Below are 109,911 nucleotides of genomic sequence, written 5' to 3'. Positions count from 1 at the left end.
AAGGGCTCAAGCCTGCCCGACGATGCCGAGATCGACCGCACGCTCGGCATCATGCAGAAATTCATGCGCGGCTTCATGGGCATGGCGAAGGAATTCCAGAACGAGCAGCCGGATGTCAAGCCGCAGCCACAGAAGACCTGACGCCGAAAAAGGCGCCGCCGCGAAAGCACGGGGATAAAGGACCCTATTCCTATGCCGGTCTTTACTCGCCAAAATGCCTCGGTTAACGTTTTCTAAAGAGCACAGCGCCGGGGAGCCGGCGCGCGGATACCGAGCGGCGATGCTGTCACACGAACAGATATGGGGTGCGATCGACCGGCTTGCGGAGCGGCATGCCTTGACCCCTTCCGGGCTTGCCCGCCGCGCCGGGCTTGACGCTACCTCCTTCAACAAATCGAAGCGGCTGAGCCAGGACGGACGTCTCCGCTGGCCATCGACGGAATCGATCGCCAAGATCCTCGATGCGACCGGAGCAAGCCTGGAACAATTCCTGAGCTTTATCCGCCCGGCCGAGCCACTGACCACAACAGTCGTGAACGGAATCCTGCCCTCCGGCACCTCCATCCCGCTGATCGGCTTCGCCCAGGCGGGGGCTGGCGGCTTCTTCGATGATGGCGGCTTTCCCGCCGGCCAGGGCTGGGACATGGTGGAGTTTCCGGTTGCCGCGGCACAGAGGGCCGGCGTCTATGCGCTGGAGGTGCAGGGCGAAAGCATGTTGCCGCTTTATCGCGACGGGGATATTCTGATCGTCGAGCCGGGAGCCCAGATCAGAAGGAACGACCGCGTCGTCGTGAAGACCCGAGAGGGCGAAGTCATGGCCAAGGTCCTGTTGCGGCAGAGCGCCAAGTCGATCGAGCTTTTGTCGCTCAATCCGGAACACCCCAACCGCAGCTTCGATCTTGCGGATGTGGAATGGATTGCCCGGATCATATGGGCCAGCCAATAGGAAAGTTTTCTCGTTATGCGTCGTGATATTTGGCTCGCAGGTGTGGCAGGCGCGGTCGTGGGTTCTTGGTTGACCCTGGTCGCGGTACAGTTCGCGGGACATGGCTTCGATTTGCACGGCCGTGGCAACTCGACTGCAGACAACAAACCAGCTGCGACGACGCAGAGCGACACCGCCAAGGCCGAAATCACGCTACCAAAGGCTATCGAGACACCCAAGCCTGCCGAAGCGACGAAGGATAAGGCAACAGTCCTGGCGACGGCGTCCCCTTCGACAAGCAGCTCCGACAGCAGCCCCGAGCTATCCGCCACCGTCATGGCGGCGGCTGCCGCGGCGAGTGCCGGCGACGATACGAAGGTCGAGGAAAACAAGACGGCGGCGGCGGAGCCAGTGAAGCAACAGGACACCAAGGTTCCAACTGATCCCGCGCGCTCCAACGACATGTCGACGAAGCCAGAGGAAGCACAAGCATCGCCGCCCGCAGCAGATACCGTCAACGGCAAGGGCGCTGCCGCCCCTGCATCGCAGCCAAATGAGGCCAAGCCGGACAAGACGGCTGTTACTTCATCGGACACAGCATCTTCCGGTGAAGCCAAGGCCGATCCTGCTCCGGACAACCGGATACCAGCCGATCAGATCGACAGGCAAACGGCGGCGGCCGAACATCGAACCCTATCGCCGGTATCGCCGCAGCAGCAGGCTCAGCCCATGCCTCAGTCTGAACCTCAGCCTCAATCCGAAGAGGCAGCGATTGATCCTGCATCCAAGCCGCAGGAGCAGACGACGACGATCGAACTCGTCCGTCCCTTCTCTGATCAGGCTGGTATATTGACTATCGGCGGTAGAAGCGTGCAGCTCACCGGTATCATTCCGACCGATGTCGACCGGATGTGTACCGGCCCGAGCGGAAAGGACTGGCCCTGCGGCCAGGCAGCACGCACGGCATTCCGCATGTATCTGCGCGGACGCTCCATCGATTGCGACGTGCCCGATGCCAATTGGAAAGGCACGGCCAAGGGCGCCTGCCGCTATGTCCGGGTCGATCTCAGCGCCTGGCTGGTCCGCTTCGGCTGGGCCGATCCGGAACCGGGTTCGCCGCTCACGGCTCTCGTCGATGAAGCCAAGGAAAAGAAGCGCGGCATCTACGGCGACGACCCACGCAAGAGCGGAAAATCGACGCTTGCACCGCCTCCGGTCAAGGAAGACCCGCTCAATCCCATCTGACGCCTTGCTTCCGCCACCAGCTTTTGCCATGAGATGCGCGACTTTTCAGTCTGCCAAATTCAAAGGACTTCGCCTGTCATGAACAAGCCGCTTTCTGCTCACGAGGCCCTGATCTACGTTATGGTACTGGCCTCGGCCGTCGACCGCACGATGAACGACCGGGAACTCAGCCGCATCGGAGAGCTCATTCACGCCCTGCCGGTCTTCAAGGGGTTCGACGACGAGAAGCTGATTTCCGTGTCCCGCGATTGCGCCAAGCTGCTTTCGAACAATGAGGGATTGGACATCGTGCTCGAAACCGTGCGCGATACGCTTCCTGCACGTCTGTACGACACGGCCTATGCGCTCGCTGTCGAAGTCGCTTCGGCCGACCTGTCGGTCAAGGCCGAGGAATTGCGCCTGCTCAGCCTGCTCCGCGACCGCCTGGGCCTCGACAAGCTGACCTGTGCGGCCATCGAGCGCAGCGCCATCGCCCGCTATCGCAAGGCCTGAGGCATTACGCATTCCGGACGGAAAACCGCTGCGCGGTTTCCTGAAACTGCTGAATCAGTAAAGCCCGTAAGGAAAATAGCGCAGATAGATTTCCTGGAGCCTGCCATCCCGCGACAGGGTGGCAAGCGCATGATTGATCGCCGCCGTCAGATCGGCATCCTGCTGGCGCAGCATAATGGTCATGCCTTCGCCGAGAAATTGCTGCGACAGGTAGGGGCCGTCAAACAGAGCGCAGCATTTTTCCGCCGCCGGCGACGATACCCAGAAGGAAAGCTGCAGGCCATCGGCAAATGCCGCATCGACCTTGCCGTCCTTAACGGCGGCCAGAAGCCCGTCCTTGTCATCGAAGGGCACGGGCTTGATTGCCGGGAAGAAGGCCGCCAGCATCGCGGCGTGCACCGTTCCCTTGACGACGCCGACCGGATGTCCCGAGAGCGAGGCGGCGGTCGTGCCGCTGATCGATGCCTTGAGATTGCGCACAAAACGGGCCGGCAACATCAGGAAAGGCCGTGAAAAGGCGAAAGTCTTGCGCAGCTCGGGCGTAACCGCCACGCCGGCGATGATGGCATCGCCTTGCGAAGCGGCAAGTGCGGCCTGCAATTCGCCGAAGGGCAAGGCCTGAATCTGGCATTTGTCCGATATTGCCAGCTCATCGCAGATCTTGCGCGCCAGCTCAACATGGAAGCCGGTGAGCTTGCCGTTCTGATCGAGGAAGTTGAAGGGCGGAAAGTCGATCGATGTCAGGAAGCGCAGCCTGACCAGTGAGGACAGATCCGGCTTCGGCAGGCGCTCACGCGCATCGAACAGGATCGGCAGGCTCTGCGGCTTCGTCTCCTGAGCGGCAAGCGGCACAGTGCAGAATAGAGCGATCAAGGCCGCAAGTGTCACGTGCTGGGCGACTGACATGATCGACGAAAGGCAAACACGCATGGTCTGGATACGGCCTCCGGTCGTGGATGCACATTCTGATTCACGAATCCGATGTAGCAGAGACAGGCCGCAGGGGGAATATCGCGCGATTAATGATGACCGAAGTGGCGCCGGGATGGGTGGCGTTGGAGCCTTTTACTTTTTCGGCAGAACGAGCCGTTCAATCTTTCCCGATTGGCTGCCTTCCGCCTCTCCGCGCCGTTTCAACAGCCTTGCAGGAGCGCCGACATAGATGCCGTAAGGCTTGGTCCGGCCCTTGACGACGGCGTTGGCGCCGATAACGCATCCCTTGGCGATATGGGAGCCACCGAGGATCTTGGCGCCCGCCCCTATCCAGACATCATCCTCAATGACGATCGGCTTCTTCGTCACGCCCTGAAGGCGGATCGGCTGCGAGATGTCATCGAAATTGTGATCGAAGGAGACGATCATTGCATGGGCGGCGATGCGCACATCATTGCCGATTACAATCCCGCCGCGGCCGAGCAGAATGCTGTAGTCGTTGAAGGAGACATGGTCGCCGATTTCGATGCTGCCTTCTTGCGCATCGATGATGACGCCCTTGCGGAAATGCACTCTTTCCCCGATGCCGACATCGCCTCGCTTCCAGATGATTTTGGTACCGAGGGGTACTTTGGTGCTGCGGGCAATCTTCAGCGCACCGCTTCGAAAGAGCGCTCTCAACCTGTAAAACCATGCAATGCCACGCATTTCGACGCTCCTGACAAGGAGCGCCCGTTCTTACACGCTTGTCTGACGCCCGCCTGAATGCGCTACAGATGGCGATGCGGCAGTGCATTCGCAAGTGCGGTCGCGTTGCCTGCGCTGTTCAGATGCGCGCGGCAAGGCCTGTGATCAAAGCAATCACGCCGAAGCCCGCGGCCCCTGCACAGACGGCAACCCAGCCGCCGAAATCCCAGGCGGTTCCGGCAAGAGCCGATCCCAGCGCGCCGCCGAGAAAGAATATGCCGACGAAGAGACCGTTGATGCGGCCGCGGGCTTCCGGCTTCAGGAGATTGACGGCACGACGACCCAGGGTCTGATCGCCCGTGACGCCGACATCGAGCAAGACCGCGCTGACGCCCAGAAGGATCAATAGCGCCACAGAGTCGCCAGACCGTATTCCACCCACCCAGGCAGCCAGCGCCATGGCGGCAAGTACGATCAGATGCGACGCCAATGTCGCCGTCCGCGTCCAGCCCCTGTCGCCCATGCGGCCGAAGACGGAAGTCGCGGCAGCCCCGCCGGCGCCCACGAGGGCAAACAGCGCGACGCCCGATTGGCCAAGCGAGAATGGCGGCTGTGCCAGACGCAGGGCAACGGATGTCCAGAACAGGCTGAAGCTCGCCATCATCAAGGCTGCCGTGAAGGCACGCAGCCGCAGCACCGGCTCCTCCCTCAAAAGCTCGAAAAGCGAACCGATCAAGGCCCCGTAACTCGCGTTGATCAGAGGGCGTCGCTCCGGCAGGCGTAAGGCAAGCACAGCGGCGAGCAGCGCAAGCGTTGCGGCACTCAAGGCATAGAAGCTTCTCCAGCCCCAGAAATCGGCAATCAGACTTGCCAGCGGTCGCGAGACAAGAATGCCGACCATGACGCCACTCATGACATTGCCGATAACCTGGCCACGATGTTCAGGCGGCGCCATCGCTGCCGCGATCGGCACGAGAATCTGGATGGCGGAACAAGCTGCTCCCAGCAGGAAGAGGAAGATCAGCAGGCTCCAGCCCGTCGGTGCGAAGGCGGCGGCAATAGCCATGACCAGAGCCGAGAGAAGCATGCGCAGCACCAGCTGCCGGTTTTCCATGAGATCTGCCAGCGGCACCAGAAAGAACAGGCCGGCGGCATAGCCGAGCAGCGAGGCCATGGCCACCAGGCCGGCACCGCTTTCGGAAAAGCCGAGCGACGGGCCGATGATGCCGACCAGCGTCTGAGGCGCAAAGAGATTGAGAATGATAACGCCGGTGGCGATGGCGAACAACAAGGTCGAAGGAGCAGCAGCCGTTGTGGAAACCTCTTCCTCCGGCTCGCTCGTCATGTGTTCGGGGACTTGCGACATGAGCTCTCCAATAATCCTTGATAATAAAGATAGCCATGTGTATCGCTTTGTCGCATAATGCGGCAATTGAAATGAACTAATAATGATTATGCGAGTTCAGCATGAACATTCATGATCTGGAAGCCTTCGTCGCTGTGGTGGAGACGGGTTCGATTGTTGCCGCCTCGGCGCGCATCAATCTGACCCAGCCGGGCATCACCCGACGCATACAGAACCTGGAAGACAGTCTCGGCATCGCCTTGCTTGACCGGCAGTCAAAGCCCCTGCGGCCGACCGCGGCAGGCCGCGAGGCCTACGAGCATGGGCGCCGGGTGCTGCGCTCGCTCGACGATCTCAAGGCCGGCGTTTCGCCCGGCGGCACGATCGGCGGCGAATTCCGTCTCGGGATCATGCCCTATCTCTCCGAAGCGGCTTTATCCGCTCCGCTTGATGAATTGCGCAGTCAGTTTCCGCAATTGACGCTGCGCATCGTCACTGGCTGGTCGCCGCAACTGATCGAGCAAGTCGCTCACAGCCAGCTCGATGCGGCAACCGTCTGCCTGCCGGAGGGGTTGCAGCCGCCGGATAATGTCGTCGGCGAGATGCTCGGAGTTCATGCCGTCATTCTCGTCGCAGCACCGTCGCTTGGCGTCCCCAAGCAACCGAGGCTTGAAGATCTTTCCCGTTTTCCCTGGATCATGAACCAGAGCGGCTGCGGCTTCCGCGCCTTCATTCAGCATCGCTTCGAAGCCGAGCGCCTGCCCTTCGACGTCGGGGTGGAGGCCATGAGTGCCGATCTGCGCATGTCGCTGGTTGCGCGCGGGCTCGGCATCGGCGTCTTGACGCCGGCGGCATTGGCGCACAGCCGCTGGCGCGATTTGGTCGAAATCGTCGAAGCACCGGATTTCAGCCCGAAAGTCGTCAACTGGCTGGTGCATCGTCCGCCAGCCGGGCGGCTGGCGCGACCGATCGCAATCTTTGGAGATACGCTAAAGAAAGCGCTGAAATCGAAGAGACCGCTTCTGGCGTGAAGATTATGGAGCGGGTGAAGGGAATCGAACCCTCGTATTCAGCTTGGGAAGCTGCTGCTCTACCATTGAGCTACACCCGCCTGACACCCTGAGATGTCCAACAGTTGGCGGCCTCTGTCAAGGCCGCCAAGGTGTCGATCACAGCCGGAAATGCTTCGAAAGCTTCAGGCCCTGTGCCTGATAGTTCGAGCCGAGGCCGGAGCCGTAGAGGCTGCTTGGCTGTTCCAGCATGTGTTCGTAGATCAGGCGGCCGACAATCTGGCCGTCCTCGAGGATGAACGGCACCTCGTGGCTACGCACTTCGAGCACGGCGCGGCTGCCACGGCCCCCGGCCGGTGCATGGCCGAAGCCCGGATCGAAGAAGCCAGCATAGTGGACGCGGAATTCGCCGACCAGCGGATCGAACGGCGTCATTTCGGCGGCGAAATGCGGGGGAACATGCACCGCCTCGCGCGAGACGAGGATGTAGAATTCATCGGGATCGAGGATCAGCTCGGTGCGGCCGCGGCTGTAGAGCGGCTCCCAGAAATCGAAGATATCGTGCTGGGCCTTCTTGTCGACATCGACGACAGCCGTGTGGTGCTTGCCGCGATAGCCGATCAGCCCCTCCTTGTCGCCGGCAAGATCGATCGACAGCGCAATGCCGCCGCCGGTGATGTTCGGCTTCTTGCTGGCGACCAGCGTCTCGGTTTCGTGCAGCGCCAGCAGTTCCGGCTCGGTGAGCAGGGCCTGGCCGACGCGGAAGCGGATCTGCGACAGGCGCGAGCCGCGACGTACGACGATCGGGAAGGTGCGCGGGCTGATTTCGAGATAGAGCGGCCCGGAATAACCGGCCGGGATCTTGTCGAACTCCTGCGCACGATCGGTGATGACGCGGGTGAAGATGTCGAGACGGCCGGTCGAGCTCTTCGGATTGGCCGATGCCGACATATCTTCGGGCAGGTCCAGGCGCTCCATCAACGGCACGATATAGACGCAGCCGGTTTCCAGCACCGCGCCTTCCGAGAGATCGACGACATGCAGCTTCAGCCGGTCGAGCTTGTCGGCGACCAGATGCGACGGGCCGGGCATGAAGCTGGCGCGAACGCGGAAAGCATGCGAGCCGAGCCTGAGGTCAAGGCTTGCCGGCTGGATCTGATCGACGTCCAGTTCTCTCTCGCTCGTCAGCCGCCCTGTTTCAAACAGCGCTGCAATGGCCCGGTCGGCCAGAATTCCAGTATTGCGAGCCATCATGCTTCTCTCATAATTTGCCGCAGACAAAACCAAACTCAGGGAATTGACGCAAGCCGTCAACGGCAGTATTGCAACTTATCCCGTGGTGATTTGGCCGGTCGGCTTGCAGCCACGTTAAACAAATGGCTAAAAAGACCGGGGTTGAACCGGTCTGCTTTTGCGACCGGTTTTTTTGTTTTGAAAGTGGTGATGGCATGAGCAAGACTTGGCGCCCCGCAACCCAGCTCGTTCACGGCGGAACACTCCGTTCGCAATTCGGCGAGACCTCCGAAGCAATCTATCTGACCCAGGGCTTCGTCTATGACACCTCGGAAGCGGCGGAAGCCCGCTTCAAGGGCGAAACGGATGGGTTCATCTACGCCCGCTACGGCAGCCCGACCAACGACATGTTCGAGAAGCGCATGTGCGCTCTGGAAGGCGCTGAAGACGCCCGCGCCACCGCTTCAGGCATGGCTGCTGTCTCGGCCGCCATCCTCTGCCAGCTGAAGGCCGGCGATCATATCGTTGCCGCCCGCGCGCTCTTCGGCTCCTGCCGCTGGGTGGTCGAGACGCTCGCGCCGAAATACGGCATCGAATGCACGCTGGTCGATGGCCGTTTCACCGAGAACTGGGAAAAGGCCATCCGCCCGAACACCAAGGTCTTCTTCCTGGAAAGCCCGACCAATCCGACGCTGGAAGTGGTCGATATCGCCGCTGTCGCCAACCTCGCCAACCAGATCGGCGCCAAGGTCGTGGTCGACAACGTCTTTGCAACGCCGCTCTTCCAGAAGCCGCTGGAACTCGGCGCTCATATCGTCGTCTATTCCGCCACCAAGCATATCGACGGCCAGGGCCGTTCGCTCGGCGGCGTCATCCTCTCCGACAAGCAGTGGATCGACGAGAACCTGCAGGACTATTTCCGCCATACCGGCCCGGCCATGTCGCCCTTTACCGCCTGGACGCTGCTGAAGGGCATCGAGACGCTGCCGCTGCGCGTTGCGCAGCAGACGGCAAATGCCTCCAAGGTTGCCGATTTCCTCGCCGAGCAGACGAACAAGGTCGCCCGCGTGATCTATCCCGGCCGAAAGGATCACCCGCAGGCCGATATCATCGCCAAGCAGATGAGCGGCGGCTCGACGCTGGTTGCCTTCGAGCTGAAGGGCGGCAAGGAAGCGGCCTTCAGGCTGCAGAACGCGTTGGAGATCGTGAAGATCTCCAACAATCTCGGCGACTCGAAGAGCCTGATCACGCATCCTGCCACGACAACGCACAAGAACCTCACCGACGAGGCCCGCGCCGAGCTCGGCATTTCGCCGGGCACCGTGCGCTTCTCCGCCGGCATCGAGGACAGCGCCGATCTGGTCGAGGATTTCGCTCGCGCGCTCGAGCAGGTTTCCGCCTGATATTCGTCGAGCCGCCCGGATTTTCTCCGGGCGGCTCGATTGCCTTTAGACAATTGGCAGCTCATCAGCTGGCGACCTTGAATTCGACCAGGCCGTTGTTCAGGAAGACCATCTTGTCGAACAGCTTGAGATCCAGCGGATTCGGCAGGCGAAGATCCGCAAGATCGGGCACGGGCTTCAACGCCGGATCGTAGGAGCGGTCGATCTGCGAGACAAAGACGACGATAACGCCTCTGGCGCGCGCAAACGTCTTCATTATCTGAACCTGGATCATTAATTCCGGATTCTCCCGCTTCTGATCCAGTAGTTGCAGATAATCGACCACGGCCAATGTACCGGGCGCCGCCGCAGTCAGCCTTTCGACGATATAGTCGGCGCTGATGGCATCCGAATTGTCGAATTCGAATAGATCGGCAAATTCCGCATGATCTGCACCGATCACCGGGAAACGCTCCAGAACGACCTTTTCCGTGTCCTCCAGCGTGAAGAAGACACCGCGATTGCCAGCCTTCATGGCTTCGACGGCGAGCCTCAGGCTCATCAGGGTCTTGCCGTGACCGCGCCGTGCGCCGATCAGCACCAGATCGCCCGGGCTTAAACGCGAATACAGCTCGCCGACGGGCACGGCCGAGTTCGTTTTGCTCGCAAGCAAACTCCAGCCTCCGAAACCCTCGACGGCCGCGACGCGATCCAGCGCGGCGTGCAAGGGGATGTTCTGCTGGCGGGACAGGAGCCTCGCCTTACGTTTCAAATGATAAACAGGGGCAGAAAGCCTCATATAAACCTCCTATTGCGAGCAATGACCGCAACCCCTCCTTATGCCAGGCGCTCAAACAGTCGGTTTGGATATCGACGGCCCTGCATGAAATATACTTTCCCGAATGGAGGGGGGAGGCATGGGCGATGCCAGAATCAGATGATAGCCGAAATCCTCCTGCATGGGAATCTCATGCAAGTCCTGCAAGAGGAACATATAAAAGGAATGAGGGTTATATGGCCCGGAGGTTTTGATGCCGGGCGATCAGGTTGACTACCAATCACAGAAGTCCACGGACAATCGTGGCAAGCGTTTCCTGAGTACGGAGGATACGCCTACCTCTACTCCGGCAGATAAGATCAAATCATGGCGACCTAGGATACTTGGAGACGACTTGGTTAACCTTCAACATGAACCGTAATAGCTGGAATCGAAACCGTCCCAACCGTTCACGCAAGATTTCATTACGTCGTTCCTTGACGGAAAGCATCGGTTATAGGATACCGCTAAATATCCTGCACTTTGCGGGAATGGTGGAAAGCGGATAATATGCCGCAAACTTGAAAATGCTGAAACGGCGATGCGGCTTCAACGAGCGCTCCGACGTTTCAGGGCAGTGGCAAGGTGTCAGGCATGTATCGCGCCCTAACACGCGACATCGAGGTGGTTGTAGAGCCGTTTTATCTGGAGGAGCAATCCGATCCGGATGATGACCGTTATGTCTGGGGATACCGCATCGTCATTTCCAACCATTCGAAGGAAGCCGTGAAGCTGGTAACGCGCTATTGGCACATCACCGACATGAACGGCATTGTGGATGAAGTGACAGGCCCCGGCGTGGTCGGGGAGCAGCCGCATCTGAAGCCCGGCGATACCTATGAATATTCCTCGGGCTGTCCACTGGATACACCGTCAGGCATGATGTTCGGTCATTACCAGATGGAAACGGACGGCGGGGAGCAATTCCATGTTAAGATCCCCGCCTTTTCACTGGATACGCCTAACCTGCTGCGTACGCTGAACTGAGCGACCTCAGGCCACCTCTATTTCCGACACTTCGAAGCGATAGGTCGTCGAGCAGAACTCGCAGGTGACGGCGATCTCGCCATTCTCCTGGCTGGCCTCGATCTCCTCGGCTGAGAAACCTTTCAAGACGCCCTTCAGCTTGTCGCGCGAGCACGAACAGCGGTCATAGACGGCCTTCGGTTCATAGACGCGGACGCCGCGCTCGTGGAAGAGGCGATAGAGAAGCCGCTCGGTGCCGACCTGCGGATCCGTCAGCTCATCTGCATCGATGGTTTCCACCAGGCTGCGCGCTTCCGCCCAAGCATCGTCCTCGGCATGATCGCGCCCGCCGGTATCGCCATCGCCGCCATGCAGGTCCGGCTGGCGCATGCGCTCGGGCGCTTCCGGCAAGAACTGCGCGATCAGGCCGCCGGCACGCCAGCGGTGACGCGGCTTGCCGTTCTCATCGCGATCGAAGAGCTCTGCAGCGCCCAGACGCACGCGCGTCGGGATCTGTTCCGACTGGCGGAAATAGGTGCCGGCGATCTCTTCGAGCGAGGCGCCATCAAGCGCGACGATGCCCTGATAAGGCTGACTGAAGCGGCCCTGATCGATGGTGAAGGCGAGCACGCCCTTGCCGAGCAGCTGCTCCGGCTCGGTTCTGCCTTCCGCAACTGCCTTTGCCAGCGCTTCTTCATTGAAACGCGCATAGGCCCGGACGTTTTCCGGCGTCGAGAAATCGGCGACCAGAAGGTCGACGGGACCGTCGCCCTTGGTCTGCACGGTGAACTTGCCTTCGAATTTCAGCGATGTACCGAGCAGCACGGTCAGGACGATGGCTTCGGCGAGCAGCCGCGCGACCGGCGTCGGATAATCGTGCCGGGCAAGGATCGCGTCCAGCAGCGGACCGAGCTGCACGGCACGGCCGCGCACGTCCAGACCTTCCACCTGGAAGGGAACGACGTGATCGTCACCGGCGAAATCAAACTGACCCAGCGAGGCTGCATTTTCGGCCATTGCTTTACTCCTACTGCGCCCGCGCCCTTAAAACGCGGCTTCATATCCTCAGATCGCGCCCAGGCACCAAGCAAGAATCGACTTTTGCGCATGAAGGCGGTTTTCCGCCTCATCGAAGACAACGGATTGCGGACCGTCGATCACCTCGTCCGTCACCTCTTCGCCGCGATGGGCTGGAAGGCAATGCATGAACAACGCGTCTTTGCCGGCCTGTGCCATCAAAGCCTTGTTGACCTGATAGGGCTGGAAGACGTTGTGACCGCGTGCCCGGTGCTCCTGATTCATGGAAACCCAGGTATCGGTTACCACGCAATCGGCGCCGGCGACCGCACGGTCTGCATCATGCGAGAGCATGATTTCGGCACCCTCATTGCGGGCCCAGTTCAGATAGTGATCCTTTGGCTCGGAACCAAGGGGTACCGCCATATTCATGCGGTAGCCGAAACGGGCGGCCCCTTCGATCAGCGAATGCAGCACGTTATTGCCGTCGCCCGTCCAGGCAAGCGTCTTGCCCTTGATCGGGCCGCGATGCTCTTCGAAGGTCATGATATCGGCCATGATCTGGCAGGGATGCGTGTCGTCGGTCAGCGCATTGATGACCGGAACGGTCGCATGCTCCGCCAGCTCCAGCAGGCGGGAATGATCGGTCGTGCGGATCATGATCGCATCGACATAGCGCGACAGCACCTTCGCCGTGTCGCCGATCGTCTCGGCGCGGCCAAGCTGCATTTCCGTGCCGGAGAGGAACAGCGTCTCGCCGCCGAGCTGCCGCATGCCGACGTCGAAGGAGACACGGGTTCGGGTGGACGGCTTCTCGAAGATCATCGCCAGCATCTTGCCGGCAAGCGGCTTGTCGGCCGTGCCGGCCTTCTGCGCGCTCTTTCGGACGATCGCGTCATCGATGATGTTGCGCAGATCGGCAGCCGGAACGGCAGAGAGATCGAGAAAGTGTTTCGGAGAAGCCATGTCCTTACCTGTGCTCCAGAAAAAACAATAACGCCCGCGTGGGGCAGGAACGCCCCATCTACGGGCGTTGAATTCAAGCCGACTTCTTGGTGCGGGCAGCGCGTGCACGCTCGGCGGCGCGCTCCAGGCGGGCGAGACCTTCGCGTGCTTCCTCGGCAGTGACGACCAGCGGCGGCAGCAGGCGGATGACGTTGTCGCCGGCCGGAACGCCGAGCAGATGCTCGGCACGGATCGCCTGCAGCAGCTCTCCCTGCGGAATGGCCGCCTTGATGCCGAGCATCAGGCCTTCACCGCGAACGTCCTCGATGATGTCAGGAAAACGATCCTTGAGCGAGGCGAGCCCCTGGCGGAAGACCAGCGAGACATCGCGCACATGCTGCAGGAAGCCTTCGGCAAGCACGATATCGAGAACCGCATTGCCGACTGCCATGGCAAGCGGATTGCCGCCATAGGTCGAGCCATGCGTGCCGGCCTTCATGCCGGAAGCGGCTTCCGCCGTCGCAAGGCACGCACCGAGCGGGAAACCGCCGCCGATACCCTTGGCGACCGCCATGATGTCAGGCTTGATACCGGACCATTCATGGGCAAAGAGCTTGCCGGTACGGCCGACGCCACACTGTACTTCGTCGAGGATCAAAAGCAGGCCGTGCTCATCGCAGATCTCCCGCAGCCCGCGCAGGAATTCGTTGGTTGCCGGGCGGATACCGCCCTCGCCCTGCACCGGCTCGATCAGGATCGCAGCCGTCGCATCCGTGATGGCGGCACGCACGGCGTCAAGATCGCCGAACTGCACCTGGTCGAAGCCCGGTGCCTTCGGGCCGAAGCCTTCGATATATTTTTCCTGGCCACCAGCGGCGATCGTTGCGATGGTGCGGCCGTGGAAGGCGCCTTCGAAGGTGATGATATGGAACTTCTCGGGATGCCCCTTGGCGAATTGATAGCGCCGCGCAGTCTTGATGGCGCACTCCAGCGCCTCCGCGCCCGAATTGGTGAAGAACACCTTGTCGGCGAAGGTCACTTCCGTCAGCCGCTTCGACAGCTTCTCCTGGCCGGGCACCTCATAGAGGTTGGACAGGTGCCAGACCTTGTCGGCCTGCGCCTTCAGCTCGGCGACAAGATGGGGATGAGCATGACCGAGCGAATTGACCGCGACGCCGGCTGCGAAATCGAGGTAGCGTTCGCCATTCTCAGTGACCAGCCAGACGCCCTCGCCTCGCTCGAACCGCAGCGGAGCGCGCAAGTAGGTGTCGTAAAGCGGCGTGGTCTCGGCCATGGCCATATCTCCTGATCACAACTTTAAGGACCGATCGCTTCCATTTGATGAAACGGGTCCGAAAAAATCAAAAATGCCGCCTTGCGGCGGCTCGGGCACTATTGATGTTTTGCACCGCGATGTCAACAAAACTGCCGTTTTAGCAGGTGCGAGAAAAGGCTTGCCGGCAAAAGAGATGCGTCGGGCGGCGCCTATGGCAGAAATGCCACGCCCGGACAGCAAGTTGGGGAAAACCTCGAAATCGATTCCTCAAGATTCCCGCGACTCTTGTCACGGAGTCAGCCTCACACTAGGTTAAAAACCAATTGCTAGACTGCATGCGGCGGAACTAGTCACCACAATTTTAGAGCGTTTCGCGCCTCGATACCATGCGAGGCAATGGTGAGGGATTCTGCCATCGGAAACGCGACAGCGGAGACAGGGCATGAATTGGACAGACGAACGCGTCGAGAAGCTGAAAAAGCTATGGTCCGAAGGATTGAGCGCCAGCCAGATCGCTGCGCAGCTCGGTGGCGTGAGCCGTAATGCCGTTATCGGCAAGGTACATCGCCTGAACCTCCCCGGCCGAGCGAAGGCGGGCGGCACGACAACCGCAGCGCGCACGCCGAAGCGCAGCGCAGCGGCACCTCGCGCTGCGACCTACGGATCGCGCGTTGCTACCCGCACGGTGGTTGCCCGCCAGCAGGGCGCAACCATGCTGAAGGAAGAGATCGAGATCGATTCCGTCAACGAAATCCAATATCGCCCGGCATCGAACGTCGTCGTTCCGATCTCCCGCCGCCTCGGCCTGACGGAACTGACGGAGCGCACCTGCAAGTGGCCGGTCGGCGATCCGCTGAAGGACGATTTCCATTTCTGCGGCAATGAGAGCCCAGATTCATCGCCTTACTGCACCTACCATCAGCGCCTGGCCTACCAGCCGGTGCATGAACGGCGTAGGCCGGCCCAGCCGCGTGGCTGAGAGGCTTGATGACTGAGATAAAGAAACGGGCCCTTGAGGCCCGTTTTCTGTTTCCGCCGCTATGTTGATGCCTGATCGGGTATCCCCGCTCAGGCCTCCATGGAATAGCCCGCGCCGCGAACGGTGCGAATGACATCCTGCATATTGGAGAAATTGAGCGCCTTGCGCAGGCGGCCGACATGGACGTCGACCGTGCGTTCGTCGACGTAGATATCGTGACCCCATACGCCGTCGAGCAGCTGCGAACGCGAGAAGACGCGGCCCGGCGAGGACATCAGGAACTCCAGCAGGCGGAATTCCGTCGGCCCCAGCCGCACTTCGCGGCTCTTGCGGTGGACGCGATGGGTTTCGCGATCCAGCTCGATATCGCCGCAGCGCAGCACCGTGGAGAGAACCTCCGGGCGGGCACGCCGCAGCATCGCCTTGACGCGAGCCATCAGCTCCGGCGTCGAGAACGGCTTGACGACATAATCGTCCGCGCCGGTCGAAAGCCCGCGCACGCGCTCGCTTTCCTCGCCGCGGGCCGTCAGCATGATGATCGGCAGGCGCTCCGTCTCCGGCCGCATACGCAGCCGGCGGCAGAGCTCGATGCCCGATACGCCGGGGAGCATCCAGTCGAGGATCAGGAGATCGGGGATGCGCTCCTGGAGACGCAGCTCGGCCTCATCGCCTCTGAGGATCGTGTCGACCTCGAAGCCTTCGGCCTCAAGATTGTAGCGCAGCAGAACGCTGAGCGCTTCCTCGTCTTCTACAACAGCAACTCTCGGAACCATGCGCCTATGGTCTCCTTTCTTCGCTTTCGGATTATTCGGTCACTGCGCCGACGGTATTGGCGGTATCGTCCTTCGGGCGCTCGCCTTCCGGCTGCGCGCCCGTCGCCATGTAATAGATCGTCTCGGCGATGTTGGTGGCATGGTCGCCGATGCGCTCAATGTTCTTGGCGCAGAAAAGAAGATGCGTGCAGGTGGTGATGTTGCGCGGATCTTCCATCATGTAGGTCAGCATCTCGCGAAAGAGCGAGGTGTACATGGCGTCGATTTCCTCGTCGCGTTCGCGGATCGACACGGCCTTGTCCGGCGAGCGGGTCGCGTAGACATCCAGAACTTCCTTGAGCTGGCTCAGCGCCAGTTCGGAGAGATGCTCGATGCCGCGGGCGAGACGGCGCGGGACACCGGTGCCCTGGACGGCGATGACGCGCTTTGCGGTGTTCTTGCCGAGATCGCCGACGCGCTCCAGATCGGATGCGATGCGGATCGAGCCCATGATTTCACGCAGATCCGCCGCCATCGGCTGACGGCGGGCGATGGTAACGATCGCCTTGTCGCCGACTTCGCGCTCGGCATGGTCGAGAACGACGTCGTCGGAGATGACCTTCTGGGCCAGGGCAGCGTCGCTGTTGACCAGCGCGCGTACGCTGTCGCTAACCATCTGCTCTGCCAGGCCGCCCATTTCAGCAATGCGGCGCGTCAGGAACTTCAGGTCTTCGTCATAGGCAGAGAGAATGTGAGTGGAGACCATTTTTCTATCCTCAAGGTGAACTGTGTGAAATGAGCCGCGCGCCTGATATCATCAACCAAAACGGCCCATGATGTAATCCTGCGTGCGGAAATCGTCGGGATTGGTGAACATCTTATCGGTGTCGTTCTCCTCGACCAGGTGGCCGAGATGGAACATTGCGGTACGCTGCGAGACGCGGGCTGCCTGCTGCATGGAATGCGTCACGATGACGATGGTGAAATTCTCCCGCAGTTCGTGGATGAGATCCTCGACCTTGGCGGTTGCGATCGGATCAAGCGCCGAGCATGGCTCGTCCATCAGGATGACCTCCGGGCTGACCGCGACGGCGCGGGCGATGCACAGACGCTGCTGCTGACCGCCCGATAGGCTCGTGCCGGCATCATGGAGCCGATCCTTGACCTCGCCCCAGAGACCGGCCTTCTGAAGACTGCTCTCGACGATATGCTCGAGATCGGCCTTTGAGCGATGCAGGCCATGGATGCGCGGGCCGTAGGCGACGTTCTCATAGATGGACTTCGGAAATGGGTTGGGCTTCTGGAAGACCATGCCGACGCGGGCGCGCAACTCCACCACGTCGATGCTGTCGTCGTAGACATCCTGATCGTCGAGCGTGATCTTGCCGGTGACCCGGCAGGTCTCGATCGTATCGTTCATGCGGTTGAGGCAGCGCAGGAAGGTGGACTTGCCGCAACCGGAAGGGCCGATCAAAGCCGTGACGGTATTGGCGCGGATCTTCAGATTGACGTCGAAGAGCGCCCGCTTGTCGCCGTAGAACACAGAAACGTCCTGGCCGATCATCTTGTAGGGGATCGTCATCATCTTCCTGGACAATGCTTTTTCGCTGGCGGCTTCCGTCATCATGTTCATTTCGTGCGCCCTCCCTTACCAGCGCCGCTCGAAGCGGCGGCGCAGCAGGATGGCGCCGATGTTCATCGCGACGAGGAAGAAGAGAAGCACGATGATGGCGCCGGACGTCCTTTCTACAAAGGCCCGCTCGGCTTCGCTCGCCCACATGTAGATCTGCACCGGCAGCGCCGTCGAAGGATCGAGCGGCGATGCCGGATAGTTGGCGACGAAGGCGACCATGCCGATTAGAAGCAGCGGCGCAGTCTCGCCAAGCGCGTGCGCAAGCCCCAGGATCGTGCCTGTCAGAATGCCGGGCATCGCAAGCGGCAACACGTGATGGAAGACCATCTGCATGCGCGATGCGCCAAGACCGAGCGCTGCGCTGCGGATCGACGGCGGCACGGCCCGCAACGCCGAGCGTGTGGCGATAATGATCATCGGCAGCGTCATCAGGCTCAGCACGAGACCGCCGACCAGCGAGGCCGAGCGCGGCAGTCCCATAATGTTGATGAAGACCGAGAGACCCAGCAAGCCATAGACGATCGAAGGGACGGCCGCGAGATTGTTGATGTTGACCTCGATCAGGTCCGTCAGCCGGTTCTTCGGTGCGAACTCCTCCAGATAGATCGAGGCGGCGACGCCGACCGGCAAGGCAAGCACGAGAACGGTCAGCATCAGGTAGAACGAGCCGATCAGAGCGACGCCGAGCCCGGCGGCTTCGGGCCGGCTCGAGTTGCCCGACAGGAAGAGACCGCTGTTGAAGGCCTTGTAAAGCGCACCGCTTTCGCTGAGTTGCTTCATCCAGGCGACCTGGCGGTCGGATATCTTGCGATCCCTCTCATCGACTGTCAGATCGATCTGGCCCTTGTTGGCTGAATCGATATTGGAGCTGGCAAGGAAGGTGACGTTCTCAGTCGTCCCTATGATCGAGGGATTGGCGACGACCTTGTCGCGCAATGCGATCCTGGCACTGTCCGACACCATGGCCGTCGCCTCGCGAACGAGCGCGCGATTGGCGGGATCGATGCTCAAGACTTTCACCAGCGCGTCCCGCACCAGTATCGGGTAGTTGGCTGATATCAGCACCTTCGGATCGCTGGCGCGCCTGGCTGCGGGGTCGATCACCTTCTCGGTGAATTCGATCGGTAAGGTGATCGAGGTCTGAACGAAGGCAGTATAGCCTGTGCGGACGACGGTCGAGACCAGGATGATGAGGAAGACGAGACCGAAAATGACAGCCGTGATCCCATAGGCGCGAAAGCGGCGCTCGGCGGCATAGCGTTTTTTGATACCGATATCACGGCGCACCGACGCACCCGGCGTCAGGCCACGCGGCATGTTGAGCTGAGAGGAGGATACGACGTCGCTCATTCGTATTGCTCCCTATATCGACGGACGATGTAGAGCGCATAGACGTTGAGGCACAGCGTCAGGAAGAACAGCGTGATCCCGAGTGCAAAGGCGACGAGCGTCTGCGGCGAGGTGAACTCCAGATCGCCGGTCAGCTGGTTGACGATCTTCACGGTGACAGTCGTCATCGGTTCGAAGGGATCGAGCTGCATGCGCGCGGCAACGCCGGCTGCCAGCACCACGATCATGGTTTCACCGATCGCCCGCGACGCGGTCATCAGCAGTGCGCCGACGATGCCCGGAAGGGCGGCGGGCAGCAGAACACGCTTGACCGTTTCCGACCGCGTGGCGCCGAGGCCAAGCGAACCATCGCGCAGCGACCGCGGCACGGCCATGATGATATCGTCCGACAGCGAGGAAACGTAAGGGATGAGCATGACGCCCATGACGAAGCCGGCCGTCAAAACGCTCTGTGCCTCGATAAAGCCTTTATAGTCGCCCGTCATCAAGCCATCGATCTCGGCTGAGATATCGCGCAGGAAGGGGCCGACGGTGACAAGGGCGAAGAAGCCGTAGACGATCGTCGGGATGCCGGCTAAGACCTCCAGCATGGGCTTGGCGACCGAGCGGACGCGGGCCGAGGCATATTCGGCCATGTAGATCGCCGCGAACAGGCCGATGGGCACAGCAAAGAGCATGGCGACGAGCCCGATATAGATCGTGCCCGCCAGCAGCGGGATCAGGCCGAAGGTGCCTGAAGTCTGCGTGCCGGCGCCGGCGAAGCGCGGGTCCCAGACCGTGCCGAAGAAGAACTCGCTGGCTGGCACCATGCTGAAGAAACGCGCCGCTTCCGAAAGCATTGAAACGACGATGCCAACCGTCGTCAGCACCGCGATGGAGGAAGCGACGATCAGGGCTCCGAGAATGACCTGTTCCACACGATTGCGGGCGCGAAAACGTGGGGCGATGGCACGAAGGCCGTGGGCTGCGCAAAGCAGCGATAGGGCGATTGCCGCTGCCGACATGACCATGCGGCTCGCTTCGCGCATGCCATTATATTTGTTGGCAGCGTCGATCATGTAGCCCGTGGGGCGAACGGCGAGCGGAACGCCCTTCTGCGCCAGCAGCAACTGAAGATCAGCCTTGCCGCCATCGACATCGGCGAGCTCCTGGCTCTCGAGCATGCGCATCCCGCGGGCGATGCTGCGCACCATGCCGTAGCTGAGATTGAGCTCCGCCTGCGGCAAAGACCTTACTTCCTCGGGAAAGGATTTCGTCACTACGCGATCGATCACAACGGGGCTGACGATCAGCCAGACGCAGACGAGCGCGAGAGCGGGAAGCACAGCCCATATAGCGGCATAGGCGCCGTGATAGCCGAGCCGGGAATGCATGGACGAGGACCTGCCGCCCGATAGCGCAGCCGCCCTCACCCGCCCCAGCACGAAAGCGGAGGCGCCGAAGACCGACAAGCAGAGCAGCAGCAGCGATACACTCATTCCCATTCCCCGGCGAACCCCGGCACAGCGGAAAGCCGCACCGGCGCTCGACCCTTCAGCATTCACATAATCTTCCCGACCGCGACATCCTTACGGATCTGGTCGCGCTCAGCATCCGGCGCCGGCACGAGGCCATATTCCGCCAGCGGGCCGTCCGGTCCGATCATCTGATCGCTCGTGAAGAAATCGACATATTCCTTGAGCCCCGGGATGACACCCAGATGGGCCTTCTTGACGTAGAAAAACAGCGGCCGCGATACCGGATAGGTGCCATCGGCAATCGTCTGACCCGAGGGCACGATGCCGCTGACGGTGGCAACCTTCAGCTTGTCGGCGTTGTTCTGGAAGAAATACAAGCCGAACACACCGATGCCGTGCTTGTTGGCATTGATGCGGGCCAGCGTCTCGGGATAGTCGCCGTCTATATCAACAGCGGCGCCGTCCTTGCGCACGGCAACACATTTTTTTGCCTGCTGAGCAGCATCGGAGACTGCGGCCTTGATGACATCGGCTGCGCCAGAAGCCTTGCAGCCGGCGGCAAGCACCTTCTCTTCGAAGACTTCGCGCGTGCCGTGCTTCTCACCCGGAATATACGTAGCGATTTCAAAATCCGGCAGCGATGGATTGATCTCAGACCACTTCTTGTAGGGATTGGCGACGAGCTTGCCATCGACGACCACTTCGGCGGCAATTGCCTTATAGAGATCGACGGGTTCGAACCTGATGTCTGGATTGCTCTTGTCGAAGGCAAAGACGATGCCGTCATAGCCGATCTTGATCTGCTGGATATCGGTTACGCCGGCGGCCTTGCAGGCTTGGACTTCGCTGTCCTTGATCGGGCGCGACGAATTGGCGATGTCGATGGAATCCGTTCCGACACCCTTGCAGAATTCCTTCAGGCCGGCTCCGGAGCCGCCGGACTCGACCACAGGAGTCTTGAAATCGGTAAAGGTCTCGCCGAAGGTTTCGGCAACGATCTTGGCATATGGAAATACGGTCGATGAGCCGGCGATCTGAATTTGATCGCGGGCGGTTGCAGTGCCGACAAGGGCAACCGATGCAACCAGCGCAAGAACGGACATTTTCAAAGCATTCACAACCAATCCCCCTGATGAGCTTTGAAGAGCGCCGAGGTGGAGGCCACATCCACTTTTTCAGCAGTCCATTCTTACTGGCGAAAACACCGCCCTTTTATGTCAGGCGAGTGAAACAATTATGACAGATTATGTGGCTGATATTATTTGGATAAATCGCCATCCGAATGAGGACGTGAGGAACCTCTCAGAAGCGGACCGTAAAATCGGTTCCTTTTCCGACTTCCGACTTTACGATCAGCCTGGCACGGTGGCGGGTCAGGATATGCTTGACGATGGCAAGCCCGAGACCGGTCCCCTTCTTGGACCGGCTGTCCTCAACGTTAACGCGATAGAAGCGCTCGGTCAGGCGCGGCACATGTTCTGCGGGTATGCCCGGCCCCTTGTCCGAGACGACCACTTCGACGGCCTGGCCGGCACCGCTGAGTAGCGAAACTTCCACCGACTTGCCTTCCTGGCCGTATTTGCAGGCGTTCTCGATCAGGTTCTCGAAGACCTGCACCAGCTCGTCTCGATCCCCCAATACCTCCACCTTGCCCACCGGCAAATGCAGATTGATGCTCACGTCGAGATCCCCCGCAAGCGGCAGCAGAGAGTCACGCACATGACCGAGCAAGGGGACGAGATCCACCTTCTGATCCGGCGCGATATGCGACTTCAACTCCAGACGCGACAGCGACAGGAGATCGTCCACCAGCCTGCTCATGCGGGTCGTCTGATCGAACATGATGCCGAGGAAACGCTGCTGCGCCTTCGGATCGGCTTTGGCAGGCCCCTGGATCGTCTCGATGAAGCCGCGCAGCGATGCCAAAGGCGTGCGCAATTCATGGCTGGCATTGGCGACAAAGTCCGAACGCATGCGATCGATGTGGCGCAACTCCGATATGTCGCGGAACGAGAGCAGAAAGAGCGCATCTTCCTGCCTGTCGATCTCAGGCAGATCGATCGGCGCGATACGCACGACATAGACCCGCTCCGAAGGCAGGCGCTCGGAATGCTCGATCTGGTTCGGCGCATTGGTGGCGATGGTCTCGCGTACCATATCGAGCAGACCCGGCGAGCGCAGCTTGGAGGAAATATGCGCGCCGATCGGAAAGGCACCGAAGGCTTTTTCGACGGCCATGTTCTGCACCAGCACCGACGCCTCGCGATCGATGATCAGCACCGGCATATCGAGCGCCGCAAGTCCCGCAAAAGCGGTGCGCAACAGGGTTTGCGCATCGGCAGGCGCAGGTTCGGCTTGCGACGGCACCTCCACCCGCTCGACCAGCGGCGGACGAATGAGCGTGACGATCATGACGATCACCCAGATCCAGAATACGGCGCCGGTGCTGATGCCTTCGACGAGGGCGAGCACGGCAATTAGCGTCGCCAGAACCAGGATGGCACTCTCCTGCCGCAGCCGCACCGCCAACTTCCTGACAAATGACCATTCGTCTTCCAACTGCGCCGTCCTTCGCCTGCCATCATGGAACGCTGGATTCCGCGTCTTATCTGCGATTCATGACAGAAGTATTCGGCTCTATCCACAGAAGCCAGTAACTGGCAAAAATAAATGTAGCCGGCAAAAGAGGGCGGCGGCAAAAGGCTTGAAACTATTGAATAAATGCCCCAGTTTTCTGGCCAAGCTTTTTGCCGCCGCTGGCGGCAGGGTTAACGCCATGTAAACAGCCGAGGAGCCGACATATGGGGGAGAAGACAGAAAGCCGGGCGGTGGAGCTGGATATCCACGGCATCAAGCGCATCTTCGATGTTGATGACCCCGTGCTTCCGAGCTGGATCGACGACGAGGCGCTGACCTCGGGCGGTTATCCCTACAAGAAGAAGCTGAAGGAAGAAGAATATCTCGATGAGCTGAAAACGCTGCAGATCGAGCTCATCAAGGTGCAGTTCTGGCTGCAGGCGACCGGCAAGCGGGTGATGGCGCTCTTCGAAGGCCGCGATGCCGCGGGCAAGGGAGGCTCGATCGCTGCGACCTCGGCCCATATGAACCCTCGTCTGGCGCGCGTGGTGGCGCTGACCAAGCCGACCGACCGCGAAAGCGGCCAATGGTATTTCCAGCGCTATGTCGCCCAGTTTCCGACGGCGGGCGAATTCGTGCTCTTCGACCGCTCCTGGTATAACCGCGCCGGGGTGGAGCCAGTCATGGGCTTCTGCACGCCGAAGCAATACGAGCAGTTCCTGAAGCAGGCGCCGCAGATGGAGAAACTCATCGTTCAGGACGGCATCCATTTCTTCAAATTCTACCTCGATATCGGCCGGGAGATGCAGCTGAAGCGTTTCCACGACCGGCGCCACGATCCACGCGCCGTCTGGAAGCTTTCCTCGATGGATATCGCCGCCCTGCCGAAATGGAAGGATTACAGCGAAAAGCGCGACCGCATGCTGAAGGACACGCATACGGACCACGCACCCTGGACCGTCCTCCGCGCCAACGACAAGCGGCGCGCGCGCCTGAACCTTATCCGTCACATTCTGCTGACGCTCGATTATGACGGCAAGGACAAGGAAGCCATCGGCAAGGTGGACGAAAAGATCCTCGGGATGGGATCGGATATCCTCGCCTGACGAGTTGCCCGGGCCTAAAGCACTTCCAGGAAAAATGCGCAGCGGTTTTCCGTCAGGAATGCGTTGGGAAATAAGAGCATAGAGCGTTTTCGCGATTCAAAGAAAAGTGGAAACGCTCTATTGCCCGGGCAGGACGCGGATGGCGTAGATATTGACGCCGCGGGCCTTGCCATCGACATCGCTGTTGATGATCAGGCGCCCTGAACTGGTCGGCGCTATGGCACGATCGAACTTGACCTGGAACAGCGAATCCGTCTTTTGCCGGCTGACGGTGAAACGATGCCGGCCGCAACGGCCGAGAGAACCGAAATCGCACTCCACCGTGATCTGCGTCGGTGCATCCGAGGTGGACTGCAATGTCAGAGCGACCGTCGAGGCCTTGCCGGCCATCTGCTGCAGTACATTGACGGGCACCTCGATCGAGCCGCTGCCGTCCGGGCCGCTGCTGAGCGAGGTCAGCCTTACGGCCGGCCCTTCATTCTCCGATACGTTTTCGGCCTTCGATTGCGGGCTGGTGGCAACCTTCGGCGCGTCGGTGGGCTTCAACACCTCCAGCCATTCCGCGGAGAAGCTGTTCTGTGGATCGATGGTGGCAAGACCCGGATTGACCGGACCGCTATTGTCGTCCTGATCCGATGTGTCGTCATCGTTGCTGTTGCCGCTGAAATCCTGCGAATCGACATGCGCCGGCGGATTGGGCACGCTCGTATCCCGCTGGGCGGCGGACATGAGCACGCCCGAGGTCTTGATCCACCAGGCACCGACGCCGAGGAAGGCAAGCAGAATGCAGAAGACGAGCAAGCGCGAGAAGAACTTGCGCGGCTTGCGGCGCACGGCCGCGCGCTCCGGCTTGAAGTTCATCGACCGCGCCGACCGCGCATCGGCCGTCGGACGCACATCGCTGTCCGCACCGAGATGATCGGCGGGTCCGGCGCGCATATCGCCGAAATCACCTTCGCGCCCCGCCCGCTCGGCCGACATCGGCTCCACCGGAACGGCGGGGCTTGCCGACATCGGCGGATCGCGTGTTTCCCCGCGCACGCTCATGACGGACTCCTGCGGCCGTGCGGCTGCTTGCCTTGTTTCGGGCCCTGCTTCAGAGCGCGGTGCGGATGGAGAAACATGCGGAGCGTCCGGCTCCGGTGAAACCGGTATCGCCTGCGCGGGGCGGGCGCGCTCCTCGGCCTCGATCTCGCGGATCGTCGCCTCCAGACGCTGGCGCTGGGCGGCTACGACATTGACGTCGGTAATGTCCTGCTTGCGAAGACCGGCTTCCAGCGCCTGCCGTGCCGACTGATAGATGCGAGCCCGAATTTCCGGATTGGCGCGATCAGACCGATCCAACGCGCTTCTGATGGCCGTTTCTAATCCGCTCACATCCGATCCTTTACGCTCACTCGCACCATATTTGCATAGCCCGCTGGCAAGGCAGCCATATTTTCATCAATCGTTAACCGGATTCGGTAACGCCCCGTTCTGCAATACGCAAGCCTCTGCCTTGGGTTAAGGGCACTCGGGCGGGGATAAATGGCAAAGACGACACAAATGGGGTGCCGGTAGGCAGCAGCAGTAGGCGAAGGTATCGGACCGGGACGGTCACAGGCACTATTGCCTATTGCCTCCTGCTCTTGCCTGCCTCCACCACCATCTTCCCCTCTCGGCAGACATCTGCTATCCCTTTTGACGTTTTCGTAAACGTCAAAAGGGATGATGTTCATGACCCTCCCCTTGATCCTGACCGAGCACCTGCGCCTGCCGGTCGTGGCTTCGCCGCTCTTCATCATCTCTCATCCCGCCTTGACGCTGGCGCAATGCAAGGCCGGTGTCGTCGGCTCATTTCCGGCGCTGAACGCGCGCCCGGAAAGCCAGCTCGACGAATGGCTCGCGATGATCACCGAGGATCTTGCCGCTTATAATGCCGCAAATCCGGATCGTCCGGCAGCTCCATTTGCAGTCAATCAGATCGTCCATACGTCAAACAAACGCCTGGAACACGATCTGATGCTCTGTGTGAAATACAAGGTGCCGATCGTCATTTCCTCGCTCGGCGCCGTGCCCGAGGTGAATGCGGCTGTGCATTCCTATGGCGGCATCGTGCTGCACGACATCATCAACAATCGGCATGCCAATTCGGCGATCCGCAAGGGTGCGGACGGGCTGATTGCCGTCGCTGCCGGGGCCGGCGGCCATGCCGGCCAGCTTTCGCCCTTTGCGCTCGTGCAGGAAATCCGCGAATGGTTCGATGGGCCGTTGCTGCTGGCCGGTGCCATCGCCACCGGCGGCGCGATCCTCGCGGCGCAAGCTGCCGGCGCTGATCTTGCTTATATCGGCTCGCCCTTCATCGCCACGGAGGAGGCCCGCGCGGCCGACGCCTACAAGCAGGCGATCGTCGAGGGCACCGCTGCCGATATCGTCTATTCCAATTATTTCACCGGTGTGCACGGCAACTATCTGAAACCCTCCATCCGCGCCGCGGGCCTCGATCCGGACAAGCTGCACGAGGCCGATCCTTCCAAAATGGATTTCGAAGCCGCCACGACCGGCGTAAAGGCTTGGAAGGATATCTGGGGTTCGGGCCAAGGCATCGGCGCCGTCAAATCCATCCAGCCCGTATCCGCTCTCATCGATCGGCTGGAGAGAGAATACCGACAGGCACGCGCCCGGCTGACGCTTTGACCGGCACTGAAAAGCGGGGCTATTTTCACAAGTCCCCTCGCTTTTTTGCCAAATGGTAATTTGAGCGCTTGAAATCTGACCGCATAGACTGTATCAGCGCCATGCAAATCACGGGGCCGAACCGAATGCTCTGTAGAATGCCGCTTTAGCTCAGTCGGTAGAGCACATCATTCGTAATGATGGGGTCACGTGTTCGAGTCACGTAAGCGGCACCATCCATTTTTCCTGTTTGCCAGTGATATTGAACCGCATATTCGAACGCGGATCGAGATCGTTCGCGGCACGAGGCTGCCGCTTGCTTGGAATGAGCACGGAACTTTGTGTCCAAGCCCGACTTTTCCCGCCTAGGGCCAGAGATTGATTGCGGAACGCCTAAAAGGGCGCCGGCGGATTAACAAAGTTAAATGCATCTCCAATGTCAGAAGGTCCAAAACGGCTGCGCCAAGGCGGAGTCTTCGACCATGAACATCGTGCCACACTTCCCTCCGATCCGCATCTTTCGCTGCGGATCTGGTGAAACGAAATCCGTCGGTACGGTGGAGGAAGTATGGAAGACGCTTCTCGATGACTGGCCGTCGGAGGAAGGTGACTGCTTTCTGTCGGCATTGCTCATCTGCATCGACGTCCAACGCGGCAGGCGAGCGCCCGAAGAAGCGCGCGTTGCCTTTATTGCCGCAGCGGCCGAAGCAGGAATTCCCTTATTGTCGTGACGGCGCGCCTCCGGGAACATTCCAGTCAACAATACGTTGACCGTGGAAGGAGAAATCTCATGGCCCAATGGTGGAGCAAGCCCGCAATCGTCGAGACCCGCAAGACAGGCGACCGGCTGGTGATATCGAATGCGGAACGCGCCATGGAATACATGGCAAAGGAGTGGCCGACGCTAGAGGACGGACAAGCCTACAGGGCCGCCAGAAAAGCGCTGTTGGACGCACATGAGGGTAAGCTTGACGCCGAGAAAGCCAGAGAGGCTTTCATCGCGGCTTTGCAGGAAGGCGACATATTCATCTTCGACGACTGAGCTTGTCGATTCCATGATCCGCGGGCCTTTAAAACCCACGGGAGCAACTGCTAAGCCGACGATGTCGGCCGATGCGGTCATTTCTCATCCGGCAACGAACGACGCGGCGACCTGTATCTGCGCTGGTATCAGCGATGACATGCCTGCATTTGGCGGCGGATACCTTGGATTGGGCTAGAGGGCGGATCGCGCGGACGACCTACGAGACGGATGCGCTCGTTCGAAACGCTCCGTCGACAGATGTAACGGACCGGCCGCTGACGACGAAACGCCTTTCGCGCGCGATCCGTTGAATGCACGCGATTAGCACAACCAAACATTCAGCTTTTGGTGGTTCCGTGCGCCTTGGGATCATATTCTGGGGGTGCATCATGAAAATTGCCGTTGGCGTGGCGACATGCGGTCGCAAGGCGATCCTCGCCTCAATGATCGACAGGCTCGCGACACAGGCGCGCAAGCCGGATCACCTCTTCCTGTGTCCGACCAAGGATGACGATATCGACATGGCGCGCTTAAGCTCTGCGCCGTTTCCGGTAACGATCCTCTCCTCGCCGCAGGGAAGCTGCCCGCAGCGCAATGCCATCATCGATGCGGCTGTAGGCATAGATGTCGTCGTCTTCTTCGATGACGATTTCTTCCCGGCAACGAACTATCTTGCCGAGACGGAAGCCCTATTCGAGGCGGATGAAGATATTGTCGTGGCGACAGGCGAAGTCGTTCGCGACGGTATCCTTGGGCCAGGCTTGACGCCGGACGAAGCGGATGCCGCACTCGCAGCCGATGCCACTCCCTTTCCGGCACCGACGATCGAGGCCACGCATAACGCTTATGGCTGCAACATGATCTTCCGTCGAAAAGCGATGCTGGCAAATGGTATCTATTTCGACGAGGATCTGCCGCTCTACGCCTGGCAGGAAGACGTCGATCTGTGCCGGCGGCTGCGTCCTTTCGGCAAGATCGTCAAGTTCAATCGCCTGCGTGGCGTCCATCTCGGCGTCAAAGCCGGCCGCACATCGGGCCTCCGCCTGGGGTACTCCCAGGTCGCCAATCCGCTCTATCTCGTCAAGAAGCGCTCGGTATCGCTGAAATGGGCGCTGAAGCTGATGGGCGGCAATATCGCCTCGAATGTCGTCGGCTCGGTCAGCCCACCGCCCTATATCGATCGGCGCGGTCGCCTGCAGGGCAATCTCCTTGCAGTCAGCCATCTACTGAGCGGATCGCTCGATCCGAAATACATCAATCGGATGTAAACCCGCCGGAAGCGGCGGGATTCGAAGCGCGATTAAAATGGACGTTCGGCGTTCGGCTCGCGTCTTTCCGTGATAATGGTGAACCGGCCGCGCATTCGGCAGCGTCCGCTCGTTTCATCCGTATAGCTATCTTGCCAAGGACATCTCCATGATTCACGTACTCGCCATCCTCACCGCCCATCCCGGCAAGCGCGCCGAAGTGCTTAAAGCATTCCAGGCGAATGTTCCGGCCGTTCACGCCGAAGACGGCTGCATCGAATATACCGCCGTTGTGGATGTCGAAGGGGCCGATCCAGCTTTTGGGCCTGACACCTTCGTCGTCGTCGAGAAGTGGGAGAGCCTGGCGGCGCTGAAGGCGCATGCCGCCTCCGCGCATATGGCCGCCTACGGCGAGAAGGTGAGGCATCTGATGGCCGATCGCGCCGTTCACGTCCTGAACCCGGTGTGAACCTGCACTGCCGGACAGCTTATAAACTCATCCCGACACGGCGCCAAAGGGCGCCGTTTTGCCATCGGACAGGCCCTCAGTTGTGCGAGAAATGCGGCTCGCTGTAATAGCGCCAATGGCCGCCGCCGCCATGCCATCCGTGATGACCGCCGGCATACCAGCCATTATGGTATCCGCGCCCGCCATACCAACCGTGGTGATGGTGATAGCCGCCATAGCCCCCGAAAACGCCGAATACCCCCAAGGGATAATAGGGCTGCTGGTAATAGCCGTAATAGGGTCGGTCATAGCCATAATACGGTGCGTAATAGCCGTAATATGGGCGATAGTAGTGATGGCGGTAATAGTAGTGGTGATGATAATACCGATGGACGATCATCCGATGGTGGTGTCCATGATGATGAGGACGCGCCTCGGCATAGGTTGCCGGCAACGCGACCATACCTAGCGCAATCAGCGCTGTTGCCAGAATTTTCATTTCCAGCCTCCTTGAATGCCGGACGTAAACGCTACTCGGATTACTTGCGTCCTCCGGACGATATAGTAAACGCAACAGCGCCTTCGAAAGTTCCGCTATCCCTTGAGGAGCAGGCGTTTTCGCGACATCGCCATCGGACCCACCTGATTGCGATCGCAGGCTCATCGGCGGGTGCGCTTCAACCGATATTAGCAGGACGGAAGAAGAAGGACGCAATTGGCCAGTGGCCAAAAAAAAACGGCGCCCGAAGACGCCGTTTTGATGCCTGTCCGCAGCCGTCAGGCATGCGAGAAATGCGGCTTGCTGTGCCAGCGATGATGGCCATGGCCATGCCGCCAGCCTTCATGGCGATGCCAGCCATGATGATGAGGGCGATAGTCGCGATGATGGTGCTGATGCCAGCGGTGATGGTGATGATCACGTGCCTCGGCATAGGTAGCGGGCAGAACAATAATGCCTAGTGCGACAAGCGCCATTGCAAGAATTTTCATGTATGGTCTCTCCTTGGGTGCCGAACGCGCCCCCCGGCTGCGTACGCCCGGACTAACCTAACCGACCTAAACGCGAAGATGCCGCATTTGTTCCGCTACCCGCGGGACGACAGGCGCCTTCGTGTCGTCCCCATCTCTCCAACCAGTTCGCGAACCGCCTGCTGGATCAGCCGGCACGCTTCAACCGAGGCTTTACGGCCATTATGGGCGAGGTGATAGGACAGCGGCAAAATCTCATCGGGATCGACGATGCGGACCTTGTCGGCGATCGGAAGCGCGCTGACGCGGCCGAGGAACGACACATAGCCGTGATTGGCGACGAGATCGACGATGACGGGCAGGGAATCGGCCGAGGTGATGTCGCGGCCGCGAAACCGGCGGCGGTCGCGGCTGTCGTAACCGAAGGCTGTCGCGGCATTGCCAATGCCGGTGCGCGGGCTCGGCACGCAGAGCGGATGGTTTTCCATGAGCGCGGCGAAGGTCTGCTCAGTGCTATCCGGCGGGGCGATCGCCACCATGTCCGTGGCGACCAGTTCCACATGTTCGAAGGCGTCGAGGCCGAAGACGGAATCGACAATAGCGACATCGATGCGGCCGGATCGAAGCGCCTCTCGCAGATCATCCGCCGTCATCAGCAGCAGCGACAGCATGTTGCTGTTACCGCCGATGTTCCAGCGCGATACCAGGCTTGCAAGCGAGCGCGCAACCCAGCTTTCCGAACCGGTTGGAATGATCGAGCCGATGCGCACGGCGCGGGCGGTTCGCTGGAAGCGCTCGTCCGCTGCCGCTTTCATCTCGTCCCAGGCCTGCGCGATGGCGGAGAGGATAGCATGAACCTCCTGTCCGGCCTCCGTCAGCACGGAACCCTGCGCCTGCCGAGCGAACAGGCGGCAGCCGAACAGTTCCTCCAGATTGGCAATCTGCAAGGAGAGTTGCGGCTGGCCCAGCCTAAGGCGGCGGGCGGCGCGATTGATGCTGCCTTGATCGGCAACCTCAAGGAAGCGTTCGATGGTGGCGATCTTCAGCGGCAGGCGTGCGGCCCATTGGTCGTAGTCCTTTGGAGCCGGCGGTTCCTTCATCAGGGTCGAAAGCTGGCGCATGCCACTGAGAATGGGCTGCAGCCCCTTCTGAACCTTGGAACTCGCCAGAAGGGTCGCAAGCTCACCGGAGGCACGCTCGACAAGCTTCATGGCAAGCTCCGTTTCGAGCCGGCGCAGGGCACCGGAGACGGTCGACGCGGAAAAAGACAGCCGCCGCGCGGTTTCCCTCACCGAGCCGACAGAGAACACCATATCGGCTACGAACAAAGCACCGAGATACAAAACCCATCCCCTTATCCGCGGCACGCATCCTGGCTCGGCCGCAAGAAGATCAATAATATCCTGACGATATGCCGTGTTCTCGAAAAAAGATATCCCTAAGCTGAAAGGCAACGACTATCGTTCCCTTGCCGCTCACCGATCCAACCGCAAAAATGAGATCGGAATAGCGTCAAACGGGTAAGGGGAACAAAAACAAACGCACTTGCCCCCGAAAAAAGAAATCCAATTTCGCGCGAATGTCGAGTACGCTCATCATAATCGCGCGACTGCAACGGGTATCCGAAGCGCATCGACTTTTCCGCGATGAGCGCTACGTCCCTGAAGCAGCCACGAATTCGCCGTGGGCCGCCGGCCCGCTCCAAGCGGCCTGTCCGGACTGCGGCCCTTTAAGGCGGCGCGGGCAAGCCGAAGAACGATTTAACGGGGTACGAAGGGAAACATCATGTTCAAGAAGCTTGCACTTGCCGCCACGCTGACGGCTCTCCTTGCCAGTGGCGCCAGCGCCGCCGACGTCGTCGTCTCCTCCAAGATCGATACCGAAGGCACTCTGCTCGGCAACATCATCCTCGCGGCACTCAATGCCAACGGCATCAAGGCGCAGGATCGCATCGCTCTCGGCACGACGCCGGTCGTGCGCAAGGCGATTGCCGCGGGCGAAATCGACATTTATGCCGAATATACCGGCAATGCCGGCTTCTTCTTCAACAAGGCCGACGATGCCGCCTGGAAGAACCTGCAGCAGGGCTACGATCTGGCCAAGAAGCTCGATTATGACGCCAACAAGATCGTCTGGCTGACACCCTCGCCCGCCAACAATACCTGGGCGATTGCTGTGCGCAACGATGTCGCCGGCCCAGCGAAGCTGAAGACCATGTCGGACTTCGGCAAGTGGGTCGCCGGCGGCGGCCCAATCAAGATCGCGGCTTCTTCGGAATTCGTCAATTCGCCGGCGGCCCTGCCTGCCTTCGAAACCACCTACAGCTTCAAGCTGAAGCCGGATCAGGAAGTCGTACTTTCGGGCGGCGATACGGCGGCGACCATCAAAGCTGCGGCCGACCAGACCAACGGCGTCAACACGGCGATGGTCTACGGTACCGACGGCGCCATCGAAGCCGCCGAACTGACTGTCCTTGAGGACGACAAGAGCGTGCAGCCAGTCTACGCGCCGACGCCGATCATCCGTGAGGCCGTGCTGAAGGCCAATCCGAAGATCGAAGAAGTATTGGCACCGATCTTCAAGGGCCTGACTGCCGACGTGCTGCGCAAGCTCAACGGCCGCATCCAGGTCGATGGTGAGCCGGCGAAGGCTGTTGCCGAATCCTACCTCAAGGACAATGGCTTTCTGAAGTAGGGCATTGACGCTGCTCTGGCGGCTCCATTTTGATAAAGTGGAGCCGCGGGGTTTCAATTGGGCATGATCTTGTCCGAACCCGCCTTGAATTCTGGGCTCATGCGCTGACGGAGCTTGCCTGATGGAAGATGCGCTAGCGGTCCGCAGAGTGGACCGTCTCGGAGTGGTATTGGTGGCCGGCGGCGGGCTGGCAACGGCCTGGATGCCGTTCATCATCGTCAAGGCAAACCGCATCGCCGCCGGCAAGCCACAACTGCTGACGCAGCTCATTGCCCAGCCGGCAGCATTGGTGCTGATCGCCCTTCTCGCTGCGGCGGCGCTTTCCGCACTCTTCCTCCACAATCAGCTCATTCGTCTCGGCGTGGCGACCCTTGCGATCGCTGCATTGATCGTCACACTTGGCCTCGTCTCGACCGCCGCGACGCCCGCAGGCAGCACTGTGGCACGAATTACGCCCGGCGGTTCCTTCTGGGTGCTGCTCGGGGTTGTCGGGTTGATGATTTCGGACGCGCTGGTCAAGCTGCGGCTGACGCCCTGGCTACGGGTGGCGGCGCTTGCTGCCTATGCCGTACTGCTCGTCCTCGTCCTCCGCTCTGGCCTGCTCAACAATCTCTCGATCATGAAGGAATACGCCAACAACGCCGACAAGTTCTGGCATGAAGCGCTGCGTCACGTCTTCCTTTCCCTCGGCTCCGTCGCCATCGCCATCGTGCTTGCGCTGCCGCTCGGTATCTTTTGTTACTGGCAACCGCGCCTCCGCGCCGTGGTGCTGCGGGCGCTGAGCCTGGTGCAGACCATTCCGAGCCTTGCCCTCTTCGGCATTCTCATGCTGCCGCTCGGCTATATCGCCGCCCACGTGCCGCTTGCTGCCGCGATCGGTATCCAGGGAATCGGCGTGGCGCCGGCGCTGGTGGCGCTTATCATCTATTCGCTGCTGCCGATCGTCGCCAATACCGTCGTCGGCCTTGCCGGCGTCGATCCTTCCGTGCGCGATTCCGCCGCCGGCATGGGGCTGACGCGCCGTCAGATCCTGACCGGCATCGACCTGCCGCTTGCCTTTCCAGTCATCCTCACCGGCATCCGGATCGTGCTGGTGCAGGCGATCGGGCTGGTGACGGTCGCAGCCCTCATCGGCGGCGGCGGCTTCGGCCTCTTCATCTTCCAGGGCATCGGCCAGACGGCCAATGACCTCGTTCTGCTCGGCGCCGTGCCGACGGTCTTTCTCGCCTTCTCATCGGCCGTCATCCTCGATGCGGTCATCGACAGCATCCGGGGACAACGCGCATGACCAGCATGATCGAGCTCAAGGGCGTCACCAAGCGGTATGGCAACGCCACCGTGGTCGATAATGTCAGTATGAACATAGAGAAGGGCACGATCACCGTCATCGTCGGTACGTCCGGCTCCGGCAAATCGACGCTGATGCGTATGATCAACCGGCTGGTGCCGATATCGGCAGGTCACATCTCCGTTGCCGGTGAGGACATCATGAATGTGCCGGCGACCGAGCTTCGCCGCCGCATCGGCTATGCCATCCAGGGGCACGGGCTCTTTCCGCATCGCACAGTCGCGCAGAATATCGCCACGGTCCCTGAGCTGCTGAGCTGGGAAAAGACGCGCATCGACAGCCGTGTCGAAGAACTCCTCAACCTCTTCCATCTCGACCCCGGCACCTTTGCCGGCAAATATCCAAGCCAGCTTTCCGGTGGCCAGCAGCAGCGCGTCGGCGTCGCGCGGGCTCTTGCTGCCGAACCGGAACTGCTGCTGATGGACGAGCCCTTCGGCGCGCTCGACCCCGTCATCCGCGGCAAGGCACAGGACGACCTGCTCGCCATTCAGAAGCAGTTCGGCACGACCATCGTCCTCGTCACCCACGATATGGACGAAGCCTTCCATCTCGGCGACCAGATCGCCGTCATGAGCGAAGGCAAGCTTCTGCAATGTTCCGAGCCCGAGAAGATCCTGACCGAGCCGGCCGATCCCTTCGTGCAGCAGCTGACCGGCACCTCCGACCGCGCCTTGAAGCTGATGTCGCTGCTGCCGCTGAAGGAAAGCATGCAGCCGCCACGGCCCGGCCTCGGTCACCGCCTGCCGCAGACCCTCAATCTGCGCGACGCCTTGGCGGAACTCATCTGGCAGGGCGCTGACGAGGCGACGGTTGAAGACGAACGCAAGGTGCCTGTCGGCTCGATCTCGATCCAGCACCTAATCGAGCTGGGCCGCAAGGCATGAGATTTCTCGCCGCCAATCTCTTTCGCTTCCTGGCGCTGGCGCTGCTGCTGGTGATGCTCTTCCGTCCGGAATGGCTGACGCCCATTCTGACGCCGCTGACCAAATTCGGAGCGTCGCCGATCTATACGCAGAACAGCCTGCCGAGCCTGGCGCTCAGCCATCTCGAGCTGATTCTCGTCTCGATCGCGGCAAGCGGCATACTGGCGGTGCTCGGCGGCATCTTCGTGACACGGCCGATCGGCGCCGACTTCCTGCCGCTGTCGCGGGCGATCGCCAATGCCGGCCAGACCTTTCCGCCGGTTGCCGTGCTGGCGCTTGCCATCTCGACTACGGGCTTCGGCGCTGTGCCGACGTTCATCGCGCTTTTCCTTTACGCCCTGTTGCCGATCTTCGAGAACACGGTTGCCGGCCTGCAGCAGGTGCCCGCCTCCGTGCTCGATGCCGCCGACGGCATGGGCATGAACGGCTGGCAGCGGCTCTTCCGCGTCGAGCTGCCGCTCGCCCTGCCGCTCATCATCGAAGGGCTGAAGATCGCAACCGTCATCAATATCGGTACGGCGACGATCGGCTCAACCGTCGCCGCCAAAGGGCTTGGTGAAGTCATCATCGCCGGGCTTATCAACGACAACACCGCTTTCATCCTCCAAGGCGGCCTGATCGTCGGCTTGATGGCGGTGCTGATCTATGACGGCATGGAGATAATCGAGCGGTCAGTCACCGGCAGGATCGGCCTCCAATCCCATGGAGATTGAGGCGATCACAGCCTGCCATCAATTGCCTTCGCCTGACGGCAAGGATGCACCGGGCAAGTAAAGCGAAATCGGCCTGACTTCATAAACGGCGGTAGGATTGACGCGACGCAATTCGCGCGCTGCCTCGACTGCCCCCTCAATCGTCGGAAAATCGACGACGTAGAAGCCGAGCAGCTGTTCCTTGGTTTCTGCAAATGGCCCGTCGATGACCATGCCCACCCCCGTCCCGCGCAAGGTGACGGCGTTTTGGGTCGAGCCTAGACGCGCAGCCGGCCCCAGCGATTTCTGCGCGACTAGGCGGTCATTGATCTCCAAAAGGTCCGTCATGAGTGCGGCATCCTCCTCCTTGCTCCAGGATTCGACGATATCTTCCTCGTGATAGGCCAGAATGGCGTAGTACATGGATTCTCCCCCTTGAGCCGTATACTTGAGCGCTGGGAAGTTAAGCAGACCGATCGCAATTCGGGAACCCTGGATCTATGCTCGACTGGAAATATGGCGAGTTTCCCCATGCTTGCCTTCACCGGCTGCCGATGGCATTGGCTGCAATGACATGCCCTGACGATTTATGGAGACGCCGATGGCCAAGATGATCCATTCGATGATCCGCGTGCTCGACGAAGCGCGCTCGATCGAATTCTACGACAAGGCTTTCGGCCTCAAGGTTGCCGACCGCATTGCCTTCGAGACCTTCACCCTGGTCTATCTCAGCAATGCCAAGACCGGATTCGAACTGGAATTGACCATTAATCAGGGCCGCATCGAGCCTTATGCGCAAGGGGATGCCTATGGCCACCTTGCAGTCTCCGTTGCGGAATTGAAGGACGAGCATGCACGCATGACTCAGCTCGGGCTCAACCCGGGCAAAATCATCGAACTCAATCGTGATGGGAAGCTTTTTGCATTGCTGTTCTTCGTCACCGACCCCGATGGTTACAAGATCGAGGTCGTGCAAAGGCTTGGGCGGTTCAAATAGCCCAAACAAGGCGCCAGCCCCGCCTCGGCGGGGCATCCGGCAGTTCCGCCAGCGCGTTCACATCCAATAGGGAGGCACGCCAAAATAATCGTGGCTCTTGTGGCCATGATTCTTATGGTCGTGATCGTCCTTGGCAGCGAAGCGGCACGCCTTTTCGATGTCGTTCTTGGTCATGCTGACGCGATAGCCGTCAATGCGGGCATCGTAGCGCAGCTTCTCCCACGGCAGCCGGTAGTGCTCCTGTCCGATGCCGAAGAAACCGCCGAAGCTCAGAATGACGAAAGCGATGCGTCCATCACTTTTTTCCATCATCAGCCGCTCGATATGACCAATCTGCTTGCCGTCCGAGCCGTATACCCTGGACCCTTCGACGCGATCGCAAGCGATCAGCATCGACATGTCCTTGATGTAAAGGTCACGACCCGAGAAATCGGCACTCTCTTTATGCATATGCGCACCTCCTTTTGGATACGCGTCACATAAACAATGGAGCGTCCGATCTGCTCTTTTAGGCAGCACGATGCTCCGATGGGTTTAAACCCATGGTGCTATTAACGCTCCGTTGTCATAAAAGTTCCAGTACTTTTTTCAGGATTGTAAAAAAACGTGAGCGCGGGACAAATGTTGACGTTTACGTCAAGGTTATTGTAGCTTCAGTTGCGCTCTGGTGATTTATCTGAGAGCAAGACTACGGCGATGCGAAAAGCGGGAGACTTTTTGATCGTCCAATGACACTCTGCATAGCCGCCGCATATGACGGCGGGGCGTGGTGATGGTGCGTAGAGGAGGAAATGCGCATGAATTCAGTCTCCGCTCCTTCGGATAAACCGCAGGTCAATAAAATATGGCTCGCTTCTTACCCGGATATCGTGCCGGCGGAGCTGCCGCCGCTGGAGCATGCCTCGCTCGCCGAACTGCTGGAGGAAAGCTGCGCGCGCTACGCCGACAGACCCGCCTTCACCAGCATGGGCAAATCCATCACCTATCGCGATCTCGACTTGCAGACGCGCAAGATCGCCGCCTGGCTGCAGAGCCTCGACCTGCAGAAGGGCGATCGCGTTGCCGTCATGATGCCGAACGTGCTGCAAAACCCGATCGCGGTTTACGGCATCCTTCGCGCGGGGCTCGTCGTGGTCAACGTCAACCCGCTCTACACGCCGCGCGAACTTGAGCATCAGTTGCGGGATTGTGGCGCCAAGGCAATTTTCGTTCTGGAAAACTTCGCCCACACGGTCGAGCAGGTGCTGGCGCATACGGATGTGCGCCATGTGGTCGTCACCGCGCTCGGAGACATGCTGGGCGTCAAGGGCCACATCGTCAACCTGATCGTCCGCAAGGTGAAGAAGCTCGTGCCGGCCTGGTCCATTCCCGACCACCGCAGCTTCAAGAGCGTGATCGCGGAGGGCTCGCGTCTGCCCCTGAAGCTATCGGAACTGACAGGCAGCGACATTGCCTTCCTGCAATATACCGGCGGCACGACCGGCGTTGCCAAGGGCGCGATCCTCACGCATTCCAATCTGCTCGCCAACCAGCTGCAATTGCTGCTCTGGCTGCAATCCGCCTATATCAATAAGCCGCGACCGGAACAGCTGACCTTCGTCTGCGCGCTGCCGCTCTATCATATCTTCGCGCTGACGGTGAATTCACTGATGGGCATGTCGCTAGGCGGCCATAATGTGCTCATCGCCAATCCGCGCGACATACCCGCCTTCATCAAGGAACTCGGCAAATACAAGTTCGACATGTTCCCCGGCCTGAACACGCTGTTCAACGCGCTGATGAACAACCCGGAGTTCACCAAGCTTGACCTGTCCAATACTGCAACGCTTGCCGGCGGCATGGCGGTGCAGCGGCCTGTCGCCGAGCGGTGGCAGAAGATGACTGGCGCCTGGATTACCGAAGGCTATGGCCTTTCCGAGACCTCGCCGGTCGCAAGCGCCAATCGTTTCGACAGTTCCGAATTCTCCGGCACGATCGGCCTGCCGATCACGGGCACCGATTTCGATATTCGCGACGAGAACGGCAATTCCCTGCCGCTCGGCGAAGTCGGCGAAATCTGCATCCGTGGACCCCAGGTCATGGCAGGCTATTGGAAGCAGCCGGTCGAAACCGCACGCGTCATGACGGAGGATGGCTTCTTCCGCAGCGGCGACATGGGTTTCATGGACGAGCGCGGCTACACCAAGATCGTCGACCGCAAGAAGGACATGATCCTGGTCTCGGGCTTCAACGTCTATCCGAACGAGATCGAGGAAGTCGCCGTCATGCATCCGGGCGTTCTGGAAGCAGCTGCGATCGGCATTCCTGATCCGCATTCCGGCGAGGCGGTAAAGCTCTTCATCGTCAAGAAGGACCCGGCTTTGACCGAGGCCGACGTCAAGGCTCACTGCGCGGAAAATCTTACCAATTACAAGCGCCCGCGCTTCATCGAATTCCGCACCGAACTGCCGAAATCGAATGTCGGCAAGATCCTGCGCAAGGAGTTGCGCGGCTGACATAATTCCGTGTCTTTCAGGAAGACGCTCGTGCTTGTTTCACGAGCGGCTTTTTTCGTTTTGGGCGATAGGTGAACTTGATTTACGCCCTACATAGGGAATAGTTTTCGCGACCAAACTCAAAGCGCTTGGCCCGGTTTTGAAGGCCAGCAGCGCGAACCGCAAGGAGCCCCCCATGAACGCCCTCGTCGATCAACTGAAGAGCACCGCATCGGCAACGAAGGCCACGGATATTCGCGCCGCCTTCGCCGCCGATCCGAAACGCTTTTCTCGTTTCAGCGCCTCGTTCGACGACCTGCTGATGGATTACTCCAAGACGGCTGTTAACGACGATATCCTCGCCCTTCTCGAGAAGCTCGCAGCCGAAGGCGGCGTCGCCGCCAAGCGCGAGGAAATGTTCTCCGGTGTAGCGATCAACTTCACCGAAAACCGAGCCGTACTGCACACCGCGCTGCGCAACCGCTCGAACAAGCCGGTGCTGGTCGACGGCAAGGATGTCATGCCTGACGTCAACGCTGTTCTCGCCGCCATGGGCAAATTTGCCGACGGCATCCGCTCGGGCGCGCTGAAGGGCTCGACGGGCAAGGCGATCACCGATGTCATCAACATCGGCATCGGCGGCTCCGATCTCGGCCCGGTCATGGCGACGCTGGCGCTGGCGCCTTTCCATGACGGCCCGCGCTCGCACTTCATCTCCAATATCGACGGCGCTCATATCGCCGATATCCTGAGGCTCGTTAAGCCGGAAACGACGCTCTTCATCGTCGCTTCGAAGACGTTCACGACGATCGAGACGATGACGAACGCTCAGACGGCGCGCAAGTTTATCGCCGATGCGCTCGGCGAAGCTGCCGTACAGCACCACTTCGCGGCCGTTTCGACGGCGCTCGACAAGGTCGCCGCCTTCGGTATCGACAGCGAGCGCGTCTTCGGCTTCTGGGATTGGGTCGGTGGCCGTTACTCGATCTGGTCGGCCATCGGCCTGCCGCTGATGATCGCGATCGGTCCGGAAAACTTCGGCAAATTCCTTGATGGCGCGCATGCGATGGACAACCATTTCCGCCAGGCGCCGTTCAAGGAAAACCTGCCGATGCTGCTCGGCCTCATCGGCTTCTATCATCGCAACGTGCTCGGCTATCCGACGCGCGCGATCCTGCCCTATGACCAGCGCCTGTCGCGCTTCCCGGCCTACCTGCAGCAGCTCGACATGGAATCGAACGGCAAGGGTGTCACCATCGACGGCACGCCGGTCGAGGGCAATTCCGGCCCGGTCGTCTGGGGCGAGCCCGGCACCAACGGCCAGCACGCCTTCTACCAGCTCATCCATCAGGGCACGAGCATCATCCCGGCCGAATTCATGATCGCCGCCAACGGCTTCGAACCGGAGCTGCGCCACCAGCACGACCTGCTGATGGCCAATTGCCTGGCGCAGTCGGAAGCACTGATGAAGGGCCGCACCTTCGAGGAAGCCAAGGCTCAGCTCACCTCCAAGGGCATGGACGACAAGAAGGCCGATTTCATCGCGCCGCACCGCGTCTTCACCGGCAATCGTCCGTCGATCACCTTCGTCTACGACAAGCTGACGCCTTTTGCGCTCGGCCGCCTGATCGCGCTCTACGAACACCGCGTCTTCGTCGAAGGCGTGCTCTTCCGCATCAACTCCTTCGACCAGTGGGGCGTCGAGCTCGGCAAGGAACTGGCAACGGGCCTACTTCCGGTCATCGAAGGCAAGGAAAGCGCTGCCGGCCACGATTCCTCGACGCAAGGGCTGGTGGCTGCGCTGGCAAGCCGCACGAAGTAACCGCTCATCCACCTCCCCCTTAAGGGAGGAGGTCGCCGCAAAGCGGCGGGTGGGGGTGACTGGACTTGCCCTCTCGCCCGAAGGATCACCCCACCCCGACACTACGTGCCGACCCTCCCCCTCAAGGGGAGGGTTTAAGCGTTGCGCGATCTCATCGCATCAGTAAATGGAGAGTGCGCACCCCCCTCTGTCACTATCGTGACATCTCCCCCACATGGGGGGAGATCGTTGGGAGGCCGCCGGCACCTTCTTCAGATGCAACAAATTCAGTCTCAGCAGATGCGATATCGGCTTGGGGCGATGGAGTGCCACAAGCTACCAATCTCCCCCACGTGGGGGAGATGTCCCGAAAGGGACAAAGGGGGTACAGCCCCTCCAAGTCCTCAAGATCAATGAAAGCCTAAAGCCCGATCTCATGCGCCCAGGGCGGATTGGCTCCAGCGCGGGAGACCGTGACGGCCGCAGCCTTCGCGCCCAGAGCCAGCGCATCCTGCAGCGCCTTTTCGTTCAGCGATGCCACCTGTGCCTTGGTCAGCAGGTTGTTCATCTTCAGCGATGCGAGAATGCCAGCATCGAAGGTATCGCCCGCGCCGACCGTATCGACAACCGTGACACGCTCGCTTGGCACCGAGACTTTCAGCGACTTGGTATAGCCGGTTGCGCCTTCCGCACCCTTGGTGATGACGACGAGTTTGGCACCCTGGTTCAGCCAATGAGTGGCGAGTTCGTCGTGATTGCCCGCAATGCCGAACCATTCCAGATCCTCATCGGAGAATTTGAGAATGTCGGACATGGCAGCCATCCGGCTGATGCGGCCCATGTGAGCTGTTTTGTCCTTGATGAATCCCGGGCGGATGTTCGGGTCGAGCGAGATGACCCGGCGCTGGTACTCGCGCTTCATCAGCGCCTCGTAGGTTCCGCCACACGGATTGGGGATCAGGCTGATCGCACCGAAATGAAGCGCCTCGCAATCATCGCCGAGCGTCGGGAGATCCGCTTCGGTGATCATGCGGCCAGCCGTGCCTTCGTCGTAGAAGGCATAGGTTGCCTGGCCGTTGACGAGCTTGACGAAAGCAATGGTGCTCGGACGGGGGGTGATGGCGCAATAGCTGAAATCGACCTTGGAGGCCGATAGCGTATCGCGCAGAATTTCCCCCATCATGTCGTCGGCGATGCCGGTGAAGAAGCCCGTGGGAATGCCGAGACGACCGAGCGCGATCGCTGTGTTGAAGATCGCGCCGCCGGCGTAAGGCGCAAAGCCTTTTTCACCCAGCGTCGTATCCCGCGGCAGCATGTCGATCAAAGCTTCGCCACAGCACAAAATCATTCCGGCCTCCCAAAGAGCGCGTCCATCGTGTCCATTACATAAATCGATTAGATAGATTCAGTGCAAAAGCAAAGCGTCAGTTTGTGGGCAGCTCCGAAATACCACCATTCCAGCCGGACCAGGCGAGCGGCGCGTTGAGAAAGGCTTCGACTTCCTCGAGCGTCTTGTCGTCGAACAACTTCTGCTCCTTGGCGACGGCGAGCACTTCGCGCCAGGTCGTGATGTATTGCAGGCTGACTTTCCGGTTGGCAAAGCGTTCGACCGCCTCGGGGAAAATGCCGTAATAGAACAGCGCCATGCCATGATCGACAATGCCGCCGGCTGCTCGGATCGCGTCGATGAAGGTGAACATGCTGCCGCCGGCCGTCGTCAGATCCTCGATGACGAGCACGCGGGCGCCGTCCTTCATATCGCCTTCGATCTGGGCGTTGCGGCCATGACCCTTCGGCTGCTTGCGCACATAGATCATCGGCAGGTTCAGGCGCTCGGCCAGGAAGGCGGCGAAAGGAATGCCCGCCGTCTCGCCGCCGGCGACGCAATCGAACTGCTCGAAGCCGACATTGCGCACGATGATGCTGGCTGCAAAATCCATGACCGTCGAGCGGATGCGCGGATAGGAGATTAGCTTTCGGCAATCGATATAGACCGGGCTCGCCATGCCGGACGCAAATTTGTAGGGCTTGTCGGCATTGAAGTGGACCGCCTTGATCTCCCAAAGCATCCTGGCCATCAGCTCAGCCATGACAGTGCGATCGGTGAATATCATCTGGGTCATGCAAGGCCTCCTTGGCGAGCGCTAATGTTCCAGCGGCAATAGCAGCAAGCGGGCCGAGTTTCCAGACATATGAAAGCTTTTGCGGATATCCCCTCGGTCGCCCTCTGCAGGGCGACCGGAAGCAATCAGTGCAGTGCTCCAAGATCGGCAGGGAGCATGGCCTTGAACAGTTCGATGACCTTGTCGCCCTCTTCCCGTTCGATCGAAATCGCATAGCGCACCGCAGCCGCGACAAGCTGCATGGTCAACCGGGCTGTTCTCGCAAGTTCGGAGTCGTCGCGTGCCGGCCATAGGCGTTTTAGAACGGTCAGAAACGCCTGCGAATGCCATTCCATATCCTCGGCATCGACCTGCTGCAGCAGTTTGTCGGCATGGGTCGCGTGCCATATGTCGCGCATGACAGGCTCTTCCAGAAACATAGCGTAGTAGCCATCGACAATGCGGCCGAGAGCGGACTGCAGCTGATCGCGGCTTTTGATCGCCACCAGTTCGTCTTCGACGCATTGCCGGCCCTGCTCGTTGAAGCGCTCGGCCAGCACACGGATGATCGCCGTCTTGTCGGGGAAATATTGGTAGAGCGAGCCGAAGGAAACGCCCGCCTTTTCAACGATCTCGCCCATGCGCAGCGCATCGCTGCCGTTTTTCGCAATCAGCTCGGATGCCACCGAAAGGATCAGATCCACGCGTTCGCGACCGCGTTGCTGACTGGGTATGCGCCGCGGCGTCCCCGCCTCATCCTTGCTGCGCCTGCGTCTCGCGATCGGTTCCCGTGCCATTCCATTCCCTGCCTACGCTTGTTGACAATCAATATAAGAGAGTTTATCACATTTGCAAATGAGAGAATTTATCACATTTTGTGCTGGAGGAGCCTGAAATGCAAATCTCGACAATTGCCGTCATCGGCGGATTGGGAAATACCGGCGGCCGCGTCGCCGAGCGTCTCGACGGCTGCAACTCGCCTGTCATGAACGGCATCGGCCGTACCCTCCGCAGGTAGCCGAAAGATTTTTTCGATTATGCCCGACAAACCGCCGCAACCGGCAGCTGGAGTGCTCAGTCATGACCTTTCCGATCACGAATATCGCTCTCATCATCGCCGCGCTCAGCAGCGGGCTTCTCGCCGGCGTCTATTTCGCCTTCTCGACGTTCATCATGCAGGCTTTCGCTCGCCTCCCCGTCGATCAGGGGATTGCCGCGATGCAATCGATCAACACGACGATCGTGCGCTCGCCCTTCATCGTGCTGTTCTTGCTGACGGCAGCGCTCTCGATCTTCATCGCAGTGATGGCCATCCTTTACTGGCGAGGCGGCACCAGCGTTCTGATGCTGACGGGGGCAGCGCTCTATATCGTCGCGAGCTTTCTTTCGACCATGGTCTTCAACGTGCCCCTGAATGATGCACTCGATAAAGTGGACGGCCATTCCGCTGAGTCGGTGCAGCTATGGTCCACCTACATTAGCGACTGGACGCGCTGGAACCATGTGCGCACGGTCGCCTCGCTACTCGCCGCATGCGCCTTCGTGAAGGCCCTGTTCTGACAGTCTGTGACGAGAGATGGTCAGCCGAAAACGGCCGGCTAGACAGCCCGCAGATAGGCCGCGACCTCTACACGGTTGCGGCCGTTTCGCTTTGCCTCATAAAGCGCTTTGTCGGCGGCGCGAAGCACATCATCGAAGCCGAGCCCTTTGGCAGTACCGGTCGCAATGCCGGCGCTGACGGTGCAGGCGAAAGATTTGCCTTCGATGCTGATCGCCCGTGCCGCGAAGGCATCACGCACCCGCTCTGCGACCTGCTCCGCGCGACCCGGCAGCGCGTTGTCGAGAACAAGCGCAAATTCCTCGCCTCCCAGACGCGCCACCGTGTCGGAAGGCCGCAAACCGAAGGCGAGTTCCTGGCCGAAAAGCTTGAGCACGAGATCGCCGGCGGCATGGCCGTGCTGATCGTTGATCGCCTTGAAACGGTCGATGTCGAAGATGATGACGGCCATCGAAGGGCCGAAGGACCGGCGGCCGTAAAGATCGAACAGCGCGCGGCGATTAAGCAGCCCGGTCAGGGCGTCGGTGATCGCCTCCTGACGATGAAATGCGGCTTGGCGCCACTGGTGCAAAGCAAGGGACAGTGCCCCGATCCCGGTCATTCCGGCGATGCAGACGGCGAGGCTGACATCCTCCGCCCAGTTGTCCGGCGCATGACCGAGTACGAGCTTGCCATCGGCGATCAGCACGGCCGCGCATAAGGCAAAGGAAATGGCCGTCAGCGTGTAAAGCGCCGTAATGCCATAGAGCGGCGTCGGTGCCTCGCGCCGACTGAGCCAATATTCGCGCGCCGTCAGAAGCAGGAGCACGCAGATGACAAGGTTATCGGCGATGAACGCCAGCCCGTCGTAGCCGGCAAGCATCGGTCCGATCGATGCTGACATGCCCGGCAAGCAACCGAGGGCAAAGCGGATCCTGGAAAGGCGACCCGTGCGAAACTGATAACCGGCCACCCAGATCGTCGCAAAGCCAAGGAAGAATAAGACGAACGTCAAAATGGCAAAAATCGGCTTGGGATGGTCGACATAGGCGCCGTAGACAAAGATGCCGCCGACGATAGGCACAAGACCGGCAGAACACGTCAGCAGGAAGGTATCGGGCCGGCGCGAAAACCAGCTTCCGACCAACGTGACCGCAAGGCATGATGCGGAAACACCGAGGGCGAGAAGCAGGGAGTTGTAATCGACCAGCATCATGCTCTTTCTACGGTTTGATTTCTACCGCAAGGTGTCTCCGGGCACACTAGGTCCTTAGGGGTATCGAATTAGTTACGGCAAATAATAAAGAAAATATATATCAACAAAATATACGTTTCATATTGCGGCAAACACCAATGGGTTGCCGCAATATGGTTTTTGTATTTGGCTTTACTTATGTATGATTCTGCTAAATCTCGACATCCCAATGCAAGGGGAACATGGGATCGAAAACAGTGACCGGGCCGGCGCCGGTCTCGATCTTGGCAGGGAAAGTTACGGCCTCAGCCCGGCGTACCAGGGTGATGCTATCCTCGTTGACGGGCAGGCCATACCAGGCCGGGCCGTTCAGCGACGCAAAAGCCTCAAGCCTGTCCAGTGCACCATCCTGCTCGAAGACATGGGCAAGGCAGCTCATGGTGTTGATCGACGTATAGATGCCGGCGCAGCCGCAGGCGCATTCCTTCAGCGGATCGACATGCGGAGCCGAATCCGTGCCGAGGAAGAACCTGGCATCGCCGCTGGTTGCGGCCCCACGCAAGGCAAGACGATGGTTTTCGCGCTTGGCGACCGGCAGGCAGTAATAATGCGGGCGAATACCGCCGACGAGGATGGCATTGCGATTGATGATCAGGTGATGCGTCGTGATCGAACCGGCGAGATTTGCCTTTGCCGATTTGATGTAGTCCACGCCATCCGCGGTGGTCACGTGCTCCATCGAGACCTTCAGTTCAGGCAGGCGTTGGCGCAACGGATCAAGTACGGTTTCGATGAACACGGCCTCGCGATCGAAAATATCCACCTCGGGCGTCGTGACCTCGCCATGAACGCAGAGCGGCAGGCCGATCTTCGCCATGCGTTCCAGCACCGGCATTGCCTTGTTCAGATCGCGCACGCCGCCATGCGAGTTGGTTGTCGCACCCGCTGGGTAGAGTTTGACAGCGGTGATGAGGCCGCTCTTCTTGCCTTCTTCGACGTCGTCAGGATTGGTGTGTTCGGTGAGATAAAGCGTCATCAGCGGCTGGAAGCGATCACCCGCCGGCAGCGCTTTCAGGATGCGCTCGCGATAGGCGGTCGCATCCGCCGTTGTTACCACAGGCGGCACGAGATTGGGCATGATGATGGCGCGGGCGAAATGCCTGGAGGTATCGGCTATCACGCCTTCCAACATGGCTCCGTCCCGCAAATGCAGATGCCAGTCGTCAGGACGGCGGATGGTGAGCTTTTGCATGGGCGCGACCTCTGGAAATCTGAGCGCGATCCTACCCGAAAGCTGCTTCAGCCTTTTCGGGATCGCACTTTCTGCTATCGCGCTTCGATAGCACCATCCGCCCTCGCAAAACAATCCGCGACGGCGGTTAAATGATGGGCGAGGTCAATCCTGCACGATATCTATGGTGACGTCCGCGCGGCGCCGGTTCTCCAGAATCAGCCGGCCGTTCGGCAGATCGTTGCCGTAAACCTTGGCCTGGGCGGCTTCTTCATCGAGATCGTAGCCCCTCCAGCGCGCCCAAAGCCGCTCTTCCAGCACTTCCATCGGTGGCGCGAGCATGATCGAATAGTCGAACATGCCTTCCAACTCCGCCCATTTTCCCTGGTTGAACAACAGATAATTGCCTTCGATGACGATGAAGCGATGATCTGCCGAGACGATGCGGGCCGAGGCGATGGCAATCTCCCGCGAACGGTCGAAGACCGGCACCAGAACCTCCTGGTCGGCGGCGCGCACGGCCTTGACGATATCGAGGAAGGCGCGCACATCGAAACTGTCAGGCACGCCCTTCCGTTTCAGAAGTCCCTTCTCGATGAGGACGGCGTTATCCATGTGGAAGCCGTCCATGGGCAGGACTTCGGCACTTTCGCCCCTCGCCTTCAACGCCTTGGCGACATTATCGGCCAGAGTGGATTTGCCGGCACCGGGCGGCCCGGCAATTGCCACCAGGAAGCGTTTCGCGTTGCCGGCGCGCGCGATGATCTCGCCGGCAACATCGTCAAGAGAAGCACTCATGCAGCGACGTTCTCGACCGGCGGAGCCTTGGCGCCGGTCATGAAGGCAACCGCGTCGGACATGGTGTATTCCTTCGGATTGATGACGGTCAGGCGTCGTCCAAGGCGGTGGATATGGATACGGTCCGCAACCTCGAAGACGTGTGGCATATTGTGCGAGATCAGAACGATCGGCAAGCCGCGCGCACGCACGTCGAGGATGAGTTCAAGGACCTTGCGGCTTTCCTTGACGCCTAAGGCTGCCGTCGGCTCGTCCATGATGACGACCTTGGAACCGAAGGCGGCGGCGCGTGCCACGGCAACGCCCTGGCGCTGACCGCCGGAGAGCGTTTCCACCGCCTGGTTGATGTTCTGGATCGTCATCAGGCCGAGCTCGCTGAGCTTGTCGCGGGCGCGCTTTTCCATGGCCGGCCGATCGAGCATGCGGAAGACGGAACCGAGGAAACCGGGCTTGCGGATCTCGCGACCGAGAAACATGTTGTCAGCGATTGAGAGCGCCGGCGACAGCGCCAGGTTCTGGTAGACCGTTTCGATGCCGGCATCGCGCGCTTCCATCGGCGACCTGAAATGAACAGGTTTGCCTTCCAGCTTGATCTCGCCTTCATCGGGTGTCACCGCGCCGGAAATCGCCTTGATCAGCGAGGATTTTCCGGCGCCGTTGTCGCCGATGACCGCAAGGATTTCGCCGGGATAGAGATCGAAATCGGCGTTGTCGAGCGCGGTGACGCGTCCATAGCGCTTGACGAGACCGCGGGCAGTGAGGATGGGTTCGACGGTCGTGGTCATGCCGATACCTTTCTGATCCATTGATCGATCGCGACGGCGCCGATGATGAGCACGCCGGTCAGAAGCACCTTCCATTGCGGATCGGCGCCGAGCATGTTGAGGCCCATGGAGACGACGCCGACGATCATGGCGCCAAAGAGCGTGCCGAGGATGGAGCCGCGGCCGCCGAAGAGCGAGATGCCGCCAATCACGGTTGCGGTAATCGCCTGAAGATTGAAGTCCGTCACGGCCGAAGACGGTGAGACCGAGCCGTTGCGGCCGATCGAAACCCAGGCGGCAAAGGCCGCGATCAGTCCCGAAACGCCATAGACGGCAAGCAGTACCTTCTTGGTCTGGATGCCCGACAATTTCGCCGCTTCCGGATCATCGCCGACGGCATAGACATGCCGGCCCCAGGCGGTATGATTGAGAATGTACCATAGGCCCAGCACCAGCAGCACCATGGCGATGACGCCGAGGGTCAGCACAGCACCGCCAAGCCGGAAGCTGATCGCGAAGAGATGCAGGAGCGGCGCCTTTTCATCGACATCGGTATCGCGGATGGTTTCATTGGCGGAATAGATGAAGTTCGTCGCCATGACGATGTTCCACGTGCCGAGCGTCACGATGAACGGCGGCAGCTTCATGTTGGCGACGAGGAAACCGTTGAGCAGCCCACAGAGGCCGCCAGCGGCCATGCCGGCGATGATGGCGACCGGCGCCGGCAGACCGTAAGTGACGGCGACGTTGCCCATGACGACGGAAGAAATGACCATGATCACGCCGATCGAAAGATCGATGCCGGCGGTCAGGATGACCAGCGTCTGGGCAGCACCGAGAATGCCGACGATCGCGATCTGCTGCAGGATCAGTGTCAGCGTATAGGCGGAAAAGAACCGCCCACCGATCGCGATGCCGAAGATCACGATCGCCATTACCAATACGATCAACGGCACGGCGGCCGGCGTCGAATGCAGAAAGTGCTGCACGCGCTTGAGAAAAGAGACATCGTGCTGCTCGAACGACGCGACGTTCTTGTCGCTGCCGTCGAGAACACGTTCGAATTCCTGTGCTCCGGACATAATTATTCCTCCGCCACCGCGCTCATGCGCGGAAACCGCCGGCTGTTAAGGGGTCCGCCGAGGGGATGAACCCCGGCCGACGTGACTGTTGCGATGGTCTGCTCCCTTATAAGGAGAGCCGCGCCAGCAGGCGCATGACGCGGCTCCCGAAGGGATTATATCACATTTCGTAAGGGACTTAGCCCCAGCACTTTGCCGTGCCTTCCTTGGTATCGATCGACTTCAGGCCGGAAACCGGCTTGTCGGTGACCAGGGAGACGCCGGTGTCGAAGAAGGACTTGCCTTCGGTCGGCTTCGGCTTCTCGCCGCTATCGGCGAACTTCTTGATCGCCTCGACGCCGAGGGCAGCCATCATCAGCGGATACTGCTGCGACGTAGCGCCGATCACGCCTTCCTTGACGGATTTGACGCCCGGGCAACCGCCGTCAACAGACACGATCAGAACCTGCTTTTCCAAGCCGACGGCCTTCAGGGCCTGATAGGCGCCGACAGCGGCCGGTTCGTTGATCGTGTGGATGACGTTGATGCTGGAATCCTTCTGCAGGAGGTTTTCCATGGCCTTGCGGCCACCTTCCTCGTTGCCGTTGGTGACATCATGGCCGACGATGCGCGGATCGGTTTCGTCGCCGATCTTGTTCGGATCCTTCGGGTCGATGCCGAAGCCGATCATGAAGCCCTGGTCGCGCAGGACGTCGACGGAAGGCTGCGACGGCGTCAGGTCGAGGAAGCCGATCTTGGCATCCTTGGCCTTATCGCCCAGCGTCTTGTTGGCCCATTCGCCGATCAGCTTGCCGGCAAGAAGGTTGTCGGTGGCGAAGGTCGCGTCGGCGGCGTCAGCCGGCTCCAGAGGCGTGTCGAGCGCGATGACCAGCAGGCCGGCATCGCGTGCCTTCTTGACGGAGGAAACAATGCCCTTCGTGTCGGAAGCGGTGATCAGAATACCCTTGGCGCCGCTGGCGATGCAGCTTTCGATCGCGGCAACCTGGCTTTCGCTGTCGCCGTCGATCTTGCCGGCATAGGACTTCAGCGTGACGCCGAGTTCCTTGGCCTTGGCAGTGGCGCCTTCCTTCATCTTGACGAAGAAGGGATTGGTATCGGTCTTGGTGATGAGGCAGGCGGATACGCCGGCGGCCTTGGCCGGAGCGGCAAATGCAACGCCGAGCGCCAGGGCGGCAACGGCTGCGGAAATAACGGATTTCTTCATTCAATCCTCCCGATGTTTAAAAGCCGGACCCTCCGGCTGTCGCGGGCTCACTTCGAACCCGGTTAAAGATGCGTCAAGCCTGTCGGATTGTTTTCGGTGGACCTCCTCCAAGGCTATGCGCGCATCCTCGACGGTCAATATCAGACCCTAAAGAAATCCACCTGTCAATAAATAAATCGGATTGAATTATTAATTCGATGTGGCATTCTGGAAAAAAATAGGGCATGGCCATGATGGAAGGAGCAGGCCCATGTCTCTCGTGCATGACCCGGAGGACACACCGACAACACCGGCGATTCTCGACCCCTCCGGGGGCGCGAACCAGCTTGGCGTGCGCGCCCACAACGAACGGCTTGTGCTTTCGCTCGTGCGCCGTCACGGCGCGCTTTCGAAGGCCGATATTGCGCGGCGAAGCGGGCTTTCGGCACAGACGGTGTCCGTCATCATGCGGGAGCTGGAAAAGGACGGGTTGCTGTCCCGCGATGCGCCGGTCCGCGGGCGCGTCGGTCAGCCTTCCACTCCAATGCGGCTCAATCCGGACGCCGTACTCTCCTTTGGCGTCAAGATAGGCCGGCGCAGCGCCGATCTCGTGCTGATGGATTTCGTCGGCGGCATCCGGATGCAGCTCCATCAGATCTACCCCTACCCGCTGCCGCAGGACATCATCACCTTCGTCGCAGCCGGCATCAAGGAACTGGAAGGACGCCTCAGCGAAGAGCAGCGCCGCAAGATCGCGGGAATGGGCGTTGCCGCACCGTTCGAGCTCTGGAATTGGGCCGAGCAAGTGGGCGCGCCGCCGGGAGCGATGGATGCCTGGCGAGGCTTCGATCTACGAGCCGAAATTGCCTCGCGTGTGTCTTACCCGGTCTTTCTGCAAAACGACGCTACCAGCGCCTGCGGTGCCGAACTGGTCTTCGGGATCGGCCCGCATTATCCGGATTTCGTCTATTTCTTCATAGGCTCGTTCCTCGGCGGCGGCATCGTCCTGAATTCGTCCGTCTTCGTTGGCCGAACGGGCACCGCCGGCGCACTCGGCCCCCTGCCCGTGCGCGGCCGCAACGGCGAGAATCGCCAGCTTCTCGAGATCGCCTCGATCTTCGTGTTGGAAAATCTATTGCGGGATCATGGTTTCGATCCACGCCCTCTTTGGTATTCGGCGGATAATTGGATCGATTTCGGCGAGCCGCTGGAGATCTGGATCCAGGATACGGCCAAGGCACTGGCACAAGCGATCGTCGCCTCCGCCTCCGTTCTTGATTTCAGCGCCGCCGTCATCGATGGCGGCTTTCCCGGCTGGGTGCGAGAACGCGTGGTGCGCGCAACCATCAAGGCAGCGGCGGAACTGGATCTTCAGGGCGTCGTCATGCCCGAGATCATCGAGGGTGCCGTCGGGCCGCAGGCACGCGCCATCGGCGGCGCCAGCCTGCCGATCTTCGCGCGTTACCTCATCGACCAGAACGTTCTTTTCAAGGAGATAGAGCATGCTGAAGGGCATTGACCCACTGTTGAGCCCGGAGCTTCTGGCGACGCTACGCGCCATGGGCCATGGCGACGAGATCGCCCTCGTAGACGGCAATTATCCCGGTCTCGAACATGGACGCCGCCTCATCCGCCTCGACGGCCATGGCGTCATTCGCGTCCTCGATGCCGTGCTGAGCGTGCTGCCGATCGACGATTTCGTGCCGCAGGCGATATTCCGGGCGACCGTCAAGCAGGACCGCGATGCCATCGACCCCGTTCATGCGGAGATGATCGAATGCTGCGCCCGGCATGTGCCCGAGATCAAGGTCGTGCCGTTACTGCCGGCGGAATTCTACGAGCGGGTGCAGCGTGCGCATGCGCTGATACAGACCAGCGAGCCGCGGCTCTATGGGAACATCATTTTGCGCAAGGGTGTGATTTATCCCAAGGGGTAGTGAGGACGGCTTGCCCCAAAGCCCCTCATCCGGCCTTCGGCCACCTTCTCCCCGCAAGCGGGGAGAAGGAGCTAGATGCGACCACAGCCTCCCATCCAGCCAATTGCTCAGACGAAAATGAGAGGGAAGTCCCTCTCCCCGTATGCGGGGAGAGGGTTAGAGTGAGGGGCAAGACTCTCAAAGCAGTGGGAGCTCGCACTGCGCCCTCAAATATCCCCAGCCGACGGCCCCCAGACATCCGTCATGGCAAAACCTTCCGCCATCGGGTCGAACGGATCCAGCGCCACCTGGCTCAAGCCGAAAGTGAAACCGCGGCCGGTGATCGTCGGGATGATGGCCGGCTTTCCGGCAACTTCGGTCTCCGCTTGCAGGCCGACTTCGAACTCCGAACCGATGATCGAGCGGGATTTGAAGATATCGCCGACCTTGGCCTTGCCGCGAGCATGCAGCGTCGCCAGATTGGCCGAATTGCCGGTGCCGCAGGGCGAGCGGTCGGCGCGGCCGGGCCACATGGTCGTGCAGGTGCGGATGGCGCCATCGGCGTCGATATCGCGGAACATCACATAGGCAACGCCGGAGATAGCCGGGATTTCCGGATGAACTACGGTCATCGCACGGTTGATCGCTTCCTTGATGACCATGCCGGCATGGACGAGGGCGGCCGCATTGGCCTTTTCGATCTTCAAGCCGATCTGGCCGACATCGACGAGCGCGTAGAAGATGCCGCCATAGCAGAGGTCGAGCTTGATCCTGCCCCATTGCGGTGTGTCGAGCCCGACATCCAGCTCATGCACGAAGGACGGCACCATGGTCAGCCGCACTTTTTCGCAGCGGCCGCCGCGGCAGGTCGCAGTGGCGCGCACGAGGCCGGCGGCGGTATCGAGCGTGACGATGGTTTCCGGCTCCTTCATCTCGACGATACCGGATTCGAGCAGCGCCGTGGTCACGCAGATGGAGTTCGAGCCGGAGCTTGCATGCGCCTGATCGGGCTGCAGAATGATGAAACCGGCATCAGCCTCAGGATGCTTGGCCGGCAACAGCAGGTTCACCGATCCGATCGGCGCGCCGCGCGGCTCCAGCACGAGGAAACGGCGCAGCTCCTGGCCCTTTGGATCCGTGTTCAGCCAATGGAGCTGCTCGGCAATGCTGTTGCCGGGGATCTTCGGCACGCCGCCGATGGCAACCTTGCCGATCTCACCCTCGCAGTGAACGTCCAGCAACTGGATCGTGCGCTTCCATCTCATCTCATCCACTCCAATCACACACGGCAGATCATGCAGCCGTCGACACCGATATCGGGCCAACGAATTGGCCGGTGCCATCTGACTGCTTGCATCTCTGATATATCAGACGGCGAGACATGACTATCGCGTTTCGCAGCGACGATGAATGCGGCCGCTCCGGATCGGATCATGATAGCATCATTGACGCAATGCTTCGCCGACATTGCTGCCGGTCGCCTCGACGCTATCGCCCAGAGATCCCACCGTATTGCCGGCCGATGCGCCGACGCGACGCCATTGCTCGCCGTAATTCGCGCGGGTGCGAGGATCGAAAATGGCAATCGGAGCGCTGACGGCAGCACCCGCCACGCTACCGACCGTCTGGGCTGCGCCCATGGCAACCGCGCCGACGGCATCGCCGATGCCGACATCGGAATCGGTGATCGTCTGGCCGGCAATCAACCGCGCACCGATCAGTTTCACCACTTCCGGGCTTTCAGCGAACTTGCCGTGATTGAGACCATCGCCGGTTTTGAGCTTCGTGAGATCGAGCACGGTAATCCCCTGCTTTTCCAGCTCACTGCGATAGGGCTCGGCTGTCGGGTCGATCTGACCGAGCCGGTCGATATTGCCGGAAATGCGACGTGAGAGTGAAAGCGCGCGATCGTCCCGTGAGACAAATAGCGTGAAATGCGGCTTGTCCTTGCCGAGTGCTGCGAACTGCCGTCCGAAGACATCGACGTCGAGATCAGGCGAGGCCAGGATGACATTCTTGATCTTCGGCGCAACGCGACCGTTGCGGATCGCCATCTGTCGCAGCGATTCGACTGCGAGCCAGCTGCCCATCGAATGCGCCATGACGGTGATATCGCCGACGGCCGGATCAGCGGCGACGCGCCGCAGCAATTCCTCGAGCGAGTCACGGGAATAGTTCGTGCTCTCCTTGTCATAGGCATAGTCGAAGATGCTGGCGCGCGACGGCCAGGTAAACACGATCGGTGCGACGTCGGCATGCGAATCGTGAACGATCTGCGCAAAGCGGTAGACGGCATCCTCATAGCGGTTGTTGAACCCATGCACGAAGATCAGCACCCGCCTGTTCTTTGGCAATTCCGCATGCACCCAGGCTCGCCCATTCGCCTCCGTCGCCAAAGGCTTGACGGCGGTGGTGACGAAATTTTTCAGCGGATCGCCTGGCAAGCGGCTCGGCCACTGCACCTGGCCGACCTTGCGATTGGCCTCCGGCGGAATAGAGACGCTGACGGCATCCACCTTGAGCCCCGGCCCGCGCTCACCCGAAAACAGGATGGCCGGATCTTTGTCCGGCAGCCGTGTCGTCGCGACGAGGAGATCGACCTTGGATGTGCCAGGCACGTTTTCACTGATGGGCTGCATAACCCCGATAGGGCGGCCGCAAGCGGCGAGCGACAATGTCGCAACCACGGCCATAGTTCGGAGAAACAGCTTTCCCCACCGGCCCGAACCCGCCATGCGCTGCATCATGCAACCCTTCCTTACTGCCGTAACGTCGCGCCACTCTACGCATGCATGTCCACGGCGCAAGCTGCTCCCGCGGTTCTTTGGCTCATGACGCAATGCTAATTCGCGACAGCATTGCAAAGGCGCAACGCAATCGTCCAACACCGCTAACCGATGATCTGGCTGAAAATAAAAAAAGAGCCCGATGCGGGAGGAGGATGCATCGGGCTCTTGATCCGGATTGGCAACTGGGAGGAGGAGGAGTGTTGCCAATCATTGAAGGAGCGCTGGGAGGAGGAGTGCGCTGCCTTCGAGGGATTAGATATAACGCCTGCGACAGCATGAACAGATCGACTTTCGCAATGCAGCAATGCACAAAGCGCATTGCTTTCTTTGCAAATGCCGGAAATATCGCATAACACGGGCATTTGAGGGCTTGCCAGCGCCTATTTTGCAGTCGTTATTGACCCAAATCCCGGGATTCACATGATCGTGATCGGCGTTTCTGCATGGGAAAGGGCCTTCGCCGACGCTTGTCCGGTCAGCAACCGCCCACCGGACAAACGAATTTCGACTTATGCAGCCTTGAAGGCCTTTTTGCCTTCCGCATCCAATGCTGCGAACTCCTCGTCGGAGAGGACGATGTTCACGGCGGCGATGTTTTCCTCGAGATGCTTGACCTTGCCCGTTCCGGGGATCGGCAGCATTACTGGACTGCGCTTCAGCACCCATGCAAGCGCGATCTGGCTCGGAGCGGCATTGTGCTTTTTCGCGATAGTATCGAGCAGCGAGCCTTCCTTGGCGAGATCACCGGCGGCAAGCGGAAACCACGGGATGAAGCCGATGCCATGCTTTTCGCAATAGTCGAGTACATCTTCGCTGGTACGATCGACCAGATTGTAGCGGTTCTGCACCGTCACCACCTTGAAATGCTTCGAAGCCGCCTCGATGTCGGCAACAGAGACTTCGCTCAAGCCCGCATGACGGATGATGCCGTCGCTCTGCAGCGACTTCACGGCATCGAACTGCTCGGCCGCCGGCACCTTGGAATCGATGCGATGCAACTGCCAGAGATCGATGCGATCGACGCCGAGATTGCGCAGGCTCTTGTGCGCCTGCTGGATCAGATATTCGGGGCGACCCACTGGCACCCAGACATTCGGTCCGGTTCGAGTAAGACCACCCTTGGTCGCTACCACAAGACCGTGGCCATAGGGATGGAGCGCTTCCTTGATAAGACGTTCGGAAACGTCCGGGCCATAGGAATCGGCGGTATCGATGAAATTGATGCCAAGTTCCGGAAGGCGCCTCAGCGTGCGGACGGCTTCGTCACGGTCCTCTGGCTCACCCCATATACCGGCACCGGTAATGCGCATGGCACCGAAACCGAGACGATGAACGGGGAGATCACCGCCGATCTTGAACTGGCCGGACTTGGCTGCGTCGAGTTCTGACATGATTATAGTCCCTTTTGCTGATCTGAAACATATCTGGCATGAGCGGCATCGGGAGGGATGCCGAGATTTTAAGGGCAAATCTGGGTTTCGCGAGGGAGAATGCGGTCGCGACCCGGTACTAGATGGGTCTGCATCGCGGCATATGCAATGCGTCGGGGCCGATCAGGCGGCTTCCCCTGCTCTAATCTGGCGCCGTCATGTGTGCCGCTGCGCCTGCTTCCCGAGATCGGCAAGCGCGGCCCAAAGCTCGTCGAACAGATTGCGGGCGAACTGCTCTACCGAGATATCCTGTGGAGATCGCATCCATCGCTCGCTGCCGATGCGCAGCATCGTCACGACGGCGGCCGCAAGCATGCCAAAGCGGAGACGCTCCTCCTCGCCGCCGCTGCCACGGGCAGACAGCGCGTCCGCGAGCTTCTTCTCCAGCTTGGCATATTTCAGCTGATCGCGAGCCTGAAGCGTCGGCGTATTGTGAATGAGGGCGGCCAGAGCAAGGCTTTGCGGATCTGCTACCGCCGTACGAAGGGCAGAATTGACAGCCGCCTCGATGACGTCGACGACCGAAGCATCCTCGGGCTGCGCGGCAACAGCACCGATCAGCTCGCGGGCAAAACCATCCTGCCAGGCGGCGACCACTTCTTCCTTGCTGGGGAAGTAATCGAAGAAGCTGCGCTTGGAAACATCGGCAGCTTCCGTGATGTCCTCGATGGTGGTGGCCTCGAAGCCACGTTCGAGGAACAGCCGCAAGGCGGCGGATTCAATGCGTTCGCGGGTTTGACGACGCTTGCGCTCGCGCCGGCCTTCCTTTACCGCGCTATCGACATCCGGCCTTTTTGCCATCCGCTACCCCCGGCACTCGCTTCGGCCGCCCCAAATCGGCCTTGCCGGCATTCGCTCCTAAGCGCTGATTCCGGCTTTCCCTCCGGTGCTACGATATTTGGCGCCGATGATCGAGAGCTCCAGAGGATTTTGCCGCGATATCCTGTAAACGCAGGCCGGCGGAATGTTGCGCACTGTGCCGCCAATGCGCTTTGCAGTGAGACCAAGGCTTTCAAGGATAGTTTTCTGCACGGGACAGCGCGGACCGTAGGTGAACTGATAGAAAGCCCCGCCCGGCTTCATCGTTTCAAAGGCGCCGCCAACAATGGCCGCGACCTTCGAGGGCGGCATGGAGAGTAGCGGCAGGCCGCTGATGACAGCACCGAAAGGCGCGTCATCGAAAAGACCGCATTGGCCGAGCTTGGCGGCATCCATATGCACGACCCTTGCCGCCGGAAAACGCTCACGCAGACGGACGGCAAACTCCTCGCCGAATTCGACGAGCGTCAGCGCGCTCTCGGGAATGCCTCGCGCCAGCAGCGCCCGGGTGAATACGCCGGTGCCTGGACCGAGCTCAAGGATCGGACCATCGACCGGCCCGATCTCCTGAGTCATCAGCCTTGCCAGCCGCTCGCCCGAGGGCGCGACCGCCGCAACGCGCATCGGATTGCTCACCCAGGAGCGGAAGAACTGCACAAAATCAGCGCACGAGGTCTTTGTCGTCATTCCGCAAATCCAATCTTCGGCCATAAGGCATGATGAGTGCCGAACAGCATGGCAATTCAAAGGCATGCCGCGCCATCCGGCTGCTGAAAGTCCCTGATACGCAAGTGTTGTCGCGCATTTTTCGCTTCTATATTTTCATTCAATGCAAACTTGCATTTAGTATATGAATTACCAGATACAACGGGCAATGCCAAATCTCTTCACAGGAGCCCGCAATGCCAGACTGGACAGTGAAAGATATTCCGCCGCAGACAGGTCGTATCGCAGTCGTTACCGGTGCCACCAGCGGTATCGGCTACGAGGCGGCAGAGGCTCTGGCAGCGGCCGGCGCCAAGGTCGTCATCGCATCACGCAACGAGGTCAGGGCCCAAGAGGCGATCGCCAAGATCCGTGCAGCAACACCGGGAGCAGACGTGACCTTCGAGGCGCTCGATCTTTCCAGCCTCGATTCCGTCGCGCGCACCGCGACCCGCATCGCCGATAGGCTGCCGCATATCGATCTGCTTATCAACAATGCCGGCGTCATGGCCATTCCGGACCGGCATGAGACCGAAGATGGTTTCGAGATGCAGATGGGCGCCAATTATATCGGCCATTTCGCCTGGACGATGCGGCTGTTGCCAAAGGTTTCTGCGGCCGAAAATCCGCGCGTGGTGACTGTCAGCAGCCTGGCGCATCGCAGCGGCAGGATCAATTTCGACGATCTGCAGTGGCGCAACCGCTATCGGCCCTGGCCCGCCTATTGCCAATCGAAGCTGGCAACGCTGCTCTTCAGTCTGGAGCTCGACCGCATCGCACGCGCCGAAGGCTGGAAGCTTAAAAGCATTGCCGCCCATCCCGGCTATGCCGTCACCGGTCTGCAAACCACGGGTCCCCGCATGGGCAGAGACCGGCCAAGCCTGTTTGAAATTACCATGAAGTGGATGGAGCCGCTTGCTTCGCAATCGGCAGCAGCCGGCGCCCTGCCGACGCTCTTCGCCGCTACCGCGCCGGAGGCGGAAGGCGGCGCCATGTATGGCCCGAACGGTTTCTATGAACTCAAAGGTCCGCCGGTGCGGGCCAAGATTGCCGCTCACGCCCGTGATCAGGCGATCTGGCGACGGCTGTGGGACATTTCCGAGCAACTGACCGGTTGAAGGCACTCCTTCCCGCAACGGTCTGAAAGAAATCCCCCTCCGCGGAACGGAGAGGGATTTCGATCTGTTTCACATTACGGGCTGATGCACTGGCGCCGCGGACCATTGGTCGGCTGATAAGTATTATCCGACGCACGATAGGTCTTGTAGCGGCTTGCACACCAGCGGACATGCGCGCTGCCGCGCGGCGGTTGTGATACGGCCCCGCCGATGATTGCTCCGGCTGTGAATGCAGCCATCGGATACCACCAGCCGTCATGACGCCGATAGCCAGGGCGATGATAGCGATAGCCGCGATGGCCGTGCCAGTAGCCGGGGCGATGATGCGGACGGTAGTGCGGACGATAATGGGGGCGATGCCGCCCGCGATAGTGTCTGTTGTGATGACGATATTGAACTTCCGTCAGGCCAGCGGGCTGCTCACCCGTCTGCTGGATGGCCGGCTGGGTCAGCGGCTGGATTGGGGCGGCTGCCACCGGATCGAAAGACGTAACGGCAAGCAGGGCACTCAAGGTAGTTACCGTTACGGTTGTCAGAAATCGTTTCACAGCTCTTCTCCTCCCGTCGAGTCGTAATACTGATGAACAACGCGCAATGATTGAAAATCTTTCACAATATTATTGCTTGCGCAAGTACGTGCCACGCGATAGGCATATAGATAGGAAGCCTATCTATCTATCAGTGAGAGACGTAATGGGTAAAGCCGACCGCCGTCAGGGCCGCGAGGACGCCTACGCGCTGGCCGAGGCTTTGCGCCCTGCACTCCATCGACTCTATCGACAATTGCGGCGCGAGAGCGACGAGGCCGACCTGTCGCCGCTGCATGCCCTGCTGCTCGTCGCCATCATCCAACAGCCAGGCATCGGCGTTGCCGAACTTGCTCGGCTGGAGAGACTGAGAGGACCGACGATTTCAGGCCATGTGAAGGCGATGGAGCGGGATGGCCTCATTACCCGCTCGGAACCGGACCCGAGCGACCGTCGCCGCAATGGCCTGGTGGCGACCGAGAAAGGTGAGGAAATCATCCGCAGCCTGAAACGACGGAGAACCGACTGGCTCGCCTCAGAACTCGCCAAACTGTCGCCGCAGCAGCGCGACGCCATTCGCGCCGCCATCGAACCGCTCATGGAGATCGGGCAATGAATGCGACCCTTCCGGCTAGTGCCACGCCATTGGCTTCGGCAGCAGACGTCCCGCCCGATCGCCGCGAGATCCGCGCCGTCATCCTCGGGTTGATGATCGTTCTCGGCCTCGGCGCCATTGACCAGAGCATCGTAGCGACGGCGCTGCCACGCATCGTCAGCGATCTCGGGGGCCTGACGCATCTCTCCTGGGTGGTCAGCGCCTATGTGCTCGCCTCGACCAGTACCATGCCGCTCTACGGCAAGCTCAGCGACCAGTACGGACGCAAGCCGATGATCTATGCAGCAATCCTCATCTTTCTTCTCGGCTCCGTGCTGAGCGGCATGGCGCAGACGCTGATGCAGCTCATCATCTTCCGAGCGATCCAGGGGATCGGCGCAGGCGGATTGCTGCCGCTGGCGCAGATCATCATCGGCGACATCGTGCCGCCGGCGAGACGCGGGCGCAATCAAGGCTCGATCGCGGCCGTCTTCGCCGTCTGCAGCGTCATCGGCCCGATCGCTGGCGGGGTCATCACCGATCTCCTGTCATGGCACTGGATCTTCTACGTCAACCTGCCGATCGGCGCCGTTGCGCTCGTCATGATCGGCCGTGCACTTAAGCGCCCGCATCAGGCGCGCAGCCGCCGCATCGACTATCTCGGCGCGGCGCTGTTGACGAGCTGTACGACGAGCTTCCTGCTGGTGCTCGCGCTCGGCGGCAATGAATGGGCCTGGAACTCGCCCGAGATTTTCGGGCTTTCTGCGCTTGCACTCGTTCTCTTCGTCTTTTTCATCCTGCATATCCGGCGTGAGCCTGAGCCTGTGCTGCCGCCCGATCTCTTCCGCAACCGGCTCTTCGTCGTCGCCTGCATCGTGCTCGCCCTCACCTTCATGGGCATGCTGGGAGCAAGCCTCTTCTTTCCGCTGTTCTTCCAGATGGTCATGGGGGTCAGCGCCTCGCATTCCGGCCTGCTCACCGGCCCACTGATGATCGGCGTCGTCATCTCCTCCATGGTCAACGGGCGTGTGCTGCTGCATCGCTTCGGGCGCTACAAGCCGGCGCAGCTCTGCGGCCTGAGCCTCGCAACCGTCGCCTTTGCCGTGCTCGCCTGGGCTGCCGCCACCAGCCAGGGCTTCTGGATCATCGAGCCGACGGTCTTTGCGCTCGGCCTCGGCCTTGGCCTCGTCATGCCCACAATGACCATCGCGGTACAGAATGCCCTCCCCCCGGTCCATCGTGGCGTGGGGACGGCGACGCTCGCCTTCTTCCGCTCGCTCGGCGGCCTCATCGGCGTCACCGGCTCGGGGGCCATTCTCGCCTATCGCGTTCAGAAAGCCGGCGGCGTCCTCCACGCGATGCATGGTTCCTCACTGACCGAAGCCGGCATGAAACAGCTCGCCACCGCCTCCCCTGAAGCGCATGACGCCGCGATAGCGCTCTATCGTCACGCTATCGCCATGACCTTCGCGACGGGCACGGCGATTGTAGCCCTGGCGCTGATCGTGCTGTTGTTCTTGCCGGAATTGCCGCTGGCGACGGATCACAGGCCGGGGGCCACGCAATGAAACTGAATCGGCGGGAAAATAGCCCGGTGTTCAGACCGCTTACATTAGCCGAGGAACCGAAGCTTCTTCGGCAATCGCGGACTGGACCACTTCAAAGCGCTCGGTGAAGCGGCTATCGGGTTTGATATTCTCTGTGGAAAATTGTGCATAAGCCGCGAAGCTCAGTTCTATAAAATGCTCGAGCGAAATTAGACGATATTGCTGATATCGCTTGAACATGTAAGAGCCCTCGACGCCTAATACTTCGCCGATTTCGGGATAGACCGGAAAGCAAGAGCCGGTCATGATCGTATCCGCCGGCACGATATCGGTTTGGTGGGGCTCGATCCCGCATGCCTGCAGAAAAACATGCGCAATATCATGGATCGGGCGCGCTTTTGAATGGTCGATGCCATACATGAAGCACTCGCGGCGCGACCAGGCCCTGAACCGCGCGGTTATATCCAGTCCGTATTCGGCAAAATGATCCAGCAACTGCTGACGTTCACCTTCCCAGCGATCAAGGAATCCGCACCGCTCGAAAATCTCGCGGCGAAATAAAGCCCTCGTCTTCTCAATGTTCAAGCCTGCCTTATATGCCGCCAAGACAAGCATCGAGTGGTAGGCACCCATAGCGCCGTCGAACGGGAGATCATTTGCGAGCACGAAGCAAATATCTGGATGATAAGCGTCGAACTTGATCGAGGGAATTCTACTCAATTGCCTGACTGCAGAGAAATCACAATAACCACGCTCTACGTGGGGATGGATGATTACCCTGTCATAATTGGGAAGCAGTTCGCGGTATTGGGCCATATTAGCGCCAAACGTCCATACATCGGCGTGATCGATGCGAATGTCATTGCTCAGCAGACGAAGCGAATTCGCCAAATTATGCGTCTGCGCGTTCGAAATGACCAACCATGCTTCCACAGAGAAACTCCCACTCTATTCGGCCGAATCCAGAGAACTCCACTCAAACGCATTCGATGATCCGCAGGCTTGGGATCACCGCAATTCGGATCAACAACGCAATTATGGGCGAAGCATTTCGATTTCGCGTTCGTCGCAGACCACGTGCTGATATTCCTCCTGAGGCGGAGCCAATGGCGCAAATTTCTCGGTCGGCGCCTCAACATGGGCCACATAGTTTCTTACGAAGCAGCGCATCACATGGGCGACGCCGAGATGATTGACCTCTCGATAGTCGTCTTCATAGTAAAGGCCGCCGGCATAGCTGCCGGTAATGATTTCATAGGACGGAAAGTAATCGACCCAGTCAAAGCGGGGTAGCATCTGCTCAGCTACAACTCGCAGGACAGATTTACTATAGGTTGTCGAAACCAAAACACTCCTGTCCTCATATGTAGCCACCAGCGGCACAGGCGAGACGGTTAACAACACCTTGACGTGAGGATTGATCTCTTTCAGCCTGCGCAAGACAAAAGTGAGGTCGCGCTCGATTTCCTCAACGTTGAAATTGACGAACTCATGCGCGTCGGGATCGAATGAACCGGCGCTCACGCCAGGCGCAAGCGGAAAGACCGATCCATCGACCTTCGATCTCCAGGCTTCGGTTAAGCCCAGGGTGAACACTAGGACGTCACATCCGAGAAAGACGGAGCGCACCGCCGCAAGATGTGCCCGCCGCGCTTCTATAACGTCCTCCTCGGTGTCGTAGCCGTCGGGCTCTACCTGCGGACGATAAGGATCTACGAACTTGCCATCCTTTCGCCGCCATGCCTTTTCGACGGGACGACGCGCATCGAAGACTTCCTCGAACAGCTGTCGCAATTGCCGTGCGGTATAAATATTCCCGTAGCGAGCCGAAAAGACACCGAAATTGCGCCTGGCTTTTTCCGCGTCGTTCAAATGATCCGCCCGCTCGGTGATAAAATAATGAAAGCCGATGCGCTGAATCTGGCGCGAGATATGCTGCGCAAAACAACTGCCAGCGGTTGCGACCTTTGAATTTCTGTCGATCTTAAACCGCGGCTTGACCACCGGATCAAATAGATGCGTTTCGACTCGAGCGACCGATCGACGCCATAGTTGGTAGTCCTTGATCCCAGAATATGGATTGGTCATGCTTCTGCCTCCGATATAACTTGTTTCACGCGATCGAAGCGACTGCGAAAGCCAGGCTCAACCAAGATCTCATTCGGATTGTAGGGCTGATAGACCTCGAAGCTCATCTCGATAAATCTCTCCAGCGAGATCAACTTATATTCTCCTGGCAACTTGAACGCGTAAGAACCACGGACGCCTATCGTCTCGCCGATCTCCGGATAGACGGGCAAACACGCACCATCTACAATCGTGTCGGAAGGCACCAGATCCGTCGCATTGGTTTCGCCGACGTGATTTTTGAGAAAAATGCGCGCAATGTCGAAAATTGGACGCGCCTTGGGGTGTCCCAAGCCGTGCATGAAGCATTCGCCGCGCGTCCAACGCCGAAAGGCGTTTGATAAATCCATTCCCATTGCTGCAAAGGACGAGATGAGCCTGTCCCTTGCCAATTCCCAACGCGCAAAGAAGCCGCATTGCTCGTAAATATCGCGCCGAAACAGCTTTCGAGTTTTCTCAGGAGTCCACCCTGCCTGGAACGCGGCGAGGACAATCATGGAATGACAAGCTGCAAGGGGCTTGTAGAGACGCACACCATCCACGCCGACAAAACAAAAGTCCGGATGATATGCATCGAACTCGACATTCGGAATTTCATTTACATTCTTCAAGCTCCGAAAATCATAACTAGTAAGTCTGACTTCTGGATTTATGATCACTCGATCGTAGGTGGGGATTTCGTTCTCATAATCCTGCATGTTCTTCTTGAAATGCCATACGTCGATGCAATCGAGATGAAAGCTATTGCCTTGCAACTGCAAAGAGCGGGCGAGGCCATAGGTATTGCAATTAGAAATCAACAACCAACGATCCATGGCACACCCTGACATAAGCGCATTGCTACCAAAATCGCCCACGAACCAACGAACAGAAAGCATTCCTCCGTTCCGATTGTGTGATTTCGGTTATATGGTTTGTCTATCTTCGGAAATGAGGAAGTATTTATTATACAACCGAGCAAAAAACGGAGCTATAAGACCTTACCGACGCCCCCAAGACGACTAAATGATGCATCAAGTAAACTTGCTGTATCCTCCCAATTCTATACCCATAGCGTCAAATCCGATCGAATCGCGCCAGACGTCTAAAATGGTTAGGATTTGGGGGTCGTAATCGGAGGATCGGGGCGCGTAAAGAAGGCGCATGGTCGCGCCTTTCAGATGGACATCCAAACTTTATTGATCATTGGCGCGAACGGCCCGCCACATCACGCAAATGCCGTTCGGTCGATGGCGTAAGCTCTCGATAGACGGCTGACTACACGCTGCTCGAGCTAAGCCGGTCCGCTCAACGAGCCTTCAACCTACACATAACAGAGAAAAATGGCGCACCCGAAGAGATTCGAACTCCTGACCCCCAGATTCGTAGTCTGGTGCTCTATCCAGCTGAGCTACGGGTGCGTGGCCGAAACGGAAGAAACCGTTGGCGTGGGCGGTTCTCTAAAGCCTCCCTTGAGGGAATGCAAGTGGATTTCTGAAAAAGATCGCAATTTTCGTGCATAGCGACGTCAAATAACTGAAAACAATCAGTTTTCTTGCAGGCTTCTGCTGCGGTAATCATCGAGGGATACCGGGCGGTCGGGAATTTCGATGCGGAACTGCGTGCCGGCCGCCGGTTTTTCGACGAGCGCAATCGTGCCGCCATGGGCAAGGACGAGTTCACGGGCGATCGCGAGGCCAAGGCCGGTGCCACCCGAGCGCGCCGAACCGCGAAAGGCCGTAAACAGGTTCTCCCTCGCCTTTTGCGGCATGCCCGGCCCGGTATCGTCGACGGTGATGCTGACGACGCTGCCAATCCGATGCGCCGAAACCGTGATTCGCCTCACGCTATCGGGTTCCGCCTCGCCGAAAGCGATCAGCGCCTGATAGGCATTGCGGCAGAGATTATGAATGACGCGGAAGAGCTGCTCGCTGTCGGCATCGACCTCCAGATCCGGGCTGAGCTGCACGATGAACTCGATGCCGCTGTCCGGATCGATCGCCAGGATATCACGCACCTCTTCAATGAGTTCGAATATGCGAATCTTGCGCCGGCGTGGGGCCGACTCGGAGGTCTGGCCAAAGGAGAGAACCTCGGTCGTGTAGCCGACGGCGCGATCGATGGTGCGCAACAGCTTCGGAGCAAAGCGCTTGACCATAGGGTCGTCGACATCGACCAGACGGTCCGACATAAGCTGCGCGGCCGAGAGGATATTGCGCATGTCGTGATTGATCTTCGACACGGCCAATCCGAGCGCAGCGAGGTTCTTCTGCTGCTTCAGGGTCTTCTGCAGTTGCGACTGCATGGAGGCGAGATGGCGGCCGGCCACGGCAAGCTCGTCGCCTCCCCTGTCGGGAACAAGGATGCGGCCCGGATCCTCCGGATCATCGGAATAGGCCTGCATGCTGTCCGTCAGGCGGCGGATGGGGCGGATCATCATGCGGTTGATCGCAAAGAAGATCAGCGTTGCGGTGAACAGCGAGATTAGGATGGAGACGAAGAAGACGCTGGTCGAGTAGGCAAGCATCGCATTGCGCAGCCGGGTATCCTTCAGCACCACCTCGATGCCCGTATTGGCATCGCCGCCAACCGGACCGAACACGCGGATGATGCGATTGCCGCCGAAGAGCAGCGTATCGAGCGCATCCTTGATGGCGGTGAGCTGGGACACGTCGCTGAGATCATACTTCTCATCGACGGCGGCCGGCATCTCGGCTGTAGCCAGCAGGCGCGACGTGCCGTCCTTGCGCAGAACGATGGCCCGCGTGCCCGTCGCCATCAGCGTCTCCTTTTGCAGAGCACGCGGCAGTTCAGCCGGCTGCAGACCGTCGATGACGATGGCAGCGGCAGCGGCGGTGTTCAGCCGATCCTGCAGCCACCGCAGCCGCATATTGGCGACCGACGGCACGAAAATCAGCACTTCCGCCATCGAAATGAAAACGACGGTGAGGATGAGGAGCTTGCCGGAGAGGCCGCCGAAAATACCTGTGGGACGACAAAGCTGGGACAGGCGGCCTTTCTCGACCTTGCCGTCCTTTACGGCATCCTTGTCCTGCCCACTGTCCATTTCTCTTGTCCCGCTTCGCTTAAAAAGCGATCTGATGCGACCTGATCGAACTAGATAATAGGCGATTGTGGAGCTTTTTCCAATCGGCTCGGGATTTTGACAGAAGGCGAAAGCTGGCAGCGACGCTCGGGCGCCGCAGCCGGCCTCATATCTGACGGATCAGAACTCTTCCCAGCCTGGCGCCGCTGCGGCAGGAGCAAGCGCCCCGCCGCCAAAGGCGGTCGCGACCCTGTCGATCATGCGTCGGGCCGGCGATGCGGCCGGGCGATGCGTCTCGGCGCGTGCTGTAACGGGAGCGGAAACATTGGCTGCGTCCACCTTGAAGCGCGAGACGAGCTGGACAAGGCCATCCGCTTCGGCCGCCAGCCGATGGGTCGCGGCCGAAGTCTCCTCGACCATGGCGGCATTGCGCTGAGTGACCTCATCCATCTGATTGACGGCCTTGTTCACCTCCGACAGGCCCGTTGCCTGTTCGCGTGCCGCTGTCGCTATCGAGTGAATGTGATCGTTGATCTTCAGCACGCGGGCCTCAATGGAGGACAGCGCCTCACCGGTTGCCTGCACGAGCTTGACGCCGACCTGCACCTCGTTACCGGACTTGCCGATCAGCGCCTTGATATCCTTCGCCGCGGTGGCGGAGCGCTGGGCGAGCTCACGCACTTCCTGGGCAACGACGGCAAAGCCCTTGCCCGCATCGCCGGCGCGTGCGGCCTCTACGCCGGCATTGAGCGCCAGTAGATTGGTCTGGAAGGCGATGTCGTCGATCACACCGATGATCTGGCTGATCTCGCCCGATGCCTGCTCGATGCGTCCCATGGCGTCGATCGCGTTGCGAACCACCGTGCCGGAGCGAGCCGCGTCGTCCTTGGCTTCGCTCACCATGACGCTCGCCTCACGCGCCCGTTCCGTCGAATTCTGAACGACGGAGGTGATCTCGTCGAGCGCTGCCGAGGTCTCTTCCAGAGCGGCCGCCTGCTGTTCGGTGCGCTTGGAAAGGTCATCGCTGGCGTGACGGAGCTCGTTGGTATTGGAATTGATCGAACCGGTGGTGCCGCGCACTTCGCTCATGGTGCTTTTGAGCGTCTCGAATGTCGCGTTGACGTTCTGCTGCAGTTCGGCGAAGGCGCCCTGGAAATTGCCCTTCATTGCCTGGGTCAAGTCTCCCTCGGCCAAGCTCGCGATGACGCGGCGGACTTCGCCGATACCCGTGTCGACGCTCACAAGCAGCTCGTTCACATTGCCGGCGAAACGATTGAGGTTGACGTCGCCATAGTCCTTCTCGATGCGGTGGCTGAAATCGCCGGCCGCGGCGGCAGAGACTGCAAGAGACATGCTCGACTGAAGCTCGTCGCTTTTTGCGCGCAAGGCCGCCTCCTCGGCATTCATGCGGCGCACGGCCTTGCCGTTTTCCTTGAAGACGTCGACGGCCGCCGCCATCTCGCCGATTTCGTCCTTCCGGCCGGCAAATGGCACCTCGATATCGAAATGGCCGTTGGCGACATTCTTTATCGCATCGGTCACCTTGCGGATCGGACGGCTCAGATGGACGGTTCCGATATAGGCGCCAAGGCCGACGCCCGCCGCAATACCGGCAGTCATGATTCCGAGGACGACCCACAGGACGCTGCTATGAAAGGCTGCGATCTCGGTCTCTGCCTTTGCAAGCTCGGCCTTGTCGGTCTGGACGATCGCATCGATCTCAGCCTGAAAAGCCTTGCGGTTGGCGCGGTTCGCTTCATTGTTGCCCTGCTTGCCGGCGGCATCCGGGCCATCGGTCACGCCGAGCCTGGCCGTCTCCGTGCGAAAGGCGCGAAACTCCTGGGCACGGGCCTGCAGCTTGGTGAATTCCGGCTGCTGCATCTCCGGCACCAGGGGCGCCCAGCTTGCAAGCACCTTGTCGATCTCGTCGAGATCGACCATCAGCCCATCGGCAAAGGGTTTGGAATCCTTCGCGGCAGTAGCGGCATAAATGCCGCGCGCTTCCATCACCACCGCGGTCACGTAACGATTCAGGCGCTCGCCCATGTAAGCGCGGCTCGCCGTCTGCTCGTAGCTCTGTAATTTCTGGTCATATTGATGCAACGCATAGAGCGCAGTGACGCCGATCATAAGCGCCGCCCCGGCCATGACAGATACAAGCAGATTGATTTTGCCGCGAATTTTCACAATACCCCTCCGGCGCAGATCCCATCCCCCATAAATCGATGGGTTTTACCGCACAAAGCTAGATATCGGCTAAAATCATTAATGTTATATTGAGTTATCTTTAATCCAAGCGCTCGACATTCTTCACTATACTATCCGTATATTTTAGAATTTATGCAATTTATATTCAAGGTTGCGCACACTCCTCGGGAGCAGCAGCCAGACGGCAATCAGCCGCCGCCGATCGCGCGAAATTGCCTGTCTTAAAGGAATCTGCACCCATATAATTGACTTCCGGAGGCTTGATCCGTATAAGCCCGCGCACGTCCGGTCATGGAGCCTGCATTTGCGGGCCAAGTCCGTTCGCCATAATCAACAACGCTCCTTGCTGTAAAGCAAAGCTCAAGAAGGGCCGCACTCCGCGGTGTTTAAATAAATGAAGCGTACCTACCAACCATCCAAGCTTGTCCGCAAGCGTCGCCACGGCTTCCGTGCGCGCATGGCCACCAAGGGCGGCCGTGCGGTTCTTTCCGCTCGCCGTAACCGCGGCCGCAAGCGTCTTTCGGCCTAAGGGCCGGAGTGCCCGATAATCCAGGATGGCGGGCAAATTGACGAATGAACGACCAAAAAAGACTGTCGGGCGGCTGAAAAGCCGGCCGCAGTTTCTTGCAGTCCGCGAAGGCGAGAAGCGCAGAGGCAGCTTCTTCCTCATCGAAATGCTGGACCGCAAGACCGCCGACGCCGAACCCCGCGTCGGTTTTACCGTTACCAAAAAACATGGCAACGCGGTGGAGCGCAACCGCATGCGGCGCAGGCTGAAAGAAGCCGTGCGGCTTCACGCCGGATTTGCAATGCAGCCCGGACACGACTATGTGGTTGTCGCGCGACGCGAGGTGCTGACCGCGCCTTTCGAAAAACTGGCGAGCGAACTCGTAAGCCGCATCGAAACCAGGCCGAAACACCGGCGGTCGGAAAAGGACCGCTCCAGGAAAGTATGATGGAAAACAACCGCAATTACTTCATTGCAATTGCACTGTCTGTGCTGATTGTTCTCGGCTGGCAGTTTTTCTATATGAACCCACGCCTCGAAGCGCAGCGTCAGGCCGAGCAGGCCGCCAAGCAGCACCAGCAGGCGCAGCAAGCCCAGACGACGCAGTCGCCCGCAACGGGTGCCGCCGTGAACGGTTCGCTTCCCGCAGGTGGTCAGACGGCGCCGACGGTTCTCACCCTCGAGCAGTCCGTCGCCAAGACCGCTTCGTCGCGCGTCACCATCGACACGCCCGCGCTTGCCGGCTCCATCAATCTGGAAGGCGCCCGCTTCGACGACCTCCAGCTCAAGGCCTACCACGAGACCGTCAGCAAGAGCAGCCCGATCATCACGCTCTTCAGCCCGGCCGACACCAAGGACGGCTATTTCACAGAACTCGGCTATGTCGGCAGCGACGCGACCGGCGCAGTCCCCGGCCCCTCGACCATGTGGAAGCTTACCAGCGGCGACAAGCTAACCGACAAGACGCCGGTGACGCTCTCCTACACCAATGACAAGGGCATCACCTTCAACCGCACGATCTCCGTCGACGATCGCTATATGTTCACGATCACAGACAAGATCGCCAACGCCAGCCAGGCTCCAGTTTCTCTGTCGAGCTACGGCCGCGTCACGCGCTACAACAAGCCTGAGACGCCTTCCGCCTACGTCCTGCATGAAGGTTTCATCGGCGTCATCGGCGATGACGGCTTGATCGAGACCAAATATGCGTCGACCGAAAAGGAAGCCACGACGCCCGCCAAGGCAACCGGCGGCTGGCTCGGTATGACGGATAAGTACTGGGCTGCGACCATCGTGCCGCCGCAGTCGACGGCCTATGACGCCCGCTTCTCGCACTTTACCGATGGCACTCCGCGCTATCAGGCCGATTACAAGCAGGATGCGGTTACCATCGCTCCCGGCCAGTCGCAGGATCTGAAGAATCTGGTCTTCGCCGGCGCCAAGGAAGTCCCGGTCATCGACCGCTATGAGACCAGCTACTCGATCCCGCGCTTCGACCGCCTGATCGACTGGGGCTGGTTCTATTTCATCACCAAGCCGATGTTCAAGCTGATGGATTTCTTCTTCCGCTACTTCGGCAATTTCGGCGTCGCCATCCTCTGCACCACCATCGTCGTCAAGGCGCTCTTCTTCCCCCTCGCCAGCCGGCAATATGCCTCCATGGCGAACATGAAGCGTGTTCAGCCGAAGATGGAAGAGCTGAAGGCCAAGTTCGGCGACGACCGCATGGCCCTGCAGCAGGCGACCATGCAGCTCTACAAGGAAGAGAAGATCAATCCGATCGCGGGCTGCTGGCCGGTGCTTCTGCAGATCCCGATCTTCTTCTCGCTCTATAAGGTGATCTACATCACCATCGAGATGCGCCATGCGCCGTTCTTCGGCTGGATCCAGGATCTTTCGGCACCGGATCCGACGTCGATCGTCAACCTCTTCGGTCTGCTGCCCTTTGCGGCTCCGACCTTCCTGCATCTCGGCGTCTGGCCGCTGATCATGGGTGTCACCATGTTCTTCCAGATGCGCATGAACCCGACGCCGCCGGACCCGACCCAGGCGATGATCTTCAACTGGATGCCGCTGGTATTCATGTTCATGCTGGCGAGCTTCCCGGCCGGTCTCGTGATCTACTGGGCCTGGAACAATACCCTCTCGGTCATCCAGCAGTCGATCATCATGAAGCGCCATGGCGTGAAGGTGGAGCTCTTCGACAATCTGAAGGGCCTCTTCAAACGAAAACCGGCGCCATCGAAATGACGACAAAAGCCCTGCTTCGGCAGGGCTTTTTCTTTTGTGGCGACAGGTGCCATCGGCGAACTCCGGCACCGATGTGCCGCCAATAACGGTCATCGCAATGCTGCGATGGAAGATAGAGCAGCGATTGAAAGCCCACCCAGAACGGCCGCGATGGCGAGTGACGGCGTGATACCGATATTCTGCATCGCGAAGGCCAGGACGAACGGGGCGAGAGCTGAAAGGATCAGCCGTGCCGCCATCATCTTCCCCTGTAGCTTTCCGTAGCCATCGCTGCCGAAAAGATGCAGAGGCAGCGTGCCGGTGACGATGCTGAGGAGGCCGTTGCCCATGCCGAAGATCATCGCGAAGGCCATGGCGCCGGGTACGGAGGGGGCAGAAAGCAGAAGCACCAGCACTCCGCCCGGGATCAGCATCGAGGCGATCACGGCCAGATGGAGTGCGGGCAGGTTCTTGCCGAACACCATGTTGATGAGGCGGCTGCCGACCTGCGACGGGCCGAAGAATGTCCCCACGAGAGCGGCGGTCGCGCCGAGACCGAGACCAGACAACAGTGGCACCAGATGCACCAGAATGGCCGAACTGACGAGCGACATCAGCGAAAAACCCATAACCATGACCGCAAAGCCAAGGCGGCGGCGGGCAGGTGGCAACACCCCCTCGACGCGCGCGGCGACAGTCGACGCCTTCGCGCCCTGCGTGGATCCCTGACGCGACAACCATGCGTGGATTGGCAGGCAGATACAGAGGTTGAGGGCGGCGAAAACCAGATAGACGTTCTGCCAGGCGAGATGCGCATGGAGTGCCGTGGTTGTCGGCCAGAAGATTGTCGAGGCGAACCCGGCAATCAGCGTCAGATAGGTGATGCTGCGGGAAGCGACCTGTGGTCGGACTTGCACAAGCAGCGCAAAGGCCGCGCCATACTGGACCAGATTGGCGGAAACTTCGATCGCAATGAGTGCGACGACGTAGACCGCCTTGTTAGGCGCTAGGGCACAAGCGGCCAGAGCTGCGGCCGCCACGAAGGAGCCGATCGTCATCACCCGTGCGGCACCGATCCTGTCGAACAGCCCACCCAGCCACGGCGCGGTAAGGCCGCCTGCCAGAAGCGCGACCGACAGTGCGCCAAAGACCCATTCGCTCGACCATGCGAACTGCATGGCCATATCGGGCGCAAGTATGCTGAAACTGTAATAGAGGGTGCCGTAACCGATGATTTGTGTAACGCCGAGCGCAAACACGGCATGAAGCGGCACGCGTTCAGACAAGGCGCTTGCCGTCGGCGTCGAGAACCTGCTCGCCATCTTCCTTGGTGAACGGGCCTTTATGCGTATCGGGCAGGATATCCAGGACGACTTCCGAAGGACGAGCCAAACGCGTGCCCATGGGCGTGACAACGAACGGCCGGTTGATCAGGATCGGATCCTTCAGCATAGCATCTAGCAACTGGGCATCGGTCAGGTCTGGATTGTCGAGGCCGAGCTCGGCATACGGCGTGCCCTTTTCGCGGATTGCCTGCCTGATGGTCAAACCCGCATCGGCAATCATCTTGATGAGATCATCGCGGCTCGGCGGATTGCTCAGATATTCGATGACGGTCGGCTCGATGCCGGCATTGCGGATTATCGCCAGCGCGTTGCGCGAGGTGCCGCAGTCGTTATTGTGGTAAATCGTAACATCCATGGTCATGAGGCAGGTTCCGTTTCAGCGAGAGTGCGGGGAGCGCGGGCTTCCATCAGCAGCCAGCTCACGAGCAGCACCGCCAGCAATGCGCCGAGGATTTCCGCGATGATGAACCCAGGAAGATCGATCGGGCGGATGCCCGCAAAAGTATTCGTCAGCGAGCGGGCGATTGCGACAGCCGGATTGGCGAAAGAGGTGGAAGCGGTAAACCAGTATGCAGCCGTGATGTAGAGGCCGACCAGCCATGACACGGCGTCGGCGCGAAACCGCAGGCCGGAGAGGATGACGAAGACGAGGCCGAAGGTGGCCGTCACCTCGGCCAGCCATTGCGCGCCACCACTGCGGATGGTTGTCGAGGCCTGTAGCAACGGCAGTTCGAACATGGCATGCGCGAGGATCGTCCCCGCAATTCCGCCAAGGATCTGCGCGACGACATAGCCCAAAGCCGACATCGCGGTCAGCTCGCGGCGTATCGCAAAGACGAGCGATACCACCGGGTTAAAGTGAGCGCCGGATATCGGACCGAGGACGATGATCAACACGGCGAGGATCGCGCCCGTGGGCAGCGTATTGGCGAGCAGCGCAAGCGCCGCATCGCTCGTCAGCCTGTCCGCCATGATACCCGAACCGACGACTGTCGCGACCAGAAGGCCCGTGCCCAGAGCCTCCGAGACAAGGCGGCGCGAAAGCGGAAAAGATGTCATGGTTTCGGTCCCCGGCTCAGCATATTCATGGAACGTTTCTCACAGCCGGCGCACAGCAGGCGGCGACTTGCGCCGCCGGCGCGCAGACCTCCGGATGCCCCGCGCAGCAGTCTTCCATCAAGAAGCGGACAAGGCCTCCGAGCACATCGTAATTGGCGGTGTAGACGATGGAGCGGGATTCCCGCTGCTGGCCAATGAGGCCGGCTCGATCCAGTTCTTTCAGATGGAACGAAACATTCGAGGGCGATACTTCGAGCTTCTCTGCAATCATGCCCGCAGCCATCCCATCAGGACCGGCAACGACGAGCATGCGGACGATCTGCAGGCGGGTCTCTTGAGAGAGTGCGCCGAACGAAGCGAGGGCTTGACCTTCATCCATATTTCAATAATCCTTTAAGTGTTGAAATATGGAGTACATCAAATGAATGCGATCGACAAGACCCGGTCTTCGGATATCAACCTCGGCCTTTTGCTTGAGACTCTGGCCGTTGCCGGCGATCTGCCCCTTGTATTCCGCTATGACGGTCGGCCGGTGAGGCCGGGCTATCACGTCACAGAAGTTAAGGCCGGGCAGTTTTCGGCATTGGACTGCGGGGCCAACCCGGAAGCATGGGCTGAGATTTTCGTGCAGCTTTGGGATATCGATGAAGGCAACCGCACGCATATGCCGGCGGGTAAATTCGCCGCTATCATCCGCAAAGTTTCCGAGCACGTGCAGTTCGACGGCTCCGCGAGGCTGACCTTTGAGGTGAGCGACGGGGTGCAGCCGATGCAGCTCTACTGCGCATCAACTCCTGTTATCGGCGACGATGCCGTCTATATCGAGCTCATTGCCCGCGCAGCCAGCTGCAAACCACGTGACCGGTGGCTGGCAGAACAGACCCAAGCGGCAACCTGTGGATCAGCGAATGCTGCCAAGTGCTGTGGCTAGTCATTACCGGCTCCTTGGCCGACACCGAAGCTCGGCAGCACGAAGCCAAATGCCGATCCAAACTTGACTTTCGCGGACAAAAGCTTGAAGCCAATCCACGGAACCAAGTAAAGATCGAGAGAATGGCAGACCAGACGACAAAAGACGACAAGCCGCTTTTCGGGCGTCCGTGGATTTTCATTCGCGGCGTGCCGTCGATGAAATTTCTGCCGCCGGAAGGGCCGCCGGAAATCGCCTTTGCCGGCCGCTCCAACGTCGGCAAGTCGTCGCTGATCAATGCCCTGGTCGGGCATAAGGGACTGGCGCGCACGTCGAATACGCCGGGACGCACGCAGGAGCTCAACTATTTCGTTCCCGACGGCTTTTCCGGCGAGGCTGGCGATCTGCCGCCGATGGCTCTGGTTGACATGCCCGGCTATGGCTATGCCGAAGCACCGAAGGATCAGGTCGATGCCTGGACGAAGCTGGTCTTCGACTATCTGCGCGGGCGCACGACGCTGAAGCGCGTCTATGTGTTGATCGACAGCCGCCACGGTATCAAGAAGAACGATGCGGAGGTTCTGGACCTTCTCGACAAGGCCGCCGTTTCCTATCAGATCGTGCTGACCAAGACCGACAAGATCAAGGAGGCGGGCATACCGAAGCTGCTCGCCGATACCGCCGAAAAAATCCGCAAGCGCCCGGCCGCCTATCCCGGCATTCTTGCTACGTCTTCGGAAAAGGGCTTTGGCCTTCAGGAATTGCGCGAAGCCATTGGCCTGACGGTCGGCATCCAGGTTTGAAGACCGCATCGATACAATGAGGCCGCCGCCCCTGACCTCGTATCAGGAGACGACGGCCTGTTGCCGATGAGGATCACATCTTCGGCAACAACACCTTGTCGACGACATGGATTACGCCGTTCGACTGCTTGACGTCGGCGATTGCGATGTGAGCGGTGCCGCCCGCTTCATCGGTCAGCGTCAGCTTGTCGCCCTTGGCCATAGCCTTGATCGTGCAGCCGCCGACCGTCTTCAGATCGTATTCGCCGCCCTTGCTCATTGCCCATTTCTTGATGGCGGCAGCCATGTCATCACCGGCGACGACGTGGCAGGTCAGCACCTTGACCAGCTTCTCCTTGTTCTCCGGCTTCAGCAACGTCTCGACGGTGCCGGCCGGCAGCTGGTTGAACGCTTCATTCGTCGGTGCGAAGACGGTGAACGGGCCTTTGCCTTCAAGCGTATCAACGAGACCGGCCGCCTTCACGGCAGCGACCAGGGTCGTGTGGTCCTTAGAGTTCACGGCATTCTGGATGATGTTTTTGCTGGCATACATCGCAGCACCACCGACCATCGGGTCCTTGGCATAGGCAAGGCTGCTCGCAGCGGACAACATTGCGGCTGCGGCAGCAATGCGAAATACGGTCTTGATCATAACGTCTCCTCTTCCTCTCTATTGCCCCGATCGGGCGGGGTCGGAAGAAGATACGGAGCGGGCTTTCAAACAGTTTCAGCTTGGATCGCTTTTTGCGAGCAGAAATTCGTCAGGGCAAATGGATCGTGCCGGAAGCGACCACATCGCCCGTCGGCTTGCCGGTCGGCGAACCGCCAAAGGGCTCGACGCTGACGGCGATGATTGCGCCCTCCGTCAATTTACTGTGAAGCTCCGGCGGGAGGACGATTTCACCATCGCCGCCCTGCGGCAGAACGCCAAGCGCCTCGGCGGGATCGCTGCCACGAATCAGCCAGAGCTCCAGCGACTTTTCTTCCGGTTTGCCCGCAGCCACCGGCGTCACCTTCAAACGCCCATTGGCAACGTCATAATTGGCGAGGAGCGTGATCGGGCTATTCTGACCGGAAAGCGATGCCGTCAATTGCTTGCCCGATGTTCCGCGCAGGGCACCTTCATTGGTTATGGCAAAGACGAGAACGCCGGCCGCCAAGAACAGCGAACCGAAGGCCATCGAGCGCCAGACCAAAAGGGAGTTCCAGAGCTGGGCACCGAATGCCACGTCACCGAAAATCCGCTTCTCGATCTTCGGATAGACCGAAGAAGACGGCGTCACCGTTTCATATTCCTCATTGAATTCCGAGAGGTTCTGTTCCCAGCGGCTGACGATGGCGGCAAACTGGCGATCGCTGCGCATCCGGCGCTCGACCTTCTGCCGGTCCTCCAGGGAGAGCACGCCAAGCACATATTCTCCGGCCAGGACTTCATCGCGGGAGCGGCCTCCCTTGCTTTGATCGGGCGTACTCATCGGTCCATGCACTCTCTCAGTCTGATCAGGCTTCGACGCAGCCAGGTGCGCATCGTGTTCAATGGTACAGCGTGTTGGTCGGCGAGCTCCTGATAGCTCAAGCCCTCGACATAGGCGCTGCGGACAGCCCGCGCGCGATCAGCTTCCAACTCTTCCATGCACCTGTCAATCCGCCTTCCCTCCCCCTTCACGATTGCTTGCTCTTCGGGGCCGGGTTCCAGGTCGGCGAGATCGTAGGCGCTATCTATTTCATCGGCTACCGGCTTGCGGGCACGCACGAAATCGATGGCTCGATTGCGCGCTATTGCCGTCAGCCAAGGCATCGCGGGCCCTTCCGCAACAGCAAATTGTTCGGCTCGCTGCCAGACCTTGATATAGACCTCCTGCAAAACCTCTTCCGCATCTGTCTTGTTGCCGACGATACGCAGGCAAACACCGAGAAGTTTCGGGCTGGTACGCCTGTAGAGCGCGGCAAAGGCTTTCTGATCGCGCATGGCGACGCGGCCGATCAGCGCTTCCGTCTCCTCATTCGCCATCCAAATCCCCGGGGTACAACGCCTGCACCATCTTTAGAAGAAAACATCACTTCGGCAAATGCGTCTGCACCATCAATTTCGGCGACGCCGATGTGACATAGCGTCAACGAAAGCACAGCGCGATCTTTCAGATAGGCATTCGCGTTCAGGTAATTGATTTTATGTATGTCATCGCCGCAAAACCGCTGCGCACTTTCGCGCGACATGTTTTATTGCCGAGATCATTATTCCCTCTGTCAAAAACTTGAGATAAAAGGCCCGCGAACAATTTCGAAGGGTGCACCATGTCCGAAGCCCAAAGCGAACTCCAAGCCAACCTGCTCGCACAGGCGCTGCCCTATATGCAGCGTTACGAAAACAAGACCATCGTCGTGAAATACGGTGGCCATGCCATGGGCAATGTCGAGCTTGGCAAGGCCTTTGCGGCCGATATCGCGCTCCTGAAGCAGTCCGGCGTCAACCCGATCGTCGTCCATGGCGGCGGCCCGCAGATCGGCGCCATGCTGACGAAGATGGGCATTGAATCGAAATTCGAAGGCGGGTTGCGCGTCACCGACCAGAAGACGGTCGAGATCGTCGAAATGGTGCTGGCCGGCTCGATCAACAAGGAAATCGTCGCGCTGATCAACCAGACCGGCGAATGGGCGATCGGCCTTTGCGGCAAGGACGGCAACATGGTTTTTGCCGAAAAGGCACGCAAGACCATCAAAGACCCGGACTCCAACATCGAGCGCGTCCTCGATCTCGGCTTCGTCGGCGAAGTGGTCGAAGTCGACCGTACGCTGCTCGACCTGCTTGCCAAGTCCGAGATGATCCCGGTCATTGCCCCTGTTGCCCCCGGCCGCGACGGCGCGACCTACAACATCAATGCCGATACCTTTGCCGGCGCGATCGCCGGTGCGCTCAGTGCCACGCGCCTGCTTTTCCTGACGGATGTTCCCGGCGTGCTCGACAAGCAAGGCCAGCTCATCAAGGAATTGTCCGTCGCCCAGGCCCATGCCTTGATCGCCGACGGCACGATTTCAGGTGGCATGATCCCGAAGGTGGAGACCTGCATCGACGCCATCAAGGCCGGTGTTCAGGGCGTCGTCATCCTCAACGGCAAGACGGCCCATTCCGTGCTGCTCGAAATCTTCACCGAGCACGGTGCGGGAACGCTTATCGTTCCGTGATAGGGCGCACTCATCGAGAAAATTCAGGCGCTCCGCAAATGTGATTGCGGAGTGCCGACAGCCGTGTCAGGACGGCCGGTAGATGGCTTCGGCCTCGCTTTTCAGCATTCCCATGACCGACCGGTAAGGCGCTGGCCCATAGCTGATGCGGCTGACGCCGAGTTTTGCCATCGTCTCGTTATCAGGCGTCGCCGGGCGCACCATGATGTTGACCGGCAAGGGCGAGCGCTCGCAAAGAGCGCCGATCAGATCCGGCTCGACCAGGCCCGGCGCGAAGAAACCACTGGCACCGGCCTCGGCAAAAGCGTCGGCGCGCTGAAAGGCGTCGTCCAGCAGGAGCTGATGATGTGCCGTATCGCTTTCCTGCAGGAAAAGATCGGTGCGGGCGTTGATGAACAAGGGCATTTCCCGGCGATCGGCCATTTCGCGGATGGCGCGGATGCGTGCCGCCTGTACCTCGATCTGATGAACGCCTTGACCGCCGATCACCTGATCTTCGAAATTGATACCGATGGCGCCGTGATCCATGATCTTTTCGACATTGGCGGCGACCTCCTCGGGTTCGACGGCGTAACCGCCCTCGAAATCGACCGACAGCGGCAACGGGCTCGTCACCGAAATCAGCCTGGCGGTGACCGCCAGCAATGATAGCGGAATGGCCTGGCCATCGCCGAAGCCGTTGGCGGCGGCAACCGACCAGCTACCCGTCGCCAGCGCCTTCGCGCCAGCCTCCGTGACAGCCTTGGCAGAGCCAGCATCCCAAATATTGAAAAGGATCAGCGGCTCGCCCTTCTTGTGCAGCCGCGCAAATTCCTGCGCCTTTTCCACTTGACCCATCGCATCCCCTCCGAAAAGCCCAGTCGGGCGATTTCCCCTCCGCGACCATAAAGAGCGTCAGCTCTCCCTCACATGGCAAATAGCGTAAAACCCCGGAAATCAATAGTAAAATCATAGCCGGCATTGGATCGCACGGCAATCTCCCCCCATGACCGGGGATGCAGCAGCATGAATATTTTCCTTCCCCCGTGCCGACCGTGCGTGCCATAAGACGGGCATGAACCAGACAAAAACGCTATCCGAACCTTCAGATTTTGCCGGCATCCGCGATTGGGTGTTCGATCTCGACAACACGCTTTATCCGCATCATGTCGATCTCTTCGCGCAGATCGACAAGAACATGACCGCCTATGTCGCCGCTCTCTTGCAGATGGAGCGTGAAGACGCCCGCAAGCTGCAGAAGCAATATTATCTCGAGCACGGCACGACCCTGCAGGGATTGATGATCCATCACGGCATCGACCCCAACGATTTCCTGGAAAAGGCGCATGCGATCGACTATTCGGCGCTGACGCCGCAGCCGGAGCTGGCCGCTGCCATCAAGGCGTTGCCGGGACGCAAGTTCATCTTCACCAACGGCAGCGTCAAACACGCCCAGGCGACGGCCGGCGCACTCGGCATCCTCGACGGCTTCGACGACATTTTCGATATCGTCGCTGCCGACTACGTGCCGAAGCCTGCCGGCAGCACCTATGACAAGTTCATGAGCCTCCATCGCGTCGATACGAAGAAGGCGGTCATGTTCGAGGACCTACCGCGCAACCTCACCGTGCCCAAGGCGCTCGGCATGAAGACCGTGCTTCTCGTACCGCAAAATCTCGAGACGACGATCGTCGAATGGTGGGAACGAACGACTGGCGAAGACGATCACATCGATTACGTGACCGACGACCTCACCGCTTTCCTGAAGGCGCTGGTTTAACCATTCATTAGAACGGGGTTACGAAAGTTTCATGCGCCTTACAGAGGTTTAATTGGCCGTTTTTGACCGCCAACCGTATCGTTTGCCCATTCCTCGACACGAAAGGAAAAGCGATGAACGGGAAAAAACTTCTTCTGGCCGGACTTTCTGCAACCCTGCTTCTCAGCGGTGCCGCACAGGTGGCGCTCGCCGCTTCGCATGATAGCGACCGTGGGGGCAGACATCATCACGGCCGCTGGCACAAACCGCATATTTCGCCCGAAGTCCTTTACGTGCGCATGCTGAAGGAATTCGGCAATCCCGGTGACACGAAGCTCACCAAGGATGAGGTCAAGGCAGGCGTCGACAAGATCTTCGACCAGATCGACGTCAACCACGACGGCGAAATCACACCCGGCGAATATCGCGCCTACCGCCAGGAGCAGATGAAGCAGTGGCGGGCCGAACACGCCAAGGCGGATGGCGATCAGGCCCAAAATGGCCAGGCGCAAGGCGGCGACCAGGCACAAAGCAATCAGGCGCAGGGTAATCAGGCTCCAGACGACCAGGCGCCGGTCGACCAGGCTCAAAACGACAATGACAACGACAAGGGCGGCGAAGGCCATCGCCATCACAGACCGTATGGCCGCTTCATGCATGAAGCGATGATCTTCCGCTTTGCCGATACCGATCAAAGCGGCCAGATCAGCAAGAAGGAAGCCGAAGACGCCATGAGCAAGGTCTTCGACCGGCTGGACCGCAACCACGATGGCGTCGTCAACCTTGACGACATGCCGGGCCGACCGCTGCTCTAAGCCGATAGCGCCGGCAACAAACCCATGAACGAAAGCCCGCCCTCGCCTCTGCGACGGCGGGCTTTCCGTTTTCAGTGGCCGTTATCGTGGTGGCCGTTGTCGTGTTCGTAGAAATCGGCAACGATCTTCCAGGCTTCGTCGGCGGTATCGACGAAGCTGATGAGGTTCACATCGTCGGGCGCAATAGTGCCGAACTCGGCCAGCGCCTCGAAATTGATGATGTTGCGCCAGAATTTTTCGCCGAAGAGAATAAGCGGCAGGCGCTCCATGCGGCCGGTCTGAATGAGCGTCAGGCATTCGAACAGCTCGTCGAGCGTGCCGAAGCCGCCGGGGAACACCGCGATCGCCTTGGCGCGCACCATGAAGTGCATCTTGCGGATCGCGAAATAATGGAAGTTGAAGCTGAGTTCCGGCGTCACATAGGCGTTGGGCGCCTGCTCATGTGGTAGGACGATGTTGAGGCCGATCGAGGGAGCCCCTTCCTCGGCCGCGCCGCGATTGCCCGCTTCCATCACGCCGGGACCACCGCCGGTGACGACGACATATTCATGGAAGTCGAAGCCGGCGGAATAACGCGAGCAAAGGCGGGCGAACTTGCGTGCCTCTTCGTAGTAGACCGATGCGGCTTCCAGGTTGGCGCGCTGCACATCGTTGCGGGCAGCCCAGGCATTGGCGCCGGGGGCGGGAATGCGCGCGCCGCCGAACATGACCACGGTCGATTTTATGCCACGCTCGGCCAAAGACATTTCGGTCTTCAGCAACTCCAGCTGCAGGCGGATCGGCCGCAGCTCCTCGCGGCAAAGGAAATCCTCATCGGCATAGGCAAGACGGTAGGACGGCGACATCGACTGCGGCGTGCGCGGCACCGACTCGGCTCGCTGCTTGTCCGCCGAGCTCGTCTTCAACGGGTCCCAAACCCCGTCCTTGCGCCTCAGCCTGCCGTTCTTTCCCTTGCTCATCTATTCATGCCTTTCAAATCGATCATGACGGCCCGTTTTCCGTCCGAGAACGGAAATAGCCAAGCTCTTGCATATGCCCCTACAACGCCTTGAATCCAAGCTCAATCGGCGCGGAAAAGACATTCCATTTTCGGCATCCATGCTATAGGACCAATCGACCGCTTCCGGACCCTTATCCGGAAATCACGATAGGCCCTGACGTTGTAAGGAATTCCCATGAGCGCTAACGACCTCGCTTCCCTCGAAAAGTCCATCGAGGCTGCCTTCGACAATCGCGACAATGTGAACACGTCGACGCGCGGCGAAGTCCGCGACGCCGTCGAGACGGCGCTCAATCTCCTCGATAGCGGCAAGGTTCGCGTGGCCGAACGTGGTGCCGACGGCAACTGGACCGTCAACCAGTGGCTCAAGAAAGCGGTTCTGCTCTCCTTCCGTCTCAACGACATGAAGATCGTCGAAGGCGGCTCCGGCGGCGCCACCTGGTGGGACAAGGTTCCCTCGAAGTTCGAAGGCTGGGGTGAAAACCGCTTCCGCGAAGCTGGCTTCCGCGCCGTGCCGAACGCCGTCGTGCGTCATTCCGCCTATATCGCCCCCAACGCCATCCTGATGCCGTCCTTCGTCAATCTCGGCGCCTATGTCGGCGAAGGCACCATGGTCGACACCTGGGCGACAGTCGGCTCGTGCGCCCAGATCGGCAAGCATGTGCATCTTTCCGGCGGCGTCGGCATCGGCGGCGTGCTGGAGCCGATGCAGGCCGGCCCGACCATCATCGAAGACAATTGCTTCATCGGCGCCCGTTCCGAAGTCGTCGAAGGCTGCATCGTCCGCGAAGGTTCCGTACTCGGCATGGGCGTCTTTATCGGCAAGTCGACCAAGATCGTCGACCGCGCCACCGGCGAGATCACCTATGGCGAAGTTCCGCCTTACTCGGTCGTCGTCGCCGGCGCGCTGCCGAGCGGTAACACCATGGCGAACGGCCAGCCGGCTCCCAGCCTCTATTGCGCAGTCATCGTCAAGCGCGTCGACGAAAAGACCCGTTCGAAGACCGGTATCAACGAGCTGCTGCGCGACTGATCTGCAAGATTTTGGAAGCGCGGTTGCCATATCGCGCTTCCCTCATGCTTGCCCGGTGAGCATGCCTGTGCGATTGCTGGAATCGCGGCAAAGATTTTCGAGTCGTCACCGACCCTTTGCCATCGCTTTGCCATTTCCCGCCGGATAAGTTGCCTCCGATGACTGTTACGAATCCCATCACGAACCTGCAGACCCTGATCCGCTGCGCTTCGGTCACGCCTGCCGAGGGCGGCGCGCTGACCGCGCTTACCGATATGCTGGCACCGCTCGGCTTCAAGATCGAGCGCATGACGGCAAGCGAGCCGGGAACGCCCGATATCGAAAACCTCTATGCGCGGCTTGGCACGGGCGGGCCGCACCTAATGTTTGCCGGCCATACGGATGTCGTGCCGGTTGGCGATGCCGCTTCCTGGAGCCATCCGCCCTTTGCCGCCGAAATCGCCGATGGCGAACTCTTTGGGCGTGGCGCGGTCGACATGAAAGGCGGCATTGCCTGCTTCGTGGCAGCGGTTGCGCGTCATATCGAGAAGCATGGCAAGCCCGCCGGCTCGATCTCCTTCCTGATTACCGGCGACGAAGAGGGACCGGCGATCAACGGCACGGTAAAGCTGCTGCAATGGGCGGCCGAGCGCGGCGAGACATGGGATGCGTCGCTCGTCGGCGAGCCCACCAATCCCGACCGGCTTGGCGACATGATCAAGATCGGCCGCCGCGGCTCGGTCTCCGGCACCATCACCGTCCACGGCGTTCAGGGTCATGCCGCCTATCCGCACCTTGCCGACAATCCGGTGCGCAGCATCATCAAACTGACGGAAGCGCTGCTCGATCCGCCCTTTGACGCCGGCACGGACAATTTCCAGCCGTCGAACCTCGAAGTGACGACGATCGACGTCGGCAATACCGCGACCAACGTCATTCCCGCCAAGGCAACCGCTGCCTTCAACATTCGCTTCAACGACACCTGGACGGCCGATACGCTGAAGGCCGAAATTCTGGCGCGCCTGGACGCAGCCGCCACCGACCAGACGCTGCGGCCCGGACGTCCGCCCGCGAAATACGATATCGTGTGGTCGGAGCGTCCGAGCCAGGTCTTCCTGACGCGCAACAATGCGCTGATCGCTTCGCTCTCCTCCGCCATCGAAAACATCACCGGTCAAAGGCCGGCACTGTCGACCACCGGCGGCACGTCGGATGCGCGCTTCATCAAGGACTATTGCCCTGTCGTGGAATTCGGGCTTGTCGGCCAGACCATGCATATGGTCGACGAGCGTGTTGCGCTCTCGGATCTCGAAACGCTAACCGAGATCTACCAGACCTTCATCCAGCGCTGGTTCGAGAATGCCGAGCTTTAAGGAAGTCCAATATTACCTGTCCGGCCTGTGGCTGCTGATCCGGATGGATGCACGCGGCTTTCAGTATCTGGATATTTCGGATCGCGGCATGCTGCGCTCCTTCTGGGCGATTTTCTGGAGCCTTCCCTCGATCGGCATTTCCTGGCTGTGGTGGCAGCAGGCCTATCTGCGTGCCATGCCGCCGGAAACAGCGACGGGCCTCGCCTTTTTCCTGAGGCTGGCGCTGGTCGAGGCGGCGAATTGGCTGATCCCGCTGGTTCTTGCCGGCGTATTGCTGCTGTTTTTCCGTGTCGGTGAGAAGTTCACGCCGATCGTCGTGGTGGTGAACTGGCTTGGGGTGCCGACATCCTATCTCAATGCGCTGCTTATCGCCCTAATCGCCTTCGTGCCTGGCTCCAGTGGATTGGCGGCGCTGCTATGGCTTGTCCTGATGGGGACGATCATCTTTTCGCTGGCACGCATGCTTCGAATGATCTGCGGCACGCATCCGCTCTTTATCGGCACACTGACGCTGGTGCTGCTGATCCCGACCATGCTGCTGACGGATTTTCTGCAACGCTTCCTCGGCGTCTATCCGCCTGTTTGAGGCAATCGCAGAGGGACTACGACAGATCCTCGCCATCATCGGCATTTTCGCCCTCACCAGGCAAACCGGCGCCGTCACGATATTCCACTTGCATGAAATATAGCCCATCCGGTGGGGCGACGGGGCCGCAGGCCTTGCGATCCTTTGCCTCGAGCGCCGCGCGCACATCGTCGGGCGTCCATTTACCCTCGCCCGCAAGCTTCAGCGTGCCGGCGAAAGAACGGATCTGATTGTGCAGGAAGCTTTGCGCCGTGGCACGGATCTCGATGAGCTCGCCGCTGCGCGTCACATCCAGCCGGTCGAGCGTGCGCACCGGGCTGTTTGCCTGGCAATGCGCCGAGCGAAAGGTGGTGAAATCGTGCCGTCCCACAAGCGTTTGCGCGGCGGCATGCATGACCTCATGGTCCATATCCTTCGGCACCCACCAGGCGCGCCCGGCTTCCAAAGCCAGAGGCGCACGGCGGGCGATGATGCGATAGAGATAGTGGCGGCGGATGGCCGAAAAGCGCGCGTCGAAGCTTTGGTCGACCTCGACGATATCGAGAATGGCAATACGGTTACCGGCAAGCCTCAGATGGGCATTGAGCGCGTTGCGCAGCGTATAGACCTTCCATTCCTTCGAGAGATCTGCATGCATGACCTGCCCCATGGCATGCACGCCGGAATCGGTGCGTCCCGCGCCGCGGATCGAAACGGTCTCGCCGGTCAAGGACAGGATAGCGCCTTCGATTGCGCCCTGCACGGAGGGGCCGTTTTCCTGGCGCTGCCAACCGACATAGGGAATGCCGTCATATTCGACGGTCATCTTGTAACGCGGCATCAGGCTTGCTCCGAGGCGAGCATGGTGCCCGGCGCGATCGGCGTGCCGCGCAGGAAGTCGGCTGCCGCCAAGGGCTTGCCGCCGGCCTTCTGCAGCTTCGTCAGCCTGATGGCGCCGGAGGCGCAGGCAGTGACGAGATCATCTGTCAAGATCTGACCGGAGGCTCCGTTGCCTTCCGCCAATTCCGAACCCAGCACCTTGATACGCTCGGGGCGGCCAGCAATTTCGGCCTCGAACCAGGCGCCGGGAAAGGGCGACAGGCCGCGAATATAATTATGGACATCGGCTGCGGGCTTGCCGAAATCGATACGGGTTTCACCCTTATCGATTTTGGCGGCATAAAGAACGCCTTCGGACGGCTGGGCGGTCAACGGCAACTCGTCATGTTCCAGCTTGTTCATCGCCTCAGCCATGGCCTTTGCGCCAACGAGCATCAGCCTGTCATGCAGTTCGCCCGCTGTCATGGTGTCGCCGATTTCGACTTCGCGTGTCAAAGCGACCGGGCCGGTATCCAGCCCCTTGTCCATCTTCATCACCATCATGCCGGTTTTTTTGTCGCCGGCCATGATTGCTCGCTGGATGGGAGCGGCTCCGCGCCAGCGCGGCAGCAGTGAGGCATGGCCGTTGTAGCAGCCGAGACGCGTGCCCGACAGAATTGCCTCCGGCAGCAACAGGCCATAAGCGACGACGACAGCGACGTCGGCATTCAGATCGCGAAAACGCTGGCGTTCATCGGGATCCTTGAAATTGACGGGCGTGAAAACTGGCAGGCCCAGCAATTCGGCCGCCTGATGCACCGGCGATTTCTGCAGGTCGAGCCCTCGCCGGCCGCCGGGGCGCGGCGGTTGCGTATAAACGGCACGAATCTTGTGACCGGCATCGATCAGGGACCGCAATGTCGGCACGGAGAATTCGGGCGTTCCCATAAAGACGATGTTGAGCGACATGTGATCCATCCGGCTAAGATATCAGATTTAGAATGACCCAGCGGCCGCGGTACACGCCATCGGGTCCAATGCTAGCCGCCTTCAAACGGGTTTACGAGCTTGAGATCAAGCCCCTCGAAGTCTTTTGTATTGCGCGTCGCCAATGTCGCACCATTCGCAAGGCAGATGGCGGCGATCATGGCGTCCTGTACGGAAATCTGATGTCCCGAGCGCTCGCGACGGGCGCGAATGCGGCCCGTTAACCGCGCGCTGTCTTGATCCAGTTGCAAGATACGCCCCATAAAGTGATGTCCCATGAGAGAGTCGAGGCCTTCGAAAAATCGTTTTGATCGATCCCTCAGCAGCACCTTTTCTGCGCCATAGGACAGCTCCATTAGAACGGGAGAGCAGAGATACAGGGTCTCCATCTCCTGCCGCTCAAACCATTCACCGACGTTTGGAGATAAATTCGCCTTTGTGATTTCCGAAACCACGTTCGTATCGAGAACAATCATTCAGAGCTACGGCGCTCCGCCTCTCTACGGCGAGCCTCATCTGTGGCAGACATGAAGTCGCGATGTTCTTCGTCGCTCAATGCAAGGCCGACGAACGCAGAACGCAGCTGGCCGAGCGTCGAGCCCGCCTTTGCAGCATTCTCCGATCGCGTAGCATTGAGGCCCTTTCGAACCTGAATCTTAATTTCTTCCGAGAGACTGTGACCAGAGCGCTTCGCCTCGTCGCTAAGCTCTCGCTTCAAGCTTTCGGACATGTCTCTGACCAATATATCAGCCATTCGCGCCTCCATTTGATATCAATGATATCATAGAGCTTTTAGGCCGATCTTTCAACGGCTGGAGATCAAAGAGCCTTGGCCTTGGCGGCCTTGGTGAACTTCTTGATCACCATCTCCCGCTTCAAGCGCGAGATATAGTCGATGAAGAGCACGCCGTTCAGATGGTCGATCTCGTGCTGCACGCAGGTCGCAAGCAGGCCGTCGGCCTCGGTGAGCTGCTCCTTGCCGTTGCGGTCCAGATGCTTGACGGTGACGCGCGCCGGGCGCTCCACCTCTGCATAATAATCCGGAATGGAGAGGCAGCCTTCCTCATAGACCGAACGTTCATCCGAAGACGCGACGATCTCCGGATTGATGAAGACCAGTGGCGTTTTCTCTTCGCCCTCGCGCGCGACGTCGATGACGAGCATGCGGCGGGGAACGCCGATCTGGATCGCAGCAAGGCCAATGCCCGGCGCGTCATACATGGTTTCCAGCATGTCGTCGGCGAGGCGCTGAATTTCGGTATCGATCTGCTCGATGGGCTTGGAAGCCTGGCGGAGCAGCGGATCGGGCAAAATGATGAGTGGCTTGATCGTCATGACGTTTCCCATAACGCATCTTGTTGTGCGATGGAATCGCCAAGATGGCGGTGAGACAGTGTTTTTTCAACGATGGTCATCCGGATCAGCGCAAATGACCCAGAAATTATGTTCACGTTTTGATCTGGATATTCGCGATGGTTTTGCTATGGTGCCCATAAGAACTTCACCAATGCGCCAGGTTTCATGTCCTTCATCATCTTCGGCCAAGCCATTTCCACGGTCCAGGTTCTGACCGGCCTCGTTATCCTGCTTGCGATCGCGGTCATCGTCCTTTTCGTCCGCGGCAAGGCACGCGCGGAAGACGACGCGCTCGACGCCGAGCATACGATGGCAGCATTGTTGCGGTCGCAGGCTGAGATGCAGGGGCGGCTTGCCACAATGGCAGAAGTCTTCGGCTCCAGACAGGCCGAGCTTAATCAGGCCATCGGCCAACGTCTCGACGGGATGTCGCAGCGGGTGACGGCGACGATCGGCGAGCAGACGCGCTCGACGCATGAGAATCTGCGCCGCCTGCAGGAACGGCTCGCCGTCATCGATGCCGCCCAGACCAATATCCAGACGCTGGCCAAGGATGTCGTCGGCCTGCAGGCCATTCTTTCCAACAAGCAGACACGCGGTGCCTTCGGCCAGGCGCGCATGGAGACCATCATCGCCGACGGGCTGCCGATGGGCGCCTACGCATTTCAGACGACGCTTTCCAACGGCTCGCGACCGGACTGTACCGTGCGCATGCCAAACGGCTCGCCGCCGCTTGTCATCGATGCGAAGTTTCCGTTGGAGGCGTGGAACGCCATCCGCAGTGCTGCCAGTCCCGAACATGGCAAGATCGCCGCACAGCAGTTCCGCCGGGATTTGGAGCTGCATATTCGCGACATTTCAGAGAAATATCTGATCCCCGGTGAGACGCAGGACACGGCCTTTCTCTTCGTGCCGTCCGAGTCGATCTTTGCCGAGATCCACGAGAATTTCGAGGCGATCGTGCAGAAGGCCCAGCGCGCCCGTATCGTCATCGTCTCACCATCGTTGCTGATGCTGTCGATCCAGGTCATCCAAGCTGTCCTGAAGGATCAGCGCATGCGCGAGCAGGCTCATGTCATCCAGAGCGAAGTGGCTCATCTGATGGACGACCTGTCACGCCTCGACGAGCGGGTGCGCAAGCTGCAGGGGCATTTCGCCATGGCGCAGAAGGATGTCGACATGATCGTCACCTCGGCCGACAAGCTGGCGCGGCGCGGCGAGCGGATAGAAGCGCTGGAATTCGAGGCAGCGAAAGAGCCTGCCAAGGCGCGCACGGAAGAACGGCCCAAACCTGTCGACAACCGCACAAGCCAACTCAAGCTCAGGGTAGTTGACGAAGACTGATCGCTTCGGCAGTGTCGCGCCCACTCGATGTATGATCCGAAAAGACAAAGGCAGCCTTCTGGCAGGATCATGCAGGCGCAACACCCAGGGCAGGACATTGCATGATCACTATTTTCGGCTCCATCAATATGGACCTCATCGCCACCACGGATCGTTTGCCGAAGCCGGGCGAAACGGTTGCCGGCAACGGCTTCTCCACGGCCGCCGGCGGCAAGGGCGCCAACCAGGCGCTGGCCGCACGCCGCGCCGGCGCAACGGTCCGCCTCAGCGGGGCGGTCGGCAATGATGCCTTCGCGGAGCCCGCGCTTGCGTTGCTCGATACGGCAGGGACCGATCTTTCGACCGTCCGGCGTGTGTCCGAAGCGACGGGCACGGCTCTCATCCTCGTGGGGGGTGACGGCGAGAACATGATCGCCGTTGTGCCGGGCGCCAATGGTACGAACACCTCCGAACACGCAGCGGCCGCCGTTGCTGCTCTGAAGGCTGGCGATACGCTGATGCTTCAGCTCGAAATTCCGGTCGCCGCCGTCGAGATGGCGCTAAACGCCGCGAAGGCAAAGAGCGTGCGCACCGTGCTCAATCTGGCGCCGCTGATCCCGGAAGCTGCCCGCCTCGGCCGCCTTGCCGATATTGTCATCGCAAACGAGACCGAATTCGAGAGACTGGCCGGCCAGGACAACATGTCGGCTTCCGAGCGCGAGGCAGCCCTGGTTCGCCTACATGGTGAAACCGGCCAGACGCTGATCGTCACGCTTGGCGGCGATGGTGTCATCGCCATTCGCGACGGCGAGCTCGCGCGCGCCAAGGGTCTCGTGATCGAGCCGGTCGACACCGTCGGCGCCGGCGATACCTTTTGCGGCTATTTTGCCGCCAGCCTCGATCAAGGCCTGGATTTCCACGCCAGCTTGCGTCGGGCTGCCGTCGCCGGTTCGCTCGCCTGCTTGAAGCCTGGAGCACAGCCGTCCATTCCGGTTGCCAGCGAAGTCGCCGAAGAGCTTTAAAGCTAAAACTCCCCACGCATCGGGAAGCGCAATTAATTAAATTTTTGCGCTTCCATATCATTCTCCTCTGGCCTGGCGCGCATAGCCTTCCGGTTGCGGCAGGAATCTTAACGGCGGCTCCATGACAGGGCCATCCTGCGCCGACCTTGCATTCGGATAATGTGTATCCGACGCATCGCTTTTTCGAGGAAATGATGTTCATCTTTCGCATGAAGTCGCTTGCGGCCAAGCTCATCTTGGTCACCGGGCTGGCGATCGCACTCGTTCTGCTGGTTTCCAATTTTCTGCTGATTTCCCAGACCCGAGATCGCGTCGAGACGTTGACGATGGATCAGGCGAATACCGAGGCCAAGTCCATTTCAAACGAGATCGCCGCAAATGTCGGCGAACTGGCAAGTGCCGCCCGCTCCATGGCTGCCATCATCGGCCGCGGCCACGAGGGTCATACCTTCGACCGCAAGGGCATGATCAATATCCTCAAGGCAAATGTCGAGCAGAATGCCTTTGCCTTCGGCAGCTGGTTCTGTGAACAGCTCGGCGCACTGGATGGCAAGACGACCGAACTTGCCAACAACAAGGATCAGGCCGTCAACGACAAGGGCGCCTTCACGCCCTATTGGTCGAAGACCAAGGATGGCGGCATCCAGTTCTCGACCTTCGATAATGACTACACCGCCGCCTGGTGGAAGCTTGCAGCCGACAGCGGCAAGGGCGCGATCACGCCGCCCTATCTCGCACAGGGCACCGACGTTCCGACGACCATGAGCTCGATCGCCTATCCCGTCATGTCGGGCGGCAAACTGATCGGTGTCGCAGGCGTCGACATTTCTCTTGGCTCGCTTTCGACGAAGCTGCAGAAGATGCAGCCTTTCGGCACCGGCCGCGTGCTGCTGGTTTCCCAGGACAACAAGTGGCTGGTGGCACCGAGCGTCGACCTGCTGATGAAGGACTATAACGGTTCCGGCACTGACGTGATCAAGGCGGCACTGACCACCTCTTCTTCAAGCGTCCTCAAGAACCTTTCTGAAAATGGCGGCGAAGCGTTCGACCGCGTCGTCTACCCTTTCGCCGTTCCCGGCCTCAATGCCACCTGGGTCGTTCTCATCGACGTGCCGCATAGCGCAATCGCAGCACCGGTGCGCGATCAGACCTATATGATGATCGTTGCCGGCATTCTCGTGCTTGCCGCCGTCATGCTCGCCCTCTACGTCGCTGTGCGCGGTTTCGTGCAGAAGCCGCTCGCCGGTCTCGTCGCAAGCGTCAATCGCCTCAGCACCGGCAATTATGCCGAACCGGTCGCCGGCCAGGCAGGTGCAGACGAAGTTGGTTCAGTCGCCAAGGCACTCGAAGGGTTCCGCTTTGCGCTTGCCGACACCAAGCGCCTCGAAGGTGAAGCCAACGATCAGCGTCTGGCTGCCGAAGGCGAGCGCCGCCGCTCGGAGAGCGAACGCAACGAGAGCGTCACCCTCCAGCGCCATATCGTCAGCATTCTCGGCCACAGCCTCGCCGAGCTTTCCAAGGGCAACCTCACCCAGCGGATCACGGACGATTTCCCCGGCGAATATGCCCAGCTCAAGCAGGACTTCAATGCTGCGCTGGCGAGCCTTGAGGAGACGGTTCATACCGTCAATGTCAGCGTCGGCAATATCGGCAGCGGCACCGGCGAAATCAGCAACAGCGCCTCGGATCTCGCCCGCCGCACCGAACAGCAGGCGGCCAGCCTCGAAGAGACGGCGGCAGCCCTCAATGAGCTGACCGCGCAGGTCAACTCCAGCGCCGAAAACGCACGCACGGCGGCAAGCAGCGTAAATGCGGCGTCTCAGGATGCCGAGCATTCCGGCGAGATCGTGCAAAAGGCCATTTCCTCCATGCACGGCATCGAGCAATCGTCGCAGGAGGTGTCGCGCATCATCGGCGTCATCGACGAGATCGCTTTCCAGACCAATCTTCTCGCGCTCAATGCCGGTGTCGAAGCGGCGCGTGCGGGCGACGCGGGCAAGGGCTTCGCCGTTGTCGCACAGGAAGTGCGCGAGCTGGCTCAGCGCTCGGCCAATGCCGCAAAGGAGATCAAGACTTTGATCAACGCCTCGGCCGGACAGGTCAAGGAAGGCGTCGATCTGGTCGGCCGCACGGGCGATGCCCTGCACAAGATCGCCCAGCAAGTTATGGAGATCAACGGCTTGATCCGTCAGATCTCCGCTTCCGCCAGCGAGCAGGCGATCGGTCTGAAGGAAATCAACTCGGCCATGAACCAGATGGATCAGGTAACCCAGCAGAATGCCGCGATGGTAGAGGAAACCACAGCTTCGAGCGTTGCCCTTGCCGAAGAAGCCCAGTCACTTCGGACACTCGTTGCGCGCTTCCGCACCGCACGTGCCGCCCAGGAGAATGCCAGCGCATTGCGGGCGACCGCCCAGCAGATGCGGGCTCCGGTCGCGCCGCGGCGGGCAGCTCCTACCGCTGCATCACCGGCACGCAAGGCAATTCCACAGACGCAGGGCGCCAATGCACTCGCGCAGGATGACTGGGAAGAGTTCTGAGCCGACGCTCGATAAATAAGATGCAAAAGGCCGCCGGATCGCTCCGGCGGCCTTTTGCATGGATCTTGATCAGATGCGGGCGAAGCGTTCCGTCAGTAGCGCGAAGAAGCCGTCGGCATCGACATCGCGCATGACCTTGGCGTTGCGCTCGCGGTCGGTGACGTGCCACCAGTCGACGACGGTCATGCCGACCGTCAGTTCCGACGTCACTTCGATTTCCACGTTGCATTCGCGGCCCTTGAAGAGCTCGGGCTTCAGAAGATAGGCGATAACAGTCGGATCATGCAGCGGACCGCCGTCCGAACCATATTTCTCGATATCGAAACGCTCGAAGAACTGCAGCATTTCGACCATGGCCTTGGCCGGTGGCGTGCCGACTGCGGCGATGCGCTCGACGCGATCCCGGCGCGTCAGCAGCTTGTGCGTGACGTCGAGCGGCATCATGACGATGGGAACGCCCGAACGGAACACCACGTCTGCCGCCTCCGGATCGACATAGATGTTGAACTCGGCGGCCGGCGTGATGTTGCCGCCCTCGAAAAAGCCGCCGCCCATCATCACGAGCTCGCGCACGCGACCAATGATGTCAGGCGCCTTCTGAAACGCCATTGCGATATTGGTCAGCGGGCCGAGCGTGCAGAGGGTCACGGCGCCTTCCGGTTCCTTACTCAGCGTATCGATGATGAAATCGACGGCGTGGCCCGGCTGCAGTTCCATCGTCGGCTCGGAAAGTTCCGGACCATCAAGGCCGGTCTTGCCATGCACATGTTCGGCCGTGACCAGCTTGCGCTTGAGCGGCGCATCAGCGCCGGCAAACACCTTGACATCGCGACGATTGCAGAGCTCGCAGACGATGCGGGCGTTCCGGCTCGTTAACCGCAGCGGCACATTGCCGGCGACGGTGGTGATGCCAAGCACGTCGATCTCCTGACGGCTGCCGAAGGCAAGAAAGATCGCCGCGGCGTCGTCCTGACCGGGGTCGGTATCGATGATGATTTTTCTAGGTTCGTTCATGTCTTCAACTTTCCTCCGGTACAGATCGACAGGCTTTGTCGCGGGTCCGGTCCGGCTTTGTCAAGCGCTCGCTCGCCATGTCACAAAACCATTTTTCACCATGGATTTCGATCTCGCAAATGCGAAGACCTCATGGCTTGCACTCGCAGGCGCGTACTCCCATATTAGGGACAACCGGGTGCTGAAGATCAGGTCCGGAACGGTCGCTTGACACCCAAGGACTTTGAGACAATGAGCCGGACGACTCCCTTTGCCAGCCCGCTGCTTCTGGGCTTCGACACTATGGAAAAGACGCTTGAGCGAATTTCCAAGGTCAGCGACGGTTACCCTCCCTACAATATCGAACGGATGCGCGCGGATCGCCTGTCGGGCGAGCCAGAACGTCTGCGCATCACGCTGGCGGTCGCCGGTTTTTCCGAAGACGAGCTTGACGTCACCACGGAAGAAAACCAGCTGCTGATCCGCGGACGCCAGACGGAACAGGGCGAGCGAGACTATCTCTACCGGGGCATCGCAGCCCGGCAGTTCCAGCGTGTTTTCGTCCTTGCCGACGGCATGCAGGTGCTCGGCGCTACGCTGAAGAACGGGCTGCTCTCCGTCGATCTCATTCGGCCGGAACCGAACCGCGTGGTAAAGAAAATTAACATTTCGGTCTCACAGTAGAACAACGGCCTAGAGCCGGATGATTTCAGGCCGAATCAACCTGAAGTCCGAATCGGCTCTAGAATCAAAGAACTAGAGCACGACGTCACCCGAAAGCCGCTCACACTTTTGGTCATCATGCTCTGGAGCCGTTGGTCCCTCATACTGGAGGTACGAGCATGTTGTTGAAAGAAGCTAACGCCCGCCTGACCCCATCCGAACTTGCCAATATCGGCACCGGCGAGGTCGCTTATATCAGAAAAATGGATTGGTCCGAAGTGTCCCGCTGCTTCCCGGAAGCGCCGGATATCGATCCGGATGTCGATCTGTGGGCGCTTTTCGGCGCCGACGGCACGCCGATCCTGCTTACGGACAATCGATCCAGCACATTCTATCGTGCTGCAGAAGACGAATTGAAGACGGTCAGCCTGCACTGACTATGAGCGTCGCCCGACGGTGAAATCACCGTCCGCAAGGACCGCATCGAACCGGCCCCACCTGGCAATGCGCGCGCATGATCCAGACCGCCCAAAGCGGCGGTCCTCACGGGATTATGCGAATATTTCAATTTGAGATTCTCGCCCGTAATTGGAGCGATCAGACCCTTTTGAAGGTCAGATAGGCCGACGAGCGCCCTTCGCGGCGGGCCTTGGCCTCGTAGCGCGTGCTCGGCCAGCCCTCATAGGGCGTCAGCCAGTCGGCAGCATTCTGCGCAGTCCATTCGAAGCCACCATGCGCCTGGCAATGCTGCAGCGTCCAATTGACGTAGGTGTCAATGTCGGAGGCGAAGCAGAAGAGCGCCCCGGGCTTCAGGACGCGATGGAAGCGGGAAAGGTTCACCTGCGAAACGAAGCGGCGCTTCCAATGCTTCTTCTTCGGCCAGGGATCGGGATAGAGCAGATCGATCTGGTCCAGGCAGGCGTCAGGCAACCAATCCAGCACCTGCGTCGCGTCGTCATTGTAGACACGGATGTTGCGCGCGCCAGCGTCGTCGACGCTCGCAAGCAGCTTCTGCATCGAATTGACGAAAGGTTCTACCCCGATGAAGCCGGTCTTCGGCTGCTCCAGCGCCCGGTGGATCAAATGCTCTCCACCGCCGAAACCGATCTCCAGGCGCAGACGCTCGGTCGGCACAGGGAAGAGATCGTTCAACGGCTGCGGCGCCGGGGCGGAAAGATCGAGGATGAACTGCGGCAGCAATACTTCCAGCTTTTCGGCCTGCTGGCCGCGCAAGGCTTTACCCTTGCGGCGGCCGAAGAATGCTTCCGTCGCCCGCGACCGGCGCTCGGTATCGATCATGCGGCTTCCCGGAGCTTTACGGCTTCCTTGAGAGCCTTCACCAGGTCCGTACGCTCCCAGGAGAAGGAGCCGTCGCGACCAGCCTTGCGGCCGAAGTGACCGTAAGCCGAGGTCTTGGCGTAGATCGGCTTGTTGAGGTCGAGGTGACGGCGAATGCCGGTGGGCGAAAGGTCCATGTTCTTGCGGATGGCCGCTTCGACCTGATCCTCGGTGACGTCCTTGCCCGTGCCGTGCAGGTCGACATAGATCGACAGCGGCTGGGCAACGCCGATCGCGTAGGAGAGCTGGATCGTGCAGCGATCGGCAAGACCGGCGGCAACGACGTTCTTTGCGAGGTAGCGCGCAGCATAGGCAGCGGAACGGTCGACCTTGGTCGTGTCCTTGCCCGAGAAAGCACCGCCGCCATGCGGGGCAGCGCCGCCGTAGGTATCGACGATGATCTTGCGGCCGGTGAGGCCGGCATCACCGTCCGGACCGCCGATGACGAACTTGCCGGTGGGGTTGATGTACCACTTGCAGTCGGAGGCAATCTTCAGGTCGCCGAGCGCTTCGCGGATATAGGGCTCGACGACGGCGCGTACCTTCTTCGAATCCCAGCTATCGTCGAGATGCTGGGTCGACAGCACGATCGAGGCCACTTCGGAGGGCTTGCCGTCGACGTAGCGAACTGTCACCTGGCTCTTGGCGTCAGGCCCGAGCTTGGCGACTTCGCCATCGCCCTTCTTGCGGGCGGTTGCGAGCAGCTGCAGGATCTTGTGGGAATAGTAGATCGGCGCCGGCATGAGGTCAGGCGTTTCCTTGCAGGCGTAGCCGAACATGATGCCCTGGTCGCCGGCACCTTCGTCACCCTGCTGGTCAGCGGCATTGTCGACGCCCTGGGCGATATCGGCGGACTGCGAGTGCAGAAGCACATCGATGCGGGCCTTCTTCCAGTGGAAGCCGTCCTGCTCGTAGCCGATATCCTTGATGGCGCGGCGGGCGGCGGCCTTGAACTTCGAAGGATTGATGACGTCGTTGCCGTCCTTGTCCTTTTTCATCAGGCTCGGCGGAAGACGAACCTCACCGGCGATGACGACGCGGTTGGTGGTGGCAAGGGTCTCACACGCAATGCGCACGCTCCAAGGGTTCACGCCGGTCTTTGTGGCCTCGCGGTAAACCAGATCGACGATTTCATCGGAAATGCGGTCACAAACTTTATCCGGGTGACCTTCGGCAACAGACTCACTCGTAAACAGATAATTCGCGCGCATACGGGATTCCCCTCAAAGAACAAATCTCTGCTTTTGATATTCGTCTCCGGCGTGAAAAACAAGTCGCACAAGGACATAAATATATCTTTATATCCCCGCCAAAGTGATAAAATTTTGCCTTAAATAGGGAAAAGGCGGCCAAAACGGCCGCCTCCCGACTTTCTCGATCTTCGCTTGCTTTCGAAGTACTGCTTACTCAGCGTCAGCCTCGGCCGCGAGTGCCTTGACCAATTCGACAACCTTGCGTCGGACCTTGCCATCGGAAATCTTCACGAAGGCGCGGTTAAGCTGCAATCCTTCGGAAGAAGACAGAAAGTCGACGACGTAGTTGGAGCTGGATGCTTCGGCCATGCCGCCGGCACCGGCTGCGTGCTCACCCGGCGCGTCCTCGAAAAAGAAGGAGACCGGGACATTGAGGATGCTGGAGATGTTCTGGAGGCGGCTGGCGCCGACGCGATTGGTGCCTTTTTCGTATTTCTGAATCTGCTGAAACGTAATTCCGAGGCTTTCGCCGAGCTTCTCCTGGCTCATACCAAGCATCGTGCGGCGGAGGCGTATGCGGCTACCGACATGAATGTCGATGGGGTTCGGCTTCTTTTTATTCTCTATCATCATTTTACCCTAACATAGGTTGAATTCAGGACCTGCCACCCGGTACCCTTCTCCACCCCTATAACGCTACGTTGCAGCCGATGCCCCCAAGGCCTCCAGTCTACGTTCAAAAGGCGGATGTCTAGCACTATGCAATTTTAGGGTTTTTTGGTCAATTCACCCTAAAAATAAAACCCATGCGCGAAATCGCAGCGATCATACCGGCTGCAGCGATGATCAACCAAAAGTATGTTTTTCTGGCCTTATCGTCGATGCGCGAAACGGTTGCGCCACCCAGAGTAGCGTCAATAAAGCCTTGCTGGTTATAATCGATACCAGAAAGCAGACGTCCGTGTGCATCAACAAATGCTGAAATACCAGTATTGGCGCTCCGAATCAGCGGTAATCCCTGCTCCACCGCTCTCACTCTTGCCTGCAGGAAATGCTGGTATGGGCCTGGCGTATCGCCAAACCAGCCGTCGTTCGTAACGTTAAGGATGGCGTTGGCCTGCCTGATCTCCGGGGTCATCTCGTTCGGAAAAATGATCTCGTAACAGATCAGCGGATAGAATTTCAGACCATCCGGCATGCTCAGCAATTCCCGTTTGGCGGCCGCCGAAAACCCTCCCGGCAGTTCGATGACATTTTCGATGCCGAGATAGCCGAGGATATGTTCGAAGGGGACGTATTCTCCGAAAGGAACCAGATGGGTCTTGTCGGAGGCCCCGATGATCTGACCTCGCCCATCGATGACGTAAATGGAGTTGTAATAGCGCGGATCGACGCCGGGTCCCATATCTTCGATGCGGACGGCGCCGGTAATCAGGATCTGGTCGTCATCGAGCTGATCGGCGATGCGGGCGAGCGCGTCGCGATTGTCGGTGAGGATGAAGGGCACGGCCGTTTCCGGCCAGACGATGATATCAGGCCGCTTGCCGCCATTGGCAGGCGGCTGCACGGAAAGTGCCAGGTGCCTGTCGAAGATGGCGGCGCGATCGGCGGCGGTGTCCATCTTGGCTTCCTGGTCGATGGAAGGTTGGACGATGCGCACGACAGGCGCCGTCTTCACACCTGCCAACGGCGCCTCCGGCTGGCTCAGTGCATAATAGCCATAGCCGAAATGGGCTGAAACGATGAGAACGGCAAGCCCAAGCCCCGGCACCCGGCCCTGGCGCGTGCCGAGCAATGCCGGTGCCGCGAAGACGAAGACGGCAAGCACGGTGACCCCGAGCACCCCGATCACATGCGCCGATTGCATCATCAGCGGAATGGGCATGGCGCCATAGCCAATGGCATTCCAGGGAAAGCCGGTGAAAAGAAAGCTGCGCAGCCATTCTAGAATGCCGAAGCTGAAGGCAAGCGCGGCGATGCGTCCCATGCCATCGGACCACAGGATGCGGGCAAGCATGGTCGCAACGCCGTAGAAGACGGCCAGGAAGGCGGGAAGACCGAGGATCGCGAGCGGCAAGGCCCAGGCGAACTCGTCGGCATCGATCAGCAGCGCGTGGCCGAGCCACCAGAGGCCGGCGACAAAATAACCGAAGCCGAACAGCCAACCGGTGAAGAAAGCCGGCCACAGACGCCCGAGCAGACCGCTATCCGGGCCGGCAGCAACGCCATCCAGCAGCCAAACGAGCAGCGTGAAAGAAATGAACATCGCCGCGAAGAAGCCGAAGGGCGGCAGCGCCAGCACCCCGATGGCTCCGGCAAGGATTGCAAGCAACGCACGTTTGAAACCCCAGACGAGGATCACCTTGCCCGAAAGCCATTCCATGCGCCAGCTCCGTCCAATCGCGAATCAACTGGCGGCAGTCTTTCAAAAAAGCAGCGATTTGTCCCGCTGAAGCGCCATTTATTGGCTGGCGGCATTGCGTTCGGTTGGCATTTCCTCGGCGATCGCTTCGTGGGCCAGCAAGCCGCGTTCAGACGTTCCCGCTTCGCCCTCGAGCTTTGCTGGACGACGCCGGACGGCATGACGCTTGCGTGTGATGCGCACCCGTTTGATGCGGCGCGGATCGGCATCGAGAATATGAAACTCGAAGCCCGGAAGCGCCTGCACCACCTCACCGCGCACGGGAATGCGTCCGAGCGCGGAGAAGATCAGGCCACCAAGCGTATCCACCTCGTCCACCTGCTCGGCGATATCGAAATCAGGACCGATCGCAGCGGCGATCTCCTCCAGCTCGACACGGGCGTCGGCAACAAAGACGTCCTCGGAGACGCGCTTGAACATGACTTCTTCATCATCATGCTCGTCGTCGATATCGCCAACGACCATTTCGACGATGTCCTCATGCGAGGCCAGACCGTCCGTGCCGCCATATTCGTCGATGACGAGGGCCATCTGCGTGCGGTTGACCTGCATGCGGCGCAGCAGGTCGGAGGCGAGCATCGAGGGCGGCACGAAGAGGATCTTGCGGATGATGCCGGCCTCAGCCAGCGTCTTCTGCAGATCGACGCGCGAAAGATCGAAATTTGGCTTGGCGGACCGCACCGGCTTTTCGGCCGCAGGTGCTGCCGTTGCGGTGGCCGCCGTCTTAGCACTGCCACTGCGGCGCTTGTTGCGAGCCTGCTTGGCGACATAGGACAGCAGGTCGCGGATATGCACCATGCCACGCGGATCATCCAGCGTATCGGCATAGACGGGCATGCGTGAACGGCCGCTTTCCTCGAAGAGGATCATCAGCTCGCCGATGGTGATATTCTGGTCCACGGCCTCGATATCGGCGCGCGGCACCATGACATCCTCGACGCGCACCTCGCGGAAGCGCAGGATATTGTGCAGCATCGCCCGCTCGTCCGCGGAGAAGGCGTCGTCGCCGGCCGCGTTGGTCATCAGCGCGTCGGCAAGGTCCTCGCGCAACCGGGCGGAATCTTGTGCCGGGCGCAGAATGCGCGCGGCACGTGCCCAAAAGGAAGAGTGGGATCGCTTGCCGTTGCTACTACTGCCTACCTCGTCGGAGGAGGCTGCATCGGCTCCGTCTTTGGCCTCGGGGGCCGATCTCGTCGTAAAGTCGCTCATTGTTCCTGGTCAGACAGGGTTCAGATCAAATGGGGTCTTGTCCCGCATAGGGATCAGATAGGCCAAGACCAGCCAAAATGCGAGTCTCCAGCCCCTCCATTCTTTCGGCTTCGCTATTATTCATATGGTCGTAGCCGAAGAGATGCAAGAAACCATGCACCATCAAATGCGTGAGATGGTCGTCAAAACTCTTTTCGAGCTCCACCGCCTCACGCTCCACCGTTTCCCTGGCGATGATGATATCGCCCAGCATGGGGCCGGGCGTGCCACCGGGTTCAAGCGGAAAAGCTGGAAAAGAAAGAACGTTCGTCGCCTTGTCCTGAGAGCGCCATTCCGCATTGATCTCGCGGATCGAGGCATCGTCGGTGAAAACCAGCGACAATTCGGGCGCCATTTTTGGAAATGGCTGCTTCTCGTTTTTCTTGAGATAATTTGCAGCTTCGCCCAGCACGCGCTCGGCAAGCGACTGCAATATTTCTTCTGAGGGCCAATCGCCCTCCTCCACGCTGATCTGTATGTCGAGTTCGGCCATGAGCTTTCGGGCCGCAGATCAGATCTGCGGATCGCTCTCCTCGGCCTTTGCGGCATAGGTGGAATCATAGGCCCGGACGATGCGCGCCACCAGCGGATGGCGGACGACGTCCGTATCCTTGAAGCGGACGATGGTGATGCCCTCGACGCCATTCAGCAGCTCGAGCGCTTCGACCAGGCCGGACTTGACGCCGCGCGGCAAGTCGATCTGGCTCGGATCGCCCGTCACGATCATCCGCGAATTTTCGCCGAGACGCGTCAGGAACATTTTCATCTGCATGGATGTCGTGTTCTGCGCTTCGTCGAGGATGACGGCGGCATTGGCAAGCGTGCGGCCACGCATGAAGGCGAGCGGCGCGATCTCGATGACGCCTGCTGTTATGGCACGTTCGACCTTGTCGCCGGGCATCATGTCGTAAAGCGCGTCATAGAGGGGGCGCAGATAGGGATCGACCTTTTCCTTCATGTCGCCGGGCAGGAAGCCGAGACGCTCGCCGGCTTCGACGGCCGGGCGCGACAGGATGATCTTTTCCACCGCACCGCGCTCCAAGAGCTGGGCAGCATGCGCGACGGCGAGATAGGTCTTGCCGGTACCGGCAGGGCCGACACCGAGGACGAGCTCAGACCGCTCCAGTGCCCGCATATAGGCATCCTGCGTCGGCGTGCGCGCAATGATCGTCTTCTTGCGCGTCGAAATCTGCGCCATCGTCAACTTGGCTTTTCTCTCCATGGTCGGCAGCGTCAATTGATCGTCGGCGGCAACCGCCATGCGGATTGCCCCTTCCACATCGGAACGCTCTACATTGCCGCCTTTTTGCAGCTTGTCATAGAGGTAATCGAGCGTGCGGCGCGCCTGATTGGTGGCCAGCACATCGCCTGTTATGACGACGGAATTGCCGCGAGCGCGCGCGTCTATGCCGAGGCGCTCCTCCAGAAGCTTCAGATTCTGGTCGAACTGCCCAAAAAGTTCGCTGGCGAACCGATTGTTTTCGAACGTCAGGGTGAAGTGATTGGCGTCGCTCGCGATGCGGGGCTGGCGCGATGAAGAAGAAACCAATTCCTGTCCGTTCAAGCGGTGCGGCTCCTTTGGTCCGTCCGGAACCTAGAGCAATTCAGCGAAAAGGCTGTTGGTGCTGGTTCCGGTGATTCGTACGTTTATAATGTCACCGATTTGCGATGCTTTTGCATCAACATTCACAGATTGCAGCCAAGGGGAGCGTCCAATCAACTGGCCCGGCATCCGGCCCGGCTTTTCCAGAAGGATATCCACTGTTTTGCCGACGCAAGCCTCCGCAAACGCATGCTGCTGCCGCAGGAGCAACGCCTGCAATCGCTCCAGCCGCTCGGTCTTGACCTCTTCGGGCACCTGATCCTTCAGCTCCGCACCGGGCGTGCCCGGCCGCGTCGAATATTTGAACGAGAAGGCCTGTGCATAATTCACCTCCTCGATGAGCTTCAGTGTATCCTCAAAATCCTGGTCTGTCTCCCCCGGGAAGCCGACGATAAAGTCACCAGAAAGGGCGATATCCGGGCGTGCAGTACGGATCTTCTCGACAAGCGTCAGGTATTCGGCCGCCGTATGTCGCCGGTTCATCGCCTTCAGGATGCGATCCGAGCCGGCCTGAACCGGAAGATGCAGATAGGGCATCAGCGTCCGCAGGTCGCGATGTGCGCCGATCAGGCGATCGTCCATGTCGCGCGGGTGGCTGGTCGTGTAGCGCAGGCGCGCGAGACCAGGGATTTCCGCCAGGCGATAGAGGAGGTCGCCGAGGCTCCAAGCTTCGCCTTTCGGGCCGATGCCGTGCCATGCATTGACGTTCTGGCCGAGCAGCGTGATCTCGCGAACGCCGCCATCCACCAGCTTCTCGGCCTCCTCGACGATCTGGGAGACCGGGCGGGAGACTTCGGAGCCGCGCGTATAGGGCACGACGCAGAAGGTGCAGAACTTGTCGCAGCCTTCCTGCACCGTCAGGAAGGCAGTGACGCCGCGGGCACGGATCTTCGCCTTCTCTGCGATCGGCAGGTGTTCGAACTTGTCCTCGATCGCATATTCCGTGTCAACGACGCGCTGGCCTTCCTTGGCGCGACGCAGCGCGTCCGGCAGGCGATGATAGGTCTGCGGACCGATGACGACATCGACGGCAGGCGCGCGACGCAGGATTTCCTCGCCCTCGGCCTGAGCAACGCAGCCGGTAACGCCAATCATCATCTCGCGGCCGTCGGCGGCTTTGCGCTTCTTCATTTCGCGCAGGCGGCCAAGCGCGGAATAGACCTTTTCGGCCGCCTTCTCACGGATATGGCAGGTATTCAAAAGGACGAGATCGGCCTCTTCCATGTCCTCGGTCGGCTCGTAGCCGTCACGGGCAAGCGCATCGCTCATCCGCGTGGAATCATAGACGTTCATCTGGCAGCCGTAGGTCTTGATGAAAACCTTGCGGCTGTTGGAGCCGTCGCGGGGGCCGAGCTGCAGAGTGTCGGTCGCCGGGGCGTCGAGGGTCAGGCTGTCCTTTGTCATGGGCCGCTATGTAGTGGCTTTTGCCTTCGGAGAAAATGGAAAAGTTGGAATCACCTGGAAATCAGGCGATCTCGCGCCCGAGCAGGCGGCTGGCAAGCATATTACGGATCCGCTTGGCGATAGTGGCACTGACTTCCTTGCGATTGGTGCCGGCGCGATAATCCACCGCCTCGCCGAAACAGACGTCGACATCGATGGCACCGCACTGGATGATGCCCTTCAGGTGCGGCACAAGCTCGATATCACCGGGCCACGCCGTCAGCGGGCGATAATAGCGGCCCATCGGCGTTCCATGGACGCGAGTATAGGCGACCGCGACCGGCTGGACATGCACGACGGCATCCGGCGTCTTCGGCAGGGCGGCAGCGGCAGCACCGAACAGCGAGGATTTGACTTCGAGCAGCCGATTGCCGTCCGAGGTCGTCCCCTCGGGAAACAGCACCATGATTTCGCCGTCTGCCATGCGGTCGGCGATCTCATTCACCTGCTCGCCGGTTTTGCGCTTCTGTTCGCGCTCGACAAAGACGCTCTTCTGCCATTGTGCGAAAAGCCCGAAGACCGGCCAGTCCCGCACCTCCGACTTGGCGATGAAAGAGACATCGGCGACTGCCGAAAGTACGAGAATATCGAGCCAGGACGAGTGGTTGGACGCCAACATGAGAGGCCGGCTCGTCTCCATCTTGCCGACCACGTGGATGCGCACGCCAAGCCAATAGCAGACGATGCGATGCCAATAGCGCGGCAGATAGCGCCGAAGCTTCCAATCAAAGCGCAGGCAGAGGATCTGCAGCGGCAGCATCACCGCGCTGACGACGCCAATGACCACGGCGGCACAGCCGATGCGCAGCCAGGTCATCAAATCGTTCGCTCCTGCATGAAAGCCTTCACGTCAACCTTCGTCCTTCTTCAGCGGGATGCCGTAAAGCTCCAGCCGGTGGTCGACGAGTTTGAAGCCATGTTCACGGGCAATGCGTTCCTGCAAAGCCTCGATCTCCGGCGAATGGAATTCGATTACCGCGCCGCTTTTCAGGTCGATCAGGTGATCGTGATGTTCCTCCGGCACGGTCTCGTAGCGGGAGCGGCCATCGCGAAAATCGTGGCGGGCAAGAAGGCCGGCGTCCTCGAACAGTTTGACGGTGCGGTACACAGTGGAGATCGATATCTTGGCATCCACCTGCACGGAGCGTCGATAGAGCTCCTCGACATCCGGGTGATCGCCGGAGCTCTCGATGATGCGCGCAATGACCCGGCGCTGGTCCGTCATGCGCATGCCACGCTCGGCGCAAAGCTCCTCCAGGGATTTTACGGCATCATCCATCGATTGCTGTCTTCGGTCTGTTGGGACTGTGACAAGGGACTAGCGAAGAACGCGGCGCATGACAAGCGCCGTCGACCTCTGGCCGTTTTCGCCGACATAGTAAGCCTTGCGCTCACCGACCGTCTCGAAACCGAGCTTGCGATAAAGGCCGAGGGCCGGCTGATTGCTGCCGTCGACTTCGAGAAACATGGTTTCGCCACCGCGATTGCGGGTTTCACGCAAAGCCGCTTGCATGAGGCGCCAGCCAAGGCCGGAGCGTCCGAGTTTGGCGTTGACGGCGATTGTCAGGATTTCGCCCTCACCCGCCACATGCCGAGCCAGCACGAAGCCGGGAAGCGCCTTTTTGAGGATGGCATTGGTCTGACGGGCGACGAAGCCGAAGGTGGTCTCCTGCGAAAGGAGACCCTGAAATTCAGTCTCGTCCCAAACCCGCGGGAACCGTTCGCCATGTAGGAGCGCCACTTCGGCGCAATCCTTCAGTTCCATCGGGACGATTTCGTATTCGGCTTTCAAGGTCAGATAAGATTCGAGCATGTCTATTGCCTGGCAACTGCGTATCCGGCCTGCGGTCTGGCATCGGGTCCGCGAAGATAAAGCGGCTTCGGCTTTTCGCCGGCAGGCTTGCCAGCGCCCAGCCGGGCGACGATGGCAATCGGAAATGCGTCTGGCCGCTCCGCAGGCGGCGCGTCGCTTAACCGGGCGACGGCCGTTCCAGTGACGATACCATCAAAGGCGCCGGCGATTGCCCGCGCTTCGTCGATCGTCACGGCCCGAGCCTCGTCCAGCGGGTTGCCATCGGCACCGAAGCTCTGGAGATAGATCTCCTCGCGCTTGGCATCGATGGCAACCAGAACCGACTTGCCCGGATTCTGTGCTCTGGCGGTCGCGGCCATGACCTCGAGGGTCGTGATGCCGACTGCTGGAACATTGAGGGAAAGTGCAAATCCGCGTGCGGCTGCAACGCCGATGCGGATGCCGGTGAAGGAACCGGGGCCGACGGTCACGACGACACGCTCGATCGCCGAAAGCGCTACGCCGGCTTTCGCCAGCGCTCCGTCGACAACGTGCATCAGATGCTCGGCATGCCCCCGTCCGATCGTTTCCGTGACCTCCCCCATCACAGAATCACTGCCGCTATCATACACAGCGGCAGCGCAATCCACACCTGCCGTGTCGAGCGCCAGTACGATCATGTCAAATTTTCCGAAAAGCCTGAATATTAAACGGCTTCGACTTCCTGAACTTCGGGCACGAAATGGCGCAGCAGGTTCTGCACGCCATGCTTCAGCGTCGCCGTCGAGGACGGGCAACCGGCGCAGGAACCCTTCATGTTGAGATATACCTTGCCGTCACGGAAGCCGCGGAAGGTGATGTCGCCGCCATCCTGGGCAACGGCCGGACGAACACGCGTCTCCAGCAGCTCCTTGATGGTCAGCACGATCGATTCATCGCCTTCATCGAAGAATTCGCCGCCGGCATCCTGCACTTCGGAGAGAACCGACGCCGAGCCCATGACCGGCTTGCCGGACATGAAATGCTCCATGATCGAACCGAGGATAGCGGGCTTCAGATGTTGCCATTCCTGATTTTCCTTGGAAACGGAAATGAAGTCGTAGCCGAAGTAAACGCCGATGACGCCCGGGATTTCGAAGAGGCGGGCAGCCAGCGGCGAAGCTTCGGCTTCCTCGGCGCTACGGAACTCGGCCGTGCCGTTTTCCATCACCACCTTGCCCGGCAGGAACTTGAGGGTCGCGGGGTTCGGCGTCGCTTCGGTCTGAATGAACATCTTGATCTCCATGCGGCAGGCGAAAACCCTGTCCCGACTTTAGAATATTTCAAAAGAAGATAGGCCTTTTGGCCATTCTATTCAAGAGAATGTTTCTCAAGAAATGGCGTCGATCCATCAACTCAGAGCGTCGATTTCCTCGTTGCTCAGCGTGTCCGGAAGCACCGTCACCGGGATCGGAAAAGCGGTTGCGCGACCGGCGATCGACGAAACCAGCGGACCGGGACCTTCCTTGGCAGACCCCGCCGCAAGAACGAGGAGCGCGATGTCCCGATCCTCTTCAATCAAGGCATTGATCTGCTCTGCGGCCGATCCCTCACGAATGACAATTTCGGCGTCAATCCCGACATTCTCGCGCACGGCCTGCGCCGCCTTTGCCGTTGCTGCCTCTGCTTCCTCGCGCGCTTCCGCCCGCATGATCTCCTCGACGCCAAGCCATTGCTGGAAGTCGCCCTCGGGAATCACATAGAGCAGAACGAGGCCGCCATTGGAGTTCTTGGCGCGCCGGCCGGCATAATGGACGGCGCGCTGGCACTCGGGCGTGCCGTCGATGACCGCCATGAACTTGCGGCGATGACCTTCGAGCCGAGAGAGACGTTTTGAAACCATGCGGCGACTCTGACACCTGAAGGCGGCGTTTTGCAAGCCCCCGTTTTGCGACCGAGAGGCTTGCATGACGATAACATCAATAGAGAAAACCGATAATGTCGCGAACCTGCTTCATGGTCACGTCGGCGCGGGCGCGGGCGCGGGCGCTGCCATCGCGCAGAACGGCGTCGATATGGCCGGGATCGGCCATCAGGCGGCGCATTTCCGTCGTGATCGGCGAGAGCACATGTACGGCGAGATCGACCAGCGCCGGCTTGAAGACCGAGAACTGCTGACCGCCGAACTCGGACAAAACCTCCGCCTTCGACTTATCGGCAAGGGCCGCGTAGATGCCCACCAGATTGTCGGCCTCGGGGCGACCGGCGAGACCGGCGATTTCGCTCGGCAAGCCATCCGGATCGGTCTTGGCCTTGCGGATTTTCTTGGAGATGTTTTCCTCATCATCGAGCAGGTTGATGCGTGAGAGGTCCGATGCGTCGGATTTCGACATCTTCTTCGTGCCGTCACGCAGCGACATGACGCGCGGCGCCGGGCCATCGATCAGCGGCTCGACCATCGGGAAATAGGCATGCACCGGCTCGTCGCCGACGGTTATGTCAATGCCGTAGCCCGTGCGGCGGATATGCTCCATGTAGTCCAGATTGAACTTCATCGCGATGTCGCGAGTCAG

115 protein-coding genes, 3 tRNA genes, 1 pseudogene and 1 riboswitch (2 of these 120 cut by a window edge) are annotated in these 109,911 nt (G+C 60.0%); of the genes and pseudogenes, 45 read left to right on the top strand and 74 right to left on the bottom strand.

The window, feature by feature from the left end; genetic code table 11:
* The 4 genes from FHT85_RS17095 to FHT85_RS17080 form a co-directional block, all read left to right on the top strand.
* A protein-coding gene (locus FHT85_RS17095) for a hypothetical protein (protein WP_112336836.1) crosses the window boundary here: on the top strand, window positions 1–141 show its final stretch. It extends 288 nt beyond the left edge of the window; 141 of the gene's 429 nt are visible here — the last part of the coding sequence; its start codon lies beyond the left edge, outside the window; the stop codon is at window positions 139–141.
* A gap of 139 nt (window positions 142–280) precedes the next feature.
* Complete coding sequence (locus tag FHT85_RS17090; protein ID WP_112336587.1) at window positions 281–946, top strand: S24 family peptidase; 666 nt, start codon at window positions 281–283, stop codon at window positions 944–946.
* A gap of 15 nt (window positions 947–961) precedes the next feature.
* On the top strand, window positions 962–2,170 hold the full coding sequence (locus tag FHT85_RS17085; RefSeq protein WP_112409873.1) for a thermonuclease family protein: 1,209 nt from the start codon (window positions 962–964) through the stop codon (window positions 2,168–2,170).
* A 78-nt stretch (window positions 2,171–2,248) separates the two neighbouring features.
* On the top strand, window positions 2,249–2,662 hold the full coding sequence (locus tag FHT85_RS17080) for a tellurite resistance TerB family protein (RefSeq protein WP_015338732.1): 414 nt from the start codon (window positions 2,249–2,251) through the stop codon (window positions 2,660–2,662).
* 54 nt (window positions 2,663–2,716) lie between these two features.
* On the opposite strand, the gene FHT85_RS17075 is transcribed toward FHT85_RS17080, so the two are convergent.
* The 3 genes from FHT85_RS17075 to FHT85_RS17065 all read right to left on the bottom strand — a co-directional run bounded on the left by FHT85_RS17075 (window position 2,717) and on the right by FHT85_RS17065 (window position 5,648).
* A complete protein-coding gene (locus FHT85_RS17075; protein ID WP_112398376.1) occupies window positions 2,717–3,592 on the bottom strand; it encodes a transporter substrate-binding domain-containing protein in 876 nt (291 codons plus the stop codon).
* Window positions 3,593–3,727: 135 nt separating this feature from the next.
* Window positions 3,728–4,303, bottom strand: coding sequence for an acyltransferase (locus FHT85_RS17070; protein ID WP_112409872.1), 576 nt, complete (start codon window positions 4,301–4,303; stop codon window positions 3,728–3,730).
* A gap of 118 nt (window positions 4,304–4,421) precedes the next feature.
* Entirely contained in the window at window positions 4,422–5,648 is a 1,227-nt protein-coding gene (locus tag FHT85_RS17065; protein WP_112409871.1) for an MFS transporter, read from the bottom strand.
* Window positions 5,649–5,749: 101 nt separating this feature from the next.
* Here FHT85_RS17065 and FHT85_RS17060 point away from each other — a divergent pair, with 101 nt between their 5' ends.
* Entirely contained in the window at window positions 5,750–6,658 is a 909-nt protein-coding gene (locus tag FHT85_RS17060) for a LysR family transcriptional regulator (RefSeq protein ID WP_112409870.1), read from the top strand.
* Between the two features lie 6 nt (window positions 6,659–6,664).
* Here FHT85_RS17060 and FHT85_RS17055 read toward each other — a convergent pair.
* Window positions 6,665–6,738: transfer RNA gene (locus tag FHT85_RS17055), tRNA-Gly, on the bottom strand.
* A 58-nt stretch (window positions 6,739–6,796) separates the two neighbouring features.
* Complete coding sequence (locus tag FHT85_RS17050) at window positions 6,797–7,891, bottom strand: 2'-deoxycytidine 5'-triphosphate deaminase (RefSeq protein ID WP_162709562.1); 1,095 nt, start codon at window positions 7,889–7,891, stop codon at window positions 6,797–6,799.
* 72 nt (window positions 7,892–7,963) lie between these two features.
* Window positions 7,964–8,042: riboswitch (SAM riboswitch) on the top strand.
* A gap of 43 nt (window positions 8,043–8,085) precedes the next feature.
* Between FHT85_RS17050 and FHT85_RS17045 the strand changes: the two genes are divergently transcribed.
* The gene (locus FHT85_RS17045; protein WP_112409818.1) at window positions 8,086–9,273 is read left to right on the top strand and encodes an O-succinylhomoserine sulfhydrylase; all 1,188 of its coding nucleotides are present in this window, start codon (window positions 8,086–8,088) and stop codon (window positions 9,271–9,273) included.
* A 64-nt stretch (window positions 9,274–9,337) separates the two neighbouring features.
* Here the strand turns inward: FHT85_RS17045 and FHT85_RS17040 are convergent, their stop codons facing one another.
* On the bottom strand, window positions 9,338–10,051 hold the full coding sequence (locus tag FHT85_RS17040; protein WP_112409817.1) for a DNA helicase: 714 nt from the start codon (window positions 10,049–10,051) through the stop codon (window positions 9,338–9,340).
* Window positions 10,052–10,663: 612 nt separating this feature from the next.
* On the opposite strand from FHT85_RS17040, the gene apaG reads away from it, so the two are divergent.
* Window positions 10,664–11,056 carry a Co2+/Mg2+ efflux protein ApaG gene (gene apaG, locus FHT85_RS17035; protein WP_015338724.1) on the top strand — a complete coding sequence of 131 codons (393 nt, stop codon included), beginning with the start codon at window positions 10,664–10,666 and terminating at the stop codon, window positions 11,054–11,056.
* A 6-nt stretch (window positions 11,057–11,062) separates the two neighbouring features.
* On the opposite strand, the gene FHT85_RS17030 is transcribed toward apaG, so the two are convergent.
* The 3 genes from FHT85_RS17030 to FHT85_RS17020 form a co-directional block, all read right to left on the bottom strand.
* Window positions 11,063–12,052 (bottom strand): Hsp33 family molecular chaperone, encoded by a 990-nt coding sequence (locus tag FHT85_RS17030; protein ID WP_112336595.1) that lies wholly within the window; start codon window positions 12,050–12,052, stop codon window positions 11,063–11,065.
* Window positions 12,053–12,100: 48 nt separating this feature from the next.
* The gene (gene argF, locus FHT85_RS17025) at window positions 12,101–13,018 is read right to left on the bottom strand and encodes an ornithine carbamoyltransferase (protein ID WP_069611241.1); all 918 of its coding nucleotides are present in this window, start codon (window positions 13,016–13,018) and stop codon (window positions 12,101–12,103) included.
* A 73-nt stretch (window positions 13,019–13,091) separates the two neighbouring features.
* Window positions 13,092–14,291 (bottom strand): aspartate aminotransferase family protein, encoded by a 1,200-nt coding sequence (locus tag FHT85_RS17020; RefSeq protein ID WP_112409816.1) that lies wholly within the window; start codon window positions 14,289–14,291, stop codon window positions 13,092–13,094.
* A gap of 424 nt (window positions 14,292–14,715) precedes the next feature.
* On the opposite strand from FHT85_RS17020, the gene FHT85_RS17015 reads away from it, so the two are divergent.
* On the top strand, window positions 14,716–15,252 hold the full coding sequence (locus FHT85_RS17015) for a GcrA family cell cycle regulator (protein WP_112336597.1): 537 nt from the start codon (window positions 14,716–14,718) through the stop codon (window positions 15,250–15,252).
* Window positions 15,253–15,341: 89 nt separating this feature from the next.
* Here FHT85_RS17015 and phoB read toward each other — a convergent pair whose 3' ends face one another.
* The 7 genes from phoB to phoR all read right to left on the bottom strand — a co-directional run bounded on the left by phoB (window position 15,342) and on the right by phoR (window position 22,973).
* Window positions 15,342–16,025, bottom strand: a complete 684-nt coding sequence (gene phoB / locus FHT85_RS17010) for a phosphate regulon transcriptional regulator PhoB (RefSeq protein WP_004128368.1) — start codon at window positions 16,023–16,025, stop codon at window positions 15,342–15,344.
* Window positions 16,026–16,056: 31 nt separating this feature from the next.
* The gene (gene phoU, locus FHT85_RS17005; RefSeq protein WP_015338719.1) at window positions 16,057–16,770 is read right to left on the bottom strand and encodes a phosphate signaling complex protein PhoU; all 714 of its coding nucleotides are present in this window, start codon (window positions 16,768–16,770) and stop codon (window positions 16,057–16,059) included.
* Between the two features lie 51 nt (window positions 16,771–16,821).
* Complete coding sequence (pstB, locus tag FHT85_RS17000) at window positions 16,822–17,637, bottom strand: phosphate ABC transporter ATP-binding protein PstB (RefSeq protein WP_112336598.1); 816 nt, start codon at window positions 17,635–17,637, stop codon at window positions 16,822–16,824.
* Window positions 17,638–17,652: 15 nt separating this feature from the next.
* Entirely contained in the window at window positions 17,653–18,987 is a 1,335-nt protein-coding gene (pstA, locus tag FHT85_RS16995) for a phosphate ABC transporter permease PstA (protein ID WP_409527333.1), read from the bottom strand.
* Window positions 18,984–20,465 (bottom strand): phosphate ABC transporter permease subunit PstC, encoded by a 1,482-nt coding sequence (gene pstC, locus FHT85_RS16990; protein WP_112336599.1) that lies wholly within the window; start codon window positions 20,463–20,465, stop codon window positions 18,984–18,986. Before pstC ends, pstA begins: the two co-directional genes overlap by 4 nt.
* Window positions 20,466–20,527: 62 nt before the next feature.
* The gene (locus tag FHT85_RS16985; RefSeq protein ID WP_210293715.1) at window positions 20,528–21,547 is read right to left on the bottom strand and encodes a substrate-binding domain-containing protein; all 1,020 of its coding nucleotides are present in this window, start codon (window positions 21,545–21,547) and stop codon (window positions 20,528–20,530) included.
* Window positions 21,548–21,746: 199 nt separating this feature from the next.
* The gene (gene phoR, locus FHT85_RS16980) at window positions 21,747–22,973 is read right to left on the bottom strand and encodes a phosphate regulon sensor histidine kinase PhoR (protein ID WP_112336601.1); all 1,227 of its coding nucleotides are present in this window, start codon (window positions 22,971–22,973) and stop codon (window positions 21,747–21,749) included.
* A 272-nt stretch (window positions 22,974–23,245) separates the two neighbouring features.
* On the opposite strand from phoR, the gene ppk2 reads away from it, so the two are divergent.
* Window positions 23,246–24,127 carry a polyphosphate kinase 2 gene (ppk2, locus tag FHT85_RS16975; RefSeq protein ID WP_112336602.1) on the top strand — a complete coding sequence of 294 codons (882 nt, stop codon included), beginning with the start codon at window positions 23,246–23,248 and terminating at the stop codon, window positions 24,125–24,127.
* Between the two features lie 117 nt (window positions 24,128–24,244).
* On the opposite strand, the gene FHT85_RS16970 is transcribed toward ppk2, so the two are convergent.
* Window positions 24,245–25,504, bottom strand: coding sequence for a hypothetical protein (locus FHT85_RS16970; protein ID WP_112336603.1), 1,260 nt, complete (start codon window positions 25,502–25,504; stop codon window positions 24,245–24,247).
* 339 nt (window positions 25,505–25,843) lie between these two features.
* Here FHT85_RS16970 and FHT85_RS16965 point away from each other — a divergent pair, with 339 nt between their 5' ends.
* From FHT85_RS16965 to FHT85_RS16940, 6 genes are all read left to right on the top strand, one after another.
* The gene (locus tag FHT85_RS16965) at window positions 25,844–26,803 is read left to right on the top strand and encodes an NAD(P)H-dependent flavin oxidoreductase (protein WP_112336838.1); all 960 of its coding nucleotides are present in this window, start codon (window positions 25,844–25,846) and stop codon (window positions 26,801–26,803) included.
* Between the two features lie 139 nt (window positions 26,804–26,942).
* Window positions 26,943–27,018, top strand: a tRNA-Thr gene (locus tag FHT85_RS16960).
* Window positions 27,019–27,264: 246 nt separating this feature from the next.
* Window positions 27,265–27,513 (top strand): DUF982 domain-containing protein, encoded by a 249-nt coding sequence (locus FHT85_RS16955; protein ID WP_112607995.1) that lies wholly within the window; start codon window positions 27,265–27,267, stop codon window positions 27,511–27,513.
* A gap of 59 nt (window positions 27,514–27,572) precedes the next feature.
* Entirely contained in the window at window positions 27,573–27,824 is a 252-nt protein-coding gene (locus FHT85_RS16950; RefSeq protein ID WP_112336605.1) for a DUF982 domain-containing protein, read from the top strand.
* A gap of 371 nt (window positions 27,825–28,195) precedes the next feature.
* Window positions 28,196–29,074, top strand: a complete 879-nt coding sequence (locus FHT85_RS16945) for a glycosyltransferase family 2 protein (protein ID WP_112336606.1) — start codon at window positions 28,196–28,198, stop codon at window positions 29,072–29,074.
* Window positions 29,075–29,222: 148 nt separating this feature from the next.
* Window positions 29,223–29,522, top strand: a complete 300-nt coding sequence (locus tag FHT85_RS16940) for a putative quinol monooxygenase (protein WP_112409815.1) — start codon at window positions 29,223–29,225, stop codon at window positions 29,520–29,522.
* A 76-nt stretch (window positions 29,523–29,598) separates the two neighbouring features.
* Here FHT85_RS16940 and FHT85_RS16935 read toward each other — a convergent pair whose 3' ends face one another.
* The 3 genes from FHT85_RS16935 to FHT85_RS16925 all read right to left on the bottom strand — a co-directional run bounded on the left by FHT85_RS16935 (window position 29,599) and on the right by FHT85_RS16925 (window position 31,813).
* Window positions 29,599–30,000, bottom strand: coding sequence for a hypothetical protein (locus FHT85_RS16935; protein ID WP_181476229.1), 402 nt, complete (start codon window positions 29,998–30,000; stop codon window positions 29,599–29,601).
* 278 nt (window positions 30,001–30,278) lie between these two features.
* Window positions 30,279–30,491, bottom strand: a complete 213-nt coding sequence (locus FHT85_RS16930; RefSeq protein ID WP_112398438.1) for a hypothetical protein — start codon at window positions 30,489–30,491, stop codon at window positions 30,279–30,281.
* A gap of 95 nt (window positions 30,492–30,586) precedes the next feature.
* Complete coding sequence (locus tag FHT85_RS16925) at window positions 30,587–31,813, bottom strand: LysR family transcriptional regulator (RefSeq protein ID WP_112409813.1); 1,227 nt, start codon at window positions 31,811–31,813, stop codon at window positions 30,587–30,589.
* Between the two features lie 505 nt (window positions 31,814–32,318).
* On the opposite strand from FHT85_RS16925, the pseudogene FHT85_RS16920 reads away from it, so the two are divergent.
* The 4 genes and pseudogenes from FHT85_RS16920 to FHT85_RS16905 form a co-directional block, all read left to right on the top strand.
* Window positions 32,319–33,164, top strand: a pseudogene (locus FHT85_RS16920) (ABC transporter substrate-binding protein); the annotation flags it as partial.
* Between the two features lie 121 nt (window positions 33,165–33,285).
* On the top strand, window positions 33,286–34,452 hold the full coding sequence (locus FHT85_RS16915; RefSeq protein WP_112336611.1) for an ABC transporter permease: 1,167 nt from the start codon (window positions 33,286–33,288) through the stop codon (window positions 34,450–34,452).
* Window positions 34,449–35,396, top strand: coding sequence for an ABC transporter ATP-binding protein (locus FHT85_RS16910; protein WP_112336612.1), 948 nt, complete (start codon window positions 34,449–34,451; stop codon window positions 35,394–35,396). Before FHT85_RS16915 ends, FHT85_RS16910 begins: the two co-directional genes overlap by 4 nt.
* Window positions 35,393–36,148: an ABC transporter permease gene (locus tag FHT85_RS16905; RefSeq protein WP_112336613.1), complete on the top strand. Its 756-nt coding sequence runs from the start codon at window positions 35,393–35,395 to the stop codon at window positions 36,146–36,148. The genes FHT85_RS16910 and FHT85_RS16905 overlap by 4 nt, the downstream gene beginning before the upstream one ends.
* 18 nt (window positions 36,149–36,166) lie before the next feature.
* Here FHT85_RS16905 and FHT85_RS16900 read toward each other — a convergent pair whose 3' ends face one another.
* Entirely contained in the window at window positions 36,167–36,550 is a 384-nt protein-coding gene (locus FHT85_RS16900; protein ID WP_112336614.1) for a YciI family protein, read from the bottom strand.
* A gap of 178 nt (window positions 36,551–36,728) precedes the next feature.
* On the opposite strand from FHT85_RS16900, the gene FHT85_RS16895 reads away from it, so the two are divergent.
* Complete coding sequence (locus tag FHT85_RS16895) at window positions 36,729–37,124, top strand: VOC family protein (protein WP_112336615.1); 396 nt, start codon at window positions 36,729–36,731, stop codon at window positions 37,122–37,124.
* Between the two features lie 57 nt (window positions 37,125–37,181).
* Here FHT85_RS16895 and FHT85_RS16890 read toward each other — a convergent pair whose 3' ends face one another.
* Window positions 37,182–37,574, bottom strand: coding sequence for a PRC-barrel domain-containing protein (locus FHT85_RS16890; RefSeq protein ID WP_112336616.1), 393 nt, complete (start codon window positions 37,572–37,574; stop codon window positions 37,182–37,184).
* Window positions 37,575–37,921: 347 nt separating this feature from the next.
* On the opposite strand from FHT85_RS16890, the gene FHT85_RS16885 reads away from it, so the two are divergent.
* Both FHT85_RS16885 and pgi read left to right on the top strand, forming a co-directional pair.
* Window positions 37,922–39,619 carry a long-chain fatty acid--CoA ligase gene (locus FHT85_RS16885; RefSeq protein WP_112336617.1) on the top strand — a complete coding sequence of 566 codons (1,698 nt, stop codon included), beginning with the start codon at window positions 37,922–37,924 and terminating at the stop codon, window positions 39,617–39,619.
* A 175-nt stretch (window positions 39,620–39,794) separates the two neighbouring features.
* Window positions 39,795–41,420 carry a glucose-6-phosphate isomerase gene (pgi, locus tag FHT85_RS16880; RefSeq protein ID WP_112398442.1) on the top strand — a complete coding sequence of 542 codons (1,626 nt, stop codon included), beginning with the start codon at window positions 39,795–39,797 and terminating at the stop codon, window positions 41,418–41,420.
* Between the two features lie 400 nt (window positions 41,421–41,820).
* On the opposite strand, the gene FHT85_RS16875 is transcribed toward pgi, so the two are convergent.
* The 3 genes from FHT85_RS16875 to FHT85_RS16865 form a co-directional block, all read right to left on the bottom strand.
* A complete protein-coding gene (locus FHT85_RS16875) occupies window positions 41,821–42,747 on the bottom strand; it encodes a carbohydrate kinase family protein (protein ID WP_112336619.1) in 927 nt (308 codons plus the stop codon).
* A gap of 76 nt (window positions 42,748–42,823) precedes the next feature.
* A complete protein-coding gene (locus FHT85_RS16870; RefSeq protein WP_112336620.1) occupies window positions 42,824–43,522 on the bottom strand; it encodes an orotate phosphoribosyltransferase in 699 nt (232 codons plus the stop codon).
* 125 nt (window positions 43,523–43,647) lie between these two features.
* A complete protein-coding gene (locus tag FHT85_RS16865) occupies window positions 43,648–44,298 on the bottom strand; it encodes a TetR/AcrR family transcriptional regulator (protein ID WP_112336621.1) in 651 nt (216 codons plus the stop codon).
* A gap of 98 nt (window positions 44,299–44,396) precedes the next feature.
* Here FHT85_RS16865 and FHT85_RS30835 point away from each other — a divergent pair, with 98 nt between their 5' ends.
* Both FHT85_RS30835 and FHT85_RS16860 read left to right on the top strand, forming a co-directional pair.
* Window positions 44,397–44,519: a hypothetical protein gene (locus tag FHT85_RS30835; protein WP_281412957.1), complete on the top strand. Its 123-nt coding sequence runs from the start codon at window positions 44,397–44,399 to the stop codon at window positions 44,517–44,519.
* Between the two features lie 62 nt (window positions 44,520–44,581).
* On the top strand, window positions 44,582–45,061 hold the full coding sequence (locus tag FHT85_RS16860) for a DUF1772 domain-containing protein (RefSeq protein ID WP_112336622.1): 480 nt from the start codon (window positions 44,582–44,584) through the stop codon (window positions 45,059–45,061).
* 38 nt (window positions 45,062–45,099) lie between these two features.
* On the opposite strand, the gene FHT85_RS16855 is transcribed toward FHT85_RS16860, so the two are convergent.
* From FHT85_RS16855 to FHT85_RS16830, 6 genes are all read right to left on the bottom strand, one after another.
* A complete protein-coding gene (locus tag FHT85_RS16855) occupies window positions 45,100–46,251 on the bottom strand; it encodes a GGDEF domain-containing protein (RefSeq protein ID WP_112336839.1) in 1,152 nt (383 codons plus the stop codon).
* Window positions 46,252–46,444: 193 nt separating this feature from the next.
* Window positions 46,445–47,485, bottom strand: coding sequence for a dihydroorotase (gene pyrC, locus FHT85_RS16850; protein WP_112336623.1), 1,041 nt, complete (start codon window positions 47,483–47,485; stop codon window positions 46,445–46,447).
* A gap of 144 nt (window positions 47,486–47,629) precedes the next feature.
* Window positions 47,630–48,262: a nucleoside triphosphate hydrolase gene (locus tag FHT85_RS16845; RefSeq protein ID WP_112336624.1), complete on the bottom strand. Its 633-nt coding sequence runs from the start codon at window positions 48,260–48,262 to the stop codon at window positions 47,630–47,632.
* Window positions 48,259–49,068: an ATP-binding cassette domain-containing protein gene (locus tag FHT85_RS16840; RefSeq protein WP_181476231.1), complete on the bottom strand. Its 810-nt coding sequence runs from the start codon at window positions 49,066–49,068 to the stop codon at window positions 48,259–48,261. The genes FHT85_RS16845 and FHT85_RS16840 overlap by 4 nt, the downstream gene beginning before the upstream one ends.
* Window positions 49,044–50,108 (bottom strand): ABC transporter permease, encoded by a 1,065-nt coding sequence (locus tag FHT85_RS16835; RefSeq protein WP_015338686.1) that lies wholly within the window; start codon window positions 50,106–50,108, stop codon window positions 49,044–49,046. The genes FHT85_RS16840 and FHT85_RS16835 overlap by 25 nt, the downstream gene beginning before the upstream one ends.
* Before the next feature lie 178 nt (window positions 50,109–50,286).
* Complete coding sequence (locus tag FHT85_RS16830; RefSeq protein WP_112336625.1) at window positions 50,287–51,312, bottom strand: sugar ABC transporter substrate-binding protein; 1,026 nt, start codon at window positions 51,310–51,312, stop codon at window positions 50,287–50,289.
* Between the two features lie 250 nt (window positions 51,313–51,562).
* On the opposite strand from FHT85_RS16830, the gene FHT85_RS16825 reads away from it, so the two are divergent.
* Together FHT85_RS16825 and FHT85_RS16820 are read left to right on the top strand one after the other, a co-directional pair.
* Window positions 51,563–52,810, top strand: coding sequence for an ROK family transcriptional regulator (locus tag FHT85_RS16825; protein ID WP_015338684.1), 1,248 nt, complete (start codon window positions 51,563–51,565; stop codon window positions 52,808–52,810).
* Window positions 52,794–53,228 (top strand): RbsD/FucU family protein, encoded by a 435-nt coding sequence (locus tag FHT85_RS16820; protein ID WP_112336626.1) that lies wholly within the window; start codon window positions 52,794–52,796, stop codon window positions 53,226–53,228. Before FHT85_RS16825 ends, FHT85_RS16820 begins: the two co-directional genes overlap by 17 nt.
* 206 nt (window positions 53,229–53,434) lie before the next feature.
* On the opposite strand, the gene FHT85_RS16815 is transcribed toward FHT85_RS16820, so the two are convergent.
* From FHT85_RS16815 to FHT85_RS16795, 5 genes are all read right to left on the bottom strand, one after another.
* Complete coding sequence (locus FHT85_RS16815) at window positions 53,435–54,472, bottom strand: 4-hydroxyproline epimerase (protein WP_112336627.1); 1,038 nt, start codon at window positions 54,470–54,472, stop codon at window positions 53,435–53,437.
* Between the two features lie 177 nt (window positions 54,473–54,649).
* Window positions 54,650–55,942, bottom strand: a complete 1,293-nt coding sequence (locus FHT85_RS16810; protein ID WP_409527336.1) for an alpha/beta hydrolase — start codon at window positions 55,940–55,942, stop codon at window positions 54,650–54,652.
* A gap of 563 nt (window positions 55,943–56,505) precedes the next feature.
* Window positions 56,506–57,387 carry an aldo/keto reductase gene (locus FHT85_RS16805; protein ID WP_112336629.1) on the bottom strand — a complete coding sequence of 294 codons (882 nt, stop codon included), beginning with the start codon at window positions 57,385–57,387 and terminating at the stop codon, window positions 56,506–56,508.
* 195 nt (window positions 57,388–57,582) lie between these two features.
* Entirely contained in the window at window positions 57,583–58,227 is a 645-nt protein-coding gene (locus FHT85_RS16800; protein WP_112336630.1) for a TetR family transcriptional regulator, read from the bottom strand.
* Window positions 58,228–58,284: 57 nt separating this feature from the next.
* Window positions 58,285–58,932 (bottom strand): class I SAM-dependent methyltransferase, encoded by a 648-nt coding sequence (locus tag FHT85_RS16795; RefSeq protein ID WP_112336631.1) that lies wholly within the window; start codon window positions 58,930–58,932, stop codon window positions 58,285–58,287.
* 215 nt (window positions 58,933–59,147) lie between these two features.
* Between FHT85_RS16795 and FHT85_RS16790 the strand changes: the two genes are divergently transcribed.
* Window positions 59,148–60,068: an SDR family oxidoreductase gene (locus tag FHT85_RS16790; RefSeq protein ID WP_112409812.1), complete on the top strand. Its 921-nt coding sequence runs from the start codon at window positions 59,148–59,150 to the stop codon at window positions 60,066–60,068.
* A 74-nt stretch (window positions 60,069–60,142) separates the two neighbouring features.
* On the opposite strand, the gene FHT85_RS16785 is transcribed toward FHT85_RS16790, so the two are convergent.
* Window positions 60,143–60,475 carry a BA14K family protein gene (locus FHT85_RS16785; protein ID WP_246780017.1) on the bottom strand — a complete coding sequence of 111 codons (333 nt, stop codon included), beginning with the start codon at window positions 60,473–60,475 and terminating at the stop codon, window positions 60,143–60,145.
* Between the two features lie 286 nt (window positions 60,476–60,761).
* On the opposite strand from FHT85_RS16785, the gene FHT85_RS16780 reads away from it, so the two are divergent.
* Together FHT85_RS16780 and FHT85_RS16775 are read left to right on the top strand one after the other, a co-directional pair.
* The gene (locus tag FHT85_RS16780) at window positions 60,762–61,211 is read left to right on the top strand and encodes a MarR family winged helix-turn-helix transcriptional regulator (RefSeq protein WP_112336633.1); all 450 of its coding nucleotides are present in this window, start codon (window positions 60,762–60,764) and stop codon (window positions 61,209–61,211) included.
* Window positions 61,208–62,758 (top strand): MDR family MFS transporter, encoded by a 1,551-nt coding sequence (locus tag FHT85_RS16775; RefSeq protein ID WP_112409811.1) that lies wholly within the window; start codon window positions 61,208–61,210, stop codon window positions 62,756–62,758. The genes FHT85_RS16780 and FHT85_RS16775 overlap by 4 nt, the downstream gene beginning before the upstream one ends.
* A gap of 39 nt (window positions 62,759–62,797) precedes the next feature.
* On the opposite strand, the gene FHT85_RS16770 is transcribed toward FHT85_RS16775, so the two are convergent.
* The 6 genes from FHT85_RS16770 to FHT85_RS16745 all read right to left on the bottom strand — a co-directional run bounded on the left by FHT85_RS16770 (window position 62,798) and on the right by FHT85_RS16745 (window position 70,076).
* Complete coding sequence (locus FHT85_RS16770) at window positions 62,798–63,670, bottom strand: WcbI family polysaccharide biosynthesis putative acetyltransferase (RefSeq protein WP_112336635.1); 873 nt, start codon at window positions 63,668–63,670, stop codon at window positions 62,798–62,800.
* A gap of 102 nt (window positions 63,671–63,772) precedes the next feature.
* Window positions 63,773–64,825 carry a GSCFA domain-containing protein gene (locus tag FHT85_RS16765; protein ID WP_112336636.1) on the bottom strand — a complete coding sequence of 351 codons (1,053 nt, stop codon included), beginning with the start codon at window positions 64,823–64,825 and terminating at the stop codon, window positions 63,773–63,775.
* The gene (locus FHT85_RS16760; protein ID WP_312861348.1) at window positions 64,822–65,742 is read right to left on the bottom strand and encodes a WcbI family polysaccharide biosynthesis putative acetyltransferase; all 921 of its coding nucleotides are present in this window, start codon (window positions 65,740–65,742) and stop codon (window positions 64,822–64,824) included. Before FHT85_RS16760 ends, FHT85_RS16765 begins: the two co-directional genes overlap by 4 nt.
* Before the next feature lie 445 nt (window positions 65,743–66,187).
* A tRNA-Arg gene (locus tag FHT85_RS16755) sits at window positions 66,188–66,264 on the bottom strand.
* Window positions 66,265–66,389: 125 nt separating this feature from the next.
* Complete coding sequence (locus FHT85_RS16750; protein WP_112336637.1) at window positions 66,390–67,910, bottom strand: sensor histidine kinase; 1,521 nt, start codon at window positions 67,908–67,910, stop codon at window positions 66,390–66,392.
* A 159-nt stretch (window positions 67,911–68,069) separates the two neighbouring features.
* Window positions 68,070–70,076, bottom strand: a complete 2,007-nt coding sequence (locus FHT85_RS16745; protein ID WP_112336638.1) for a methyl-accepting chemotaxis protein — start codon at window positions 70,074–70,076, stop codon at window positions 68,070–68,072.
* 415 nt (window positions 70,077–70,491) lie between these two features.
* Between FHT85_RS16745 and rpmH the strand changes: the two genes are divergently transcribed.
* From rpmH to yidC, 3 genes are read left to right on the top strand one after another with little or no spacing between them, the layout of a single operon-like run.
* Entirely contained in the window at window positions 70,492–70,626 is a 135-nt protein-coding gene (rpmH, locus tag FHT85_RS16740) for a 50S ribosomal protein L34 (RefSeq protein ID WP_041677194.1), read from the top strand.
* Between the two features lie 25 nt (window positions 70,627–70,651).
* Window positions 70,652–71,053, top strand: coding sequence for a ribonuclease P protein component (gene rnpA, locus FHT85_RS16735; RefSeq protein WP_015338668.1), 402 nt, complete (start codon window positions 70,652–70,654; stop codon window positions 71,051–71,053).
* Window positions 71,053–72,855 (top strand): membrane protein insertase YidC, encoded by a 1,803-nt coding sequence (gene yidC / locus FHT85_RS16730; RefSeq protein WP_112336639.1) that lies wholly within the window; start codon window positions 71,053–71,055, stop codon window positions 72,853–72,855. Before rnpA ends, yidC begins: the two co-directional genes overlap by 1 nt.
* Before the next feature lie 89 nt (window positions 72,856–72,944).
* Here yidC and arsK read toward each other — a convergent pair whose 3' ends face one another.
* From arsK to FHT85_RS16710, 4 genes are read right to left on the bottom strand one after another with little or no spacing between them, the layout of a single operon-like run.
* Window positions 72,945–74,156: an arsenite efflux MFS transporter ArsK gene (arsK, locus tag FHT85_RS16725; protein WP_162700905.1), complete on the bottom strand. Its 1,212-nt coding sequence runs from the start codon at window positions 74,154–74,156 to the stop codon at window positions 72,945–72,947.
* Entirely contained in the window at window positions 74,113–74,541 is a 429-nt protein-coding gene (arsC, locus tag FHT85_RS16720) for an arsenate reductase (glutaredoxin) (RefSeq protein WP_112336640.1), read from the bottom strand. The genes arsK and arsC overlap by 44 nt, the downstream gene beginning before the upstream one ends.
* Window positions 74,538–75,239: an aquaporin gene (locus FHT85_RS16715; protein WP_112336641.1), complete on the bottom strand. Its 702-nt coding sequence runs from the start codon at window positions 75,237–75,239 to the stop codon at window positions 74,538–74,540. The genes arsC and FHT85_RS16715 overlap by 4 nt, the downstream gene beginning before the upstream one ends.
* A gap of 25 nt (window positions 75,240–75,264) precedes the next feature.
* Window positions 75,265–75,618 carry an ArsR/SmtB family transcription factor gene (locus tag FHT85_RS16710; protein ID WP_112336642.1) on the bottom strand — a complete coding sequence of 118 codons (354 nt, stop codon included), beginning with the start codon at window positions 75,616–75,618 and terminating at the stop codon, window positions 75,265–75,267.
* A gap of 42 nt (window positions 75,619–75,660) precedes the next feature.
* Here FHT85_RS16710 and FHT85_RS16705 point away from each other — a divergent pair, with 42 nt between their 5' ends.
* Complete coding sequence (locus tag FHT85_RS16705) at window positions 75,661–76,170, top strand: DUF6428 family protein (RefSeq protein ID WP_112336643.1); 510 nt, start codon at window positions 75,661–75,663, stop codon at window positions 76,168–76,170.
* 122 nt (window positions 76,171–76,292) lie between these two features.
* Window positions 76,293–76,952 (top strand): ribosome biogenesis GTP-binding protein YihA/YsxC, encoded by a 660-nt coding sequence (yihA, locus tag FHT85_RS16700; protein WP_112336644.1) that lies wholly within the window; start codon window positions 76,293–76,295, stop codon window positions 76,950–76,952.
* Window positions 76,953–77,025: 73 nt separating this feature from the next.
* Here yihA and FHT85_RS16695 read toward each other — a convergent pair whose 3' ends face one another.
* The 4 genes from FHT85_RS16695 to FHT85_RS16680 all read right to left on the bottom strand — a co-directional run bounded on the left by FHT85_RS16695 (window position 77,026) and on the right by FHT85_RS16680 (window position 79,148).
* Window positions 77,026–77,583 (bottom strand): fasciclin domain-containing protein, encoded by a 558-nt coding sequence (locus tag FHT85_RS16695; protein WP_112336645.1) that lies wholly within the window; start codon window positions 77,581–77,583, stop codon window positions 77,026–77,028.
* Between the two features lie 109 nt (window positions 77,584–77,692).
* Entirely contained in the window at window positions 77,693–78,406 is a 714-nt protein-coding gene (locus FHT85_RS16690) for an anti-sigma factor domain-containing protein (RefSeq protein ID WP_112336646.1), read from the bottom strand.
* The gene (locus FHT85_RS16685) at window positions 78,403–78,942 is read right to left on the bottom strand and encodes a sigma-70 family RNA polymerase sigma factor (protein ID WP_112336647.1); all 540 of its coding nucleotides are present in this window, start codon (window positions 78,940–78,942) and stop codon (window positions 78,403–78,405) included. The genes FHT85_RS16690 and FHT85_RS16685 overlap by 4 nt, the downstream gene beginning before the upstream one ends.
* A complete protein-coding gene (locus tag FHT85_RS16680) occupies window positions 78,915–79,148 on the bottom strand; it encodes a hypothetical protein (RefSeq protein ID WP_162700906.1) in 234 nt (77 codons plus the stop codon). Before FHT85_RS16680 ends, FHT85_RS16685 begins: the two co-directional genes overlap by 28 nt.
* A gap of 78 nt (window positions 79,149–79,226) precedes the next feature.
* Between FHT85_RS16680 and argB the strand changes: the two genes are divergently transcribed.
* Complete coding sequence (gene argB / locus FHT85_RS16675) at window positions 79,227–80,114, top strand: acetylglutamate kinase (RefSeq protein ID WP_095433831.1); 888 nt, start codon at window positions 79,227–79,229, stop codon at window positions 80,112–80,114.
* A 66-nt stretch (window positions 80,115–80,180) separates the two neighbouring features.
* Here argB and FHT85_RS16670 read toward each other — a convergent pair whose 3' ends face one another.
* Window positions 80,181–80,951, bottom strand: coding sequence for an isocitrate lyase/phosphoenolpyruvate mutase family protein (locus tag FHT85_RS16670; protein WP_112398451.1), 771 nt, complete (start codon window positions 80,949–80,951; stop codon window positions 80,181–80,183).
* A gap of 217 nt (window positions 80,952–81,168) precedes the next feature.
* On the opposite strand from FHT85_RS16670, the gene FHT85_RS16665 reads away from it, so the two are divergent.
* Window positions 81,169–81,873: a pyrimidine 5'-nucleotidase gene (locus FHT85_RS16665; RefSeq protein ID WP_112336649.1), complete on the top strand. Its 705-nt coding sequence runs from the start codon at window positions 81,169–81,171 to the stop codon at window positions 81,871–81,873.
* A 113-nt stretch (window positions 81,874–81,986) separates the two neighbouring features.
* A complete protein-coding gene (locus tag FHT85_RS16660; RefSeq protein ID WP_112336650.1) occupies window positions 81,987–82,667 on the top strand; it encodes a calcium-binding protein in 681 nt (226 codons plus the stop codon).
* Between the two features lie 71 nt (window positions 82,668–82,738).
* Here the strand turns inward: FHT85_RS16660 and FHT85_RS16655 are convergent, their stop codons facing one another.
* Window positions 82,739–83,626, bottom strand: a complete 888-nt coding sequence (locus tag FHT85_RS16655; RefSeq protein ID WP_112336651.1) for an LOG family protein — start codon at window positions 83,624–83,626, stop codon at window positions 82,739–82,741.
* A gap of 216 nt (window positions 83,627–83,842) precedes the next feature.
* Here FHT85_RS16655 and dapD point away from each other — a divergent pair, with 216 nt between their 5' ends.
* From dapD to FHT85_RS16640, 3 genes are all read left to right on the top strand, one after another.
* Window positions 83,843–84,700, top strand: coding sequence for a 2,3,4,5-tetrahydropyridine-2,6-dicarboxylate N-succinyltransferase (gene dapD / locus FHT85_RS16650; RefSeq protein WP_112336652.1), 858 nt, complete (start codon window positions 83,843–83,845; stop codon window positions 84,698–84,700).
* A 158-nt stretch (window positions 84,701–84,858) separates the two neighbouring features.
* Entirely contained in the window at window positions 84,859–86,052 is a 1,194-nt protein-coding gene (gene dapE / locus FHT85_RS16645) for a succinyl-diaminopimelate desuccinylase (RefSeq protein WP_112398452.1), read from the top strand.
* Window positions 86,039–86,638: a hypothetical protein gene (locus tag FHT85_RS16640; protein ID WP_112398453.1), complete on the top strand. Its 600-nt coding sequence runs from the start codon at window positions 86,039–86,041 to the stop codon at window positions 86,636–86,638. Before dapE ends, FHT85_RS16640 begins: the two co-directional genes overlap by 14 nt.
* A 16-nt stretch (window positions 86,639–86,654) precedes the next feature.
* Here the strand turns inward: FHT85_RS16640 and truA are convergent, their stop codons facing one another.
* The 5 genes from truA to def all read right to left on the bottom strand — a co-directional run bounded on the left by truA (window position 86,655) and on the right by def (window position 89,758).
* A complete protein-coding gene (gene truA, locus FHT85_RS16635) occupies window positions 86,655–87,458 on the bottom strand; it encodes a tRNA pseudouridine(38-40) synthase TruA (RefSeq protein WP_112398454.1) in 804 nt (267 codons plus the stop codon).
* Entirely contained in the window at window positions 87,458–88,405 is a 948-nt protein-coding gene (gene fmt, locus FHT85_RS16630; RefSeq protein ID WP_112398455.1) for a methionyl-tRNA formyltransferase, read from the bottom strand. The genes truA and fmt overlap by 1 nt, the downstream gene beginning before the upstream one ends.
* A gap of 71 nt (window positions 88,406–88,476) precedes the next feature.
* Window positions 88,477–88,899 carry a type II toxin-antitoxin system VapC family toxin gene (locus FHT85_RS16625; protein WP_112336658.1) on the bottom strand — a complete coding sequence of 141 codons (423 nt, stop codon included), beginning with the start codon at window positions 88,897–88,899 and terminating at the stop codon, window positions 88,477–88,479.
* Window positions 88,896–89,177, bottom strand: coding sequence for a hypothetical protein (locus FHT85_RS16620; RefSeq protein ID WP_112398456.1), 282 nt, complete (start codon window positions 89,175–89,177; stop codon window positions 88,896–88,898). Before FHT85_RS16620 ends, FHT85_RS16625 begins: the two co-directional genes overlap by 4 nt.
* A 65-nt stretch (window positions 89,178–89,242) precedes the next feature.
* A complete protein-coding gene (def, locus tag FHT85_RS16615) occupies window positions 89,243–89,758 on the bottom strand; it encodes a peptide deformylase (RefSeq protein WP_112398457.1) in 516 nt (171 codons plus the stop codon).
* A 186-nt stretch (window positions 89,759–89,944) separates the two neighbouring features.
* Here def and FHT85_RS16610 point away from each other — a divergent pair, with 186 nt between their 5' ends.
* From FHT85_RS16610 to FHT85_RS16600, 3 genes are all read left to right on the top strand, one after another.
* Window positions 89,945–91,123, top strand: a complete 1,179-nt coding sequence (locus FHT85_RS16610) for a DNA recombination protein RmuC (protein ID WP_112409810.1) — start codon at window positions 89,945–89,947, stop codon at window positions 91,121–91,123.
* A gap of 101 nt (window positions 91,124–91,224) precedes the next feature.
* Window positions 91,225–92,124: a ribokinase gene (locus FHT85_RS16605; RefSeq protein ID WP_112398459.1), complete on the top strand. Its 900-nt coding sequence runs from the start codon at window positions 91,225–91,227 to the stop codon at window positions 92,122–92,124.
* 194 nt (window positions 92,125–92,318) lie between these two features.
* Window positions 92,319–94,664 (top strand): methyl-accepting chemotaxis protein, encoded by a 2,346-nt coding sequence (locus tag FHT85_RS16600; protein WP_112398472.1) that lies wholly within the window; start codon window positions 92,319–92,321, stop codon window positions 94,662–94,664.
* A gap of 69 nt (window positions 94,665–94,733) precedes the next feature.
* On the opposite strand, the gene FHT85_RS16595 is transcribed toward FHT85_RS16600, so the two are convergent.
* Window positions 94,734–95,678 (bottom strand): nucleoside hydrolase, encoded by a 945-nt coding sequence (locus FHT85_RS16595; protein ID WP_112409809.1) that lies wholly within the window; start codon window positions 95,676–95,678, stop codon window positions 94,734–94,736.
* 231 nt (window positions 95,679–95,909) lie between these two features.
* On the opposite strand from FHT85_RS16595, the gene FHT85_RS16590 reads away from it, so the two are divergent.
* Window positions 95,910–96,341, top strand: coding sequence for an Hsp20 family protein (locus FHT85_RS16590; protein ID WP_112336664.1), 432 nt, complete (start codon window positions 95,910–95,912; stop codon window positions 96,339–96,341).
* A gap of 158 nt (window positions 96,342–96,499) precedes the next feature.
* Window positions 96,500–96,757, top strand: coding sequence for a DUF1150 family protein (locus FHT85_RS16585; RefSeq protein ID WP_112336665.1), 258 nt, complete (start codon window positions 96,500–96,502; stop codon window positions 96,755–96,757).
* A 160-nt stretch (window positions 96,758–96,917) separates the two neighbouring features.
* Here the strand turns inward: FHT85_RS16585 and trmB are convergent, their stop codons facing one another.
* From trmB to trpS, 15 genes are all read right to left on the bottom strand, one after another.
* Window positions 96,918–97,619 carry a tRNA (guanosine(46)-N7)-methyltransferase TrmB gene (trmB, locus tag FHT85_RS16580; RefSeq protein WP_112336666.1) on the bottom strand — a complete coding sequence of 234 codons (702 nt, stop codon included), beginning with the start codon at window positions 97,617–97,619 and terminating at the stop codon, window positions 96,918–96,920.
* The gene (metK, locus tag FHT85_RS16575) at window positions 97,616–98,869 is read right to left on the bottom strand and encodes a methionine adenosyltransferase (RefSeq protein ID WP_112336667.1); all 1,254 of its coding nucleotides are present in this window, start codon (window positions 98,867–98,869) and stop codon (window positions 97,616–97,618) included. Before metK ends, trmB begins: the two co-directional genes overlap by 4 nt.
* A 192-nt stretch (window positions 98,870–99,061) precedes the next feature.
* Window positions 99,062–99,481, bottom strand: coding sequence for a helix-turn-helix domain-containing protein (locus FHT85_RS16570; protein WP_041677790.1), 420 nt, complete (start codon window positions 99,479–99,481; stop codon window positions 99,062–99,064).
* Between the two features lie 151 nt (window positions 99,482–99,632).
* On the bottom strand, window positions 99,633–101,234 hold the full coding sequence (gene lnt, locus FHT85_RS16565) for an apolipoprotein N-acyltransferase (protein WP_112336668.1): 1,602 nt from the start codon (window positions 101,232–101,234) through the stop codon (window positions 99,633–99,635).
* A gap of 78 nt (window positions 101,235–101,312) precedes the next feature.
* Entirely contained in the window at window positions 101,313–102,482 is a 1,170-nt protein-coding gene (locus tag FHT85_RS16560; protein WP_112398463.1) for a hemolysin family protein, read from the bottom strand.
* Window positions 102,483–102,507: 25 nt separating this feature from the next.
* Window positions 102,508–103,014: an rRNA maturation RNase YbeY gene (ybeY, locus tag FHT85_RS16555; RefSeq protein WP_112336670.1), complete on the bottom strand. Its 507-nt coding sequence runs from the start codon at window positions 103,012–103,014 to the stop codon at window positions 102,508–102,510.
* An 18-nt stretch (window positions 103,015–103,032) separates the two neighbouring features.
* Window positions 103,033–104,085 carry a PhoH family protein gene (locus FHT85_RS16550; RefSeq protein ID WP_015338632.1) on the bottom strand — a complete coding sequence of 351 codons (1,053 nt, stop codon included), beginning with the start codon at window positions 104,083–104,085 and terminating at the stop codon, window positions 103,033–103,035.
* 30 nt (window positions 104,086–104,115) lie between these two features.
* Window positions 104,116–105,528, bottom strand: a complete 1,413-nt coding sequence (gene miaB / locus FHT85_RS16545; protein WP_112409808.1) for a tRNA (N6-isopentenyl adenosine(37)-C2)-methylthiotransferase MiaB — start codon at window positions 105,526–105,528, stop codon at window positions 104,116–104,118.
* A 61-nt stretch (window positions 105,529–105,589) separates the two neighbouring features.
* Complete coding sequence (locus tag FHT85_RS16540; protein WP_112336672.1) at window positions 105,590–106,387, bottom strand: lysophospholipid acyltransferase family protein; 798 nt, start codon at window positions 106,385–106,387, stop codon at window positions 105,590–105,592.
* Between the two features lie 30 nt (window positions 106,388–106,417).
* Window positions 106,418–106,846 carry a Fur family transcriptional regulator gene (locus FHT85_RS16535; RefSeq protein ID WP_112336673.1) on the bottom strand — a complete coding sequence of 143 codons (429 nt, stop codon included), beginning with the start codon at window positions 106,844–106,846 and terminating at the stop codon, window positions 106,418–106,420.
* A gap of 39 nt (window positions 106,847–106,885) precedes the next feature.
* Window positions 106,886–107,380 (bottom strand): GNAT family N-acetyltransferase, encoded by a 495-nt coding sequence (locus tag FHT85_RS16530; protein WP_112409807.1) that lies wholly within the window; start codon window positions 107,378–107,380, stop codon window positions 106,886–106,888.
* A 2-nt stretch (window positions 107,381–107,382) separates the two neighbouring features.
* Window positions 107,383–108,039: a tRNA (adenosine(37)-N6)-threonylcarbamoyltransferase complex dimerization subunit type 1 TsaB gene (gene tsaB / locus FHT85_RS16525; RefSeq protein WP_112409806.1), complete on the bottom strand. Its 657-nt coding sequence runs from the start codon at window positions 108,037–108,039 to the stop codon at window positions 107,383–107,385.
* Window positions 108,040–108,065: 26 nt separating this feature from the next.
* Window positions 108,066–108,632, bottom strand: coding sequence for a NifU family protein (locus FHT85_RS16520; RefSeq protein ID WP_112409902.1), 567 nt, complete (start codon window positions 108,630–108,632; stop codon window positions 108,066–108,068).
* A gap of 117 nt (window positions 108,633–108,749) precedes the next feature.
* Window positions 108,750–109,241 (bottom strand): universal stress protein, encoded by a 492-nt coding sequence (locus tag FHT85_RS16515; RefSeq protein WP_015338625.1) that lies wholly within the window; start codon window positions 109,239–109,241, stop codon window positions 108,750–108,752.
* A gap of 76 nt (window positions 109,242–109,317) precedes the next feature.
* Window positions 109,318–109,911, bottom strand: partial view of a tryptophan--tRNA ligase gene (gene trpS, locus FHT85_RS16510; protein WP_112409805.1) — the 3' portion only. 471 nt of this gene lie beyond the right edge of the window; only the last 594 of its 1,065 coding nucleotides appear in the window; the start codon falls outside the window, past its right edge — the gene reads right to left on this strand; the stop codon is at window positions 109,318–109,320.

Origin of the sequence: Rhizobium sp. BK312, from assembly GCF_014193605.1 — a bacterium.
GTDB lineage: Bacteria > Pseudomonadota > Alphaproteobacteria > Rhizobiales > Rhizobiaceae > Rhizobium.
The sequence above is the reverse complement of the archived record's forward strand: the minus strand, read 5'-3'. Positions and strand labels throughout refer to the sequence as shown.

Coding starts and splice junctions, on each gene's coding strand:
- FHT85_RS16695 (WP_112336645.1), bottom strand. CDS start 77,583: ATGATCAAGACCGTATTTCGCATTGCTGCCGCAGCCGCAATGTTGTCC.
- FHT85_RS16665 (WP_112336649.1), top strand. CDS start 81,169: ATGAACCAGACAAAAACGCTATCCGAACCTTCAGATTTTGCCGGCATC.
- FHT85_RS16930 (WP_112398438.1), bottom strand. CDS start 30,491: ATGAAAATTCTTGCAATGGCGCTTGTCGCACTAGGCATTATTGTTCTG.
- FHT85_RS16825 (WP_015338684.1), top strand. CDS start 51,563: ATGTCTCTCGTGCATGACCCGGAGGACACACCGACAACACCGGCGATT.
- FHT85_RS17040 (WP_112409817.1), bottom strand. CDS start 10,051: ATGAGGCTTTCTGCCCCTGTTTATCATTTGAAACGTAAGGCGAGGCTC.
- FHT85_RS16885 (WP_112336617.1), top strand. CDS start 37,922: ATGAATTCAGTCTCCGCTCCTTCGGATAAACCGCAGGTCAATAAAATA.
- lnt (WP_112336668.1), bottom strand. CDS start 101,234: ATGGAATGGCTTTCGGGCAAGGTGATCCTCGTCTGGGGTTTCAAACGT.
- pyrC (WP_112336623.1), bottom strand. CDS start 47,485: ATGCAAAAGCTCACCATCCGCCGTCCTGACGACTGGCATCTGCATTTG.
- argB (WP_095433831.1), top strand. CDS start 79,227: ATGTCCGAAGCCCAAAGCGAACTCCAAGCCAACCTGCTCGCACAGGCG.
- FHT85_RS16530 (WP_112409807.1), bottom strand. CDS start 107,380: ATGCTCGAATCTTATCTGACCTTGAAAGCCGAATACGAAATCGTCCCG.
- FHT85_RS17065 (WP_112409871.1), bottom strand. CDS start 5,648: ATGTCGCAAGTCCCCGAACACATGACGAGCGAGCCGGAGGAAGAGGTT.
- FHT85_RS16865 (WP_112336621.1), bottom strand. CDS start 44,298: ATGGCACGGGAACCGATCGCGAGACGCAGGCGCAGCAAGGATGAGGCG.
- FHT85_RS16945 (WP_112336606.1), top strand. CDS start 28,196: ATGAAAATTGCCGTTGGCGTGGCGACATGCGGTCGCAAGGCGATCCTC.
- FHT85_RS16890 (WP_112336616.1), bottom strand. CDS start 37,574: ATGCATAAAGAGAGTGCCGATTTCTCGGGTCGTGACCTTTACATCAAG.
- FHT85_RS16900 (WP_112336614.1), bottom strand. CDS start 36,550: ATGTACTACGCCATTCTGGCCTATCACGAGGAAGATATCGTCGAATCC.
- FHT85_RS30835 (WP_281412957.1), top strand. CDS start 44,397: ATGCAAATCTCGACAATTGCCGTCATCGGCGGATTGGGAAATACCGGC.
- FHT85_RS16680 (WP_162700906.1), bottom strand. CDS start 79,148: ATGTCGCGCGAAAGTGCGCAGCGGTTTTGCGGCGATGACATACATAAA.
- FHT85_RS16935 (WP_181476229.1), bottom strand. CDS start 30,000: ATGAAAATTCTGGCAACAGCGCTGATTGCGCTAGGTATGGTCGCGTTG.
- FHT85_RS17090 (WP_112336587.1), top strand. CDS start 281: ATGCTGTCACACGAACAGATATGGGGTGCGATCGACCGGCTTGCGGAG.
- truA (WP_112398454.1), bottom strand. CDS start 87,458: ATGCCGCGTTACAAGATGACCGTCGAATATGACGGCATTCCCTATGTC.
- FHT85_RS16605 (WP_112398459.1), top strand. CDS start 91,225: ATGATCACTATTTTCGGCTCCATCAATATGGACCTCATCGCCACCACG.
- FHT85_RS16965 (WP_112336838.1), top strand. CDS start 25,844: ATGACCCTCCCCTTGATCCTGACCGAGCACCTGCGCCTGCCGGTCGTG.
- FHT85_RS16660 (WP_112336650.1), top strand. CDS start 81,987: ATGAACGGGAAAAAACTTCTTCTGGCCGGACTTTCTGCAACCCTGCTT.
- FHT85_RS16595 (WP_112409809.1), bottom strand. CDS start 95,678: ATGAACGAACCTAGAAAAATCATCATCGATACCGACCCCGGTCAGGAC.
- FHT85_RS16835 (WP_015338686.1), bottom strand. CDS start 50,108: ATGTCCGGAGCACAGGAATTCGAACGTGTTCTCGACGGCAGCGACAAG.
- FHT85_RS16820 (WP_112336626.1), top strand. CDS start 52,794: ATGCTGAAGGGCATTGACCCACTGTTGAGCCCGGAGCTTCTGGCGACG.
- FHT85_RS16655 (WP_112336651.1), bottom strand. CDS start 83,626: ATGAGCAAGGGAAAGAACGGCAGGCTGAGGCGCAAGGACGGGGTTTGG.
- FHT85_RS16765 (WP_112336636.1), bottom strand. CDS start 64,825: ATGACCAATCCATATTCTGGGATCAAGGACTACCAACTATGGCGTCGA.
- FHT85_RS16625 (WP_112336658.1), bottom strand. CDS start 88,899: ATGATTGTTCTCGATACGAACGTGGTTTCGGAAATCACAAAGGCGAAT.
- FHT85_RS16590 (WP_112336664.1), top strand. CDS start 95,910: ATGAGCCGGACGACTCCCTTTGCCAGCCCGCTGCTTCTGGGCTTCGAC.
- FHT85_RS17015 (WP_112336597.1), top strand. CDS start 14,716: ATGAATTGGACAGACGAACGCGTCGAGAAGCTGAAAAAGCTATGGTCC.
- FHT85_RS17045 (WP_112409818.1), top strand. CDS start 8,086: ATGAGCAAGACTTGGCGCCCCGCAACCCAGCTCGTTCACGGCGGAACA.
- FHT85_RS16690 (WP_112336646.1), bottom strand. CDS start 78,406: ATGAGTACGCCCGATCAAAGCAAGGGAGGCCGCTCCCGCGATGAAGTC.
- FHT85_RS17050 (WP_162709562.1), bottom strand. CDS start 7,891: ATGATGGCTCGCAATACTGGAATTCTGGCCGACCGGGCCATTGCAGCG.
- FHT85_RS17060 (WP_112409870.1), top strand. CDS start 5,750: ATGAACATTCATGATCTGGAAGCCTTCGTCGCTGTGGTGGAGACGGGT.
- FHT85_RS16750 (WP_112336637.1), bottom strand. CDS start 67,910: ATGGACAGTGGGCAGGACAAGGATGCCGTAAAGGACGGCAAGGTCGAG.
- FHT85_RS17070 (WP_112409872.1), bottom strand. CDS start 4,303: ATGCGTGGCATTGCATGGTTTTACAGGTTGAGAGCGCTCTTTCGAAGC.
- FHT85_RS16855 (WP_112336839.1), bottom strand. CDS start 46,251: ATGCTGGTCGATTACAACTCCCTGCTTCTCGCCCTCGGTGTTTCCGCA.
- FHT85_RS16815 (WP_112336627.1), bottom strand. CDS start 54,472: ATGAGATGGAAGCGCACGATCCAGTTGCTGGACGTTCACTGCGAGGGT.
- FHT85_RS16985 (WP_210293715.1), bottom strand. CDS start 21,547: ATGTCCGTTCTTGCGCTGGTTGCATCGGTTGCCCTTGTCGGCACTGCA.
- FHT85_RS16560 (WP_112398463.1), bottom strand. CDS start 102,482: ATGAGCGACTTTACGACGAGATCGGCCCCCGAGGCCAAAGACGGAGCC.
- def (WP_112398457.1), bottom strand. CDS start 89,758: ATGACGATCAAGCCACTCATCATTTTGCCCGATCCGCTGCTCCGCCAG.
- FHT85_RS16610 (WP_112409810.1), top strand. CDS start 89,945: ATGTCCTTCATCATCTTCGGCCAAGCCATTTCCACGGTCCAGGTTCTG.
- FHT85_RS16845 (WP_112336624.1), bottom strand. CDS start 48,262: ATGAGTGCTTCTCTTGACGATGTTGCCGGCGAGATCATCGCGCGCGCC.
- FHT85_RS16760 (WP_312861348.1), bottom strand. CDS start 65,742: ATGCTTTCTGTTCGTTGGTTCGTGGGCGATTTTGGTAGCAATGCGCTT.
- FHT85_RS17085 (WP_112409873.1), top strand. CDS start 962: ATGCGTCGTGATATTTGGCTCGCAGGTGTGGCAGGCGCGGTCGTGGGT.
- rpmH (WP_041677194.1), top strand. CDS start 70,492: ATGAAGCGTACCTACCAACCATCCAAGCTTGTCCGCAAGCGTCGCCAC.
- FHT85_RS17030 (WP_112336595.1), bottom strand. CDS start 12,052: ATGGCCGAAAATGCAGCCTCGCTGGGTCAGTTTGATTTCGCCGGTGAC.
- FHT85_RS16840 (WP_181476231.1), bottom strand. CDS start 49,068: ATGGATCAGAAAGGTATCGGCATGACCACGACCGTCGAACCCATCCTC.
- FHT85_RS17075 (WP_112398376.1), bottom strand. CDS start 3,592: ATGCGTGTTTGCCTTTCGTCGATCATGTCAGTCGCCCAGCACGTGACA.
- FHT85_RS16775 (WP_112409811.1), top strand. CDS start 61,208: ATGAATGCGACCCTTCCGGCTAGTGCCACGCCATTGGCTTCGGCAGCA.
- arsC (WP_112336640.1), bottom strand. CDS start 74,541: ATGACCATGGATGTTACGATTTACCACAATAACGACTGCGGCACCTCG.
- FHT85_RS16830 (WP_112336625.1), bottom strand. CDS start 51,312: ATGAAGAAATCCGTTATTTCCGCAGCCGTTGCCGCCCTGGCGCTCGGC.
- pstA (WP_409527333.1), bottom strand. CDS start 18,987: ATGAGCGACGTCGTATCCTCCTCTCAGCTCAACATGCCGCGTGGCCTG.
- dapE (WP_112398452.1), top strand. CDS start 84,859: ATGACTGTTACGAATCCCATCACGAACCTGCAGACCCTGATCCGCTGC.
- arsK (WP_162700905.1), bottom strand. CDS start 74,156: ATGGCGAGCAGGTTCTCGACGCCGACGGCAAGCGCCTTGTCTGAACGC.
- rnpA (WP_015338668.1), top strand. CDS start 70,652: ATGGCGGGCAAATTGACGAATGAACGACCAAAAAAGACTGTCGGGCGG.
- yidC (WP_112336639.1), top strand. CDS start 71,053: ATGGAAAACAACCGCAATTACTTCATTGCAATTGCACTGTCTGTGCTG.
- FHT85_RS16705 (WP_112336643.1), top strand. CDS start 75,661: ATGAATGCGATCGACAAGACCCGGTCTTCGGATATCAACCTCGGCCTT.
- ybeY (WP_112336670.1), bottom strand. CDS start 103,014: ATGGCCGAACTCGACATACAGATCAGCGTGGAGGAGGGCGATTGGCCC.
- miaB (WP_112409808.1), bottom strand. CDS start 105,528: ATGACAAAGGACAGCCTGACCCTCGACGCCCCGGCGACCGACACTCTG.
- FHT85_RS16790 (WP_112409812.1), top strand. CDS start 59,148: ATGCCAGACTGGACAGTGAAAGATATTCCGCCGCAGACAGGTCGTATC.
- FHT85_RS17020 (WP_112409816.1), bottom strand. CDS start 14,291: ATGGCCGAGACCACGCCGCTTTACGACACCTACTTGCGCGCTCCGCTG.
- trmB (WP_112336666.1), bottom strand. CDS start 97,619: ATGATCGATACCGAGCGCCGGTCGCGGGCGACGGAAGCATTCTTCGGC.
- FHT85_RS16940 (WP_112409815.1), top strand. CDS start 29,223: ATGATTCACGTACTCGCCATCCTCACCGCCCATCCCGGCAAGCGCGCC.
- ppk2 (WP_112336602.1), top strand. CDS start 23,246: ATGGGGGAGAAGACAGAAAGCCGGGCGGTGGAGCTGGATATCCACGGC.
- FHT85_RS16800 (WP_112336630.1), bottom strand. CDS start 58,227: ATGGCAAAAAGGCCGGATGTCGATAGCGCGGTAAAGGAAGGCCGGCGC.
- fmt (WP_112398455.1), bottom strand. CDS start 88,405: ATGTCGCTCAACATCGTCTTTATGGGAACGCCCGAATTCTCCGTGCCG.
- FHT85_RS16710 (WP_112336642.1), bottom strand. CDS start 75,618: ATGGATGAAGGTCAAGCCCTCGCTTCGTTCGGCGCACTCTCTCAAGAG.
- pstB (WP_112336598.1), bottom strand. CDS start 17,637: ATGAACATGATGACGGAAGCCGCCAGCGAAAAAGCATTGTCCAGGAAG.
- FHT85_RS16795 (WP_112336631.1), bottom strand. CDS start 58,932: ATGACGACAAAGACCTCGTGCGCTGATTTTGTGCAGTTCTTCCGCTCC.
- FHT85_RS16640 (WP_112398453.1), top strand. CDS start 86,039: ATGCCGAGCTTTAAGGAAGTCCAATATTACCTGTCCGGCCTGTGGCTG.
- FHT85_RS16515 (WP_015338625.1), bottom strand. CDS start 109,241: ATGGTTTCAAAACGTCTCTCTCGGCTCGAAGGTCATCGCCGCAAGTTC.
- pgi (WP_112398442.1), top strand. CDS start 39,795: ATGAACGCCCTCGTCGATCAACTGAAGAGCACCGCATCGGCAACGAAG.
- FHT85_RS16570 (WP_041677790.1), bottom strand. CDS start 99,481: ATGATAGAGAATAAAAAGAAGCCGAACCCCATCGACATTCATGTCGGT.
- FHT85_RS16585 (WP_112336665.1), top strand. CDS start 96,500: ATGTTGTTGAAAGAAGCTAACGCCCGCCTGACCCCATCCGAACTTGCC.
- FHT85_RS16905 (WP_112336613.1), top strand. CDS start 35,393: ATGAGATTTCTCGCCGCCAATCTCTTTCGCTTCCTGGCGCTGGCGCTG.
- FHT85_RS16955 (WP_112607995.1), top strand. CDS start 27,265: ATGAACATCGTGCCACACTTCCCTCCGATCCGCATCTTTCGCTGCGGA.
- phoB (WP_004128368.1), bottom strand. CDS start 16,025: ATGGTTCCGAGAGTTGCTGTTGTAGAAGACGAGGAAGCGCTCAGCGTT.
- FHT85_RS16780 (WP_112336633.1), top strand. CDS start 60,762: ATGGGTAAAGCCGACCGCCGTCAGGGCCGCGAGGACGCCTACGCGCTG.
- FHT85_RS16685 (WP_112336647.1), bottom strand. CDS start 78,942: ATGGCGAATGAGGAGACGGAAGCGCTGATCGGCCGCGTCGCCATGCGC.
- tsaB (WP_112409806.1), bottom strand. CDS start 108,039: ATGATCGTACTGGCGCTCGACACGGCAGGTGTGGATTGCGCTGCCGCT.
- FHT85_RS16600 (WP_112398472.1), top strand. CDS start 92,319: ATGTTCATCTTTCGCATGAAGTCGCTTGCGGCCAAGCTCATCTTGGTC.
- dapD (WP_112336652.1), top strand. CDS start 83,843: ATGAGCGCTAACGACCTCGCTTCCCTCGAAAAGTCCATCGAGGCTGCC.
- FHT85_RS16870 (WP_112336620.1), bottom strand. CDS start 43,522: ATGACCCAGATGATATTCACCGATCGCACTGTCATGGCTGAGCTGATG.
- FHT85_RS16875 (WP_112336619.1), bottom strand. CDS start 42,747: ATGATTTTGTGCTGTGGCGAAGCTTTGATCGACATGCTGCCGCGGGAT.
- FHT85_RS16520 (WP_112409902.1), bottom strand. CDS start 108,632: ATGTTCATTCAGACCGAAGCGACGCCGAACCCCGCGACCCTCAAGTTC.
- FHT85_RS16805 (WP_112336629.1), bottom strand. CDS start 57,387: ATGTCAGAACTCGACGCAGCCAAGTCCGGCCAGTTCAAGATCGGCGGT.
- FHT85_RS16715 (WP_112336641.1), bottom strand. CDS start 75,239: ATGACATCTTTTCCGCTTTCGCGCCGCCTTGTCTCGGAGGCTCTGGGC.
- yihA (WP_112336644.1), top strand. CDS start 76,293: ATGGCAGACCAGACGACAAAAGACGACAAGCCGCTTTTCGGGCGTCCG.
- FHT85_RS16895 (WP_112336615.1), top strand. CDS start 36,729: ATGGCCAAGATGATCCATTCGATGATCCGCGTGCTCGACGAAGCGCGC.
- FHT85_RS16860 (WP_112336622.1), top strand. CDS start 44,582: ATGACCTTTCCGATCACGAATATCGCTCTCATCATCGCCGCGCTCAGC.
- FHT85_RS16950 (WP_112336605.1), top strand. CDS start 27,573: ATGGCCCAATGGTGGAGCAAGCCCGCAATCGTCGAGACCCGCAAGACA.
- FHT85_RS16910 (WP_112336612.1), top strand. CDS start 34,449: ATGACCAGCATGATCGAGCTCAAGGGCGTCACCAAGCGGTATGGCAAC.
- pstC (WP_112336599.1), bottom strand. CDS start 20,465: ATGAGTGTATCGCTGCTGCTGCTCTGCTTGTCGGTCTTCGGCGCCTCC.
- apaG (WP_015338724.1), top strand. CDS start 10,664: ATGTATCGCGCCCTAACACGCGACATCGAGGTGGTTGTAGAGCCGTTT.
- FHT85_RS16915 (WP_112336611.1), top strand. CDS start 33,286: ATGGAAGATGCGCTAGCGGTCCGCAGAGTGGACCGTCTCGGAGTGGTA.
- metK (WP_112336667.1), bottom strand. CDS start 98,869: ATGCGCGCGAATTATCTGTTTACGAGTGAGTCTGTTGCCGAAGGTCAC.
- FHT85_RS16670 (WP_112398451.1), bottom strand. CDS start 80,951: ATGGGTCAAGTGGAAAAGGCGCAGGAATTTGCGCGGCTGCACAAGAAG.
- FHT85_RS16535 (WP_112336673.1), bottom strand. CDS start 106,846: ATGGATGATGCCGTAAAATCCCTGGAGGAGCTTTGCGCCGAGCGTGGC.
- argF (WP_069611241.1), bottom strand. CDS start 13,018: ATGGCTTCTCCGAAACACTTTCTCGATCTCTCTGCCGTTCCGGCTGCC.
- FHT85_RS16810 (WP_409527336.1), bottom strand. CDS start 55,942: ATGGCGGGTTCGGGCCGGTGGGGAAAGCTGTTTCTCCGAACTATGGCC.
- FHT85_RS16620 (WP_112398456.1), bottom strand. CDS start 89,177: ATGGCTGATATATTGGTCAGAGACATGTCCGAAAGCTTGAAGCGAGAG.
- FHT85_RS17080 (WP_015338732.1), top strand. CDS start 2,249: ATGAACAAGCCGCTTTCTGCTCACGAGGCCCTGATCTACGTTATGGTA.
- phoU (WP_015338719.1), bottom strand. CDS start 16,770: ATGGTCTCCACTCACATTCTCTCTGCCTATGACGAAGACCTGAAGTTC.